A 111,700-nucleotide genomic window follows, 5' to 3' on the forward strand; every position below is an offset into this window, starting at 1 on the left:
GCCGCTGGCGACCGCCATGGCCATGCTCAAGCGCGTCGCCGCCGGCGACCTCACCCAGCGCAACGAGGTGAGCCGCCGCGACGAACTGGGCGAACTGCAACGCACCACCCAGGCCATGGCCGATGACCTGCGTCAGCTGGTCGGGGGCATCGCCAATGGCGTGGGGCAACTCAGCAGCGCGGCCGACGAACTCTCGGCCTTTGGCGTCCAGACCAGCCGCGGCGTCACCCAGCAGCGCGACGAGATGCAGCAGGTGGCCACTGCCATGAACGAGATGGCGGCCACGGTGCACAACGTGGCGCAAAACACCGCCAACGCCTCCAGCGCCGCGCAGAACGCCGACAGCATGGCCCGCGAAGGCAGCCGCACGGTCAAGCGCGCGGCCGAGGAAATCACCCTGGCCGCCGAAGAGGTGCAGGGCCTGGGCGATGCCATGGAGCGCCTGGACAGTGCCAGCGGTCGCATCGGCAGCGTCATCGACGTGATCAAGGCGATCGCCGAGCAGACCAACCTGCTGGCGCTCAACGCCGCCATCGAAGCCGCCCGCGCCGGTGAACAGGGCCGCGGCTTCGCCGTGGTGGCCGACGAGGTCCGCTCCCTGGCGCAACGGACCCAGGAGTCCACCCAGGAAATCGGCGAACTCATCGCCACCCTGCAGCAGGGCACCACCGAAGCCAGTGCGCGGATGCAGGCCAGTCGCGACCGCACCCTGGGCACCGTGACCCTGGCCCAGGACGCCGAGCGCGCCCTGGAGGTCATCTACCAGGCGGTGGCGGAGATCCAGAGTCTCAATCAGCAGATCGCCACCGCGGTGGAAGAGCAGAGCCTGGTGGCCGAGGAGATCAACGGCAACGTGGTCAAGGTCAGCGGCCTGGCCGAGGAATCGGCCACTGCCAACGCCCATGCCGCCGCCTCGGTCAACGAGCTGGCCCGCCTGGGCGGCGATCTGCAGCAGATGGTCGCGCGCTTCCGCGTCTGACCCCGCTCGCGACGACGCCAGGCGCTGGCGTCGTCGGATTCAGGCCTTGGGCGTCAGCAGCTGGCCCTGGATGCCGTCGCCGATCACCAGGAAATGGCCGCCGGCGACGTGGTGCAGGGTGCGCAGGCCGTCCTGGCCACGAAAATCCCAGCGCCCCTCGCGAAACACCCGGGTATCGGCCCGGGCGGCGACCACCTCGCCGAGAAACAGGTCGTAGTCCTGCTGATTGTGCGCCTCGGGCAGCAGCCGGCATTCCAGCCAGGCTACGCAACCGGCAATCAGCGGCGCGCTGACCGCTTCACCGGCCAGCGTCTCGATGCCGTAGGCGGCGAACTTGTCCAGCTCGCGGCCGCTGGTGTTGCCCACCGTCTGCACCAGATCCACCTGGGCGGCGCAGGGCACGCTGAGCACGAAGCTGCCTTCGGCCTCCAGCAGTTCGCGGGTCCAGGTCTGCTTGTCCAGCACCACCGCCACCTTGCCCGGTTCGAAATCCACCGCCATCGCCCAGGCCGCGGCCATGACGTTGCGCCGGCCTGCATGGGCGGCGCTGACCAGCACCGTGGGACCGTGGTTCAGCAGCCGATAGGCCTTGGCCAGGGGGACGGCGGCAAGGGTCGAATTCATGGATGGACTCCCGCGGGAAAAGCCCCAGGGTAACGCAGCCCTTGCCGTTCGGCGCCGCGCGGGTAAAAAATTGCCGCTTTGCGACGCGCTCGCCAAACGTCGGGAGACATCAGGGGTCTATCGCCCACTCCCGGCCCGGGACCAACAAGAAACCTGCGTTAAGGATGACCCCTATGCCCACCTGCCTGGCCCGCTCCCTCCTGCTGCTCTGCGCCTGCTGCCTGGGCCTGCCGCTGGCCCATGCCCAGGTCGCCAAGGCGACGCACAGCGCTCCGCTCACCCAGCCGCTGCTCTCCAGCTCCATCAACGATTTCAGCAACGAAGACTGGGATCGCGGCGTCCTGCGCCGGGTGGCCGGTCTGACCATTCCGGCTACCCCGGCGAACGTCGAAGGCTTCATCAGCGGTCGCCAGGTCCAGCTGGGCGATGGCGAATGGCGCGCCATCACCGAGGTCCAGCGGGTCGGCGACAACCTGGCGGTGTTCGTCGAGGGCAAGCCGCTGGACGCCGAGACCGTGGGCTATCCCAGACGCCTGGCGGTGGATGACGCCCCCGGCACCGGACGCCATCTGCAGCGCCTGCCGGGTCGCTTCAACACCCCGATCAACGATTTCACCAACCAGGACTGGCTCAAGGGCATCTACCGCAAGGCCGCCGGCATCTCCATCCCGGTCACCGAGCGCAATCGCGAGGAATTCAAGCCGGGCGCCATCGTCCGCCTGGCCGATGGCCAGGACTATGCCGTCACCCATGTCAGCGAATTCGGTCGCAGCATGGGCGTGTTTCTCGACAGCCCCGTGCTGCCCGGCGAGAAGTACGGCTATCCGCGCCAGCTGACCTTCGTCGCGCCACCGCCCAAGCCCTAAGGGCCTGTTCAAAGTCTCGCGAGCTAGAGCCAAACGATGCGAAAAGGCCTGAGGAAGCGGAGTTTACATAGTGTAAATGAGCATTCCGAAGGCCTTTTCAACGCAGGTTGGCCGACGCGCAGCAGACTTTGAATCAGGCTCTGACCGCGGGGACCGGCGCTGGTAGAATTCTTGCCCAGCGTCGTCACCCCGGTCCGCCATGTCCAAGCTCAACCCCCGCCAGGCCGAAGCCGTGGCCTACATCAGCGGTCCCCTGCTGGTGCTGGCCGGTGCCGGCTCCGGCAAGACCAGCGTCATCACCCGCAAGATCGCCTACCTTGTGCAGCAGTGCGGCATCCGTGCCCAGTACATCTGCGCCGTGACCTTTACCAACAAGGCGGCGCGCGAGATGAAGGCGCGGGTGGCCAGCCTGCTCAAGGCCGGCGAAGGCCGCGGCCTGACCGTGTCCACCTTCCACAACCTCGGGCTGAACATCATCCGCCGCGAGTACGCGCACCTGGGCTACAAGCCCGGCTTCTCGATCTTCGACGAGGGCGACATCAAGGCGCTGCTCACCGACATCATGCAGAAGGAATACCAGGGCGACGACGGCCTGGACGAGATCAAGAACTACATCGGCAACTGGAAGAACGACCTCATCCTGCCGGACGAGGCCCTGGAAAAGGCGCGCACGCCCAAGGAGCAGACCGCCGCGGTGGTCTATCTGCACTACCAGCGCACCCTCAAGGCCTACAACGCGGTGGATTTCGACGACCTCATCCTGATGCCGGTGAAGCTGTTCCAGGAGCACCCCGAGGTGCTGGAGCGCTGGCGCAATCGCATCCGCTACATGCTGGTGGACGAATACCAGGACACCAACACCAGCCAGTACCTGCTGGTGAAGATGCTGGTGCAGGAGCGCGCCCAGTTCACCGTGGTGGGCGATGACGACCAGTCGATCTACGCCTGGCGCGGCGCGCGACCGGAAAATCTGATGCAGCTCAAGGACGACTTCCCCTCGCTCAAGGTGGTGATGCTGGAGCAGAACTACCGCTCCACCAGTCGCATTCTCAAGTGCGCCAACGTGCTCATCGCCAACAACCCCCACGTGTTCGAGAAGCAGCTGTGGAGCGAGATGGGCCACGGCGATCCGATCCGGGTGCTGCGCTGCAAGAACGAGGACGGCGAGGCCGAGCGCATCGCCCTGGAAATCCTCACCCTGCACCTCAAGACCCAGCGGCCCTACGCGGACTTCGCCATCCTCTATCGCGGCAACCACCAGGCCAAGCTGATGGAGCTCAAGCTCCAGCACCACCAGATCCCCTATCGACTCTCTGGCGGCACCAGCTTCTTCGCCCGCCAGGAGGTCAAGGACGTGATGTCCTACCTGCGCCTGCTGGTGAATCCGGACGACGACAACGCCTTTCTCAGGGTCATCAACGTGCCGCGCCGGGAGATCGGCTCCACCACCCTGGAAAAGCTCGGCAACTATGCCGGCAGCCGGGATCGCTCGATGTACGCCGCTGCCGACGAGATCGGCCTGGGTGAGCACCTGGACGCCCGCTTCACCGAGCGCCTGGGGCGCTTCAAGCGCTGGATGGACGGGGTACGCAAGAATTGCGCGGGCGAGGACCCGATCGGCGCCCTGCGCAGCATGGTGATGGACATCGACTACGAGAACTGGATCCGCCAGAACGCCAGCTCCGACAAGGTCGCCGACTTCCGCATGGGCAACGTCTGGTTCCTCCTGGATGCCTTGAAGAACATCCTGGAAAAGGATGAAGACGGCCAGATGACCATCGAGGACGCCATCGCCAAGCTGGTCCTGCGCGACATGCTCGAACGCCAGCAGGAGGAAGAGGAAGGCGCCGACGGGGTGCAGATGATGACCCTGCACGCCTCCAAGGGCCTGGAATTCCCCTATGTGTTCATCATGGGCATGGAGGAGGAGATCCTGCCGCACCGCTCCAGCATCGAGGCCGACACCATCGAGGAGGAGCGCCGCCTGGCCTACGTGGGCATCACCCGCGCGCGCCAGACCCTGGCCTTCACCTATGCCACCCGGCGCAAGCAGTACGGCGAGCTGATCGACTGCACCCCCAGTCGCTTCCTCGATGAGTTGCCGCCCGAGGACCTGCAGTGGGAAGGTCTGGAAGAAGCGCCCCAGGAACAGAAGGCCGCCCGCGGCAACGATGCCCTGGCGGCGATGCGGGCGATGCTCAAGCGGGGTTGAGGGGGAAGGTCTCCAGTGGGTGGCTCCCTCACCCCAGCCCTCTCCCGGAGGGAGAGGGGGTATCCGAAGTCACCCCAGGTTTCGCCCCATGCTGATCAGTCCCCTCACCCCGGCCCTCCCCCGGAGAGAGGGGGCGTCCGAAGTCATCCCAGGCTTCGCCCCACGCCGATCAGTCCCCTCTCCCCCTGGGAGAGGGTTAGGGTGAGGGCCCGCCCCATGCCTGACTGACACCCTCACCCCAGCCCTCTCCCGGAGGGAGAGGGGGCGTCCGAAGTTACTCCGGTGACTCGCCCTACCGAGCTATCCCCTCTCCCCCTGGGAGAGGGTCAGGGTGAGGGCCCGCCCCACGCCAGACTGACACCCTCACCCCAGCCCTCTCCCGGAGGGAGAGGGGGCGTCCGAAGTTACTCCGGTGACTCGCCCTACCGAGCTATCCCCTCTCCCCCTGGGAGAGGGTCAGGGTGAGGGCCCGCCCCAGGCCGGACTGACACCCTCCCCCCATTTCTAACCCCCAAAAAGACACCGCCCCCGCTACCGGTCAGGTAGCGGGGGCGGTGGTCTGGCCGCGCCGGGGTCTTACTTGGCGAAGCTGGTCACCATGTCGAAGATCGGCTTGGGACGCTTGAGGTCATACATCATCCCGAAGTGGCGCTCGTGGATCACCGAGAGGCTCGGCTCGTCGAGCAGTTCGTAGACGTTGATCTCGGCCACCACGTCCTTGTAGCTGGTGTTGAGCACCGTGAGCATCTGCTTGACGCTGTCGTAGCAGGCCCGGTCGCCGTCACGGCCGCCGTCGGTGTTGCCCTGGTAGACGTTGCCGCAGTTCATCTCGTTGAAGAACACCTTGGTCTTGTACTTGGTGGCCATGGCGCGCATCTGCCCCAGGTACATGTCCATCCAGTAGCCCTTGTCATCGAAGTACGGGTAGTAGTGGAAGCTGATGTAGTCGAAGTTGAAGCCCGACGCCCTGGCCTGATCGAGGAACCACATGGCACCGTTGCGATCACCCGGGCAACGGGCGGTGGCGGTGCGGTCATCCGAGTTGCACGCCATCACGTTGATGGTGGTCTTGAGGTTGGCGCCCAGCTCGTCCGAGGCCTGCTTGATGCCACGGTAGATGCCGACCAGGGTGTTGATGCGATCCTGCGCTCCCGCCTTGGAATAGTCCTGCTCGTTGCCGACTTCCCAGATCTTGATGTCGTTGGCGTAGCGCTTGGCCAGGGCATAGGCCTGCGCCTGGGTCAGCTTGTGGGTGATGACCGGTCGCAGGGTGATGTTGTACTTGCGGGCCAGGGCCACCAGGCGGTCCAGCTCGGGCAGGTTCATCACCAGGTACTCGCCGGAGCGATAGGTGCGCAGGTTGCGCGCAGCCAGGACCTGCAAGCGGGCTTCCATTTCGGCCGGCGGATAGGCCGCGCTGTTGTCGTGGCCGACCACCCCCAGCGGGATGTTCTTGTAGCCGCTCAGCGGAGCCGAGGCAACAGTCCCACCGGTAACCGGCTGGACCACGTTCTGCACCGGTTGCACGCTGGCCGCGGGGGTCGGCGTGGTCGTGGTGGCAGTGCCCTGGGCAAGCGCCGCGCTCACCTTCTTGTCGAAAGCGGTCTTGTCGTCGCCCGCCGCAGCACGCATGACGTCCAGCGGCAGGGTGGCATGCGAGCTGACGCCATTGGTGAGGCGACTGCTCCAGTAGGCACTGCCGCTGCTGTCGGCGCTGCGGCCATAGAGATTCTGGTAGACCTTGTTGACCAGAGCGGCGCCGCTCAGCGCGCCATAGAGGGCGGTCGACTCGCCATTGGCGGCAAAGGTGGCTGCCAGTTGCTCGACGCTCATGTCGCTGGCCAGGCGCGAGGCCCAGTAGTTGAGGCCACCGGCATCGGCCGCTCTACCGTAGTAGGCCAGGTAGAGCTGCTCGACGGTGGTCAGCTTGGACGAGGTCGCGGCGTTGACGGCGGTACCGGTGGCCGCACCGGTGGTAGCGCCTGTCGTGGCACCGCCCGTGGTGGTGCCGGTGGTGCCGCTACCCGTGGCCGGCGCGGCGCCGGTGGTGGTGCCGGTGGTGGCTCCGGTCGTGCCCGAGGCCCCGGTCCCGCCGGTGGTGCCCGCGGTCGCGCCGCCCGTGGCGGTCTCGGTCTTGGGCGGCGTGGTAGCGGTCGGAGTCACCTGCGGGCCGATGCCGGCGCAGCTGTCCTTGTCCAGGTACTTGGCCAGCACCGCCCACTGCGGACGCTCCTTGCCATTGATCGGCTCGACCGCCTGGTTGTAGGTGCCCCAGCCCGGGCCGGCGGCCCAGTAGGTTGCCGGAATGCAGTTCTGCTTCAGATAGGCCAGCATGCCGTCGAGGATGGGCAACCAGCGCGCATCGGTGTCAGGTACGCCGAAGCCGCCGATGAAGCCGCGCTTGTTGTTGGTCTTGAGCCAGGAGACGAAGGGCTTGAGGCGCTCGACGCCATAGCTCGGCGAGAGGGTCGCCACGTTCAGGCTGGTGTCGAAGAAGGCCTGGGCCATGAAGATCAGGTTGTTGGCCGGATCCTTGAGCTTGAGCAGCGCATCGTTCCACTGCGGCCAGCGGGTGGTGTCGGCCCAGCCGTTGCCTTCGATGAAGATCGGGTGGGTCGAATCGACCACGCGCACGCCGTCGATGCCGTACTGGGCAGCGGTCGGCCAGTTGCTCACGGCGTCGTGGGGCTCGTTCATGATGTCGTAGCCATAGAGCGCCGCATGGGTGCCCCAGCGCTGGGCGACGCGGGTCATGAGATTCTGGAAGGCCTCGTAGGGGACTTCGCCCGCGCCGATGACCTTGCCCTGGTAGCGGGCGTAGTTGTGCAGATCGAGGATGACCTTGACGCCATACTTCTGGGCGTAGCCCAGGGTGCGATCGATCAGGCCGGCATAGGTGGGGTCGAGATTGACCCCCATGGACGGTTGCAGGCGCTCCCAGAGAATGGGAAAGCGCACCAGCTTCACGCCCTTGGCGCTCCACTGCTGGAAATGGCTCTCGGCCGGGAAGATGAAGTTGCGGTCGTTGACACCGGGCAGGATCTGGGCGGCGAAGGTGGCGCCGGAGAAGTTGAGACCGACCAGGTCAACGGCCTGGGCGGAGGTGGCAAGCGAAGCGGTGGCGAACAGGGCAGGCAAGAGCAGCGCCTGACGCGGCAGGCGGCGGGAGATGGAGCTAAGGATTGTCATGCAAAGGAACCAGATAGGCCGAGGTGCGCGATTCGATCCGTGCATCCCACCTCGGTACAGCAGGAAAACTGCCGGGGAAGATCGTTTCCCCAACACCTGCAAAGCCTAGTGCAAGCGCTAGACCAATAAGAACCCGTGCCATCACGAAGCAGGGGTAAACGCAGCGTTTTGCCAGACGTACGGTGCCGATGATGGCACTTTGTCTACCGTTCGTCGGTGACCGTCTGGTCACCCGAAAGACCTGTCCCAGCGATAAAGTCAGGTTTGTCCGCTTTCTGGCGGCTCAGGGCGTGCCGGCATAGCGACGGACCAGTTCCATGACCGGTTTGGGCCGGTCCAGGTCGTACATCAGCCCGAAGTGACGCTCATGGGCAACTGGATGGGTCGGCTCGTCGAGCAGCTCGTAGACGTTGATCTCGCGGACGATGTCGCGATAGCGCCCATTGAGCTCGGAGAGGATGTATTCGAGGCTGTCATAACAGCTGCGATCCCCCGGCCGGCCACCGTCGGTGGTGCCCTTGTAGATCTCCGCGCAATTGACCTCGTTGTAAAAGATCTGCGTCCGGTACTTTTCCGCCATGGCGCGCATCTGCCCCAGGTAGAGATCCATCCAGTGGCCGCGATCCTGGTAGTGCGGGTAGTAGTGAAAGCTGATGTAGTCGAAATCGAAGCCGGCCGCCTTGGCCTGATCGAGAAACCACATGGAGCCCAGGCGATCGCCCGGGCAACGCGCCTTGGGCCCGGTGTCGTAGGAATTGCAGGACATCACGTTGATGGTGGTCTTGAGGCCGGCGTCCAATTCGTCGGAGGCGCGGCGGATGCCACGGTAGATGTCCACCAGGCGACTGATGCGGATACCCGCGCCGACCCGCGAGTGATCCTGCTCGTTGCCGATCTCCCAGATCTTGATGTCCTTGGCATAGCGCTTGGCCAGGGCATAGGCCTGGGCCTGGGTCAGCTGCTGGGTGATCACCGGTCGCAGGGTGATGCGGTACTGGCGGGCCAGGGCCACCAGGCGATCCATGCGCGGCTGATCCAGCAACAGGAATTCGCCGGAGCGGTAGCTGCGCAGGTTGTAGCGGTCGAGTAGTTGCAGGCGCCTTTCCATCTGCGCATCGGGATAGGCGGCGTTGTTGTCGTGACCGACCACGCCCAGGGGGATGTAGGGCAGCTCGGGCAGGGCGACGGATTCGGCGGCGCGGACCGGGCCACCCAGGCACAGGGCGGCGACCAGGCCGAACCAGGGCAACATTCGAGGCATCAGGTGCATCCTTGCAGGTGGGCAGCAGAGCGGCGGAGAATGGCAAAGTGCCGACAGCCCCTCAATCATGGACGCCTCCAGGCTGCGATCCCCCGCACAACCAGGCGCGTTACAGTAGGTGTCCGCGCGCCTTGTCGAGGACCTGCCCATGACCGCTCCCCTGCTGCTGGCCCAGGCCTGCAACAATCGCTGGTCGAACCATCGCCTGCTGGCGGCCTGCGCCGGTTTGTCACCGGAAACCCTGCGGGCGCCCCAACCCGCCGCCTTCTTCGGCTCGCTCTGGGCCCTGCTCGGCCATCTGCTCGACGTGGATCGCTTCTATCTCGATGCCCTGCACGACCAGCCCCGGCCCTACCAGGACACGGACTGGCCCGACCTGGCGACGCTGCATGCAGCCCAGACCGCCAGCGACCAGCGCCTGATCGCGCTGTGCCGCGGCCTCGCTCCGCCGCAACTGAGCCAGCTCATCACCCTGCCCCGCGCCAGCGGCCCGGTCCGGGAAAGGCGACTGCGCACCCTGCAGCACCTCTTCGTACACCAGCTGCACCACCGCGGCCAGGCCCACGCCCTGCTCCTGGCCAGCGGCGTGGCGCCACCGCAACTGGACGAATTCTTTCTCGCCCAGGACGAACCACTACGCCGGGCGGAGTTGGCGGCGCTGGGGATCGATGAGGAGGCGTTGTGGGGGACTGCTTTGTAGAAGCAACTGTCTTTATCGCGGCCATGCCGGTGCGCCGTAGCGACCGCTCCTACAAAAGCATCACCCCTGTAGGAGCGGCCCATGGCCGCGATTCGCTGCTGAAATTCCTAGCGCGGCGGCCGATCGCAATCTGTCCAGGAGCGCTGGGGACAAACGCCCACTCGGACAGCCCCCTCTCCCTCCGGGAGAGGGTTGGGGTGAGGGCGCCCCCAGGCACCGGCTTCCACGTGGAAAAGGCTGCGCCGTTTTCCACCCTGCGACCGCCATAGCGCAAGCGCTTAGAAATTCGCCGGGGTGGTCGCGCTGATCAGCCGGGCGGGGGCTTCGAAGGGATTGCGGAAGCGGTGCGGGCGGCTGCTTTCGAAGTAGTAGCTGTCGCCGGGTTCGAGGATGTGCACCTCGCCGCCCACGGTCAGCTCCAGGCGGCCTTCCACCACCAGGCCGGCCTCCTCGCCATCATGGGCGTACATCTCTTCGCCGGTGTCGGCGCCGGGCGGATAGGTCTCGTCGAGAAAGGCCAGGGCGCGACTGGGATGGGCGCGGCCTACCAGGCGCATGCGCACGGTGTGGGCGCCGCTGGAGATGTCGATGAGCTCATTGGCGCGATAGACCACCTGGGTCGGCGTGTCCTGCTCCAGGTCCAGGGAAAAGAATTCCACCAGCGACATGGGAATGCCGGCCAGCACCTTTTTCAGCGAACTGATGGAGGGGCTGACGCTGTTCTTCTCGATCATCGAGATGGTGCTGTTGGTCACCCCGGCACGCTTGGCGAGTTCGCGCTGGGACAGGCCCTTGAGGGTACGGATGGTTTGCAGGCGGGCACCGACGTCCAAGGTGGAAAAGACTCCTCGAGCAGGCGGGTGAGACGTGGCCAGGCCACGCGCTGAGGGCGTGCCGTGGCACGGTGTTCAGCATCATGGCAACGCTGTTCGAGATTTACAACACTACGGCGGACGTGTGGCCCCCGGGCGGCACTCGCCTGGCGGCGGCAGCGGGCAAAGGCCCCGTCCAGGGCCTAGTCGCGATAGCTGCGCGCCACCCGCTTGAGGTTGCACAGCAACTGGTAGGGGATGGTGTCGCAGCGCTCGGCCAGGTCCGCCACCGACACCTGGCGGCCCCAGAATTCCACCTCGCTGCCCACCCCGGCCTGGGGATGATCGGTGAGGTCGACGGTGAGCATGTCCATGGATACCCGCCCGATCAGCTGGCCGGGACGCCCTTCGATGGCCACCGGGGTGCCATTGGGCGCATGGCGCGGATAGCCGTCGGCATAGCCCAGGGCGACCACCCCGACCCGGGTCGGCCCGGCGGTGACGTAGCGGGCGCCATAGCCCACCGGCTCGCCGGCCGGCAGTTCGCGCACGGCGATCACCCGCGAGGTCAGGGTCATCACCGGTTGCAGGCGTTCGGCGGCGGCCTGGGCCGTGGCGAAGGGCGAGACGCCATAGAGCATCAGCCCGGGGCGCACCCAGTCGCCGGCTGCCTGGGGCCAGCCTAGGGTCGCCGGCGAATTGCGCAGGCTGGTGGGACCGGGCAGGCCCTCGGTGGCCGCGCGGAAGATGGCGATCTGCGCCGCGGTGGCCGGGCTGTCCGGTTCGTCGGCGCGGGCGAAGTGGGTCAGCTTGACGATGCCGCTGACCTTGCCGCTGGCCAGCAGTCGCCGGTAGGCGGCGGCATAGTCCTGGGGAAAGAAGCCGACCCGGTGCATGCCCGAATCCAGCTTCAGCCAGACCTGCAGCGGTCGCGATAGGGCAGTCCGCTCCAGGGCCTCCAGTTGCCAGTCGGCGTGGATCACCGTCCAGAACTCGTGCTCGGCGATCAGCGGCAGCTCGTCGATGCCGAAGAAGCCTTCCAGCAAGAGGATGGGCGCGCGGATCCCGGCGGCGCGCAGTTCCAGGGCCTCCTCGATGCAGGCCACGGCGAAGCCGTCGGCCTCGCCCGCCAGGGCACTGGCCACCGCCACGGCGCCATGGCCATAGGCATCGGCCTTGATCACCGCCAGGGCGCGGGCGTCGGAGAGTTCAAGTGCCAGGCGATAGTTCTGGCGCAGGGCGGCGAGGTCGATGACGGCGCGGGCGGGACGCATGGGAGGTCTCGGCAGGGGAAGAGTGAGGGACAGGAGGGCTGGACAACGCCCTCACCCCGGCCCTCTCCCAGGGGGAGAGGGGGAATAGCGGTCTTACGCCTTGACGGCGGCGATGACGTTCATTTCCACCAGGATGTCCGGCTTGGCCAGCTTGGCCTCGACGGTGGTGCGACCCGGGGTGGCGCCCTGGGCGGCCCACTCGTCCCAGGCGCGATTCATGCCCTCGAAGTGCAGGGCGATGTCGCGCAGGAAGATGGTCACCACCAGGATGTGCTGCTTGTCGCTGCCGGCCTCGGCAAGAAATTTGTCGACGTTGGCCAGGGTCTCGCGGGTCTGCTGATAGATGTCGCCGGAAAAGTCGTCGGCCAGTTGGCCGGCCAGGTAGACGGTGCCGTTGTGGATATTGATTTCGCTGAGGCGGCGATCAGTGTGCAGACGCTGTACGGGCATTGCGCGGGGACTCCTGGGTGGCGGAATAACGGGAGATGTCGAGACCCTCGGCGCTGATCTGCGGCTGCTTGCGGGCGATCAGATCGGCCAGCAGGCGACCGGAGCCGCAGGCCATGGTCCAGCCCAGCGTCCCGTGCCCGGTATTGAGGAACAGGTTGCGATAGCGGGTGGCGCCGACGATGGGGGTCCCGTCCGGGGTGGCGGGTCGCAGACCGGTCCAGAAGCTGGCCCGGGCGAGGTCGCCACCGCGAGGATAGAGGTCACCGGTGATCATTTCCAGGGTCGCGCGGCGGCGCGGATCCAGGTTCAGGTCGAAGCCACATATCTCAGCCATGCCGCCGACGCGGATGCGATCGTCGAAGCGGGTGATGGCGACCTTGTAGGTCTCGTCAAGGATGGTCGAGGTCGGTGCCATGGCGGCATCGACGATGGGCACCGTCAGCGAATAGCCCTTGAGCGGATAGACCGGCGCGCGGATGCCCAGGGGTGCCAGCAATTGCGGCGAATAGCTGCCCAGGGCCAGGACGTAGTGGTCGGCGGTGAGCAGTTCGCCATCGACCCTGACGCCGTCGATGCGATCGCCATTGGCGCTGAGTTGCTGGATCTCGGCGCCGAAACGGAATTCCACGCCCAGGCGGCGGGCTTCCTCGGCCAGGCGATTGGTGAACAGGAAGCAGTCGCCGGTCTGGTCGTTGGGCAGGCGCAGGCCGCCGGCCAGCTTGTGCTTGACCGCCGCCAGCGCCGGTTCGACCCGGGCCACGCCGTCGCGGTCGAGCAATTCGAAGGGCACGCCGGAACGCTCCAGGACGGCGATGTCCTTGGCCGCGGCCTCCACCTGCTGCTGAGTGCGGAAGATCTGGGTGGTGCCCAGCTGGCGGCCTTCGTAGGCGATGCCGGTGTCTTGGCGCAACTCGTCGAGGCAGTCACGGCTGTATTCGGACAGCCGCACCATGCGCTCCTTGTTGACCGCATAGCGCGCCGCGGTGCAGTTGCGCAGCATCTGCGCCATCCACAGGTACTGGTTGCTGTCGCCGGTCAGGCGGATGGCCAGGGGCGCGTGCTTCTGGAACAGCCACTTCAGCGCCTTGAGCGGCACGCCGGGCGCGGCCCAGGGCGAGGCATAGCCAGGGGAGACCTGACCGGCGTTGGCATGGCTGGTCTCCAGGGCGGGACCGGCCTGGCGATCGACCACGACCACCTCGAAACCCTGACGGGCCAGATAGTAGGCGCTGGTCGTGCCGATGACGCCGCTCCCCAAAACCAGTACACGCATCGCTAGCTCCTGGCCGGTGAGAGGATTTCGCCGGCTTTCGTCGGAATGAAGGCAGATACGGCAAGTATAGAAAGCCGCTCGCAGTGCTAATCACTGAAGAATTGCCTATATTCGGAGTAATTTTCCGGTAAAGACCCCTTTGGCAGAGACCCCCGCGATGCGTACCCATCACCAGGCCAGACGCGAGCTGGACAAGATCGACCGCAACATCCTGCGCATCCTCCAGGACGATGGCCGCATCTCCTTCACCGAGCTGGGCGAACGGGTGGGGCTGTCCACCACGCCCTGCACCGAGCGCGTCCGCCGGCTGGAGCGCGAAGGCATCATCCAGGGCTACAACGCCCGCCTCAATCCGCAGCACCTCAAGGCCGGGCTGCTGGTGTTCGTCGAGCTGAGCCTGGACTACAAGTCCGGCGACACCTTCGAGGAATTCCGCCGCGCCGTGCTCAAGCTGCCCCAGGTGCTGGAATGCCACCTGGTCTCCGGCGAATTCGACTACCTGGTCAAGGCGCGCATCTCCGAGATGGCCTCCTACCGCAAGCTGCTGGGCGACATCCTGCTCAAGCTGCCCCATGTGCGCGAATCCAAGAGCTACATCGTGATGGAGGAGATCAAGGAGACCCTGAGCCTGCCGGTGCCGGACTGACGGCTGGCGAGCCCGGGGATCACCGTCTAGGCTGCGGGTTTTGCATCGACAGCCAAGGAGGCCGCCCATGGATCCCCACCAGCGTCAGTTCATCACCGCCGCCAATCGCCAAGCCTGGGAGGTGTCGGCGCCGCTGCATGCCCAGGGCGAGGACTGGCAGCGCCTGCTGGAACAGGCTCGCCAACCCGGCTTCTCGGTCCTCGATGCCTGCCTGACCGCCACCCTCACCGCACTGGACATCCGCGGCCTGAGTTGCGCCCAGGTCGGCTGCAACAACGCCCGCGAACTGCTTTCCCTGGCGGCCTTCGGCGCCCGGCCCGCCCTGGGCATCGACCAGTCGCCGGCCTTTCTCGCCCAGGGCGAGCAGCTGGCCAAAGCCGCGGGCCTGGCGCCGCGACTGGTGGCCGCCGACATCTATGCCCTGCCCGCCGGGCTCGGCCAGCACGACTTGGTGCTGATCACCATCGGCGTGCTGAACTGGATGCCGGACCTGCCGGCCTTCTTCGCCGCGGTGCAGAGCCTGCTGGCACCGGGCGGACGTCTGGTGATCTACGAGACCCATCCCTTCCTGGAAGTCTTCGAGCCCCATGCGGACCAGCCGCTGGTGCCGCGCTACAGCTACTTCCGCCGCGAGCCGCTGGTCAGCGCGGACCTCATCACCTACGACGGCCTGGATCACGGCCAGGGCGCGCCGAGCTACTGGCATATCCATACCCTGGGGGCCATCGTCACCGCCTGCCTGGACGCCGGCCTGAGCTTGCAACGGCTGGAAGAGCATCCGCACTCCAATCGCGAGGCCGACTATGACGGCTACATCGGCCAGACCGCCCAGTTGCCGATGAGCTTTACCCTGGTCGCCCAACGCCCGACGGCTTAGAACCTATTCAAAGTCAGCTGCGCGTCGGCCAAACCGCGTCGAACAGACTTTCGGAATGCTCATTTACTCTGTGTAAACTCCGCTTCCTCAAGTCTGTTCTCCTTGTCTGGCTCTAGCTCGCAAGACTTTGAACAGGCTCTCGTCCCTTTCGCCTGCTAAATCAGACGCCGCCTATGCAGCCCCACGCGCCTTCCTATTACGCCGCCACCGCCAATCTGGACCTGGACTTTCCGCCCCTGGAGGGCGAGGTCCAGGCGGATGTCTGCGTGGTCGGCGGGGGCTTTTCCGGGCTCAATACCGCCCTGGAGCTGGCCGAGCGGGGCGCCCGGGTGGTGCTGCTGGAAGCCCGCCGCATCGGCTGGGGCGCCAGCGGCCGCAACGGTGGTCAGCTGATCCGTGGCGTCGGCCATGACGTCGAGCAATTCGAGTCGGTCATAGGTGCCGAAGGGGTACGCGAACTCAAGCGGCTGGGCTTCGAGGCGGTGGATCGGGTACGCCAGCGCATCGCCCGCCACGGCATCGACTGCGCGCTCACCTGGGGCTTCGCCGACCTGGCCAACAAGCCGCGCCACTGGCGGCACCTGCAGGAAGAGCATGCCGCGCTGCAGGCGCTGGGTTACCCCCATCCGCTGCGACTGGTGCCCAAGGCCCGCCTGGCGGAGGTGGTGGGTTCCGAGCGCTACCAGGGTGCTCTGATCGACGAGGGCTCCGGCCACCTGCATCCGCTCAACCTGGCCCTTGGCGAAGCCGCCGCGGCGCGGGCGCTGGGCGTGCAGCTGCACGAAGACAGCCAGGTCACCCGCCTGGAATACGGCCCCCGGGTGCGCGTCCACACTGCCCGCGGCCGGGTCAGCGCCGACACCCTGGTGCTCTGCTGCAACGCCTATATCGACGACCTGCAACCCGACCTCGCCGCCCAGGTCCTGCCGGCCGGCAGCTATGTGATCGCCACCGAGCCGCTCTCCGCCGAGCGCGCCGCGCGGCTGCTGCCGGGCAATCGCGCGGTCTGCGACCAGAACGTGGCGGTGGACTACTTCCGCCTCTCCGCCGACCGCCGCCTGCTGTTCGGCGGCGCCTGCCACTATTCCGGGCGCGATCCCCGGGACATCGCCGGCTACATGAGGCCGAAGATGCTGGAGGTCTTCCCCGAACTGGTGGATGTGCGGGTGGACTACGCCTGGGGCGGCATGATCGGCATCGGCGCCAATCGCCTGCCGCAGATCGGTCGGCTGCGCGAGCACCCCAACGTCTTCCATGCCCAGGCCTATGCCGGTCATGGGGTCAACGCCACCCACCTGGCCGGTCACCTGCTGGCCGAGGCCATCCTGGCCCAGTCGGCCGGTTTCGACCTCTTCGCCCGGGTGCCCCATGCGCGCTTTCCCGGCGGTCGCCACCTGAGGTCGCCGCTGCTGGCCCTGGGCATGCTCTGGTATCGCCTCAAGGACAGCCTGTGATCCGCCTGCTCGTCCCCCTGCTGCTGGCGCTGCTGGCCGGCTGCGCCACGTCGATTCCGCGCCACGCCTCCCAGGTGCTGCCGGTCGCCGGCACCGCCCTGGACAGCCAGGTGCGCGCCGCCGGCGCCGCCCATCCGGGTCTGTCGGGACTGCGCCTGCTGGAAACCAGCACCGACGCCTTCACCGCCCGCGCCGAGCTGATCCGCAAGGCCCAGCGCAGCCTGGACATCCAGTACTACATCGTCCACGACGGCCTGACCACCCGACTGCTGGTCAACGAACTGCTCAAGGCGGCGGATCGCGGCGTACGCATCCGCTTCCTCATCGACGACACCAGCAGCGACGGCAACGACTACCAGATCGCCGTGCTGGCGGCCCATCCCAATGTGCAGATCCGCGTCTTCAATCCGCTGCACCTGGGTCGCAGCACCGGTCCGACCCGGGCCCTGGGCCGGCTGGTGGATCTCAACCACCAGCACCGCCGCATGCACAACAAGCTGTGGCTGGCCGACGACAGCGTGGCCATCGTCGGCGGACGCAACCTGGGCGACGAATACTTCGATGCCCGCCCGGAGATGAATTTCACCGATCTCGACCTGCTCGCCGCCGGTCCGGTGGCGCGCCAGCTGGGCACCAGCTTCGACCAGTACTGGAACAGTCCGCTGAGCCAGCCGGCCCGGCGACTGCGCTGGTTCGCCCCCTCACCCACCGCCCTGGTGCGGCTGCGCGCGCGGCTGCATCACTACCTCGACAGCGAACGCACCCGCGACCTGGCGCTGTACCACCGCCTGCGGCGCTACGCCACCGCGCCCCAGCTCGACGGCTGGCTGCAGGAGCTGACCTGGGCCCACGCCCAGGCGTTCTGGGATGCGCCGCGCAAGGTCTTGGCCGAGGACGAACCGGACTGGCAGCTGCTGCTCACCCATCAGCTGCAACCGACCCTGGACGGCGCCCAGCACGAACTGCTGCTGGTCTCTTCCTACTTCGTGCCGATGAATCAGGGGGTCGCCTACCTGGGCGGCCTGGCCGCCCGCGGCGTCGATGTGCGGGTGCTGACCAACGCCCTGGAAGCCACCGACGTGCCCGCCGTGCACGCCGGCTACGCGCCTTATCGCGCGGCGCTGCTGGCCCAGGGGGTCAGGCTCTATGAGTTGCGCGCCCGCCCGGACCAGAAGCGATCCGCGCTGCCCTACAGCTTTGGCGAATCCGAATCCAGTCTGCACAGCAAGGCCATGGCCATCGACGGACGCTGGTCCTTTATCGGCTCCTTCAACTTCGATCCGCGCTCGGTGCTGTGGAATACCGAGGTCGGCATCCTGGTGGACAGCCCGGTCCTCACCGGCCGCCTGCGCCAGCTGATGCTGCAGGGCATGGACCCGAGCGTCTCCTACGCCGTCAAGCGCGTCGAGGATCGCGGGCAGGTACGGCTGGAGTGGGTCAGCGAACGCGACGGCCAGCCGCGGGTGCTGCACCACGAACCCGGCAGCGCCTGGCGCCGCTTCAACGCCTGGGTGGTCAAGGCGGTGGGGTTGGAGCGGATGCTCTAGGCTTCGCCCTCACCCCAACCCTCTCCCGGGGGGAGAGGGGGTTAGCTCGCAGGTTGGGTTGAGACGGCTCCACCGTCGAAGCCCAGCAACCACCACCGTGCCAGTCCCGTTGGGCTTCGCTGGCGCTCCAGCCCAACCTGCGACTCCATCAATCTCCCTGCGAAAAATCCGGCAATTGCTCATTTTATGAGCAGTAGTCGACCAGGACTTCGGCTAAGGTCGACCGCATTCATCGGCCCCGCTCCGGCACCCGGCCGTCCTATGCATCGAGGATCTCACATGAGCGCTACCGCCCTGCGTCACGACTGGACTCTCGCCGAAGTCCGCGCCCTGTTCCAGCAGCCCTTCAACGACCTGCTGTTCCAGGCCCAGGGCGTGCATCGCCAGCACTTCGATCCCAATCGCGTGCAGGTCTCCACCCTGCTGTCGATCAAGACCGGCGCCTGCCCGGAAGACTGCAAGTACTGCCCCCAGTCCGGCCACTACAACACCGGCCTGGAAAAGGAAAAGCTGATGGAGGTGCAGAAGGTGCTGGAGGCGGCCGCCGAGGCCAAGGCCATCGGCTCCACCCGTTTCTGCATGGGCGCCGCCTGGAAGCATCCCTCCGCCAAGGACATGCCCTACGTGCTGCAGATGGTGCAGGGCGTGAAGGCCCTGGGCCTGGAGACCTGCATGACCCTCGGCCGCCTGGACCAGGAGCAGACCCGCGCCCTGGCCGACGCCGGCCTGGACTACTACAACCACAACCTGGACACCTCGCCGGAGTTCTACGGCAACATCATCACCACCCGCACCTACGGCGAGCGCCTGCAGACCCTGGCCTACGTTCGTGAAGCCGGGATGAAGATCTGCTCCGGCGGCATCCTCGGCATGGGCGAGTCGGTGGACGACCGTGCCGGCCTGCTGATCCAGCTGGCCAACCTGCCCGAGCACCCCGAGTCGGTGCCGATCAACATGCTGGTCAAGGTCCAGGGCACCCCGCTGGCCGAGGAAAAGGACGTCGATCCCTTCGACTTCATCCGCACCCTGGCGGTGGCGCGCATCCTCATGCCCAAGTCCCATGTGCGCCTGTCCGCCGGTCGCGAGCAGATGAACGAGCAGATGCAGTCCCTGGCCTTCCTGGCCGGCGCCAACTCCATCTTCTACGGCGAGAAGCTGCTGACCACCGGCAATCCCCAGGCCGACAAGGACATGCAGCTGTTCGCCCGCCTCGGCATCCAGCCCGAAGCCCGCGAAGAGCACGCCGACGAGGTGCACCAGGCCGCCATCGAGCAGGCCCTGGTGGAGCAGCGCAACGGCGAACTCTTCTACGACGCCGCCACCGCCTGACCCCTGCCGTTCCCCTCTCCCCCTGGGAGAGGGCCGGGGTGAGGGTAAACCACCGCCCAACCCGCGCTCCAGACCACCCCCTCTCCCCTCGCGAGAGGGCTGGGGTGAGGGGCCTTCCAACGCTACCGAGACTCCCCATGGCCTTCGACCTCGCCGCCCGCCTGGCCCAGCGTCACGCCGAGCACCTCTATCGGCGCCGCCCTTTGCTGGAAGCGCCCCAGGGGCCCGAGGTGGTGGTGGATGGCGAGTCCCTGCTGGCCTTCTGCAGCAACGACTACCTGGGCCTGGCCAATCATCCCCAGGTGATCGCCGCCCTGCGCGCGGGCGCCGAGCGCTGGGGCGTGGGCGGCGGCGCCTCGCACCTGGTGATCGGCCACAGCGGTCCGCATCACCAGGTCGAAGAAGCCCTGGCCGACCTCACCGGGCGGCCACGCGCCCTGCTGTTCTCCACCGGCTACATGGCCAACCTGGCAGCCATCACCGCCCTGGTCGGGCGTGGCGACACCGTGCTGGAAGACCGCCTCAACCATGCCTCCCTGCTCGACGCCGGTCTGCTCAGCGGCGCGCGCTTCGGCCGCTATCTGCACAACGATCCGGCCAGCCTGGCCACGCGCCTGGCCAAGGCCGAGGGCGACACCCTGGTGGTCACCGACGGCGTCTTCAGCATGGACGGCGATCTGGCCGCCCTGCCCGAGCTCTGCGAGGTCGCCCAGCGCCATGGCGCCTGGACCCTGGTGGACGATGCCCACGGCATCGGCACCCTGGGCGCCAGCGGCGGCGGCATCGTCGAGCACTTCGGCCTGGACCAGGGCCAGGTCCCGGTGCTGGTCGGCACCCTGGGCAAGGCCTGCGGCACCGCCGGGGCCTTTGTCGCCGGCAGCGAGGAACTGATCGAGACGCTGATCCAGTTCGCCCGCCCCTATATCTACACCACCAGCCAGCCGCCGGCGGTGGCCTGCGCCACCCTCGCCGCCCTGCAGCTCGTCCGTGAGGAGGGCTGGCGCCGTGAGCTTCTGCACACTTTGATCCAGAGATTCCGCAGGGGCGCGACGGCCCTCGGCCTGGACCTTATGCTCAGCGCCACGCCGATCCAGCCGATCCTGGTCGGCGACAGCGCGCGCGCCCTCGCACTCTCCGCCGCCCTGCGCCGACGCGGGATCCTGGTCACCGCCATCCGACCGCCCACCGTACCGGCCGGCAGTGCCCGCCTGCGGGTGACCCTGACGGCGGCCCATCGCGAAGCGCACGTGGACCTCTTGCTCGACGCTCTGGCCCAGGCCATGGCCGAATTACCGCCTGACGCGGATAAGTGACCGACCAATGCGCGATACCCTGATCTTGCTGCCCGGCTGGGGCCTGGGCAGTGCTCCGCTGGAGCCCCTGCGTGACGAACTCGTCGAGCAGGCACCCTTTCTCGACGTGCTGATCGAGCCGCTGCCGGCCCTGGCCGACACCCAGGACTGGTTCACCGACCTGGAAGCCCGCATCGCCGAAGGCGGCTGGCTGGCCGGCTGGTCGCTGGGCGGCATGCTCGCCAGCGAATTCACCCTGCGCCGCCCCCAGGGCGTGCACGGTCTCATCACCCTGGCCAGCAATCCCTGCTTCGTCGCCCGCGCCGGCTGGCAGACCGCCATGGCGCGCAGCGTCTTCACCGACTTCTTCGAGGCCTGCTCGCTGGACGCCGAGCAGACCCTCAGGCGCTTCACCCTGCTGGTGGCCCAGGGCGCCCGCGACAGCCGCACCCTCGCCCGCCAGTTGCAGGTGACCCTGCCGGAGATCGAGCCCGAGGTGGTCATCGCCGGCCTGGAGTTGCTGGCACGCCTGGACACCCGCGCCGCCCTGCAGGCCTTCAGCGGTCCCCAGCTGCACCTGTTCGGCGCCCACGACGCCCTGGTGCCGGCCGCGGCGGCCCAGGCCCTGCGCGACGAGCTGCCCAATGCCCAGGTCGAGGTCCTGGAGCACGCCAGCCATGGCCTGCCCCTGGAACGCCCGGACGAGGTGGCCACCCGTATCCGTGAATTCATCTATGCAGGACGCGATGGCTGACGTATTGCCCGACAAGCGCCAGGTGGCGCTGTCCTTTTCCCGCGCCGCCGCGCAGTACGACGGCGCCGCCCTGCTGCAACGCCGGGTCGCCGATGGCCTGCTCGCCCGGCTACACGCTCTAGACAAGCAAGTCTGGCTTGACCCGCAACGCTGGCTGGACCTGGGCAGTGGCACCGGCTATTGCAGCCGCGCCCTGGCCCGCCGTTATCCGCAGGCCGAAGGCCTGGCCCTGGACCTGGCACCCGGCATGCTCCGCCACGCCCGCGCCCAGGGCGCCGGTGCCCGGCACTACCTCACCGCCGATGCCGAACGCCTGCCGCTGCGCGCGGAGAGCTGCGATCTCATCGTCTCCAGCCTGGCCCTGCAGTGGTGCCCGGATCTGCCCAGGGTGCTCGCCGAGGCGCGGCGCATCCTGCGCCCGGGTGGCGTGCTGGCCTTCAGCAGCCTGGTCGCCGGCACCCTCGACGAACTGCGCCAGAGCTGGGCCCGGGTGGACGACCAGGTGCACGTCAATCGCTTCCGCCCCCAGACGGCCTATGTCGCCGCCGCCCAGGCCAGCGGCCTGCAGCGGCTGACGCTGGAGGTCGCGCCCGAGCGGCTGCACTTCCCCGATCTGCGCGCCCTGACCCAGCACCTCAAGGCCATCGGCGCCCACAACCTCAACCAGGGACGTCCCCAGGGCCTCACCGGTCGCCAGCGCCTGGCCGCCTTCACCCAGGCCTACGAGAGCCTGCGCGAGCCCACCGGCCTGCCCGCCACCTACCAGGTGATCCACGTCCTGCTGCGCAAGGAATGACCCCCATGTCCGCCTACTTCGTCACCGGCACCGACACCGAGATCGGCAAGACCACCATCGCCGCCGGCCTGCTGCACCGGGCCCGGCTGCAGGGTCTCGCCACCGCCGGGGTCAAGCCGGTGGCCTCCGGCTGCGAACGGACCGCCGCGGGCCTGCGCAACGGCGACGCCCTGGCCCTGCTCGGCGAGACCTCGCTGCCGCTCGACTACACCGACATCAATCCCATCGCCCTGGAACCCGCCATCGCCCCGCATCTGGCAGCCCGCGAAGCCGGCATCGACCTCAGCGTCGCCGCCCTGGCCGCCCCGGTGCGGCGGATCCTGGCGCTGCAGGCCGACTTCACCCTGGTGGAAGGCGCCGGCGGCTGGCGCGTGCCCCTGGCCGGCCGGGAGTCCTTGTCCGATCTGGCCCGCGAGCTGGGTCTGCCGGTCGTCCTGGTGGTGGGCGTGCGCCTGGGCTGCATCAACCACGCCCTGCTCAGCGCCGAGGCCATCCTCGCCGACGGCCTGACCCTGGCCGGCTGGGTGGCCAACCTGGTGGCACCGGCCACCCTGCGCCTGGACGACAACCTGGCCACCCTGCACGAACGCCTGCCGGCGCCCTGCCTGGGCACGGTGCCGTACCTGGCCGCGGCCACGCCGGCGGCGGTCGCCGCGCACCTGCGCCTGCCCGGCTGATATCAGTCTTTCGGGCGATGGCCGGTGGGCCAGGCCGGCGGCAGACTGCCCTGTCTGCCGCTGCCGGATCGCCCGAGTGCCTACCTTCAAGTTCCTGACCTGCCTGGGCCTGCTCGGCCTGACCAGCACCACCTGGGCGCTGGACAACCAGACCCGCGTGGAGCAGCGCGGCGAGCGCCTCGGCGCCTTCCTGAGCCAGGCGCCGGATACCCGCCAGGGCACCCTGGAGGTCAGCCAGAGCGGTCGTGCCAGCCAGGCCTATCTCACCCAGAGCGTCTCCCAGGGCGACCGTACCCGCGTCGAGCAGGGCGGCGTGGGCAACTTCACCAATGTCACCCAGGCCGCCGGTGGTGCGCGCGAGGTCAGCATCGACCAGCGCGAAGCCAGCCAGAGCCACGCCTATGTCTACCAGGGCCATGGCCAGCGCAATACGGTGGAGATCGTCCAGCGCGGCCTGCTCGACGAAGCCCTGGTGCGCCAGGGCGGTGACGACCAGCGGCTGCGCATCGAGCAGGAGGGCGCGCGCAACGGGCTGAATCTGTTCCAGGACGGTCGCGACAGCGCGGCGCGACTCAGGCAGGTGGGCGAGGATCACGTCCAAGACGTGCTGAGCCTGGGCGCGCGCAACGAGGTCGAGCTGCTGCAGGGTGGCGCCGCCAACCGGGCGGTGGTCGAGCAGCGCGGCGACGACAACCGGGCCGGCGCTCGCCAGGGCGCGCGGCAGCAGGACGTCCAGCTGATCCAGATCGGCAACCGCAACCAGGCGGCGGTGCAGCAGAACGGCCTCGACGCCAGCCCCCAGCGCGTCAGCGCGCGGCAACTCGGCGACGACAATGCCGTCCAGGTGAATCTGACCGGCAATGGCAACCGCCTCGAGCTGCAACAGCAGGGCTATCGCAACAGCGCCGGCGTCCTGATCGGCGGTGAGGATTCGCGCCTGACCCTGACTACCCAGGGCAACGACAACGAGATCAGTGCGGTCTGGGTGGGCGACAACCTCGAGCTGAGCGTCGAGCAACTGGGTGATGGCCATCTGCTGCAGGCAGGACTGGCCAGCGATGCGCGCGTCAGCGTTAGCCAGCAGGGCGCCAGCCAGTACGCCTCCATCAGTCAGGTCGGTGCGGGCAACAGCCTCGACCTGCGCCAGAGCGGCCAGGGCAATCGGGCGACGATCCAGCAATAGCCGGACACAGGCGGTGACAGGGACTGCTGGTTCTTTGGCGTCAAAGCTGCTTCAATAGCCCTTTGACATCACCGTCGAGGACCCTGTCCATGAACGTGACTTCAAGCAATTCGCTCTATGCCGGGGTGCAGGCCTACCAGAACGGTAGCCGCACGGTCGAAAAGGCCGGTGCCGCCCTCGCCTCCCAAACGGCCCGCAACGTACAGGAAGCCCTGGCCGCGACCACCAACAGCCAGGCCGATCTGGCCAGCGAGCTGGTCAATCTGGATGTCGGCAAGTACCAGGCGCTGGCCGGTACCAAGGTCATGCAGGCCTCGCAGGAAACCCTGGGCCGGCTGCTCGATACCCGGGCCTGATCAGAAAGCTTTGAGCAAAAGGGGCGCCCTGAAAGGCGCCCCTTTTGCGTGCTAGCCCAGGCGGAAGCGGGTGGTGTTGGCCGTCAGGGTGCGACTGCCCGCCTCCAGACCTACCGCCGTGCTCTGCACCGTGCGCGCATTGCCGAGCAGATCGGCCGCGGCCCCATCGATCTGCTGGATATTGCCACTGACCTGGTCAGCGGTGACCGCCTGCTGTTCGGCGGCGGTGGCGATCTGCACCAGGGTGTCGGAGACGCCCTGCACCGACTCGGCGATCTCTTCCAGCCGCCGCCCCAGCCCGGTGATCGACTGGGCATCGCTGGCGGCCTGGCCGCAGGCCTCCTGCATCAGAGACACGGCCTGGGCCACGGTGCCGCTCAGGCTGCCAACGGTCCCGGCGATCTGCGCCGTGGAGGCCTGGGTGCGCTGCGACAGCGAACGTACCTCGTCGGCGACCACCGCGAAGCCCCTTCCCTGGTCACCGGCCCGGGCCGCCTCGATGGCGGCGTTGAGCGCCAGCAGGTTGGTCTGTTCGGCGATGCCGCGGATGACGTCCACCACCTGCTGGATCTGCCCGGCCTGGGCATTGACCTGGGCCATGGCCGCAGCTGTCTCGTCCAGGCGCTGGTTGAGGCGCTGGATGCTGGCGGTGGTCTGGCGACTGTCACTCTGGCTGGCCTCGGCGATGCCGCGCATCTGCTCGGCGCGCCCGGCGGCTTCTTCGCAACTCTGGGCCACGCCCTGGGCGGTGGCGGCCAGTTCGGTGGCGGCGGTGGCGATCTGGGTGATCTGCTGGCGCTGGGCTTCGACGGCGCCGAGCGCCGCCTCGGCCTGCTGACCCAGCTCCCCGGACGCCGTGCCCACCTGGCGACTCTCCTGCTCGACCGCCTGCAGACTGCCGCGCAGCTGCACCACGGCCAGGTCCAGGGCGCGGCCGATCTCGGCCAGTTCGTCCTGGCCAGTCACCTGGGCCGAACGGGTCAGGTCGCCGTCGCGCAGGCCTTCGGCCAGGGTGGTGATGCGCCGGGCGCTGCCACGAATGGCGGCCTGCATGCACAGCAGCAGGTAGCAGGTCACCACCAGCAGGAGACCGAAGCCGGCGGCGATGGCGGCAAAGCTGCGCACGGCATCGGCGCCATAGTATTGCAGCCGTTGGTCCAGGTTCTTCAGGGTCTGCTGGCGGAAGGTCTGCAGACCCTGCAGGACCCCGTCCAGGGTGGTTTCGAACTGCTCCGGCTTGAGCGTGATCTCGCCGCCGAACACTCCCTGATCGAGGGTCTTGAGACTGGCGTCCAGCTGGCTGCTGAGCTTCTGGTAATCATCCTTCCAGCCGGCCATGTCGGCGGGCAGCTTGTTGCCGAGCAGCACGGCGACCTTGGCCAGGCTCTCGCTGGAATCGCCGACGCGGGCGCGCAGGTCGCGCAACTGCAGGCGGCTCTGCAGGCTGAACTGGCCGGAGACCATACTGGCCTGACCAACGCTGGCCAGGCGGCCGAGGCGCTCGTACAACTCGACCGACTGGGTGGTGCCGATCTGCATCAGCAGGTAGGTTTCCATCCAGGGATCGAGGATGAGGCCGCTTTCCAGGGCGATCTCCTCGCGCAGCGCCTGCACGGCCCCCAGGGCGGCGGTGAATCTGTCGTAGCCGTCCGGCCACCAGCCCAGGCTGCGCAGATCGCTGACCTCAAGCCCGGCGAGCGCCTGCTGCAGGGTCTTGAAGCGCGCCTGCACATCGGCGCTGGCCCCTTCGCTCTCCAGTTGCTGTCCGAGCTGGGCGAGCCGCTCGCGCCGACTGTCGTTGCGACTTTCCAGGGCGGCGATGGCGGCCTGCACGGCCGGCGTCTCCTGCCGACTGGTGTCGATCGCCTTCCAGCGCGCGGTCAGGTTGCGTCGGAGGGTGAGTTCTTCTTCCACGGCGTCGAGCCGTTGCAGCAGTCGCACGCCACTGCGCTCGCCACTGACAGTGGCCAGCTTGGCCTGGAAATCGGCGCCCAGCAGCCAGAGACTGACCGCCAGCGGCAGGATGAACAGCACCAGCAGCAGGGCGAACTTGCGGGCGAAGCCGAACTGGCTCAGCACGCGCATACCCGGCGACAACAAAACACTCATGTTCGACCACTCCTGTGCCAGCCACCGGCAAGCGTCGGCTATCCGTTGCGGATAGCTATAGGACGATTTGTCGGCAAACTAACGACTTTCTTGAAAGATAGGGCACAATCGCCGCCCTCCCGTATTCCCAGACCCGGTCCTGCACTCAGGCCCGGGCGTTGCCGTTAAAGGACCGTCCGCGTGGAACGCCTCAAAGCCAAGATTCGCAGCGAAGGCCAAGTACTCTCCGAGCAGGTGCTCAAGGTCGATGCCTTCCTCAACCACCAGATCGATCCGGCGCTGATGCGCGACATCGGTCAGGAGTTCGCCCGCCGCTTCGCCGACGCCGGCATCACCAAGATCGTGACCATCGAAGCCTCGGGGATCGCCCCGGCGGTGCTGACCGGACTGGAGCTGGGCGTGCCGGTGATCTTCGCCCGCAAGCACCAGTCGCTGACCCTGACCGACAACCTGCTGGTGGCCAGCGTCTATTCCTTTACCAAGCAGACGGAAAGTACGATCGCCGTTTCTACCATGCACCTTTCGTCCGACGATCGGGTGCTGATCATCGACGACTTCCTCGCCAACGGTAAGGCGGCCAAGGCGCTGATCTCCATCATCGGTCAGGCCGGGGCCCAGGTCGCAGGGCTAGGCATCGTCATCGAGAAGTCCTTCCAGGTCGGTCGCGCCGAACTCGACGCCCAGGGCTATCGCGTCGAATCCCTGGCCCGCGTCGCCTCCCTGGCCGACGGTCAGGTCACCTTCGCCGAGTAAGCCATGGCTCAGATACTGCGCATTCTCGGGGCCGATCTCGATCGCACCGAAACCTGGATCCGTTACGACAAGGCCATGTGCCTGGACTGCGTGTCCAGCTGCTGCACCCTGCCGGTGGAAGCCCGCCTGTCCGATCTGATCCGCATGGGCGTGGTGGACGAATTCGAGAAGGGCGAGCCGCTCAAGGACATCGCCAAGCGACTCAAGAAGGACGGCGTGGTCGAGCGCCTCAATGCCAAGACCGGGCTGTTCACCCTGGTGCGGCTGTCCAACAACGACTGCGTCTATCTGCATCCCAAGACGCGGCTGTGCACCATTTACGACCAGCGTCCGGAAACCTGCCGCAACCACCCAAGGGTCGGCCCGCGCCCGGGGTATTGCGCCTACAAGCCGCAGAAGCTGCGTTGAATCCCTGATCGCGGCCATGCCGGTGCGCCGTAGCGACCGCTCTGGCTTGGACTATCGCGGCCATGGGCCGCTCCTACAGAAGCCTCATCTCCTGTAGGAGCGGCCCATGGCCGCGATAAGACTTCCCGGCGGCCGAGCCTTTCAGGCGAGTCGCTCAGAAATCACCGCTCTCCATCGCCCTTTTCATATCCTCCCGCTCCTCCAGACATTCCGGGCCGGCCATGTCGAAGATCCGGCAGACCCAGGGCCGCACCTCGTAGATGCTGCAATTCATCTGCTCGCGATCCAGGGCGGCGCACCAGCCGTCGTCGAGGCGCTTCATGCGGGTACCGGTCCAGTCTTCCTCGATGTAGCGGGCGGGCACGCCGGCGTCGTCGAACAGCAGGACTTCCTGGCGGCAGCACCAGGCCTGACAGCTCTCGCAGGTCACGGTTGGGGTGGAAAGATCGTGCAGGGGGATGTCGCTCATGTGCGCAGTGTACCGCCCCCGACCGCCCAGCGGTTTCCGGCCGATGGCTGGAGCAGTTACCATGCGCGTCCCTGACGGTTGTAACCAGTTGTGACCATGCCCAAGCCCTCTTCTCGCGCAGGAGCCGCCATGACGGCCGCACCCCGCTATCGCTTCTATGTCGTGGTCGTCGTGCTGGTCCTGCTGACCTGCGTGGTCGCCGGCCGCATCACCTACCTCAAGCTGTTCGATGCCGCCTTCCTGGGTGACCAGGGCGATCGCCGCTCGGTGCGCCACATCGCCATTCCGGTGACCCGCGGCATGATCACCGACCGCAACGGCGCGCCCCTGGCGGTTTCCACCGAGGTGGTGACCATCTGGTGCAATCCGTCCGAGATGCAGGACAGCGCCGACCAGCTGGGGCGCCTGGCCCAGGCCATCCACAAACCGGAAGCCGAACTGCGCAACCTGATCCTCGGCCATCCGGAAAAGCACTTCCTCTACCTGGCGCGGGCCCTGTCGCCCATCGACGGCGAGAACATCATGGCCCTCGGCGTGCCCGGGGTGCGCCAGATCAAGGAGTACAAGCGCTACTACCCCAGCTCCGACCTGGTGGCCCAGGTGATCGGCATGGTCAACATCGACGGCCATGGCCAGGAGGGCCTGGAACTGGGCTTCGAAGACTGGCTGGCCGGTCGCGGCGGGGTGCGCGAGGTACTGATCAATCCGCGCGGCTCGGTGGTCAAGAACATCCGCGTGGTGCGCCAGCCGCAACCGAGCAAGGACGTGGCCCTGTCCATCGACCTGCGCCTGCAGTTCATCGCCTATCGCGCCCTGCAGACGGCGGTGGAGAAGTTCGGCGCCCAGTCCGGGTCGGCCGTGCTGGTCAATCCCAAGACCGGCCAGATCCTGGCGATGACCAACTTCCCCTCCTACAACCCCAACAACCGCGCCACCCTGCAGATCCCCAACATGCGCAACCGCACCCTGACCGACGCCTTCGAGCCCGGCTCGGTGATCAAGCCGTTCAGCATGTCGGTGGCCCTGGCCTCGGGCAAGTTCAACGAGAACAGCACCGTGGACGTAGCGCCGGGCTGGATGACCATCGACGGTCACACCATCCACGACGTGGCCAAGCGCGGCGTGCTGACCATGACCGGGGTGCTGCTCAACTCGTCCAACATCGGCATGAGCAAGGTGGCCCTGCAGATCGGCCCGCTGCCCATCTACGAACAGCTCAGCCGGGTCGGTTTCGGCAATCCCATGGCGCTGGGCTTTCCCGGCGAGAACGCCGGCTACCTGCCCGGCCACACCAAGTGGTCGCAGATCGCCACGGCCAGTATGTCCTTTGGCTACAGCCTGGCGGTCAACGTCGCCGAATTGGCCCAGGCCTATTCGGTGATCGCCAACGACGGCCTGCTGACCCCCCTGACCCTGCTTAAGGACCAGAAGCAGCAGAGCGTCCAGGCCATGGACCCAACCATCGCCCGGCGCCTGCGCGCCATGCTCAACCACGTGGTGGAAGACGAAGGCGGCGTGATCCGCGCCCGGGTGCCCGGCTATCACGTGGCTGGCAAGTCGGGGACCGCGCGCAAGGCCGGCTCCGGCAGCTACACCGAGCACGCCTATCGCTCGCTGTTCGTCGGCATGGCGCCGGCGGCCGATCCCAAGCTGGTGCTGGCGGTGATGCTGGATACCCCGACCAAGGAAGGCTACTTCGGTGGCCTGGTCTCGGCGCCGACCTTCAGCGAGATCATGTCCGGCGCCCTGCGCGCCCTGGCCGTGCCGCCGGACAACCTGCCCGACACCAATACCGCCCAGCAGGCCAAGACCGAACCGCATTCCCACGGTTGAGCGGCTGACGGAAACGAAAAAGGGCGACCCCAGGGTCGCCCTTTTTCTATGCCGCGTCCGCTCTCAGCGGTGCAGCACGTACTGACCGGTAAAGCGCACCCCGTCCTCGCCACTCTCGCTGACGATGCGCGACTGCAGGGTGATACGCGCACGACCGCGGCGGCGGAAGGTGGTCTCGAAGCGTTCCCAGGCGCGCGCCTCGGGCGGCTCGCCATAGGCAAGGGCATCGGTGGTGATGGGTCGCGGATAGCTGATCTGGCCTTCCTGGATGAGGATATGGCCTTCCTCGATGCCGGCTTCGCGCAGGCGCAGGTACAGCCAGCCCCAGCCGGCCAGCACGGCCACGCAATAGAGGCTGCCGCCGAACATGGTGCTGGCGTGGTTGATGTTGGCGTCCAGCGGGGCATGCAGCTGCAGGCGCTGCTCGCTCCAGTCGCGGACTTCCAGGCCCAGGGCCTTGGTGATGGGAATATCGTGGTGCAACAGGGATTCGAGATGACGGCAGTCGCGGCTCATGCCGGGGTCCTTACAGACAGAATTTCACTATCAGGAGCAGACGCAAGCCATGACCCATGGGTCACGTCCTGGCGCCATTGTGCACCAAGGAAGGCCGCTCCGGGGAAATGGCCGCTGGCAGGCGGAAGCGGAAGCGGGCGCCGCCCAGACTCGATTCGTCGATGGTCAGGCTGCTGCGATAGCCTTCGAGGATGTCCTGCACCACGGCCAGGCCGATGCCCTGCCCGGGGTGCCGGCTGTCCATGCGCATGCCGCGGCGCAGCACGCTCTCGCGGCGCTCGGCGGGAATCCCCGGGCCGTCGTCCTCGATGTCGAGGATCCAGTGCTCGGTGTGCCGGCGGGCACTGACCCGCACCTGGGTCAGGCAGAGCCGATAGGCGTTTTCCAGCAGGTTGCCGAACACCTCCAGCATGGCGGCTTCCTCGGCCTGCACCCGCAGATTCGGCGGCAGGTCCATGTCCGCCTGGACGCGTTTCTCGGCATAGACCTTGTCCAGGGTGCTGAACAGCGACTCCAGCAGCGGCGCCAGTTCCAGCGGCCGGCTGAGCACCGCGCCGCCCTGGCGCGTGGCCCGCTGCAGCTGGTACATCACCTGCTGGTTCATGCGCTCGATCTGGGTCTGCAGGGTGCCGACCTCCTGGTCCAGCTGCGGCCGGCGGCGCAATTCCTCGGTCACTCCCTGCAGCACCGCCAGCGGCGTCTTGAGGCTGTGGGCGAGATCGCCGAGGGTATCGCGATAGCGCTCGCGCTGCAGCCGTTCATGATCGAGCAGGCGGTTGAGCGAGCGGATCAGCCGGCTGATCTCGCTGGGCACGTTGTTTTCGTCGAGCAGCTCGCGCTGATCGGTCTCCACCGCATCGAGTTGCTGGCTGAGGCGGCGCAGCGGACGCAGGCTCCACTGCATGACCAGCGCCAGCAGCAGCAGCAGGGCGCCCAGCACCCCCACCAGCCAGAGGATCACCTGATGCAGGAAGGTGGCGCGCAGCCGCTCGTATTCCTCGGCCGGCTGCATGGTGACCACGCTGAAGCCCGCCACCGGCGGATTGCCCAGCAGCACCTCGCGATCGAAGACGAAGAAGCCCTGCCCCTGGTCGTCGGTGGCCTTGACCAGCTTGACCCCGCCGCCGTCGAAGGTCGGCTTGTAGTTGGGCCGCTCCTTGATCGCCGAGCGCGAGCGCCAGAGCAGGCGGCCGTTCTGGTCGTAGACATAGCCGAGGATCGGCGAGCCGGGTCGGTCGAAAACCTCTTCGGCGATCATCTCCGGCATCGCCAGCCGGCCGTCGATGGCGCGCGCCGCACCGATCAGGGTGTTGGCGTTGGCCTCCAGCCGCGCGGCGACGAAGTTTTCCACCGTGCGGTCGAAGGCGTTGCGGATCGCCGGCACGATCAGCGCCAGGCAGACGCTGACCAGCAGGGCCGCGCTGAGCAGCAGCCGCACGCGAAAGGAACGGATCACTGGCAGCGCTCGGTGAACAGGTAGCCGCGGCCCCGGACCGTTTCGATGGGTTGCATCTGGCAGCTGGCCTCCAGCTTGCGCCGCAGGCGGCCCACCAGCACCTCGATGACGTTGCTGTCGTGCTCGCCGTCATCGTCGTAGAGCTGCTCCATGAGCCGCTCCTTGGTGATCACCTGCTGGTGGTTGCGCATCAGGTATTCCAGCAGGCGGTATTCGTAGGCGGTCAGCTGCAGCGGCTGCTCTTCGTTGAAGGCCTGCTGGCGGCCCAGGTCGAGCTTGAGCGAACCGGCGCGGATGCTCGGCTGGACGAAACCCGCCGAACGGCGCAACAGCACGTTGAGACGCGCCTCCAGCTCTTCGAACTGGAAAGGCTTGACCACATAGTCGTCCGCCCCGGCGCCGAGCCCCTCGACCTTGTCCTGCCAGCTGCCGCGGGCGGTGAGGATGAGGATCGGCAGGGTAGCGCCCTGGTTGCGCAGCTGGCGGATCAGATCGAGACCGCTCATGCCGGGCAGGCCCAGGTCGATGATGGCGAGATCGTGATGGAATTCGCGGGCGCTGTAGAGCGCTTCTTCCGCATCGGCCACGGCATTGACGACATGACCGGCTTCACCCAGACGCACCTTGAGGTGGTGGCGCAGCAGGTTTTCGTCTTCGACGACGAGGATCTTCATGCAGACTCCTGAACAGCTAACGAGACGTTCTCTGGCCGCGACTGCGCCTGTCGCGTGCTTCGCGCAGCGGCGCCCTGGTGCCGATTATGGCGCCTGGAGCCGGCCGGCGGCGAGAGCGGGAAGGGAATGGCTGGGATCACTGACTTTGTTCCGGGCAAAAAAAACCTCTCCAGTTGGAGAGGTAAGGAGCACTTCATGGGGATCGGAAACTGCCGTTGGGGGACGGCTCCGTCGCGAGACGGCTACAGGGGACCAGAGCTGACTTGGTGACCCTGTAGTGGAGTTACAAGGATGAACATCGCCAGGTCGGGTCGAAGTGTCCGGACGATCTGCCGTAGCGGGAGCTGCGCTAGGGTGAACATATCCGGGCGACCTCGGCGTTGCTGATCTGACAGTTGCAGATTAGGCCAATGGCCCTGAACGCTGCCTGAACTCGTCCTGAACGCTAGCTGAACGGCCGCGAAGTGGCCCGAGAGCGACGGACGGTGGCCTCGGCCGATCCGCCGCCGGACGAGGCCTCAGGGCAGCTTGCCCAGGCACCCGCCCAGGGTGTCGGCCACGTTCTGCAGCAGCTGGGCATAGCTGCCGGCGTTGGCCGGGATGCGGGCGCCGAGGGGATCGAGTTCCACCAGGGTCACCGGCAGGCCGCTGCTCAGGGTAGTGGCGATCTTTGGCTGCAGCGGCGGCTCGGTGAAGACGCAGGTCGGCCCGGCGGCCTTGAGTTCGTCGCGCATGGCGGCCACGTGGCGGGCGCCGGGCTGGACGTCGGCGCCCAGGGCGAAGACGCCGCGATGGCTCAGGCCATAGGCTTCCTCGAAGTAGTCGAAGGCTTCGTGGAAGACGAAATAGGGCTTGCCGGCCAGCGGCGCCAGCTGGGTGCGCAGGGCCTGGTCCTTGGCGGCCAGTCCGCTTTCGAAGGCCTTGAGGTTGCTCGCATAGCGACTGGCGTTGGCCGGATCGGCCTGGCTCAGGTCGGCGGCCACGCGGGCGGCGATCACCCGGGCGTTGGCCGGGCTCAGCCAGAGGTGGGCATCCAGGCTGCCCGGACGATGATCGTGGTCGTGGGCGTATTCGGGCTCGCCGCCCTGCTCCTCGCCGTGCTCGTGCTCGTGCTCGTGCTCGTGCTCGTGCTCGTGCTCGTGCTCGTGCTCGTCGCCGTGATCGTCGTCATGGGCGTCCGCATGCTCGGCACCGAAGCGGCGCAGGTGCAAGCCAGGCAGCTCCTGGACGGCCAGGCTGGGGCCCTGGCGCTCCTTGAGCACCGCCGGCAGGAAGGCCTCCAGATCCGGGCCGATCCAGTAGACCAGCCGGGCCTCGCGCACCTGGCGCAGGTCCGAGGGCCGCAGGGCGTAGTGGTGCGGCGAGGCACCCGGCGGCAGCAGCACGGCGGGCTGGCCGGCGCCGTCCTGGATGGCGGCGGCGATCAGTTGCAGGGGTTTGATGCTGGTGAGCACCTTCACCTCGGCCTGGGCGGGCAGCAGGGTGCAGGCGAGCAGCAGGGAGGCGACGAGGGGTAGGAGGCGCGGCACGTGAAAATCCCGATTCTTAAGAGAGGTGCAATATAATAACGTCCTGGCTCCCAAGGTACTGTTTCATGACCGACGCCCCCCTGGCCTTTCGGCCCCACGATCATTCGCGCTGCGTCGCCCACGCGCTGGCCGAGGCCGACGCCCTCTGCAGCCGCGCCGGCGTGCGCCTCACCGAGCTGCGCAAGCGGGTGCTGGAGCTGGTCTGGCAAAGCCACAAGCCGCTCGGCGCCTACGACATCCTGGCCGTGCTCAGCGAGCAGGACGGCCGCCGCGCTGCCCCGCCCACCGTCTACCGGGCGCTGGATTTCCTGGTCGAGAACGGCCTGGTGCACCGCATCGCCTCCCTCAACGCCTTCGTCGGTTGCAACCATCCCGGCGAGGCCCACCAGGGCCAGTTCCTGATCTGCCGCAGCTGCCAGGTGAGCATCGAGCTGGAACAGCCGGCCGTGCACCAGGCGATCCTCGACGGCGCCAGCGCCGTGGGCTTCCAGGTCGAAGGCCAGACCGTGGAAGTGGTCGGTCAGTGCGCCGCCTGCCGGAAGCAGGCATGAGCGAGGCGCTGATCCGGCTGCAGGAGGTCGGCGTGACCTTTGCCGGCCAGCCGGTGCTCGAGCAGGTCAGCCTGACCCTGGATCCCGGCCGCATCGTCACCCTCATCGGCCCCAATGGCGCCGGCAAGACCACCCTGGTGCGCAGCGTGCTCGGGCTGCTGACGCCCGATCGCGGCAGCGTCTGGCGTCGCCCGCGGCTGCGCATCGGCTACATGCCGCAGAAGCTGCAGGTGGATGCCACCCTGCCGCTGTCGGTGCTGCGCTTCCTGCGCCTGGTGCCGGGCGTGAATCGCGCCAGTGCCCTGGCCGCCCTCGGCGAAGTGGGCGCCGAAGGCGTCATCGACAGCCCTCTGCAGAGTATTTCCGGCGGCGAGTTGCAGCGGGTGCTGCTGGCCCGCGCCCTGCTCCGTCAGCCCGAGCTGCTGGTGCTCGACGAACCCGTGCAAGGCGTCGACATCAATGGCCAGAGCGAGCTGTACCGGCTGATCGGCCAGTTGCGCGAGCGCCATGGCTGCGGCGTGCTGATGGTGTCCCACGACCTGCACCTGGTGATGGGCGCCACCGACCAGGTGATCTGCCTGAATCGGCACATCTGCTGCTCGGGCCATCCCGAGCAGGTCAGCGGCGATCCAGCCTATCAGGCGCTGTTCGGCCAGAGCGCGCGCAACCTGGCGGTCTATCACCACCACCACGATCACGCCCACGACCTGCATGGCGGCGTGGTCAAGACCCCGCATGTCCATGGAGCCCACTGCAAGCATGGCTGATTTTCTGCTGTATGCCCTGCTCGCCGGTCTCGCCCTCGCCCTCGTCGCCGGTCCCCTCGGCTCCTTCGTGGTCTGGCGGCGCATGGCCTATTTCGGCGATACCCTGTCCCATGCCGCCCTGCTCGGAGTCGCCGTGGGCTTCTTGCTGGATGTCAGCCCGACCCTGACCGTCACCGTCGGCTGCCTGGCCCTCGCCGTGGTGCTGGTGGTGCTGCAGCGTCGTCGGGGGCTGGCCGCCGACACCCTGCTCGGCATCCTCGCCCACAGCACCCTGTCACTGGGGCTGGTGGCGCTGTCGTTCATGCACGAGGTGCGCATCGACCTGATGAGCTACCTGTTCGGCGATCTGCTGGCGGTGGGTCCCGGCGATCTGCGCTGGATCCTTGGCGGCAGCGCCCTGGTGCTGGTCGCCCTGGCCTGCCTGTGGCGGCCGCTGCTGGCCATCACCGTGCACGAGGAACTGGCCCAGGTCGAAGGCCTGCCGGTGACCTGGATCCGCCTGGCGCTGATGCTGCTGGTGGCCATCGTCATCGCCGTGGCCATGAAGATCGTCGGGGTGCTGCTGATCACCTCGCTGCTGATCATTCCCGCCGCCACCGCCCAGCGTCACGCCCGCAGCCCCGAGCAGATGGCCTGTGGCGCCAGCCTGCTGGGCATGGCCGCGGTGTGCCTGGGGCTGACGCTGTCCTGGTACCAGGACACCCCGGCCGGCCCCTCGGTGGTGGTGGCCGCCGCCGGGATGTTCCTGCTGGGCTATCTGCTGCCCCGCCGCGCCTAGGCGCTCTAGCGCGGCGCCTGCCAGACCGCCTGGCTGACGTCCACCGCCCGGGGGATCAGCCCCTGGGCCTTGAAGATGTCGGCGGTCTGCTGCTGGGTGGCGATGATCGCCGGCGTCAGCGCCGTCGCACCATAACCGGTACGCGCCTGCCAGGTGGCGATCACCGCTTCCGGCAGTCCGATCTGCTCGGCCAGGATGCGTGTCACCTCCGGCTTGTGGGTATTGGCCCAGGCACCAGCCTTGGCCAGTTCCGCCAGCAGCAGGCGGATCGCCTCGGGATGGGCGTCGGCGAAGCGGCGGGAGCCCTCATAGAAGCTGTTGGCGTGCAGCAGTCCTTTGTAGTCGGCGAGCACGCGCACCGGCTGGCTCTGCTGGATGGCCGCAAGATAGGGGTCCCAGACCACCCAGGCGTCCACCGACCCATTGACGAAGGCGGCGCGGGCATCCGCGGGCGGCAGATACACCGGCTGGATGTCCTTGAAGCTCAGCCCGGCTTTTTCCAGGGCGGCGACCAGCAGGAAGTTGGCGCTCGATCCCTTCTGCACCGCCACCTTCCTGCCCCTGAGGCCGGCGACGTCGCGGATCGGCGAGGCGGTTGGCACCAGGATGGCCTCCACCGCCTCGCTGGCCGGTTCGGCGCCCAGGTAGACCAGGTCGATCCCGGCCGCCTGGGCGAAGATCGGCGGTGGCGAGCCGGTATAGCCGACGTCGATGCTGCCGGCATTGAGCGCCTCCAGCAGTTGCGGCCCGGCCTGGAATTCGCGCCAGCTCACCTGGTAGCCCTGGGCGCCCAGGGCCTGCTCCAGGGTACCCTGGGCCTTGAGCACGGCCAGCAGACCTCCGCCTTTCTGATAGCCGATGCGCAGCGCCTGGTCGGCGGCCTGGACCGGGGCGAGCATCCCGAGCGCCAGCAACAGAACGGCGCCCCGCGCCAGCCAGCGTCGAAGAGAGGAGCGAAACATGGCGACCTTCCTTATATTCCATTTGGAAAGGTCAGCCTGGCCTATCTAGACCCGAATGTTTAATACATTTCTCTGCTAAGGCTATGCCCGGCCAGGCAGCGAGGGCCAGCCAAGGTCCGATTGACGCTGGCCCCAGGATCGCGCCACCCTGCGCCAGCGGCGACCACCGGGGTCGCCGACCCTATCGGAGCCTGCCATGCCTTTTCTGATCGAGACCTTCGACAAGCCGGACAGCCTGGCCCTGCGCCAGCAGCATCGCCCGGCCCACCTGGACTTCCTGCGCGAGAACGCCGCCGCGCTGCTGGCCTGCGGCGCCAAGCTCAGCGACGACGGCGAGACCGCCACCGGCAGCGTCTACATCGTCGATGTGGAAACCCGAGCCGAAGCCGAAGCCTTCATCGCCCGCGATCCCTTCACCAGTGCCGGACTGCCGGGCGAGGTGCGCATCACCCGCTGGCGAAAGGCGATTCTGGACGGCAAGGCGTTCGTCTAGGTGCTCTCCAGGGCGGCCTGACCGGCCGCCTCCGCCCTACCGCGAATTGGCTTAAGAATCCCTTAAACCTGGCAAAATGCCACCTTAATCAACGCCGTTCGCAGCCGTTGCAAGTTCACACTTCTAGGAATCGCTTCACAGAAAAGTGATGCAGCGCAAGAAAAGCCCGAGTTTTCCCGGCGCTACCGCAAGGAAGCTAACGAACTAGCCTAAGCTCACCGGGCTCAGATGATCTGATGCGCCGACATCCTTTCCCACTCCTGTGGAAACGCTGTCTCGCTTAGCTAGTACAGAGGACTCAGCATGACCAAGACCACGCCTGAAAAGGATCTGCGCATCGAGACGATTCGCGGCCTGGCGCTGTTTCTGATGGTAGCGGGCCACGTCATCGGCAGTTCGTCGACCCTGGGCATGAAGGTGCCCGACGACTCCGTGCTGCGCTATCTCTACGATTCGCTCGTCTATGTCCGGATGCCGCTGTTCACCGCCATCTCCGGCTACGTCTATGCCTTGCGCCCGGTGAATACCGGCAGCGACCTGTCGCGCTTCTACCAAGGCAAGTTCAAACGCATCGGGATTCCCCTGCTGGTGGTGTCGACGCTGTTCTTCGCCTTGCAGATGGCCGTGCCCAACACCAACTACAAGCCGCAGCTGACCGACATCTTCAGCATCTACTTCTTCAGCTATGCGCACTTCTGGTTCCTGCAGTCGATCTTCTGCATCTTCGTGGTGATCGCCCTGCTGGAGAAGGCCGGCCTGCTGCTGACCTTGCGCAACTTCGGCCTGGTGTTCGCCGTGGCCCTGGCGGCGTCCTTCGCCTGGGAGAGCTTCCCGGACCTGTTCAGCCTCTACAAGGCGGTGCAGCTGTTCCCCTTCTTCCTCCTCGGCTTAGGTCTCTACCGCTTCGGCGCGCAACTCATCACCCAGCGCAACGTCACCACCATGGCCGTGGCCCTGGCGATCCTGGTGATCATCGACCAAGCCTATCTGTTCGAACTGGTGGATCTCGACGAGAACGACATGGCCGTGGTCGGCACCGCCCTGGGCCTGGCCGCCATCAGCCTGCTGATCGCCCGCCGCTTCTACTTCAAGCCGCTGGCCTGGCTGGGTTATTTCTCCTTCGAGATCTACCTGTTCCACGTCTTCGGCACCGCCGGTGCCCGCATCGTGCTGAACAAGCTGCAGGTGCATGACGTCTGGGTGGTCTTTACCGTCAGCATGGTCATGGGCCTGTTCCTGCCGGTGGCGCTCAAGCTGGTGCTGGAACGCATCAGTCCGCTGCACTTCCTCAGCGTGGCCTTCTTTGGCGCCAAGACCCGGGTCAATCGGGCTACGCCGCCGCTGCAGAAGAAAGCCACCGCCTAGGCGCCCGGCTCGGACGACCCGCCATAAAAAACCCACGCCTTGGCGTGGGTTTTTCATTATCTGGCGGATCAGTCGACGCTGAGCACGACCCGACCCCGGGTGGGGCACTGCTCCATGCAGCGGTGGGCCTCGACGAATTGCTCGAAGGGAAAGACCTGCTTGATCTGCGCCTTGAGCAGGCGATCGCGAGTCAACTGGTCGATGTGCTGCAGGGCCTCGCGCACCGCGGCGCAATCCGCCTCCAGACCCATCTCCGGCTGGCCGGTGAAGTCCTGGACGCAGTGGATGTACAGCTTGAATTTCTTCTTGAAGGCCGCGCAGGCCGGCAGCGGGGTCTGGTTGCCGCCATTGAGGCCGTAGAGCAGCAGCCGACCGCGGGGCGCCATGGCCTCGCCGAGCAGGGCCAGTTGCGGACCGCCCAGGGCATCCAGGGCCACGTGCACGCCGACACCGTCGGTGATGCTGGCGATACGGCTGACCAGATCCTCTTCCTCGGCGGCGATGACCCTTTCCGCGCCCAGTTCGCGCAGGTAGTCACGGTCGCCGGCGTCATGGGTGCTGGCGATGACCCGGGCCCCCAGGGCCTTGGCCAGCTGGATGGAGGCCGGACCGCAGCAGCGACTGGCATCGGTGATCAGCACCCATTCGCCCGGTTGCAGCCGAGCCTGGTGCATCAGCGCGGTATAGACGGTGAGCAGCGGGTTGTAGTGCACCGCGGCTTCCACCGGCGTGAGCACGTCCGGGTAGCGCACCAGGGAGGTGGCCGGATAGACCAGGTCATCGCCATAGGCCGGATAGCGATTGATATCGTGACCCAGGAAGCTGGCCACGCGATCGCCCACCGCCAGGTCGGCCACGCCTTCACCTAGGGCGGTGACCACCCCGGCCAGCTCGCAGCCGAGACCGGCCGGCGGCACGGCCTGCTCGGGGGCCAGATTCTGCCGCCAGAGCACGTCGTACCAGCTCACGCCAATGGCCTGGACCCGCACCAGCACCTCGCCTGGCCCCGCCATGGGCGTGGGCCGGTCGATGCAGGCGAGCACCTCCGGCGGGCCGAATTCGGTGAACTGGATCAGGCGGGACATGGCATTACCTCGCGTTGATGCCAACCCCGGGACGTGTGCCGAGGCGGACTGCTATGACTAGGACTCTAACCAGCCTTCCCTTAGGATTCTATGCATCCCCATCGATAATGGACATCGGGGGTATCGATCCACTCCCTGCCGGGGCCCGAATGAACCGTACCGATCTGCGTCGCGTCGACCTCAACCTGCTCATCGTGTTCGAGACCCTGATGCTCGAGCGCAGCGTCACCCGTGCCGCGGAAAAGCTGTTTCTCGGCCAGCCGGCGATCAGCGCGGCCCTGGCACGGCTGCGCACCCTGTTCGACGATCCGCTGTTCGTCCGCACCGGGCGCAGCATGGAACCCACGCCGCGGGCCCAGGAGATCGCCGCCCTGCTGTCGCCGGCGCTGGACCAGATCTCCAGCGCGGTGAGCCGGACCCAGAGTTTCGAGCCGGCCAGCGCCGACCGGGTCTTTCGCGTCGGCCTCTCCGACGACGTCGAATTCGCCCTCCTGCCGCCGCTGCTCAGGCGCATCCGCATCGAGGCGCCGGGCACCACCCTGGTGGTGCGCCGGATGAACTACCTGACTGCCGCCGGCATGCTGGCCTCCGGCGAGATCACCGTGGCGGTGGGTTATACCGAGGAATTGCCGGCCAATGCCAAGCGGCGGCCGGTGCGGCGTTTCGGCTTCAAGGTGCTGCGCGCCGACAGCAAGCCCGGGCGCCTGACACTGGACGAATACTGCGCGCGGCCCCATGCCCTGGTGTCCTATGCCGGCGACCTCACCGGCTATATCGACGAATTGCTCGACAAGCTCGGCCGCCAGCGCCGGGTGGTGCTGGCGGTGCCCCAGTTCAACGGCCTGGGTTCGCTGCTGGCGGAAACCGATCTGCTGGTGATGGTGCCGGACTACACCGCGCGCCTGCTGGCCAGCACCGGTGGCCTGAGGTACGAGGACCCGCCAGAAGAGCTGCGCGACGGCAGCCATGAATTGCCCATGGCCTGGAGCGGCGCCCAGGATCACGACCCCGGCGAGCGCTGGCTGAGGTCGCGCATCCAGATGTTCATTGGCGATCCGGACAGTCTTTAGCGCTTGTCGGCGTCGGGCCCCTGATCGCCGCGAGGCGTCCGACGCTCAGGGATGACGGCGCCCTCGGCACCGTCCGCACCCTTGGCGCCGGGAACGCCGCCAGGTCCGGCGGCACCACCCTGGCCCCCGCTGCCGCCCTTGCCCGGTAGCGCGCCGCTACCGCCTGCGCCACCCGCACCGCCGGCTCCTCCGTTGCCGGCCAGGAGCAGGTATTCGGAATGGGCGGGCACAGGCGTCGGCAAGAACGGCTGGGCGACCGTTGCCGCGCTGGCCAGCAGCGCGGTGATCAGTACCAAGGTGTGGCGGGATAGCGACATCGTCATCCTCCTGCGGCGGGGGTCTCGACCGGGGCCTGGCGACCACCGCGGCGCGCTTGGGCAAGGACAGGGTCTGCAGCCCCAACTCTAGCCCAGGGCTGACGCCGAGCTGAAGGGCTCTAGATCGCCGCTCTACGCTCAGCGCCATCACCGCCAGCGATACCTACAGCAAAACCATCATCATCATCGATAAATGAGTTCGAGCCCTTCGATTCGTCGGCGCCCTTCCCCGGCGGCAGACTCGCCTCCCTGACCTCTTTCCACCTCGGGCGGACTCGAACATGGATCTCTTCGCGAAAACCCTCGGCCCCCTGGCCCTGACCTCCACGCTGTTCCTTGCAGCCTGCGGCGATTCCCATCCCCAGGCCAGTGCGGCACCGCCCGCGCCCAAGGTGAGCGCCGCCGAGGTGCTGCGCCAGCCGGTGGTGGAATGGGACGAGGTGACCGGCCGCCTGGAAGCGCCCGAGTCCGTGGTGGTACGTCCCCGCGTCTCCGGCTATGTCGACCGCGTGCTCTTCCACGAGGGTGCCCGGGTCAAGCGCGGCGACCTGCTGCTGCAGATCGATCCGCGCCCCTTCCAGGCCGAGGTCAAGCGCCTCGAAGCCGAGCTGCAACAGGCCCGCGCCAACGCCAGTCGCACCGCCGACGAAGCCGCCCGTGGCGAACGCCTGCGCAGCAGCAACGCCATCTCCGCGGAAATCGTCGAGGCCCGCCGCAGCGCCGCCCAAGAAGCCAAGGCCAGCGTCGCTGCCGCCCAGGCGCAACTGGACGCCGCGCGCCTGAATCTGGGCTTCACCGAGGTCCGCGCCGCCATCGACGGGCGTGTCGGCCGTGCCGAGGTCACCGCCGGCAACCTGGTCAACGCCGGAGACACCCGCCTCACCACCCTGGTCTCCACTGACAAGGTCTATGCCTATTTCGACGCCGACGAGCGCGTCTTCCTCAAGCAGCAGGCCCTCGCCCGCCAGGGTCAGCGCGGCGCGGCCAGCCCGGTCTACCTGGCGCTGTCCAACGAAGACGACTTCTCCCACGAAGGCCACATGGACTTCATGGACAACCAGCTCGATCCGCGTACCGGCACCATCCACGGCCGCGCCGTGTTCGACAATGCCGACGGCCACTTCACCCCGGGACTCTATGCCCGGCTACGGCTGGTGGGCAGCGGCACCTACGAAGGCACCCTGATCCAGGACGCCGCCGTGGGCACCGACCTGGGCAAGAAATTCGTGCTGGTGGTGGACGGCCAGAGCAAGACGGCCTATCGCAACGTCGATCTGGGCCCACGCCTGGAAGGCCTGCGCATCGTGCGCAAGGGCCTGGAAGCCGGCGATCGCATCGTGGTCAACGGCCTGCAGCGGGTGCGTCCGGGCATGACCGTCGACGCCCAGTCGGTGCCCATGGCCGATGCCACCACCCTGGCCGCCCTCAAGCGCCAGCGCGACGCGGTCCTCGCCAGCCTGCCGGCGCCCACCCAGCCGCTCAAGGTGGGTAGTCGCTAGACCCCAGGCTCAACCTTCTTCCCATTTCAGACTTTCACCGTCCAGGCATCGCGTCTATCGCGGCCATGGACCGCTCCTACCGTAGGAGCGGCCCATGGCCGCGATGGACGCGACGGCCGCCTGTTGCCCAAGGAAAGCCCGATGAACTTCTCCCAGTTCTTCATCCGCCGGCCGATCTTCGCCGCCGTGCTCTCGCTGATCATCCTGATCGGCGGGGCCATCTCGCTGTTCCAGTTGCCGATCAGCGAATACCCCGAGGTCGTCCCGCCCACCGTGGTGGTGCGCGCCACCTTCCCCGGCGCCAACCCCAAGGTGATCGGCGAGACCGTCGCCGCGCCCCTGGAGCAGGCCATGAACGGCGTGGAGCACATGCTCTACCTGTCGTCCCAGTCCACCGCCGACGGCAAGCTGACCCTGACCATCACCTTCGCCCTGGGGACCAATCTGGATACCGCCCAGGTGCAGGTGCAGAATCGCGTCACCCGCACCCTGCCCAAGCTGCCGGAAGAGGTGCAGCGCCTCGGCGTGACCGCCGACAAGGCTTCGCCGGACCTGGCGATGGTGGTGCACCTGACCTCGCCGGATCAGCGCTACGACATGCTCTATCTGTCCAACTACGCCCTGATCAACGTCAAGGACGAGCTGGCGCGGCTGGACGGCGTGGGCGACGTCCAGCTGTTCGGCATGGGCGACTATTCCCTGCGCGTCTGGCTCGATCCAGACAAGGTGGCCTCGCGCGGCCTGACCGCCAGCGACGTGGTCACCGCCATCCGCGAGCAGAATCGCCAGGTCGCCGCCGGTGCCCTCGGCGCGCCGCCGGCCCCGGGCAGCACCAGCTTCCAGCTGGCCATCAACACCCAGGGCCGCCTGGTGGACGAGGAAGAATTCGCCAACATCATCGTGCGCGCCGGCAGCGACGGCCAGATCACCCGGCTGCGCGACATCGCCCGCATCGAACTGGGGTCCAACCAGTACGCCTTGAGGTCCCTGCTGAACAACCAGCCGGCGGTGGCCATCCCGATCTTCCAGCGCCCCGGCAGCAACGCCATCGACCTGTCCAACCAGGTGCGCGCCAAGATGGCCGAGCTCAAGCAGAGCTTCCCCCAGGGCATGGACTACGAGATCGTCTACGACCCGACCATCTTCGTACGCGGCTCCATCGAAGCCGTGGTGCACACCCTGTTCGAAGCCATCATCCTGGTGGTGCTGGTGGTGATCCTGTTCCTGCAGACCTGGCGCGCCTCCATCATTCCGCTGGCGGCGGTGCCGGTGTCGCTGATCGGCACCTTCGCGGTGATGCACGCCTTCGGCTTCTCGCTCAATGCGCTGTCCTTGTTCGGCCTGGTGCTGGCCATCGGCATCGTGGTGGACGACGCCATCGTGGTGGTGGAAAACGTCGAGCGGAACATCGGCCTCGGCCTCGATCCGGTGGCCGCCACCCGCCGTGCCATGGGCGAGGTGACCGGGCCCATCATCGCCACCGCCCTGGTGCTCTGCGCGGTGTTCGTGCCGACCGCCTTCATCTCCGGTCTCACCGGCCAGTTCTATCGCCAGTTCGCCCTGACCATCGCCATCTCCACGGTGATCTCGGCCTTCAACTCCCTGACCCTGTCGCCGGCCCTGGCCGCGGTGCTGCTCAAGGGCCACGACGCACCCAAGGACCGTTTCTCGCGACTGCTTGACCGGCTGTTCGGCGGCTGGCTGTTCGCCCCCTTCAACCGCTTCTTCGAGAAAGCCAGCCACGGCTACGTCGGCGCCGTGCGCCGGGTACTACGCGGCGGTTCCATCGTGCTGGTGCTCTATGTGGTGCTGCTCGGCCTGACCGGCCTGGGCCTGGTGAAGACGCCGACCGGCTTCGTGCCGCCCCAGGACAAGCAGTACCTGGTGGCCTTCGCCCAGTTGCCCGATGCCGCCACCCTGGATCGCAGCGAAGAGGTCATCCGCCGCATGTCGGCCATCGCCCTCAAGCATCCGGGCGTGGAAAGCACCGTGGCCTTCCCCGGCCTGTCCATCAACGGCTTCACCAACAGCCCCAACAGCGGCATCGTCTTCGTGACCCTGAAGCCCTTCGAGGAGCGCCGTGATCCCTCGTTGTCCGCCGGTGCCATCGCCGCCCAGCTGAACGGCGAATTCGCCGCCATCCAGGAATCCATCATCGCCATCTTCCCGCCGCCGCCGGTGCAGGGACTGGGCAGCATCGGCGGCTTCCGCCTGCAGGTGGAGGACCGCGGCAACCTGGGTTACGAAGAACTCTACGCCCAGACCCAGAGCGTGCTGGCCAAAGCCCGGCAGCTGCCGGAACTGGCGCCGGAGTCGCTGTTCACCAGCTACCAGGTCAACGTGCCGCAGATCGATGCCCACATTGACCGCGAGAAGGCCAAGACTCACGGGGTGCCCATCGACGCCATCTTCGACACCCTGCAGGCCTACCTGGGCTCGGTCTACGCCAACGACTTCAACCGCTTCGGCCGTACCTTCCAGGTCAACGTCCAGGCCGACCAGCGCTTCCGCCTGGAACCCGAGCAGATCGGCCAGCTCAAGGTGCGCAACGACCGCGGCGAGATGGTGCCCCTGTCCACCTTCGTCAAGGTCAGCGATACCGCCGGTCCCGACCGGGTGATGCACTACAACGGCTTCCTCACCGCCGAGATCAACGGCGCGCCGGCGCCGGGCTACAGCTCCGGCCAGGCCCAGGCGGCCATCGAGGGGCTGCTCAAGCAGGAATTGCCCAACGGCATGACCTTCGAATGGACCGAGCTGACCTACCAGCAGATCCTCTCCGGCAATACCGCCCTGCTGGTGTTCCCGCTCTGCGTGCTCCTGGCCTTCCTGGTGCTGGCCGCCCAGTACGAGAGCTGGAGCCTGCCGCTGGCGGTGATCCTGATCGTGCCCATGACCCTGCTCTCGGCCATCACCGGGGTGATCCTGGCCGGCAGCGACAACAACATCTTCACCCAGATCGGCCTGATCGTGCTGGTGGGCCTGGCGTGCAAGAACGCCATCCTCATCGTCGAGTTCGCCAAGGACCAGCAGGCCACCGGCAAGGACCGCGTCGCCGCGGTGCTGGAGGCCTGCCGCCTGCGGCTGCGACCCATCCTGATGACCAGCTTCGCCTTCATCATGGGCGTGGTACCCCTGGTGACCTCCACCGGCGCCGGCGCCGAGATGCGCCACGCCATGGGCGTCGCGGTGTTCTCCGGGATGCTCGGGGTGACCTTCTTCGGTCTGCTGCTCACGCCGCTCTTCTATGTGCTGGTACGCGCCTTCGTGGAGCGTCGCCAGGCTCGCTCCGCCGTTGCCCAGGAGGCCCAGGCATGAAGGCTTTCGCTCCCCTGCTGCTGGCGCTGGCGGTCTCCGCCTGCGCCGTCGGCCCGCACTACCAGACGCCTGAGCAGGCACCCGTCCAGCTCAAGGCCAGCCAGCAGCCCAGCGCCTACGACCAGGGCCGCTTCGAGGCGCTCTGGTGGCGCCAGTTCGAGGACCCGACCCTCAACGCCCTGGTGGCCAGCAGCCTGGACGGCAACCGCGAATTGCGCGCCGCCTTCGCCCGGCTGCGCGCCGCCCGCGCCCTGCGCGACGACGACGCCAACGACCTCTATCCGACGGTCACCAGCCGTGCCAGCAGCCAGCTCGGCAAGGCCCAGCAACCCGGTTTCACCGAGGAACGGGTCAACAGCGACCGCTACGACCTGGGCCTGGACATGGCCTGGGAGCTGGACCTGTTCGGTCGGGTCCGCCATGCCCTGGAAGCCAGCGATGCCCGCGCCGAGGCCGCGGCGTCGGATCTCGCCGCGCTGCAGGTCAGCCTGATCGCCGAGCTGGTGGATGCCTATGGCGATCTGCGCGGCGCCCAGCTGCGCGAACGCATCGCCCGCGACAACCTCGGCAACCAGCGCGAAGCGCGCCGCCTGACCGTGACCCTGAGGGACGAAGGCATGGGCAGCGACCTGGACGTGCAGCGCAGCGAAGCGCGGCTGGCGGCCACCGAAGCCAGCCTGCCGGAATTCCAGGCCCAGGCCACCCGCGCGCGCAATCGCATCGCCACCCTGCTCGGCCAGCGCCCGGATGCCCTCAGCGTGGATCTCTCACCCAAGGCCCTGCCGGCCATCGCCAAGCGCCTGCCCATCGGCGATCCCGGCGAATTGCTGCGCCGCCGTCCGGACGTGGCCGCCGCCGAACGCCGGCTGGCCGCCGCCACCGCCGACGTGGGCGTGGCCACCGCCGATCTCTTCCCGCGGGTCAGCCTCTCGGGCTTTCTCGGCTTCACCGCCGGGCGCGGTTCGCAGATCGGCAGCAGCGCCGCCCGGGCCTGGGGACTCGGCCCGAGCATCACCTGGCCGGCCTTCGACCTGGGCAGCGTCCGTGCCCGCCTGCGCGGCGCCCGCGCCGGCTCCGAAGAAGCCCTGGCCAACTACGAGCAGCAGGTGCTGACCGCCCTGGAAGAGAGCGCCAACGCCTTCAGCGACTACGGCCGTCGCCAGGAGCGCCTGCAGGCGCTGATCCGTCAGTCGGTGGCCAGCCGCGCCGCCGCCGACCAGGCCGAGATCCGCTACCGCGAAGGGGGCACCGACTTCCTGGTGCTGCTCGACGCCCAGCGCGAACGCCTGGCCGCCGAGGACCAGCAGGCCCAGGGCGAGATCGAGCTCTATCGCGGCATCGTCGCCCTCTACAAGGCCCTGGGTGGCGGCTGGGACGTGCAACCCGCGCGTCTCGCCCAGGGCAACGCTTCCCCCGCGCCGGCGCTCTGACGCCGGCGCTTACCCCCGGCACGCGTGTTCCCCTGCTCCTTTGGCGTGTCGGTTTTTTTCTTCCCCCCGCCCCGCTGCGACGCCTCTGGCACCGCAGCGGGGCACCCCCTGCCCGGCGACGCGAGCAAAAGCCCGCTGCAGAGGTCTCAAAGAGGTCCGGGCCCCGGCCAGCCGGTGCCTGCCCCCCAGGCTGGACGCCTTGCGGCTGTTTCCTAATATTTTGTAAGGGAGACAGGCCTAGGAATCTGTGGTCTCTCTTTTATTATCACCTTAGGTTATTAAACCGCCGGTTCTTGTACGAAACTCAGAGATCGCTTCGCGCGCCCCTTGCCGTCCCGGCAAGCGTCCCGGCGCGGGGATCGAATGCCGCTCGAGGCCTCTAGGGAGCCCCATCTACCAACCGCCGTGAGGCGGCTCAGCTAAAGGATGCAGGCATGGTATTGGCGCTGATCATCGCGTTGCCCTTCCTGGGAACACTGCTGTCGCTGGCGACCGATCACTTCGGCCGGCGCGCCTGCGCCCTGGGCACCGCCGTGGCCCCCGCCCTGGCCCTGGCCCTGCTGGCCACGCAACTGCCGGCGGTTCTCGATGGCAGCGTGCTGCTGCACCGGGTCGACTGGCTGCCGGCGCTGGGGCTGAATCTCAGCCTGCGTCTGGACGGCCTGGGGCTGATGTTCGCCCTGATGATCCTGGTCATCGGCCTGCTGGTGATCCTCTATGCCACCTATTACCTGAGCAAGGACGAACCAGTCGGGCGCTTCTTCGCCTACCTGCTGCTGTTCATGGGCGCCATGCTGGGCGTGGTGCTGGCGGAAAACCTGCTGCTGCTGATGGTGTTCTGGGAGCTGACCAGCCTGTCGTCCTTCCTGCTGATCGGCTTCTGGAGCCACAGCAGGGAAGCCCGCCAGGGCGCACGCATGGCGCTGACCGTCACCGGCGGCGGCGGCCTGGCCCTGCTCGCCGGCATCCTGTTGCTCGGCCATATCGTCGGCAGCTTCGAGCTGAGCGACGTCCTCGCCGCCGGCCCGCTGATCACCGGCCATGCGCTCTATCCACTGGCGCTGATCCTGGTGCTGCTGGGCGTCTTCACCAAGTCCGCGCAATTCCCCTTCCACTTCTGGCTGCCCCAGGCCATGGCCGCGCCGACGCCGGTCTCGGCCTATCTGCACTCGGCGACCATGGTCAAGGCCGGGGTTTTCCTCTTGGCGCGCCTCTATCCGGCCCTGGCCGATTCCGAGTGGTGGTTCTACATCGTCACCCTCACCGGCCTCACCACCCTGGTGGTGGGCGCCATCCTGGCGCTGTTCCAGCACGACCTCAAAGGCCTGCTGGCCTATTCCACCATCAGCCACCTGGGGCTGATCACCCTGCTGTTCGGCCTCGACACCCAGCTGTCCACCGTGGCGGCGGTGTTCCACATCCTCAACCACGCCACCTTCAAGGCCTCGCTGTTCATGGCCGCCGGCATCATCGACCACGAGACCGGCAGCCGCGACATGCGCCGCCTGGCCGGCCTCTGGCGCTACATGCCGCACACCGCGGTGCTGGCCATGGTCGCCGCCGCGGCCATGGGCGGGGTGCCCCTGCTCAACGGCTTCCTGAGCAAGGAGATGTTCTTCAACGAGACCCTCAACCACGGCCTGTTCGGCAGCTTCAGCTGGATCGTACCGGCGGTGGCGGTGCTCTACGGGGTCTTCTCGGTGGCCTATTCGCTGCGCTTCATCCATGACGTCTTCTTCAACGGCGAGCCACGCGACCTACCCCACTATCCGCCCCACGAACCGCCGCGCTACATGAAGATCCCGGTGGAGATCCTGGTGCTGCTCTGCCTGCTGGTGGGCGTGGTGCCCGGCTACACCGTGGCGCCGCTGCTGGCCGCCGGCGCCAGCGCCGCCCTCGGCGGCAGCCTACCCGACTACAGCCTGGCCATCTGGCACGGCTTCAACACCGCCCTGGTGATGAGCATCCTGGCCATGGTCGGAGGGGTGCTGGTCTATGCCTTCCGTCAGCCGCTGTTCCGCTGGCAGGAAGGCCTGCCCGACGTCGATGCGCGGCTGGTCTTCGAACAGGGCCTGAATCGGCTGATCGGCTTCGCCCAGCGCCTGACCGGGCGCCTGGAGAGCGGCTCGCTGCAGGGTTATATCGCCCTGATGCTGACGGCCACCCTGGTGCTGCTGGTGGCGGCGTTGTCCGGCCTGGACAGCCTCCACGGCCCGGTTGCCCTGTCGCCCTTCGATCCGCTCACCGCCCTGGGCCTGGGCATCCTCATGCTGACCGCGGTGCTGACGGTGTTCTTCCACCGCAACCGCCTCAAGGCGCTGATGACCCTGAGCACCGTGGGCCTGATCGTGTCCCTGCTGTTCGCCCGCTATTCGGCGCCGGACCTGGCGCTGACCCAGCTGTCGGTGGAGGTGGTGACCATCATCCTGCTGGTGCTGGCGCTGTTCTTCATGCCCGATCGCACCCCCATCGAATCCAGCAGCCTGCGCGGCCTGCGCGACGTGCTGCTGGCCGGCGGCCTGGGGCTGCTGGTGGCGCTGCTGGCCTATGCCGTGCTGACCCGCCCCTATGAGGGCATCGGCGACTTCTTCCTGGCCAACTCGGTGTCCGGTGGCGGTGGCTACAACGTGGTCAACGTCATCCTGGTGGACTTCCGCGGCTTCGACACCCTCGGCGAGATCACCGTGCTGGCCATCGCCGCGGCGGGCGTCTACGGCCTGCTCAAGCACCTGCACCTGCCGCATCCGCTGGTCGATCCCAAGGGCACGCCCTGGTCCCGCGACAGCCACCCGATGATCCTCAACAACGTGGCGCGAGTGCTCTTGCCGCTGGCGCTGCTGGTGTCGGCCTTCATCTTCGTGCGTGGCCACAACCTGCCCGGTGGCGGCTTCATCGCCGGTCTGATCACCGCCATCGCCCTGATCCTGCAGTACGTGGCCCACGGCGTGACCTGGACCCAGCGGCGCCTGCCGATCAGCTACCACGCGCTCTGCGGCCTCGGGGTACTGATCGCCGCCCTCACCGGGCTGGGCTCGCTGGCGTTCGGCCGGCCCTTCCTGACCACCGCCTTCGACTACTTCGCCATCCCCCTGATCGGCAAGACCGAACTGGCCACCGCGTTGATCTTCGATCTCGGGGTCTACCTCGCCGTCGTCGGCGCCACCCTGCTGATCCTCTCCAACCTGGGCCACGTCAGCCGGGACGAGAAGGACACGGACGGCTCCAGCCAGGAGGTGCTCTAGCATGGAAATTCTGTTCTGCACGGCCCTCGGGGTGCTCACCGCCAGCGGCGTCTACCTGCTGCTGCGGGCGCGTCTCTATCCAGTGGTGCTCGGCCTCACCCTGCTCTCCTATGCGGTCAATCTCTTCCTGTTCGCCATGGGTCGCCTGCGCACCGGCGTGCCGGCGGTGATCGGCCAGGCCGCCGAGCAGGCCGACCCGGTGCCCCAGGCGCTGGTGCTCACCGCCATCGTCATCGGCTTCGCCATGACCGCCTTCGTGGTCGCCCTGTCGCTGCGCGCCCTGGGCGAGTTGCGCACCGACCACGTGGATGGCGAGGAGCCGCGCCGATGAAGCACCTGATCATCCTGCCGATCCTCGTGCCGCTGTTCATGGGTGCCTTCCTGCTCATGCGGCCGCGGCTGTCCGCCCGTACCGCGCGCGGGCTGTCGCTGCTCGCCACCGCGACCCTGCTGCCGCTGGCGCTGCTGCTCCTGCAGCGGGCCAACGGCGGCCAGCTGGAGGTCTATGCCCTGGGCGACTGGCCGGCGCCCTTCGGCATCGTCCTGCTGCTGGATCGCCTGGCCGCGCTGATGCTGGCGACCGTGGCGGTACTGGCCGCCGGCGCGGCGCTCTACGCCTGCCGCGGCGACGACAACCGCGGTCCGGATTTCCACGCGCTGTTCCAATTCCAGCTGCTGGGCATCAACGGCGCCTTTCTCACCGGCGACCTGTTCAACCTCTTCGTCTTCTTCGAGATCCTGCTGATCGCCTCCTATGCCCTGCTGGTGCACGGCGCGGGACCGGCCCGAGTGCGCGCCGGCCTGCACTATGTGGTGCTCAACCTGGTGGGCTCGGCGCTGTTCCTGATCGGCATCGGCCTGCTCTATGGCCTGCTCGGCACCCTGAACATGGCCGATCTGGGCCTGAGGGTGGCCAACGCCGATCCCGCGCAGGCGCCGCTGCTGGCCGCCGCCGGCTTCCTGCTGCTGGTGGTGTTCGGCCTCAAGGGTGCGCTGCTGCCGCTGTACTTCTGGCTGCCCAGCGCCTATTCCGCCGCCAGTGCGCCGGTCGCCGCCCTGTTCGCCATCATGACCAAGGTCGGGCTCTACGCCATCGTCCGGGTCTTTCTGCTGGTGTTCGGCGCCGCCGCCGGTCCCCTCGCCCACTACGTGCTGCCCTGGCTCTGGCCGCTGGCGGCGGTCACCCTGGCCGCCGGGGTGTTCGGCGCCCTGGCGGCCCATCACCTCAAGACCCTGCTCGGCTATCTGGTGGTCATCTCGGTGGGGATGCTGCTGACCGGCGTGGCCCTGGGCAGCGTCGCCGGACTCGCCGCCAGTCTCTTCTATCTGGTGCACAGCACCTGGATCGCCGGCGCCCTGTTCCTGCTGGCGGATCTCATCGCCCAGCAGCGCGGTGCTCTGGGCGATACCCTCGGCAGCGGTCCGTCGCTGACGCACCCCCGGCTGCTCGGCGGGCTGTTCTTTCTGGGCGCGGTCTCCGTCGCCGGGCTGCCACCCTTCCCCGGCTTTCTCGGCAAGGTGATGCTGCTGCAGGCCACCGGTACCGCCTGGCCGGCGCTGATCATCTGGCCGGTGGTACTGCTCGGCGGGCTGGGCATGATCATCGCCCTGTCCCGCGCCGGGACCACTCTGTTCTGGCGCGGCCGAGGCGCGGCCCTGGACGTCCGCCTCGATCCCATCCAGCTCACCGCCACCCTCGGCCTGCTGCTGGGTAGCCCGCTGCTGATGGCGCTGGCGGCGCCGCTGCATGGCTACGCCCTGGAGACCGCCCGGCAACTGCTGGACGTCGCACCCTACTTCGATATCGTCCGGGGAGTTGGCCCATGAAGCGCTGGCTACCGCACCCACTGCTCACCGTCCTGCTGACCCTGACCTGGCTGCTGCTCAACAACAGCCTGAGCCTGGGCCAGTTGCTCCTGGGCCTTCTGCTCGGCTGGGGCATCCCGCTGCTCTGCCAGGATTTCCTGCTGCACGCCCCCCGCTTGCGCCGCCCCCTGCTCCTGCTGCGCTACATGCTGGTGGTGCTGTACGACATCATCGTCGCCAACCTGCACGTCGCACGGCTGGTGCTGGGGCGGACCGAGGCGCTTAAGCCCGCCTTCATCGAGGTCCCCATCGACATCGAGGACGAATTCCTGCTCACCCTGCTCGCCTGCGTGGTGTCCCTCACCCCCGGCACCGTGTCGTCAGGCCTCAGCGGCGATCGCAAGACCCTGCTGCTGCACGGTCTCGATGTCGCCGACAAGGACGAGGTGATCCGCCAGGTCAAGACGCGCTATGAGGCCCCACTCAAGGAGATCTTCGAATGCTCACCTACGTGACCCTGCTGTGCATGGGGATGATGGGCGTGGCCGCCGTGCTCAACGTCTATCGCCTGGTGAAGGGACCGGACATCCCGGATCGGGTGCTGGCCCTGGACACCCTCTATATCAACGTCCTGGCGATCATCATCCTGTTCGGCATCTGGCTGGCCACCGACGTCTTCTTCGAGGCCTCGCTGCTCATTGCCGTGACCGGCTTCGTCGGCACCGTGGCGCTGGGCAAGCACATGCTGCATGGCGAAATCATCGATTAACGGAGCGCTATCCCATGCCCTTCTGGCTCGAACTCCTGATCTGCGCCCTGCTGCTCATCGGCAGCAGTTTCGCCCTCATCGGCGCCATCGGCCTGTACCGGCTGCCGGACTTCTTCATGCGCCTGCACGGGCCGACCAAGGCCACCACCCTGGGCGTGGGCAGCACCATCATCGCCTCGATGCTGTTCTTCAGTGTCCAGGGCGAGGGCCTCAGCCTGCACGAGCTGCTGATCGCCCTGTTCATCTTCATCACCGCGCCGGTCAGCGCCCATATGCTGGCGCGCGCCGCCATCCAGCAGAAGGTCAAGCAGGTGGAGCGCACCGACGGCCAACCCTGGCGTTAGGGCTGGCCGCGCCGCACGCGCTGCTAGCGACCGCCGCTGACCTTGCTGAAGTCCTGGCGGCCGAAGGGATTGGGCTGGTAGCCCTCGACACCATTCTTGGCCAGCACCGTCACCGTCGGGTGCGCCAGCGGCAGCCACAGCGCCTGGTCGTGGATGATGCGCTGCGCCTGGTGGTACACCGTGGCCCGCGCCATCTGGTCGGACAGGGTCTTGCCCTTGCTGATGGCGCCATCCAGGGTCTTGTCGCAATAGCGGGCGAAGTTCAGGCCCGACTGCACCGAGGCGCAGGAGAATTGCGGCGTCAGGTAGTTGTCCGGATCGCCGTTGTCGCCGGCCCAGCCCATGAACAGCAGGTCGTGCTCGCCGGTCTTGGCGCGGCGGATCAGTTCACCCCACTCGATCACCTGGATCTGCGCATCGACGCCGATCTTCTTCAGGTCGGCCTGCAGCATCTGCGCGCCCAGCTGCGGATTGGGATTGAGCAGGCTGCCGCTGGGTCTCGTCCAGATGGTGGTCTTGAAGCCGTCCTTGAGGCCCGCCTGGGCCAGTAGCGCCTTGGCCTTGGCCGGGTCATAGGGATAGGCCGGCACGTCCTTGGCATAGCCCCAGGTGGTGGGCGGATAGACGTTGTCGGCGGCCACCGCGGTGTCCTGGAACACCGCCTTGAGATAGCTCTGCTTGTCGAACGCCAGGTTGATGGCCTGGCGCACCTTGATGTTGTCCAGCGGCGGATGGCTGGTGTTGATACCGACGAAGGCGGTCATGAAGGCCGGCGTCTGCAGCACCTGCAGACTCTTGTCCTCATGGGCGCTCTGCAGATCCTGGGGCTTGGGCGACAGGGCGATCTGGCACTCGCCGCGCTTGAGTCGCTGCAGGCGCACCGCCGAATCCGGGGTGATGGCGTAGATCAACCCGTCCAGCTTGGGCTTGCCGCCAAAGTAGTCCGGGTTGGCGGCGTAACGCACCACGGCGTCCTTCTGGTAGCGCTTGAAGACAAAGGGACCGGTGCCTATGGGCTCGTCGTTGAGCTGCTCGGTCTTGCCGGCCTTGAGCAGCTGCTCGGCGTACTCGGCCGAGTAGATGGAGGCGAAGCCCATGCTCAGGGTCGGCAGGAAGGTGGCGTCCGGGCTGTTGAGCACGATACGCACACCGAGGTCGCTGGTCTTTTCCACGCTCTTGATCAGCTTGGGCCACTGCATCGACTGGGCATGGGGATAGCCGCTCTTGGCCACCCCGTGCCAGGGATGGTCCTTGTCCAGCATGCGCTGGAAGCTGAACACCACGTCGTCGGCCGTCAGGGTACGGCTGGGGGTGAAGTAGTCGGTCTGGTGAAACTTCACGTCCGGACGCAGGGCGAAGTCGTAGGTCAGGCCGTCGTTGGAGATCGTCCAGCTCTGCGCCAGGCTCGGCACCAGCTTGGCTTCGCTGGCATCGTATTCCACCAGGCGATTCATCAGCACGTCGGCCGAGGCGTTGGTGGTGGTCAGAGAGTTGTACTGCACCACGTCGAATCCATCCGGACTGGCTTCGGTACAGACACTGAGCGTGGCGGCCTGCGCCAGCAGGGGCGCGAAGAGCAGTGGCAAGGCGGCGAAACGCATAGAACGATTCCTTGTAGAGCCGAAGTGGGCAGACGGCGCACGGATGACTGGCAACGGCGGACAGGGCGGTCGTCTGGCGGGCGTGGATTGAGTTTGGCAGTCGCTCTAAACTAGACCACCCGTCCGTCCGTCACAATGCTTCCGACCGACGAACGGTTGGCATTCCGGCCGGGCCCGCACAGCGCCCGGTGCGCGGGCATTTCATCCGTCGCCCTACCTTGTTATGTCCGAGTACTTCTGGTATAAAACAGCGCTCTTTTTTCGGGGTATGGCCGCTTCAGGTCCCCGGCGTTTGCCGGCTCTCCCCGTCAAAACAGGAATCAATACAGTTACAAGCGGCCAACCCATGCCGGGTTTGGCATGAGGTTTATGAGGGCTGAGCCATGTCGAGAGTTTGCCAAGTAACCGGTAAGGGTCCGATTACTGGGAACAACGTTTCCCACGCTAACAACAAAACCCGTCGTCGTTTCCTGCCGAATCTGCAGCACCACCGTTTCTGGGTAGAATCCGAGAAGCGCTTCGTGCGTCTGCGCGTTTCTGCCAAGGGCATGCGTATCATCGACAAGCGCGGTATCGAAACCGTACTGTCCGAGCTGCGTAGCCGCGGCGAAAAATTCTAAGGGGATTCGTCATGCGTGAATTGATCCGTTTGATTTCCAGTGCCGGCACCGGCCACTTCTACACCACTGACAAGAACAAGCGCACCAAGCCCGAAAAGATCGAAATCAAGAAATTCGATCCGGTCGTGCGCAAGCATGTCATGTACAAGGAAGGCAAGATCAAGTAATTGATCGCCCCCTTGAACAAGAAACCCGCCTCGGCGGGTTTTTTGTTGTCTGGCGTCCGGCCCGGCAGCTCCGGCGCCCGGGGCGCCGGAGGCCGCTCGGCCCGCTACTTGAATTGACCGGTCAGCTCGCGCAGGGCGGCTTCGGCGCCAAGGATCTTCTGCATGCACTCCCGCGCCTTGGCCGGATCGATGCTCAGCCGCGCATAGAGCTCGTCGGGAATCGGCTGGGCCGGGCCGTTGCCGATGCCCTCGGCGCGCAGCAGCTGCACGGCCAGGAAAATCAGGTTGGGATAGACCGCCTGCTCGCCCTGGTAGCCCGGATCGCCCTGGAAGCGCAGCGCCGTCACCACCTCTTCGGGCATTTCCCAGCAGCGCATCAGGGCCGCACCGATCTGCTCGCGGGTGATGCCCAGCAGGTGGTGCTCGATGACCTGGTGATCGAGCTGGCGGTTGGCTTCCAGGTGGCGGCAGATCAGCGAGAAGTGCGGCGGAAAGACGTGGGCCAGCACCAGATAGCCGAAGTTGTGCAGCAGGCCGCCGAGATAGGCCAGGCCCATCTCCGGCCGCTCCGCGCGCGGCATGGAGCGCGCCAGGCCCTCGATCAGGGCGGCGGTGTAGATGGCCTGCTTCCAGTAGGGGGTTTCCTGCTGGGCCTGGTCGCTGGGCAGGCTCAGGGTCTTGCCCAGGGCCAGGCCGAGGGCCAGGTTGATCACCAGGTCGAAGCCCAGCACCCGCACGATGGCGTCTTCCACCGAGCGGATCTTGCCGGGCGCGGCGTAGTAGGGCGAGGCGGCCCAGCTGATCACCTGGGCCGCCAGGGCCGGATCGGTCTCCACCACGTTGGCCAGATCGTCCACCGTGGCCTCGGGATCGACCCGCAGCTTGATGACCTTTTCCGCCGTCTTGGACAGCGGCGGGATCTCCAGCGTCTCCTCCAGGCGTTGGCGGATGCGCCGCGCGGTGAAGGCGGTGGCGGCATGCAGGATCTCCGCCTCGTCGCGTTCCGGTTGCCGCAGATTGGGCTGGATACCGGCCGCCGGGATGCCGAAGCTGCCCGCGGTGGCCTGATTCAGCAGGCGGCGATAGTCAGACGTTTCCACTTCCAGCAGCAGCGAGCGTTCACCGGATTCCAGCAGCAGGCGCGGCGCTTCCAGCAGTCGCTCGTCATACAGGCAGGGGGAATTGGTCAGCGACGGCAGCCCCGGCAGGACATCCAGTTCGTAGCGCTCCAGGGTGCGCATCAGCCGCTCCGGCGCCACCACCGCCAGCTGCCGCCCGGTGAATTCCACCAGCCGGCGCAGGTCCAGCAGCTGATCCTCGGGCAAGAGCACCAGCAGCATGCCGACGCTGTCGCTCAGAAGCACCGTGTGTACCCGATTCGCCTGCGGCAGGCGCGTCGTCGCCGGGATCGGCCGATAGGCCAGGTTCAACTGGGCGAGCAACTGCTGGATCGAAGGGGGAACCTCAGGGAGGGGCGAAGCGAGCGCTACATCGGTCATGGCATTTTCTTCCTCACGTACGCCCTGGAGTATAACCATTCGGCTCCGTAGGTAGCGTCGTCTGTATAAGCTTTGTCAAACCTGGCCGTATTGCTGGCCATGGCGCAACCAGCGCTCCAGCAGCGGACCGGCATGACTGGGCCAGCGGGCCAGCAACTCCTGGGCGGCATCGCGCACCGCCGGCAGCCAATGGGCGTCGCGCATCAGATCGGCCACCTTGAACTGCAGCAGGCCGGTCTGACGGGTCCCCAGCATCTCGCCCGGGCCGCGCAACTCCAGGTCCTTCTCGGCGATGATGAAGCCGTCGTTGGTCTCGCGCATGATAGCCAGCCGCTCACGACCGATCTGCGACAGCGGCGGATGGAACAGCAGCACGCAGTGGCTGACGGCGCTGCCCCGCCCGACCCGGCCGCGCAGCTGGTGCAACTGGGCGAGACCCAGGCGCTCGGGATTCTCGATGATCATCAGACTGGCATTGGGCACGTCCACCCCCACCTCGATCACCGTGGTGGCCACCAGCAATTGCAGGTTGCCGGCCTTGAACTCGGCCATCACCGCGGCCTTTTCCGCCGGCTTCATGCGTCCATGGATCAAGCCGACGTGCAATTCGGCCAGGGCCAGCTGCAATTCCTCGTAGGTGGTCTCGGCCGCCTGGCAGGTGAGTTCCTCGGACTCCTCGATCAGGGTGCAGACCCAGTAGGCCTGGCGCCCTTCGTGGCAGGCGGCGCGCACCCGCTCCACGACTTCCTCGCGACGGCTGTCGGTGACGCTCACGGTATTGACCGGCGTGCGTCCCGGCGGCAGTTCGTCGAGCACCGAGGTGTCCAGATCGGCATAGGCGCTCATGGCCAGGGTGCGCGGGATGGGGGTGGCGGTCATGATCAGCTGGTGTGGCGCCAGGCGGCCGTCGACGCCCTTCTGACGCAGCGCCAGGCGCTGCTGCACGCCGAAGCGGTGCTGTTCGTCGATCACCACCAGCGCCAGGCGGGCGAAACGCACCTCGTCCTGGAACAGCGCATGGGTGCCCACCACCATGGGCGCCCCGGCGGCGATGCGCTCCAGGGAACTGGCGCGGGCCTTGCCCTTGAGCTTGCCGGCCAGCCAGGCCACCTCGATGTCCAGGGCGGCGAACCAGCGCTGGAAGTTGAGGAAGTGCTGCTCGGCGAGGATCTCGGTGGGCGCCATCAGCGCCACCTGGTAGCCGGCCTCGATGGCCTGCAGGGCGGCCAGGGCCGCGACCACCGTCTTGCCGGCGCCGACGTCGCCCTGCACCAGCCGCAGCATGGGCTCGGGCTGGGCCAGGTCATGGGCGATCTCGCGCCCGACGCGCTGCTGGGCGCCGGTGGGGGTGAAGCCGAGGTTGTCCAGATACAAATGTGGCAGCCGGCGGGCGGCCGGCAGGGGCACCGCACGCTGGGCGCGCAGGGTCTCGCGCAGCCGCTGCAGGGACAACTGGTGGGTGAGCAATTCTTCGAAGACCAGTCGCTCCTGGGCCCAGTGCCGGCCCTCGGCCAGCTCTTCCAGGTCCGCGTCCGGCGGCGGTCGATGCAGGTAGCGCAGGGCATCGGCCAGGGGACCCAGGCGATAGTGCGCGGCCATCTCCGGCGGCAGCCAGTCGGGCAGGGATTCGGGCCCGAGTCGCTCCAGCGTCTGGGCGCTGAGCTGGCGCAGGCGCAGCTGGGTGAGGCCTTCGGTGGTCGGGTAGATGGGCGTCAGCGTCTGCTCGACCGGCGCCGGGGCGTTCTCGTCCTGGGCGCGGTATTCGGGATGGTAGATCTCCAGGCCCGAGGCGCCGGGGCGCACCTCGCCATAGCAGCGCAGCAGGGTGCCGCGCTTGAGGCCATCCTTTTGCGCCTGGCTGAAGTGGAAGAATCTCAGCGACAGGGTGCCGCTGCCGTCCTGCAGGCGCACCAGCAGGCTGCGCCGCCGGCCCATGAGCACCTCGGCGGAGGCGACCATGCCCTCCACCACGGCGTCCTGACCGGGCCGCAGGGCGCCGATGGGCACGATGCGGGTGCGATCCTGATAGCGCAGCGGCAGGTGGAAGAGCACGTCCTGCAGGGTTTCCAGGCCGACCCGCGCGAGCTTCTCCTGCAGGGCGGCGCCGACCCCCTTGAGGGCGGTGACCGGCGTCGCGGCCAGTTCACTCATGCCGGCTGCACGACGCCCTTGGCTTCAGGCCGCGCCACCGAGCACAGACGGACCGAGTCGGCCAGCACCTCGATGGCCTTGGGCCGCGGAAAGCTGGCGCGCCAGGCGATGGCCACGGTGCGATAGGGCACCGGCCGCTCGAAGGGGCGCACCTCGATGATTCCCGGCGCATAGTGGTGACTCTCCACCGCCGAGAACGGCAGCACCGAGACGCCCAGGCCGGAGGCCACCATGTGGCGGATGGTTTCCAGCGAAGAGGACTCCACCGTGGAATTCTTGTTTTCCTCGTGCTTGCGCACGGTCGGACAGGCTTCCAGGACCTGATCGCGGAAGCAGTGGCCCTCGCCCAGCAGCAGCAGACTCTTGTCGCTGAGCTGGTTCTGCGGAATGGCCTTGAGCTTGGTCCAGGGGTGCCGCGCCGGCATCATCACATAGAAGGGTTCGTCGTACAGCGGCAGGGTCAGGACGTCCGGCTCGTTGAACGGCAGGGCGAGGATGACGGCATCCAGCTCACCGGTGCGCAGCTTGTCGCGCAGCAGGTGGGTGAAGTTTTCCTCGATGTACAGCGGCATCTCCGGCGCCACCCGGTTGAGCTGCGGGATGAGGTGCGGAAAGAGATAGGGCCCTATGGTATAGATGGCACCGATCTTCAGCGGCGCGGTGAGCTGGTTCTTGCCGGCCTGGGCCAGTTCGCGGATGCCCTGGGCCTGCTCCAGCACCTTTTGCGCCTGGGCGACGATGCCCTCGCCGGTGGGGGTCAGGCGCACGGCACTCTTGCTGCGCTCGAAGATCAGAATGCCCAGCTCGTCCTCGAGCTTCTTGACGCCCACCGACAGCGTCGGCTGGCTGACGTGGCAACGCTCGGCAGCTCGGCCAAAGTGCTGTTCCTGGGCGAGCGTGACGATATAGCGCAGTTCAGTCAGGGTCATAGTCAAATTCCATGGGGTGCCGGCCAATCTTAGCGGCTGTCTCTATCAACGGCCAAGCGCGACGGGCAGCAGCCTGCGCTCCCAGGTTGGACCACGGCCAGGCGCAGGCTACCCTGGCCGTCTGTCCCGGCCTTTGCAGAAGGAAACACCGATGAGCACCATCCTGATCGCCGGTTGCGGCGATGTCGGCAGCCGTCTCGGCCTGCAACTGGTCGCCCAGGGCCACCGGGTCTTCGGCCTCAGGCGCACTGTCGCCGCCCTCCCCGCTGAGTTGCTGCCGGTCGCAGGCGATCTCGCCGAGGCCACGCCGCCGGCCGCCTGGCCGCGCGAACCCCTCGACCAGGTGGTCTATGCCACCGCCGCGACCCACCATGACGAAGCCGGCTATCGCGCCGCCTATGTCGAGGGCCTGCGCCACCTGCTCGGCTGGCTGGCCGCCTGCGACCAGCGTCCGCAGCGTCTGCTGTTCGTCTCCAGCAGCGGCGTCTATGCCCAGGGCGATGGCGCCTGGGTCGACGAAACCACCCCTGCCGAACCCGAGCGCTTTTCCGGACGCATCCTGCGCGAGGCGGAAGACCTGGCGCTGGGCAGCGGCCTGCCTGCCAGCGTGGTCCGCCTGACCGGCATCTATGGCCCGGGACGCGAGGCGCTGCTGCGCCAGGTGCGCGAGGGCTCCCGAGTGACCCGCGAACCGCCGCTGTATGGCAATCGCATCCATGTCGAGGACGCCGCCGGCCTGCTGGCGCTGCTGCTGCAGCGGGATCGCGAAGGGGTCGCCCTGGATGATCTCTATCTGGGCGTGGACGACGATCCGGCGCCGCTGGACGAGGTGGTCGACTGGCTGCGGGCACGGCTGGGCATCACCTTCTGGTCCGACGAGGCCCAGTTGCGTCGCGCCGGCAGCAAGAGATGCAGCAACGCCCGCGCCCGGGCCCTGGGCTGGACGCCCCGCTACCCCAGCTATCGCGAGGGCTACGCGGCCATTCTCGCCGGCTGAAACGACGGAGCCCGGCACAGGGCCGGGCTCCGTTCTCAGCTAGCCAGCCACTCAGTCGCGCAGGGCTTCACCGCGGGTGGCCTGAGGACGCTCCTCGACCTTGGCGGTGCTCTTCAGGTGCGGCAGGGCTGCCCAGTAGGCGGCGCCCTTCTCGGCGTCGTAGAGACCTTCCCACTTGGCGATGACAAGGGCGGCCAGGGCGTTGCCGATCACGTTCAGGGCGGTGCGCGCCATGTCCATGATGCGATCCACACCGGCGATGAAGGCCAGGCCTTCCAGCGGAATGCCGACGCTGCCCAGGGTGGCCAGGAGCACCACGAAGGACACGCCCGGCACGCCGGCGATGCCCTTGGAGGTGACCATCAGGGTCAGCACCAGCAGCAGCTGCTGGCTCAGCGACAGGTCGATGCCATAGAGCTGGGCGATGAACAGCGCCGCGATGCTCTGGTAGAGGGTGGAGCCGTCCAGGTTGAAGGAATAGCCGGTGGGCACCACGAAGCTGGTGATGGACTTGGGCGCGCCATAGGCCTCCATCTTCTCGATGATGCGCGGCAGCACGGTTTCCGAACTGGCGGTGGAATAGGCCAGGATCAGCTCGTCCTTGAGGATGCGGATGATGCGGAAGATCGAGAAGCCGAACAGCTTGGCCACCAGGCCCAGCACGCCGAGGGCGAAGAAGCCGATGGCGACGTAGACCAGCACCACCAGCTTGGCCAGCGGCAGCAGGGAGGCGAAGCCGAAGTTGGCCACGGTCACCGCGATCAGCGCGAAGACACCGATGGGGGCGTAGTTCATGATCATGTGGGTGACCTTGAACATGGCCTCGGAGATGCCCTGGAAGACCCGCACCACCGGCTCGCGGGTGGCTTCCGGCAAGGCGCCCAGGCCCAGGCCGAACATCACCGCGAAGAAGATGATCGGCAGCATCTCGCCACGGGCGACGGCGGCGAAGACGTTGGACGGGATCAGGTTGAGGATGGTCGCGATGAAGGCGTGGTCATGCTGCACTTCCGCGGTGGTCTTCTGGTACTGGGAGATATCGGTGGTGCCCAGGGTGCTCATGTCGATGCCGGCACCGGGCTGCACGCTGTCGGCGAAGAACAGGCCGACAACGATGGCCAGGGTGGTGACGATCTCGAAGTAGAGGATGGTCTTGAGACCGATGCGACCAAGCTTCTTGGAATCGCCGACGCCGGCGATGCCGACCACCAGGGTGGCGATGACGATGGGCACCACGATCATCTTGATCAGCCGGATGAAGATGTCGCCGGCCGGCTTGAGGACGTTCGAGATCCACCAGGCTTTCTCGGCGCTGAAGTGGTTGAGCAGTGCGCCGACGGCGATCCCCAGCACGAGGCCGATAAGGATCTGCCACGCGAGGCTGAGCTTGGGCTTGGTCATGTACCGACACCTTTGTTCTATTTGGATGGAGTTCGGGACGAACGTCACCGTGTCGGGTCGTGATGCGCGAAGCGCATGCAACGCCAACGAGAGGGTGCGTTCAGGCTGCGGAAACGGTGCTCGAAAAGGACTGGGAGCACCAAGGCGTCACACTTTTGCCAGAGGGTAACGGGGTATGTCTAATGCCGCTGTCGCCTGCCCTATGCCGATCCGGCATGAGGTGTCCCGAAAGGGCCGCGCAGCATACAGGCACTGGCGCCTTGCGCGCCAGGCATACAGAGGCGCCGCTCATCGCGGCGCCCCCTGAACGTCAGCCGTTGAAGGTCGCGGGGTCCGGACCCAGACGCTTGTCCTGGTTCAGCCCGGCGATCTGCCGCATGTCCTCGTCGTCCAGGGCGAAGTCGAAGATCTGCATGTTCTCTTCGATGCGCTTGGGCGTCTTGGATTTGGGGAAGATGATGTTGCCGAGCTGGATGTGCCAGCGCAGCACCACCTGGGCCGGCGTCTTGCCGTGCTTGGCCGCCAGTTGCTGCAGCACCGGGCTGCCCAGCAGTTCGCCACCCTGGGCCAGCGGGCTCCAGGCTTCGGTAGCGATGCCCTTGTAGGTGTTGAAGTCGCGCAGCTCCTGCTGCTGCAGCAGTGGATGACACTCGATCTGGTTGACCACCGGCACCACGCCGGTCTCGGTCAGCAGGGTCTCGATGTCGGCCTGGCGGAAGTTGGACACGCCGATGGACTTCACCCGACCCTGGTTGCGCAATTCGATCAGCGCCTTCCAGCTGTCGAGGAACAGGCCCTTTTCCGGCAGCGGCCAGTGGATCAGGTAGAGGTCGACATGCTCCAGACCCAGCTTGGCCAGGCTGGTGTCGAAGGCGCGCAGGGCGCTGTCGTAGCCCTGGTCGGCATTCCACAGCTTGGTGGTGACGAACAGCTCGTCACGCGGCAGACCGGCCTGGACGATGGCCTGGCCGACGCCCTCTTCGTTGCCGTAGATGGCGGCGGTGTCGATGTGTCGATAGCCGAGGTCCAGGGCGGTCTTGACCACCTGGGCGGTCTCTTCGGCCGGGGTCTGCCAGACCCCCAGGCCGAATTGCGGAATGTGGTGACCGTCGTTGAGCTGAAGACGGGTGATCGCGGACATGCGTCGCTCCTCTGAGATTGATGACTGTCAGAGGTGTGACTGGCGGCAGTGGCCTTTTGCTCCCGATCAGTCGAGCCGCACGGCTTCGGGGACGCTGTAGCTCTCGACCCAACCCAGCAGGGTACGACCCTCCTGCTGCACCTCGATGCGCTTCCAGCGCTGGAAGGAACGGGTCTCGATCACCCGCACCTGGGTGTCGCCGTCCAGCCGCGTCAGGGTGTTGCGCGCGCGCTCACGACTGCGGTCGTAGACGAAGGGCCACTTGAGCACATCGACCGGGCCGCGCAGCATCCAGCCCTGTCCTTCTTCGGCGAAGCGAAAGGACACTCCGCCCTCGGCGCGGGCTGGGTTGCTACCCAGCAGCAACAGGGCCGCCATGAGCAGGGAGGGAAGGATACGGCGAAGGGTCGAAAGGACATTCGGGGTCATGTTGGCCTCGTCTGTGGCACCAAAAAAAACAGCGCCCGAGGTGGACGCTGCGGAGGTAGACCCTCTGGTACGACAAACGACTGCACGGCTTGCCCGAGAAATGCCAAATGGCCAGCAGTCTCGGACAAAATCCTTAGTGCAATAGCTAGGCCGCGCTGAACAGCTTGTGCGGATCGATGACGAATTTCTTCGGGACGCCCGAATCGAATTCGCTGTAGCCGCGGGGGGCCTCGTCCAAGGTGATCACCTGCACACCGACGATGTCGGCGATCTTGATGCGATCCCACATGATCGCCTGCATCAGCTGGCGGTTGTACTTCATCACTGGGGTCTGGCCGGTGTGGAAGCTGTGGGACTTGGCCCAGCCCAGACCGAAGCGGATGCTCAGAGCACCCTGCTTGGCGGCGGCATCGACCGCACCCGGATCGTCGGTGACATAGAGACCGGGAATGCCGATCTTGCCGGCCACCCGCACGATGCCCATCAGTGAGTTCAGCACCGTGGCCGGGGCCTCGCTCTTGGCGCCTTCGTGACCATGGCCACGGGCCTCGAAGCCGACGGCATCGACCGCGCAATCGACTTCCGGCGTGCCCAGCAGCGCAGCGATCTGCTCGTGCAGCGGGGTATCCTGGGACAGGTCGGCGATCTCGAAGCCCTGGGCCTTGGCGTGGGCCAGGCGTACCGGGTTGACGTCGCCGACGATGACCACGGCGGCGCCCAGCAGGCGGGCCGAGGCGGCCGCGGCCAGACCGACCGGGCCGGCGCCGGCGACATAGACGCTGGTGCCCGGGCCGACGCCGGCGGTGACGGCACCGTGGTAGCCGGTGGGCAGGATGTCGGAGAGGCAGGTCAGGTCACGGATCTTTTCCATGGCCGCGTCGCGATTCGGCAGCTTGAGCAGGTTGAAGTCGGCATAGGGGACCAGCACGTATTCGGCCTGGCCACCGACCCAGCCGCCCATGTCGACGTAGCCGTAGGCACCGCCGGCGCGCGAGGGATTGACGGTCAGGCAGACGCCGGTGTCCTGCTCCTTGCAGGTGCGGCAGCGACCGCAGGCGACGTTGAAGGGCACCGAGACCAGATCGCCGACCTTGAGGGTCTCGACGTCACGACCCGCTTCGATGACCTCGCCGGTGATCTCGTGGCCGAGCACCAGGCCTTCGGGGGCAGTGGTCCGGCCGCGCACCATGTGCTGGTCTGAACCACAGATGTTGGTGGAGACCACGCGCAGGATGACGCCGTGGTCGATACGCTTGCCCTGCGGGGTTTCCATCTTCGGGTAGGGAATGGTCTGCACCTCGACCTTGCCCGCGCCCAGATAGACGACGCCACGATTACCGGACATGTTGCACCTCGCTGTTATTGTTGGACTGGCTCTAGCGGTTCGAGCCTAGTCCTCGCGAAGCGCGGCGTCTGTGGGGATGGCGTTTTTGGCGATGCCGAGGTCGCCCCTGCGGGTCGGCCTCGCGAACCCGGTCACGCCGCCACGGCGGGCGGCATGACCGGCCGGGATCAGGCGGGTGCCAGGGCGGCGGCGCGGCGCTCGCGGCTGAGCAGGTAGCAGCCGATGCCCACGCCCAGCAGGGCCAGGCCCATGACGTACCAGGCCGGGCCCAGCGGATGCTGCTTGAGCATCAGAGTGACGACCATGGGGGTCAGGCCGCCGAAGATGGCGTAGGCCACGTTGTAGGAGAACGACAGCCCCGAGAAGCGCACCTTGGGCGGGAAGGCCAGCACCATCACCCGCGGCACGCCGCCGATGACGCCGACCGCCGCGCCGGCCAGGGCATAGAGCGGGAACAGCCATTCCGGATGGACCTTGAGACCGGCATAGAGCGCCCAGCTGGCCACTGCCAGGATGAGACCGCCGCCGATGAACACCGGGCCGCTGCCGAAGCGATCGGACAGGGCGCCGGAGACGATGCAGCCCAGGGTCAGGAAGACGATGGCCAGGCTGTTGGCCTTGAGCGCCAGGGCGGCGGAGAAGCCGTACTGGGTCTGCAGCAGGGTCGGGGTCATGAGGATGACCACCACGATGCCGGCGGTGAGCATCCAGGTCAGCAGCATGGACAGGATCACGCTGCTGCGGTGGTCGCGCAGCACGGCCTTGAGCGGCACTTCCTCGGCCAGCGACTTGTGGATCGCCAGTTCGGCGAACACCGGCGTCTCGTGCAGCCAGCGGCGCAGGTAGACCGAGAACAGGCCGAAGACGCCGCCGATCAGGAAGGGAAAGCGCCAGGCGTAGTCGGCCACTTCCACCGGGGTGAAGACGGTGTTGATCAGGGTCGCCATCAGCGAGCCGAGCAGGATGCCGAAGGTGAGACCGGCGGTCAGGGTGCCGCAGGCATAGCCGACGTGCTTGCCGGGGACGTGTTCGGAGACGAACACCCAGGCGCCGGGCACCTCGCCGCCGATGGCCGCGCCCTGGATGATACGCAGCACCAGCAGCAGGATCGGCGCGGCCACGCCGATCTGGGCGTAGGTGGGCATCAGGCCCATGCCCAGGGTCGGCAGGGCCATCATGAAGATGCTCAGGGTGAACATCTTCTTGCGCCCGAGCAGGTCGCCGAAGTGGGCCATGATGATGCCGCCTAGCGGACGTGCCAGATAGCCCGCGGCGAAGATGCCGAAGGTCTGCATCTGTCGCAGCCAGTCGGGCATGTCGGCGGGAAAGAACAGCTTCCCCACCACCGCGGCGAAGAAGACGAAGATGACGAAGTCGTAGAACTCCAGCGCACCGCCCAGGGCGGACAGCGAGAGGGTCTTGTAGTCGTTGCGGCCCAGAGGGCGCGACGTGAGCGGCGCAGAGGCGGATTGCAGTTTCATCGAGGATCCCGGACAAGAGAGGAGCGCAAAGGAAATTCGGCCTCTGGCATCCCTCCGGGTGTAGCGGACAAGACGCGGCCCCGAGTGACCGTCCGCCTGGAGCGGCTGGCAGGGATCGGGCGGGTCGCCGGATGGGCGCCGGACCTGCACCGCGCCGCCTGCGCTCTTTTGGAGCACGGCAACAGCAGGTCTACCGATCATTACCTGATCATCGGACGTGCAGGGCCCTCTGGATTGCCTGGCCGTGCACGGTCTCCACGATAGCAAATCTGCAAGGAATTTCCGCTATTCATTCAGTGCCCATTCAGGGCTCATCTGCCGAGCTATGGCTGTTCCATCCTGGTGCAAAAGCGGTCGAGCCGCCCTGCCCCAGGCGTTATACTGTAGCCCCCTAACGATCTCCGCCGAGAGATTGGCAGCATTCTTGCGTGCAGATGCTGAACGTTACCTACCTATCCGGGCTCCCGAGGGCCCTGTCATGATCGAAGAGCTCGAACAAGAAGATCCCATCCCCCAGGGCGACCTGGCCATGCAGATCACTGCGCTGCCCCGCGAGACCAATGGCTTCGGCGACATCTACGGCGGCTGGCTGGTGGCCCAGATGGACCTGGCCGGCAGCGCCATGGCCAGTCGCCTGGCCGCCGGGCGTGTGGCTACCGTGGCCATCGACCGCATGGCCTTCATGACACCGGTGCCCGTGGGCGCACAGCTCTCCTTCTATACCAACACCCTGGAGGTGGGCCGCAGCTCCATCCAGATCCTCATCGAGGTCTGGAGCGACGATCCGCTGTCCAGCGAGTGGAGCAAGGTGACCGAGGCGGTGTTCGTCTTCGTGGCCATCGATGGCAGCGGCCGCACCCGCCCCCTGCCCGCGCGGCGCTAGCACCCGCCGGCCTTGCCGCTAGGGCTCCCGGGCCAGCGGCGCCTCGCGCACCTGGGTCGGCCTTCCGTGGCGGATGCCTTCGACCTGCTCCAGCGCCTGCCGGACCTCGGCGGCGGTGGCCAGCAGCCGATAGTCGAGGGTGAAGTCGCGCGTGCCGCCGGCTTCCATGCGCGGCACCAGCCCCAGGGCTCGCTGCTGGCTGCGGTTGTAGGAAAAGCTGGTGCCCGGCTCCAGGCCGGTGACATAGCCCTGGGCCTTGGCATCGGTGTTCTTCCACAGGGTGAAGACCGGCAATTCCCGCACATTGAAGGCCAGCGCCACGCCCTGGTGGGCACTGCGATCGTGCAGTACCGCGAGGCTGCGCCCCTGATCGTCGCCCCAGGGATAGAGGTTGTAGACCGTCTCGCCATAGCCCGGCGTGGGCGCGCGATAGGTCTGCCAATCCGCCAGCTCCTGGCGCGCCCGCGCATCGAAGGGTGACACCTCCCGCACCGGCGCGGCGAACCGCGCGCCTTCACCGAGCAGCGGCGGCCCGAAATTGCTGTGATAGAGCACCTGGTACTCGGCGGCGTGCGCTCCCTGGTTGGTCAGGCGATCGTGCAGGGTGAAGCCGGTGGCCCCGGCGTGAGTGACCAGTTCGGTGTCGATGCGAAAGTTGGCCTGCTTGAAGGCCTCCTCGTGCAGCACGCCCTTGAGGCTGATGCGGTGCGGCGGCTGTTCGTCGATGGTCAGCACCACCTGGCTGGCCGGCAGGTAGCTGGCCCGACCGTGCAGGGTCAGCAATTGCCCCCGGTCCATTCCGGGGTGGCCGACCCACTCGAAGCCGGCGCGCGCCACCAGTTCGTTGAAGCCTTCCAGCCAGCCCAGGCCATTGCGGCTCTCCAGGTTGACGAAGGCCGGATTGACCACCTCGCGCACCGGCGAATCCCAGCCCAGTCGCAGGGTGCCGGCCTGGGCGCGCAGGACGTTCATGCCGCGGGTCGCCACCACGGTGAGCTGCAGGGCGCCGGTGTCGATCTCGATCAGCACCGAGCCTTCCTGGCGTCCGCCACTCAGGCGGTGTACCCCGACGGCAAAGGCCAGGCCATCGCGCAGGCCCAGGCGATCACTGCTGATGCTCCAGTTCTGCACCGGCTTGTCGGGGGCGATGAGGGTGTATTCCCAGGCCGAGGCGCTGGCGCTGACAAGGAACAGGAGACAGCCGGACAGCAGACGAGCATGGATCATGGAGTCCCCTTGGCGGCGCGATCGCCTTGAGTCTAGACCAGCCTGGGCCCGGCTGCAGACCTCGTTCCAGACCCTGAAAAGGCGCGAGACCGACGATTTCCGTATAGGTTTGTTCAAGGAAATCAAAGGAATGGGTAAAGACAACCTTTACCATTCAAACGACCGTTCGGTACTTGCCAGGGCAGCGATTTTTGCCGAGGATCGGCTCGTCTCTACCACGGAGTGGACTCCATGAAACCTTCAGCCCTGTTCTTGTTGCTTGCCCTGGCGGGCGTTGCCCCGGCGTATGCGGGCAATACCGAAGCCGGACTCGGCGGCGCCGTGGGTGGCGTACTCGGTACTCTGGTCGGCCAGCAGGTCGGCGGCAGCACCGGTGCGGCCATCGGTGCCGGCGTCGGCGGTGCAGCAGGTGGTGTACTGGGCGCTGACCGGCGCAATAGAACCGAGGCCGCCATCGGCGGCGGTCTGGGCGCGGCGGGCGGCAACGTGATCGGCAATAGAGTCGGTGGCAGCACCGGTGGCCTGGTCGGCGCGGCCCTGGGTGGCGGTGCCGGCGGTGCCCTGGGCAACAACCTGGGCGACAGCGGACGCGACGATCGCGGCTATCGGGGCTATCGCGACCACCCCGGCAAGGGCTGGAAGCACGCCAAGCACCGACACAAGCACTGGGATCGGTAATGAAAAACGCCCGGCTATGCCGGGCGTTTTCCTGTGCGCTCGAGCCTACTGACCGAGGTCGCGCAGGCGCTTGCCCTGCATCAGGTTGCGTTCGATGCGCTCCAGGGTGACGCCCTTGGTCTCCGGTACCAGCAGGAACACCAGGAAGATGAACACCACGTTCAGACCGGCATAGATCCAGAAGGTGGTGCCCTGCCCCAAGGTGCCCAGCATGGTCAGGAAGGTGGCGCCGACGATCATGTTGGCGATCCAGTTGGTGAAGGTGGAGCAGCCGATGCCAAAGTCGCGGCCCTTGAGCGGCTGGACTTCCGAGCACAGGGTCCAGATCAGCGGACCGGCCGACATGGCGAAGCCGACGATGAAGATCAGCAGCATGACCACGGTAAAGGTCTGCTGGCCGTGGCTCAGGTTGCCCATGCCGAGCATGGTGCCGACCACGCCCAGGCCCACGGCCATGACCACGAAGCCGGTATAGAGGATGGGTTTGCGGCCCCACTTGTCGACCAGGAAGATGGCGATGAAGGTGGCCAGCACGTTGGTCAGACCGACCGCGGCGGTAAACCACATCTGGGCAGCGGTGTCGTAGCCCATGCCTTCGAAGATGCGCGGCGCGTAGTACATCACCACGTTCATGCCGGTGAATTGCTGCACCACCTGCAAGAGCACGCCCAGGCCCACCGAGCGGCGGAAGTTGGCGTTCTCCTTGAACAGCGACCAGCCCTTCTGCGGCACCTTGAGCTGCTCTTCGATCTCGGCGACTTCCTGCTGGATGACCTTTTCGTCACCGCGCAGCTTGTGCAGGACTTTGATGGCCTCCTGCTTGCGCCCGGCCATGATCAGCCAGCGCGGACTGTCCGGCAGGGCGAAGACGCCGATCAGGAACAGCACCCCGGGGATGGCGATGATGCCGAGCATCCAGCGCCAGGCCTCGTAGTAGCTGAAGGCGGTGTTGGACAGGAAGGCGATCAGGATGCCCGCGGTGATCATCAGCTGGTACAGCGAGATCATCGAGCCGCGGATGTTTTCCGGGGCGACCTCGGCCAGGTACAGCGGCGCGGTGAAGGAGGCGATGCCGATGGCCAGGCCGAGCAGGAAGCGGGCGAAGATCAGCATGGTCGGCGAGGTGGCCAGGCCACAGAGGATCGAGCCGATGACGAACAGGATGGCGCCCAGCATCAGGGACTTCTTGCGACCCAGCTTGGCCGACAGCGAACCGGCGCCCAGCGCGCCCAGGGCGGCGCCGGCCATCATGCTGGAGACGATCCACTCGATCACCTGATCGGAGATCTGGAATTCCTGCTGGATGAATTTGGTGGCGCCGGAAATGACGCCGATGTCGAGGCCGAACATGAGGCCGGCCAGGGCGGCCATCAGGCAGGCGAAGATCGCCTTGGGCTGCGCCTTTTCGGTGACGTGACCGTCGGCGTGGGTAGTGGTGTTGCTCATGACTGAGGCTCCTCGCTCGCCTTGTGGGCGATCTTGTTGTCGCGGGTCGTTCCGTATCCGTTTGTTACAGACCTGTCCAACGACCCTTGGTTCGGCTGATGAGAAGCCCCTACCAGAGCCGCGCGGGCTGGGCGTTCACATAGGTGGCATAGAGCGAACCACCGCCGGTGATGAACAGGCGATTGCCCTTGAGGCCGCCGAATTCGACGTTGGAGACGGTTTCCGGCAGGTGCAGGGTGGCCAGTGGCTGGCCGCCTGGCGTGAAGACCCGCACGCTGTTCTGCTCGGCCGAGCCGGCCCAGCTGCACCAGAGGTTGCCGTCGCTGTCGACGCGGAAGCCGTCGATCACGCCCTGCTCCTTGGCGTCGATCAGCACCTCGCCACCGCCGAGGGTGCCGTCGTCCTTCACGGTGAACGCCCTGAGGTGATTGGGCTTGCCGGGATTGCCGCCGCCAGCGGTGTCGCTGATGTAGAGGCGCTTGCCGTCGGGCGCGAAAGCCAGGCCATTGGGGCGGCCGAAGTCACCCACCGCCACCGTGGCCTTGCCCTGGGGATCGATGCGATAGACGTTGGTGGGCAGCTCGAATTCGGCCTTGTGGCCCTCGTAGGCGCCGAGGATGCCGTAGCCCGGATCGGTGAACCAGATGGCGCCGTCAGCGCCGACCACCACGTCGTTGGGGGCGTTCAGCGGCTTGCCGTCGAAGCGGTCGAGCAGCACCGTGACGCTGCCATTCAACTCGCGGCGGGTCACGCGGCGGCTGTCGTGCTCGCAGCTGATCAGCCGACCCTCGCGATCGCGGGTGTGGCCGTTGGCGTTGTGGGACTGGTCGTCATAGACGCTGACATGGCCGTCGTCGGCGCTCCAGCGCATCACCCGGGCATTGGGGATGTCGCTGAACAGCAGGCAGCGCCAGTCGGCCATCCACACCGGGCCTTCGGTCCAGAGACCGCCGGACCACAGCCGTTCCACGAAGGCATTGCCCAGGCGGCCCTTGAAGGCCGCATCGTGGATCTCCCAGGCGGGATCGGGCATGACGATGGGCGGCTTGCCCTCCCAGTTGCGGGTGAGACCGAACTTGTCGTCGGCCAGGGCGCGGCTGGCGACCAGACCGGCCGAGGCGGCCAGGGACACGCCAAGAAAGGTGCGACGGGCGAGTGGCATGGGGAGACTCCTTTGTTGTCGTTATGGGTCCGGCACGGCCGGTGGCAGAGCGCCTCCGCAACCAGAGCGGAAGGCGCTCCTTTAGTCGCCCTTATTCGGGCAGACGTTCCACCTTGCCCACCACCAGGCCGTAGCAGAGGGCGCCGATCAGTGCGGTCACGCCGATGAAGGCGATGGCCGGAGCGAAGCTGCCGTCCTTGACCAGGAAGCCGATGACGATGGGCACGCAGATGGCCGAGAGGTTGCCGATGAAGTTGAACATCCCGCCGGTGAGGCCGATCAGCCGCTCCGGCGCCATGGCCGAGACCATCGACCAGGTGATGGAGGCCAGGCCGTTGCCAAAGAAGGCCAGTGCCAGGCAGGCGATGATCAGCGCGGGCGAGTCGACGAAGTTGGCGCCGACGATGCTGGTGGAGATCAGGAGGCCGCCGATGATCGGCAGCTTGCGCGCCAGGCCCACGGAGGCGCCGCGACGGATCAGCCAGTCCGACAGCAGCCCCGAGCAGATCACGCCGAGAAAGGCGGCCAGGAACGGCAGCGAGGCGAGGAAGCCGGCCTTGATGAAGTCCATGCCGCGGTATTTCACCAGGTAGGTGGGGAACCAGGTCAGGAAGAACCAGAGGGTGGAATTGAGGCAGAACTGGCCGATGTAGATGCCCCAGAGCTTGCGCTTGTTGAGCACGCTCCAGAGGTCACGCCACTGGAAGGCGGCGCGGCTGCGGTTCTTCTGCTCCAGGTCGACCAGGCCACCGCCCTCCTGGATCAGCGCGACCTCGGCGGCATTGGCACCGCGGAAGTCCTTGGGTTCGCGATAGACCAGGTACCAGATGGCCGCCCAGAGGATGCCGACGCCACCAGTGACGACAAAGACCATATGCCAGCCGAAGGTCTGCTGCAGGTAGATCAGCACCGGGGTGAGAAAGGCCAGGCCGACGAACTGGCCGGAGGTGTAGAAGCCGATGGCGGTGGCCCGCTCGCGCTCGGGAAACCAGGTGGTGACCACCCGGTTGTTGATCGGATAGGCCGGCGCCTCAAGGGCCCCCACGGCGAGGCGCAGGATGATCAGGCCGATGAAGCTGCCGACGAAGCCCAGGCCGATGGTGGCCAGCGACCAGAGCGCGATGGCCACCGGATAGAGGATGCGCGGGGCGACCTTGTCCACCAGCCAGCCACCGGGGATCTGCATGGCGGCATAGGTCCAGCCGAAGGCCGAGAGGATCAGCCCCATGTGCACCGGCTCGATGCCCAGGTCCTGGGCCAGGTGGGGCGCGGCGATGGAGAGGTTGCTGCGGTCGAGGTAGTTGATCACCACGGTGACGAACAGCAGCATCATGATGAAGAAGCGGGCCCGACTGGGCTTGGCCAGGGTCGGCGCGGCCGCGGCCGCCGCCGGGGAGGCGTGGGTGGAAGTGGGCATGGCTCGGGTCCTGTAATTGACGTTGTGGCGAGCGTTGTCGATGTCTGGGGTCAGGCTGCTGGGGCGGCCCTCACCCTAGCTCTCTCCTTGGGAGAGGGTTGGGGTGAGGGGTCAGCGGCGGTGGTCCGGCTTTCCCTCACCCTGGCCCTCTCCCAGAGGGAGAGGGGACGGTCCGAACGAGAGCGAAACTCCGCGCTCCTGCTCTTGCCCCCTCTCCCCTCGGGAGAGGGTTGGGGTGAGGGCGTCTCTCACCACTCGGCGAAACTGCCGTCCTTGTGCCGCCAGATCGGATTGCGCCAGCGATGGCCAATGGCGGCTTGTTCCTTGACGAATTCCTCGTTGACCTCGACGCCCAGCCCCGGCCCCTGGGGAATCTTCACGTGGCCATCGGCGTAGTCGAACACCTCGGGATTCTTGATGTAGTCGAGCAGGTCGTTGCCCTGGTTGTAGTGGATGCCCAGGCTCTGCTCCTGGATGAAGGCGTTGTAGCAGTTGGCGTCCAGCTGCAGGTTGACCGCCAGGGCGATGGGACCGAGCGGGCAATGCAGGGCGATGGCGACGTCGTAGGCCTCGGCCATGTTGGCGATCTTGCGCGTCTCGGTGATGCCGCCGGCATGGGAGGGATCGGGCTGCAGGATGTCGACGTAGCCTTCCTGGAGGATGCGCTTGAAGTCCCAGCGCGAGTAAAGCCGCTCGCCCAGGGCGATGGGCGTGTTGCTCATCAGGGCGATCTCCTTGAGCGCCTCGTGGTGCTCGCTGAGCACCGGCTCCTCGATGAACATCAGGCGGAACTGCTCCAGCTCCTTCACCAGCACCTTGGCCATGGGCTTGTGCACCCGGCCATGGAAGTCCACGCCGATGCCGAAGTGCGGACCGCAGGCGTCGCGGATGGCGGCGACGTTGGCGATCACCTGGTCGACCTTGTCGTAGGTGTCGACGAACTGCATCTCTTCGCTGGCGTTCATCTTGATGGCGGTGAAGCCCTTGGCCTGGCGCTCCAGGGCCTGGGCCGCGGTCTCCGCCGGGCGATCGCCGCCGATCCAGGAATAGACGCGGATGCTGTCGCGCACCTGGCCGCCGAGCAGTTCGTGCACCGGCACGCCCAGGGCTTTGCCCTTGATGTCCCACAGCGCCTGGTCGATGCCGGCCAGGGCACTCATGTGGATGCCGCCGCCCCGATAGAAGCCGCCGCGGTAGAGCACCGTCCAGTGGTCTTCAATGTTGCGCGGGTCCTTGCCGATCAGGTAGTCGGCCAGTTCCTCGACCGCCGCCGCCACGCTGTGGGCGCGGCCTTCCAGCACGGGTTCGCCCCAGCCGTGGATGCCCTCGTCGGTCTCGATCTTGAGAAAGCACCAGCGCGGCGGGACGACATAGGTGGTGAGTTTGGTGATCTTCATGGTGTGGGAATCTCGACGGTAATTATTGGAATCGAGGGGATTGGGCAAATCGCGGTCATGGACCGCTCCTACGGATGCCCCTGTAGGAGCGGTCGCGACGGCGAACCGCCATGACCGCGATCAGATCAGGAAAGAGCGCGCCACCCCGCCGCGAAGGCCTGGGCATTGGCGCTCACCTGCGCCGCGCTCAGGCCCGGCTTGTACAGCGCCGAGCCGAGGCCGAAGCCGTTGGCACCGGCGGCCACGTAGGGGCCCATGTTGTCCGGGGTGATGCCGCCCACCGGCAGCAGCGCCAGCTCCTTGGGAAAGACCGCGCGCCAGGCCTTGACCACCGCCGGGCCGAGTTGCTCCGCGGGAAACAGCTTGAGGCTGTCGGCACCGGCGTCGAGGGCGGCGAAGCCCTCCGAGGGCGTGGCCACGCCCGGGGCGCTGACCAGGCCGGCGGCCTTGCTGGCGCGGATCACCGCCAGGTTGGCGTTGGGCGAGACGATCAGCCGGCCGCCGGCAGCGTCCACCTCGGCCACCTGGGCTTCGGTGAGCACCGTGCCGGCGCCGATCAGGCAGCTCTCGCCCAGCTCGGCGGTGAGCCGGCGGATGCTCTCGTAGGGCTGCGGCGAATTGAGCGGGATCTCGATGACGCGAAAGCCGGCGTCATGCAGGGCGCGGCCGACAGCGACGATTTCGTCCGGGGTGACGCCGCGCAGGATGGCGATCAGCGGCAGGTCCTTGAGATAGGTATCAAGCATGGGAGCCTCCAGAGGTGGGGAGCAGGCCGGCGGCCTGGGCCAGGCGCCAGAGCCCGGCCCGGGTGGCCTGCTCCAGCAGGCGGACCTGGTGGATGTCGAATAGCGCCAGGGCGTCGCGATAGCGCTGGCAGAGCGCCGCGTCGCCGATCAGCACCAGGGGTGGACAGGTGGCGCCCGCGAGGGCGGCGACCTGGCTGCGCAGCTCTTCGCCGATCAGCAGGCCGGAGAGGTAGTCGAGGCTGTGCGCCGCGCCCATTTCGCCGGCCAGGACCCGGCTGCGGGCGGTGAAGAGGCGGCCGAACAGGCCCTCGGCGCCGGCGTCGCGGGCGGTGGTGAGACCCAGGCGGAAAGCCTCGGCACTGGCCTCGGGACCGGCCTCGGCGGCTGGGCGACCCAGGATGGAACACTCGCGCAGCACGGCGAACAACTCGCCGGTCATGTAGGTGGCGAAGTCGGTGAGACGATCGTCGCGCACCCGCACCCACTTGCTGTGGGTGCCGGGCAGGACCAGCAGGGCTTCGGCGGCCAGGTCCGGCTCCAGTTCGAGGGCGCCGAACACCTGGGTTTCCTCGCCACGCAGGACGTTGGGCAAGGCGCCGCGCTGCATCACTCCGGGAACCAGATGGAGGTCGCCGCAGCCCGTGTCCAGGCGCAGCAGGCCGGCGGCCAGGCTGTGGACGTCGGCCGGGCAGTCGGCATAGGGCACCTCACGCCAGCCGCCGCGACTACCGACCATGCCGCAGGCGATGGCGGGCAGGTCCGGCTGGGCCTCGCGCCAGTCGCCCACCAGAGCGCGATAGGCCGCGGCGAAGTCGCCGTCGGGCACATGCATGATGCCCCAGGGCCGGCTGCGGGTTTCCAGCACGGCGCCCTGGGCGTCGAACAGCTGAGCCCGCAGGGACGAGGTGCCCCAGTCGAGGCCGATGAGGTGCGGGGTGGCGATCATGCAGGGCTCCAGCCGAGTTCGCGGGAAATGGCCCGGGCGCAGGCAGTGACCTCGGGCTGCAACTCGTGCAGCCGCGCCTCGGGCATGTAGGGGATGGCACTGGCCACGCTGAGGGCCGCGACGATGGCGCCGTCGGCGCCGCGGATGGGCGCGGCCACGCAGCGGATGCCCAGTTCGTTTTCTTCCAGATCCAGGGCATAGCCCTCGGCGGCGTGGCGCCGCAGCCGCGCACGGTAGTCCGCCCAGGGCAGGAAATCCTCGCGCAGCCCGGGCTGGCCGGTGCGCCGGGCCACGCCTTCGCCATAGTGGGCTTCCCACTCGCCCTCGGCGAGATCCAGCATCAGCGCCTTGCCGACCCCGGTCAGCGCCAACGGCATGCGCAGCCCGACCCGGGATCTCATCTCCAGGCCACGGCTGCCGGGCAGCTTGTCGAGATAGAGGACATCGCCGCCCTCGCGCACGCCGAGGTGCACGGTGTCGCCACAGTGCTGGGCCAGGCGTTGCAGATGGGGCCGGGCCACACCGGTCAGCGGCAGCTGCTCGCGGGCCTGGTAGCCGAGGGCGATGAGATGGCTGCCGAGGATCAGCCGCCCGCCATCGCTGCGCAGGTAGCCGGCCTGAGTCAGGGCGGCGACCAGGCGATGGGTGGTGCTGCGGGTGCAGCCGATGGCGGCGCCAACCTGCGCCAGGCTGTCGGCTCCGGCGGCCACGGCTTCGAGCACGGCCAGGCCGCGGAACAGGGCCTGGGCCCCGCTGGGCGCTTCGCCCTTGTTGGAATTGTTGTCATTCATGGCCTTCACTCTAGAAGCCTCTTCGACAAATCTCAATATGTGATACGTCATCCCATATGTTGGGATAGAAGTTAGATATGACAGCCTTGTCACATAGCTGCAATATTGGCGCTATCTAATGCACGGCACATTGCAAGGACTCGAGAGGCAGAGCGCTCCATGACGGGTAAATCCATCCTGATCGTCGACGATGAGGCGCCCATTCGCGAGATGATCGCCGTGGCCCTGGAAATGGCGGGCTATGAATGCCTGGAGGCGGACAACAGCAAGGACGCCCACGCCCTGATCGTCGATCGCAAGCCCGATCTCATCCTGCTCGACTGGATGCTGCCCGGCACCTCCGGCCTGGAACTGGCCCGCCGCCTCAAGCGCGACGAGCTGACCGATGCCATCCCCATCATCATGCTCACGGCCAAGGGTGACGAGGACAACAAGGTCCAAGGCCTGGAGACCGGTGCGGACGACTACATCACCAAGCCCTTCTCGCCCCGCGAGCTGGTGGCGCGCCTGAAGGCCGTGCTGCGCCGCACCGGGCACCTGGAGAACGACGGTCCGCTGGAGGTCAACGGCCTGATCCTCGATCCGATCAGCCACCGGGTGACCATCGACGGCGCGCCCGCCGAGATGGGCCCCACCGAATACCGTCTGCTGCAGTTCTTCATGACCCACCAGGAGCGTGCCTATACCCGCGGCCAGCTGCTGGATCAGGTCTGGGGTGGCAACGTCTATGTCGAGGAACGTACCGTGGACGTGCACATCCGCCGCCTGCGCAAGGCCCTCGGCGAGACCTACGAGAACCTGGTACAGACGGTGCGCGGCACCGGGTATCGCTTTTCCACCAAACTCTGACGCGGGATCACCGCCGCCGTGAACATCAACTGGCGCTCCCGCCTGGCCACCCAGCTGTCGACCGTGGTCGCCGGCTGCGCCCTGGCCGGCTGGCCCTTCGGCCATGTCGGCCTGGCGGTGGCCCTGGGACTGGCGGTCTATCTGGCGGTCACCCTGAGGCACCTGTTGCGCCTGCAGGCCTGGCTGCTGAGCGAGGCCCCGGGCGCGCCGCCGGAAGCCGAGGGCCTGTGGGGCGAGGTGTTCGACCGGCTCTATCGGCGCCAGCGCCACGAACAGCGCCAGCGCGAGGAATTGCTCGCCGTGATCGGTCGCGCCCAGGCCTCCACCGAGGCCCTGCGCGACGCCATCATCCTGGTGGATCGCCATGGCAACCTGGAATGGTGGAACCGCGCCGCGGAAACCCTGCTGGGCCTGCGCCAGCCCCAGGACCTCGGTCAGCCCATCACCAACCTGGTGCGCCATCCGCGCTTTTCCGACTATTTTCTCGGCGGCGACTATGGCGAGCCGCTGGAACTGGCCTCCCCACTCAACGACGACCAGTACCTGCACATCCTGGTCACCCGCTTCGGCGAAGGCGACCGGCTGCTGCTGGTGCGCGACGTGACCCGCGTCCATCAGCTGGAACAGATGCGCAAGGATTTCGTCGCCAACGTCTCCCACGAATTGCGTACCCCGCTGACGGTGATCACCGGCTACCTGGAGACCCTGCTGGACAACGCCGACCACGCCACTCCACGCTGGCGGCGGGCGCTGGGGCAGATGCAGCAGCAGGCCGGACGCATGCAGCACACCATCGACGACCTGCTGCTGCTGGCGCGCCTGGAAGCCACCGACTATCCCGCCGACAACCGCCCGGTGGCCCTGGAGCCGCTGCTCGCCTCCATCCTGCAGGACGGTCGCGCCCTGTCCGGCGCCGTCGGCCATCGCCTGAGCCTGGAATGCGAGCCGGGTCTGGCCCTGCTGGGCAGCGAGACCGAATTGCGCAGCTGCTTTTCCAACCTGGTGTTCAACGCGGTCAAGTACAGCCCCGAAGGCGGCGAGGTGCGGGTGCGTGCCTGGCAGGACGCCGCAGGCGCCCATGTCGCAGTGCAGGACAATGGTCCCGGTATCGACGCCCGCCACCTGCCGCGCCTGACCGAACGCTTCTATCGCCTCGACGCCAGCCGCGCCTCCAGCACCGGCGGCACCGGCCTGGGCCTGGCCATCGTCAAGCACGTGCTGATCCGTCATCGCGGCGGCCTGGACATCCACAGCGTGCCTGGCGAGGGCAGCTGCTTCACCTGCGATTTCCAGCCCGAACAGATCGCCCAGCGCACCGCCGCCTCGGCCTGAGCCGTCCCCTCCCCGCCGTGCTATCGTCCGGCCATCCCTGCCACGGTCTCCTGCCATGCCCCCAGCCCTGCGCCTGCTGCCGGTCCTGTTGCTCGCCCTGATCGGCTGTCTGTTGCTGGGCAGCCAGGCCTGGCACCGCGCCGAGCAGGCGAGCCTGGCCGAGGCCAGCCTGCTCGGCCAGGAGCAGTTGCGCCTCCACGCCAGCGGCCTGCAGACCCTGATCGACCGCTTTCGCGCCCTGCCGGCGGTGCTGGCCCAGGACCCCGAGCTGATCGCCGCCCTCACCACCCCGCCCGACGCCGCCGCCACCGAGCGCCTCAATCTCAAGCTGGAGCGCCTGAACACGGCCGCCCAGTCCTCGACCCTGGAACTGCTGGATCGCACGGGGCTGGCCATCGGCGCCAGCAACTGGCGGCTGCCAACCAGCTATGTCGGCCACAACTATGGCTTCCGACCCTATTTCCGCGAGACCCTCGCCGGCGGCAGCGGCCGCTTCTATGCCGTGGGGGTCACCACCGGCATCCCCGGCTATTTCCTCTCCCACGCCGTGCTGGACGCCCAGGGGCGCTTTCTCGGCGCGGTGGTGGTCAAGCTGGAATTCCCCGCCATCGAGGCGCGCTGGGGCGAGCACCCCGAGGTACTGCTGGTCAGCGATGCCCGCGGCGTGGTCTTTGCCGCCAATCGCCCGGCCTGGCGCTATCGCCTGCTGCGCGAGCTGACCCCGGCCGATCGCGCGGAACTGGCCACCACCCGCCAGTACGACCGGCGCACCCTGCAGCCCCTGCCCTATCGCCAGGAACGGGTGCTCGGCGAGCAGCGCCAGGTGGCCCACATCCAGGCCCCCGAAGGCAGCGCCGACTACCTCTGGGACAGCCTGCCGCTGCCCAGCGAAGGCTGGACCCTGCACCTGCTCCGGCCCACCCGCGACCTGCAGGGTGGCGGCCCGGGTGCGGCCCTGGCCGCCGTCTGCGTCTGGCTGCTGCTGGTCTGCGCCGGTCTCCTCTGGGCGCAACGGCGCCGGCTGCAACGCCTGCGCCAGCGCAGCCGCCTGGAGCTGGAGCAGCTGGTGGAGGCCCGCACCGCCGAATTGCGCACCGCCCAGGACGGCCTGGTGCAGGCCGCCAAGCTGGCCGCCCTAGGGCAGATGTCGGCGGCCCTGGTGCACGAACTCAACCAGCCGCTCACCGCCCAACGCATGCACCTGGCGAGTCTGCGCCTGCTGCTGGATCACGGTCGGCTGGACGAGGCCCGCGCCGCCCTGGAACGTCTCGATGGCCTGCTGACCCGCATGAGCGGTCTCACCGCCCACCTCAAGACCTATGCGCGCAAGACCCCCGCCGGCCTGCGCGAGCGGGTCGATCTGGCGCGGGTGGTGGATCAGGCGCTGGAGTTGCTGGAGGCCCGCCGTGCCGAGCTGGCCGTGGAGCTGATCCTGGAGTTGCCGCGCCCGGCCTGGTTGCTGGGCGATCCCATCCGCCTGGAGCAGGTACTGGTCAATCTGCTGCGCAACGCCCTCGACGCCGTGGCGGAGCGACCCCGGCCGCAGGTCCGGGTCAGCCTCGCGCGGGAGGGGGACAGCTGGTTGCTGGAGGTGGCCGACAACGGTGGCGGCATCGCCGCCGAGCACCTGGACCAGGTGTTCGATCCCTTCTTCACCACCAAGCCAGTGGGCGAAGGCCTGGGACTGGGCCTGGCGGTGTCCTCGGCCATCGTCCAGGCCCAGGGCGGCAGCCTGGCCGCGCGCAACGCCGCCGAGGGCGCAGTCTTTGCCCTGCGGCTGCCGGCCGCGCCGGAGTCAGCGGCCTAGCGCACGCAGAGCGTCACCAGCAGGGCGAAGCCCCAGCCGAGCAGCCCGGTCACCAGCAGGGTCGCCGCATCCCAGGGACCACGGGTGGCATCCAGGAGCGGCAGGCCAACGCCGCCGATCAGGGCGCTGGCGAGGACGCCGGCGAGGATCCTGACCAATGGCCAGTGGCTGTCGGCCGACTCCTCGGGAGCGGCAGCAAGGGGCTCTTCTTCGGACATGGCAGGGCTCCGCCGGGGGATACAGAGCGCGACCCTAGCCCGGCAACCTGAAGCTGCGATGAAGCGGCGCTTCAGATTGCCTTCAGCTTGACCGCCAAGACTGCACCTCGTATTCACCCGGAGAGGTCGCGATGCTCGACGTGACTTGGCAGTCCCTGCAAGGTTTTACCCTGGCCGATCGCAGCGGTTCGCTGCTGGCCCGCCTGGAGCCGCTCGAAGCACCCGGCCGGCAGGCAACCGAAGCCTTTATCGGCGCGCGTTTCGCCCTGGAGTACGGCGCCCGCATCAGCCACTTCCTGCCGCTGCTGCTCGCCCTGCGCGATGCCGAGGGTGTGCTGCAGGCGGCGGTGGGGATCCGCTCCGCACTGGACCAGCCGTTGTTTCTCGAACGCTATCTGCCTCAGCCGGTGGAGACCCAGGTGGCGGCGGCGCTCGGCCGGCCGATCGATCGCGCGGAGGTGGTGGAGGTCGGCAATCTGGCGGCGCTGGGCCCGGGCCAGGCGCGCCTGCTGATCGTCGTCACCACCTGGCTGCTGGCCCGCAGTGGCCGGCGCTGGGTGACCTTTACCGGCCCCACTCGCCTGATCAACAGCTTTCATCGCCTCGGTCTGGCGCCGCAGGTACTGGGCACGGCCGATCCGGCCTGCCTGGGCGCCGAACGCGAGAGCTGGGGCTCCTACTACGCCAACGATCCCCAGGTCTGCGCCGGCGACATCCAGCAGGGCTATCAACAGTTGCTGCAGGCCGGCATCTTCGCCCGCCTGGGCCTCACCACCCTTGGCGAGGAAGACTGCCATGTCGCTTGAAACCTGCCCTGTCGTCGACTTCTTCACCACCCTGGAGCGCCACGCCTGGCACGGCGACCGGCCGGCGCTGACCGGCAGTCACGAGACCTGGAGCTATGCCCGGCTGCTGCAGGAGGTCACCGCCCGCGCCGCCTGGCTGCGCGAGCATGAGATCCGGCGCCTGGCGCTGGACCTGCCCAACGGTCCCGAACTGCTGGCCTGGGACCTGGCCGCCCTGCGCGCCGGACTGCCCTGCGTGATCCTGCCGGACTTCTTCAGTCCCGCGCAGCGCGCCCATGTCCTGCAGGACTGTGGCGCCGATCTGTTGCTGGGCAATCCCGAGCGCGCCGCGGAATGGACCGCGGCAGGCTTCAGCGAGGGGCCCCACGGCTGGCAGCGTCCGGCCGCGGCAGCCACCGCGTTGCCGGCGGGCACTGCCAAGCTCACTTACACCTCCGGCACCACCGGCACCCCCAAGGGCGTCTGCCTCAAGGCCGGACAGCTGCTGCGGGTGGCCGCCAGCCTGGAAGCCGCCAGCGGCGCCCTGGCGCCCCGACGCCATCAGGTGCTCCTGTCGCTGGGCATTCTGCTGGAAAATCTCGGGGTCTATGCCGCACTGCTGGCCGGTGCCGAGGTGGTGGTGCTCAAGGCCGAGGACCAGGGTGTCCGCGGCTCTGCCGGCATCGACTGGGCCCAGCTGGCCGCCTGCCTGCAGGAGCGCCAGCCACACAGTCTGATCCTCATGCCCCAGCTGTTGCAGGGACTCGTGGAGCTGGGCGAACGCGGGCTGCTGCGCCTGGACGGGCTGCGCTTCGCCGCCGTGGGCGGGGCACCGCTGAGCGAGGCGCTGCTGACCCGCGCCAGCGCCCTGGGCCTGCCGGTGTTCCAGGGCTATGGCCTGTCGGAGTGCGCCTCGGTGGTGACCCTCAATCTCCCTGAGGCCAACCGCCCGGGCAGCGTCGGCCAGCCCCTGCCCCATGTGCGCCTGCGCCTGGCCGCCGATGGCGAGATCCTGGTCGGCGGCGTCGATTTCGCCGGCTATCTGGGCGAACCCGCGAGCACCACCGACGAGGTGGCCACCGGTGATCTCGGCGAATTCGATGCCGACGGTTATCTCCACCTGCGTGGCCGCAAGAAACACCAGTTCAGCCTGGCTTCGGGACGCAATGTCGATCCGGGCTGGATCGAGGCCGAACTCACCCAGCGCGGCGCCCTCGCCCAGGCCTATGTGCAGGGCGAAGGTGCCCGGCACCTGGTGGCGCTGCTCTGGCCGCGGCAGCCGGACCTGCCCGACAGCGTGCTCGCCGATCAGGTCGCCCGCCTCAACCAGCGCCTGCCCGACTATGCCCGCATCGGCGCCTGGCACCGCCTCGCCGAACCCTTCACCCCCGCCAACGGCCTGCTCACCGCGACCGGACGCCTTCGCCGCGACGCCATCCAGGCGCATCACGCGGTCCTGCTCTCGCACCTTCTGGAGATACCAGCATGAGTTTCTTCGCCACCCTGCAAGCCGAAACCGCCGTAGAACGCCAGGCGCTGTTCGAGGTGCCCATCATCCGCGCCGCCCTGAGCGGCAACGTCGCCCTGGAGAGCTATGTCGCCTTTCTCGGCCAGGCCTATCACCACGTCCGCCACACCGCACCGCTGATGATGGCCTGCGGCGCCCGCCTGCCGGCGAGACTGGAATGGCTGCGCGGCGCGGTCTGCGAATACATCGAGGAGGAATACGGCCACGACCAGTGGATCCTCAATGACATCGCCGCCTGCGGGGGCGATGCCGAAGCCGTGCGCGCCAGCCGCCCCGAACTGCCCATCGAGCTGATGGTGGCCTATCTCTACGACTTCATCGCCCGCGACAATCCGGTCGGCCTGTTCGGCATGGTCAATGTGCTCGAGGGCACCAGCATCGCCCTGGCCACCCAGGCCGCCGGCGCCATCCGCGGCCAGCTGGGCCTGCCGGCCACGGCCTTCAGCTACCTGGACTCCCACGGCAGCCTCGACCAGGAACACATGGCGACCTACCGCCAGCTGATGGATCGCCTGGACGATCCGGCCGACCAGGCCGCGGTGATCCGCGTGTCCAAGGTGGTCTACCGCCTCTATGCCGAAATGTTCCGCGCCCTGCCCGGCGCCGGCCAGCAACCGGAGCAGCGCCATGCAGCTGCCTGACTGCCGCATCCTGCTGACCGGCGCCAGCGGCGGCATCGGCCTGCCGCTGGTGGAACAGCTCTGTGCCGGTGGCGCCCAGGTACTGGCAGTCGCCCGTGATACCAGTGCCCTGCAGTCCCTGGCCGAGCGCCTGGGCGGCCGGCTGCGCCTGCTCGATGCCGACCTCACCCGCCGGGCCGATCGCCAGGCGGTGCTGGCCGAAGCCAGCCGCGGCCAGGGCGTCAACGTGCTGCTCAACGCCGCCGGCAGCAACAGCTTCGCCCTGCTCGAAGCCCTCGACGACGACGCCATCGACAACCTGCTGGCGATCAATATCGGCGCGGCCATCCAGCTGACCCGCCTGCTGCTGCCCCTGCTGCGCCGCCAGCCGCGCGCGGTGATCGCCCATGTCGGCTCCACCCTGGGCTCCATCGGCTATCCCGGCTATGCGCCCTATTGCGCCAGCAAGTTCGCCCTGCGCGGCTTCACCCAGGCCCTGCGCCGGGAGCTGGCCGATACCCGCATCCGAGTGCTCTACGTGGCGCCCCGCGCCACCCGCACGGCGATGAACAGCCCGGCGGCCATGGCCGTGAACCAGGCGCTCAAGAGCCAGGTGGACGACCCCGTCGTGGTCGCCGGCGCGGTAATCCGCGCCCTGGTCGAGGATCGCCAGGAGCTCCATCTCGGCTGGCCGGAAAAGCTCTTCGTCCGCCTCAACGGCCTGCTGCCCGGCCTGGTGGATCGCGCCCTGCGCCGCCAGCTGCCGGTGATCCGCCGCTTCATCGACCCCGCCTTCGCCCCGGAGAAACACCCATGACGACCCCGCGCAAGGCCCTCGGCCTGCTGCTCGCCGCGCTGCTCGCCAGCCCCTTTGCCCTGGCCGACGATGGCCAGCGTTTGGCCCAGATCCAGCAGCGCTGGGCCGAGATCCAGTACCGCCTGCCCAGCGCCGAAAAGCCCGCTGCCTTCGAACAGCTGGCCGGCGAGGCGCGCGCCTTCACCGAGGCCGCCCCCCAGTCGGCGCCGGCGCTGATCTGGCAGGGCATCGTGCTCAGCAGCTGGGCCGGCGCCCAGGGCGGGCTGGGGGCGCTGGGCAAGGTCAAGGAAGCCCGCACTGACCTGGAACAGGCGCTCAAGCTCGATCCCACGGCGCTGCAGGGCTCCGCCTACACCAGTCTCGCCGCCCTCTACGACCGGGTCCCCGGCTGGCCGATCGCCTTTGGTGACGCCAGCGAAGCCGATCGTCTGCTGCAGCAGGCCCTCGCCCTCAACCCCACCGGTATCGATACCCTATACTTCTGGGGCGACCACCTGTATCGCCAGAAGCGCTATGCCGAAGCCCGCGCCGCCCTGCTCAAGGCGCAGCAGGCCGCCCCGCGGCCCGGACGCGAACTGGCCGACCAGGGACGGCGGGGCGAGATCGCCGCGCTGCTCAAGGACGTCGACCAGAAGCTGAAGTGACGAGGCCTCCATGCGCGTGCTGCTGATCGAAGACGATCCCGACCTCGGCGAGGGCATCCGCACCAGTCTGCGGGAAGAGGGCTATACCCTGGACTGGCTCAAGGACGGCGAAAGCGCCGTCCACGCCCTGCGCGAAGAGGGCTTCGACCTGGTGGTGCTGGATCTCGGCCTGCCGCGCCTGGACGGCATCCAGGTGCTGCGCCAGAGTCGCGCCAACGGCCTGACCACGCCGGTGCTGATCCTTACCGCCCGCGACGACACCGAGGACCGAGTCGCCGGCCTCGACGCCGGCGCCGACGACTACCTGGTCAAGCCCTTCGATATCAAGGAACTCAAGGCCCGCCTGCGCGCCCTGCTGCGGCGGCGCAACGGTCCCTCGCAGATCCAGCTCGAAGGCGGCGGCATCGCCCTGGATCCGGCCACCCGCCGAGTCACCTTCGATGGCCAGCCGGTCAACCTCACCCCGCGCGAATACCAGCTGCTGCACGAACTGCTGGCCAATCCGGGCAAGATCTTCAGTCGCGACCGCCTCATGGGGCTGCTCTACGGCTGGGACGAGGGGGTGGAAAGCAACACCCTGGAAGTCCACATCTACAACCTGCGCAAGAAGCTGCGCGCCGACCTGATCCGCACGGTCAGGGGCATCGGTTACCGCCTCGAATGTCCATGACCTCCATCCGCCGCCGCACCGTCGGCCTGGTGCTCTCGCTGCTGCTGATCGGCACCCTGCTGATCGCCCTGACCAACGTCCACGACAGCCAGCGCGAGATCGGCGAGATCTACGATGCCCAGCTGGCGCAGAGCGCGCGCATCCTGCAGGGCATGCTGCGCGCCGCCCCCCGCGGCGAAGGCCGCCTGGCGCTGCATGCCAGCGTCACCCAGGCCCTGGCCGAAGCCACGGAGAGTCCCTATGGCCACAGATACGAGGCCAAGATGGCCTTCCAGGCCTGGAACGCCCGCGGCATCCCCCTGATGCGCTCGCCCAGCGCGCCCATCTTCAGCATGCCGACGACCCCGGGCTTCACCGAGCAGACCCTGGAGGGCGAGGCCTGGTATGGCTTCCTGCTGCCCGACCCGGAGCACGACCTGATGCTCTGGGTCGGCGAGCGCGAAGAGGTGCGCGCCGATCTGGTCCGCCGCATCCTGCGCCACACCCTCACGCCGCATCTGATCGGCCTGGTGCTGCTGTCGCTGCTGGCCTGGCTGGCCATTGGCTGGGGCCTGAAACCGCTGCGGCGCATGGCCGGGCTGATCCGCCACCGCGACCCGGAATCCCTGCAACCGCTGCAGCTCGATCCCCTGCCGCGCGAACTGGAACCCATGCAGGCGGCGCTCAATCGGCTGCTGCTGCAGATCGAGCAACTGCTGCAGCGCGAACGCCGCTTCATCGCCGATGCCGCCCACGAGTTGCGCACGCCGCTGGCGGTGCTGCGCCTGCATGCGCAGAACGCCCTGTCCGCGCAGACCGCGGCGGCCCGCGACGAGGCGCTGAAATTCGTCGTCAGCGGCACCGATCGGCTGACCCGGGTGGTCAACCAGCTGCTGATCCTCGCCCGTCTGGAACCCCGGCCGAGCTGGAGCGCCGAGCAGCGCTTCGATTTGCGCACCGCCCTCAGCGCCACCCTGGAAGAACTGGGCCCCTGGATTCTCGACAAGGGCCTGGACCTCAGCCTCGACGCCGAAGCCAGCCAGGTGCAGGTCCATGGCGACAGCGCCATGCTGGGCATCGCCCTGCAGAATCTGCTGACCAATGCGGTCAACGTGTCGCCTCCCGGCGGCGAGATCCGCATCCGCCTGGAGGTCACCGCCGACTGGGCGGAGATCCAGATTCTCGACCAGGGCCCCGGCATCGCGGAGGAGATCCAGCCGCGGCTGTTCGAGCGCTTCTACAGCAGCGGCGCGGCCAACGGCGCCGGCCTGGGACTGTCCATCGTCCAGACCGTCGCCCAGCACCTGGGTGGACGCATCGAACTGGGCAACCGCCCGGAGGGCGGCGCCTGTGCCCGTCTCGGCCTGCCGGTGCTGCCGGGACCCGGCTAGGGACTCGACCCGTCGCCGGCCTTCGGGCAAGGTAGCGGCGCACCGGCCGCGAGAGGACGCCTCCCATGCAAGCTCAGGTCTATCTGGTCGACGACGAAGCCAGCATCCGCGAAGCGGTGCGCCAGTGGCTGGAGCTGTCGGGGCATCAGGTGCGGCTGTTCGCCCGCGCCGAAGACTGCCTGGCGGCAGTGACCCCGGATTTCGCCGGGGTGGTGGTCAGCGACGTGCGCATGCCCGGCATGGACGGCCTGGCCCTGCTGGAACGGCTGCAGGCGCTGGATGCCGACCTGCCGGTGATCCTGCTCACCGCCCACGGCGAGGTCGCCCTGGCGGTCAGCGCCATGCGCCAGGGCGCCTACGACTTCCTGGAAAAACCCTTCAGCCCCGAGGCCTTGCTCGGCGATCTCGGCCGCGCCCTGGAAAAGCGCCGGCTGGTGCTGGAGAACCGCCAGCTGCATCGCCGGGTCGACGACCAGAGCGCGCTCGCCCGCCGCCTGCTCGGCGTCTCGCCCGGCATCGTCCGCCTGCGCCAGCAGATCCTCGACCTGGCGCCGACACCGGTCAACGTGCTCCTGCGCGGCGAGACCGGCAGCGGCAAGGAACTGGTCGCCTGCTGCCTGCACGACTTCGGTCCCCGCGCCGGCAAGGCCTTCGTCGCCCTCAACTGCGCGGCCATCCCCGAGCAGCTGTTCGAGAGCGAATTGTTCGGCCACGAGAGCGGTGCCTTCACTGGCGCCCAGGGCAAGCGCATCGGCAAGCTGGAATACGCCAACGGCGGCACCCTGTTTCTCGACGAGATCGAGAGCATGCCCCTGGCGCAGCAGGTCAAGCTCTTGCGGGTGCTGCAGGAGCAGCGTCTGGAGCGCCTCGGCTCCAACCAGAGCATCGCCCTGGACCTGCGCATCGTTGCCGCCACCAAGCCGGATCTCCTGGAAGAAGCCCGCGCCGGGCGCTTTCGCGAAGACCTGGCCTATCGCCTCAATGTCGCCGAGCTGCACCTGCCGCCGCTGCGCGCCCGGCGTGAAGACATCCCGCTGCTGTTCGATCACTTCCTCGCCGAGGCCGGTGCCCGCCTGGGCCGGCCGGTCACCCCGCCCGGCGCGGCGCGCCTGGCCCAGCTGCTGGGTCACGGCTGGCCGGGGAATGTCCGTGAGCTGGCCAATGCCGCCGAGCGCGAGGCCCTCGGCCTGGGTACACCCGCCACCGCGGCCGCGGGCCACTCCCTGGCCGATCAGCTGGAAGCCTTCGAGGCCCAGTGCCTGCGCGCCGCCCTGGCCCGCCACGGCGGCGAGATCAAGGCGGTGATGGACGAGTTGCAACTGCCACGGCGCACCCTCAACGAGAAGATGCAGCGGCATGGCCTGGTACGGGCCGACTTCCGCGACGAGGATTGAAAGGCAATAGGCGGAAATCCGCTCATTGCTCACCGCCTTTCGGCGATCTTTCGCCGATCCGCCACTGCAAAACCCACTCAGGACGCGGCTTCGCGACCTGGCACGCGCCCTGCTATAGCCCTTGTCGACGCCTCGAGCGCCCTAATAACAACGACAAGAGGAATACCCCTGTGGATAGCACCGCTACCCTCGCGGCTGGCCAGACCGCGCCCAAGACCACCTCGCAGCGCATCAAGTCCATCTTCAGCGGTTCTGTCGGCAACCTGGTCGAATGGTACGACTGGTACGTCTACGCCGCCTTCTCGCTGTATTTCGCCAAAGCCTTCTTTCCCAAGGGCGACCAGACCGCGCAGCTGCTCAACGTCGCGGCCATCTTTGCCGTGGGCTTTCTCATGCGCCCAATCGGCGGCTGGCTGATGGGCCTCTATGCCGACAAGGCCGGCCGCAAGTCCGCGCTGATGGTCTCGGTGATCATGATGTGCGCCGGCTCGCTGATCATCGCCCTCACCCCCAGCTACACCACCATCGGCGTCGCCGCCCCCATCATGCTGGTGCTGGCGCGGCTGCTGCAGGGCCTCTCGGTGGGCGGTGAATACGGCACCTCCGCTACCTACCTGAGCGAGATGGCGACCAAGGAAAGCCGCGGCTTCTACTCCAGCTTCCAGTACGTCACCCTGATCTCCGGCCAGCTGCTGGCCCTGGCCACCCTGATCGTGCTGCAGCAGACCCTGACTGTCGAACAACTGGAAAGCTGGGGCTGGCGCATTCCCTTCCTGATCGGCGCCGCCTGCGCCGTGACCGCGCTCTACCTGCGTCGCGGCATGGAAGAGACCAGCTCCTTCAAGAAGGCGGAAAAACCCAAGGAATCCTTGATGCGCACCCTGATGCGCCATCCCAAGGAATTCTTCACCGTGGTCGGCCTGACCATGGGCGGCACCCTGGCCTTCTACACCTACACCACCTACATGCAGAAGTACCTGGTCAACTCGGTGGGCATGAGCAAGACCGACGCCACCTCCATCTCGGCGGCGACGTTGTTCCTGTTCATGCTGCTGCAGCCCGTGGTCGGCGCACTCTCCGACCGCGTCGGCCGGCGGCCGGTGCTGATCGCCTTCGGTGTGCTGGGCACCCTGTTCACCTACCCGATCCTCACCGCCCTGGGCAGCGTCACCTCCTGGTGGGGCGCCTTCGGCCTGATCATGGTGGCGCTGGTGATCGTCAGCTTCTACACCTCGATCAACGCCGTGGTGAAGGCCGAGCTGTTCCCCACCGAGATCCGCGCCCTGGGCGTCGGCCTGCCCTATGCGCTGACCGTGTCCATCTTCGGCGGCACCGCCGAATACCTGGCGCTGTGGTTCAAGAGCATCGGCATGGAGAGCGGCTACTACTGGTACGTGACCGGCTGCATCGCTTGCTCGCTGCTGGTCTACGTCTTCATGAAGGACACCCGCGATCACTCGCGCATCGTCCACGAATAACCGCTCGTCCCTGGGTGCGGGCCTCTCGGTCATTAGATTTGGCCGTCCGGCCCGCCCCCCTTTGCCTGGGCTTTGTGGCACGCCATCGTAGTGCCACCGGCAGCGTCCACAACGGTCATTTCGCTGACCGCTGTGGCGAGTTCGCCCCCTCCTCCCAAGCCCCGGTTACACACTCATGGAAATCGACTACGGTCCCAGCTACGCCAAACTGGGTATCCAGTTTCAATACCAGTGGAGCACCCTGCTGCGCGATGCCCTCAAGAAACACGGCATCACCGACGCCCAGGCCAAGGCCATCTGCGGCGACTTCGCCTTCGATCTTTCCAAGCTCATCGACGAAGCCGAAATCAAGGCCGACGGCCTCTCCTATCGCCCGGTGATCGCCTTCACCGAGGACGAGGAAACCCTGCTGGTGCAGTCCGCCGAATTCGACTATCACGAAGCGGCCTACGCCACCGCCGCCGCGGCGTTCGAGAAGAAGTAAGCCTCGCCGGAGGGCCCTGCGCCCTCACCCCAACCCTCTCCCCCAGGGAGAGGGCGCGGTCTGGAGCGGTAGCGGGCTCTTCCTCCAGACGTGGGCCTCTATGTTGTTTCAGTGTTACCGCGACAGCCATTAGCGACACCCAGGCCAAGGACAGCTCCGGTAACTACACCTCCCGATCTCCACACTGCCCTCAGCCCGGCTTGACCCTCGGCTTGCGCACGCGCGGCGGTGCGCCACTCGTCTTCGCCGTCGCCTTGGCCTTGCTCCCACCGGTACGCCGCTTCTTCTTCCAGGGCGCGCCCTTGCCCGCCGGCGGCGGTCCGCTGATGGTCAGGGTCAGGCCGAGACAGCGCTCCACCTGCTTGCCCATCCAGGCCGATTGCTTGGTAACGAATTCGGCCAGGCTCAGCTCGCCCTCCTGCACCCGATCCAGCGCCTGCTCCCAGAGCGCCGTGGTGCCCGGATCGGCGATGGCCCGGGGCACGGCGTCGATCAGGCCGAAGGCCGCCGGCGTCGCCGCCAGGGCCTTGCCCTGCTTGACCAGGTAGCCGCGGTCCAGCAGGCCCTGGATGATGCTGGCGCGGGTCGCTTCGGTGCCGATGCCGGTGGTATCCTTGAGCTTCTGCTTGAGGGCCGGATCCTCCACCAGCTTGGCGACGTTCTTCATCGCCTTGATCAGATCGCCCTCGGTGAAGGGCTTGGGCGGCTGGGTCAGCTGATCCTTGCAGCGCACCTCCACCACCGGATAGGACTCACCCTCGCGCAACTCGGGCAGCGCCTGGGGCGGCGGTGCCTCGCGGCCCTTGGGCGGCGTGAGCGATTCGGGCAGGGCGCGCCGCCAGCCCGGTTCCACCAGCCGCTTGCCGGTGGCCCGCAGGCGTTCGCCGCCCGCCGCGAAATCGGCCTGGGTGCGATCGAATTCGTGCGGCGGCAGGAATTGCGCCAGGTAACGGGCGCGGATCAGGCCATAGACGTTGCGCTCCTGGGGACTCAGGCGGCCCAGGTCGCGGGTCACCTGCGTCGGGATGATGCCGTGGTGGGCGCTGACCTTCGCATCGTTCCAGGCCCGCGAGCGGCGACTGGCGTCCAGATGGTCGCGCAAGGGGGCGAGACTGCTGTCGGCGCCCAGCAAGGCGGCCAGCAGCGCCGGCGCCTCGGCGTGCTGGGACAGCGGCAGGTAGCCGCAATCGCTGCGCGGATAGGTGATCAGCTTGTACTTCTCGTAGAGCGCCTGGGCGACGTCCAGGGTCTGCTGGGCGCCCAGGTTGAGGCGCTTGGAGCAGACCTCCTGCAAGGTGCCCAGATCGAAGGGCAAGGGCGCCGCCTCGCGGACGCGCTCGGTCTTGAGCTTGACCAGCCGCGCCTGCCCAGCCGCCTCGATGGCCCGCGCCGCCGCCTGGGCCACCTCGGGCTTGAGACAGCGGCCCTGGTCGTCGCAGACGTCCTCTGGCGGTTGCCATTGGGCCTGGAAGCGACTGCCGGAGGCGTCCAGGGTCGCCTCCACGGTCCAGAAGGGCACCGGCACGAAGGCGGCGATGGCACGATCGCGGTCCACCACCAGGCGCAGGGTCGGCGTCTGCACCCGTCCGACCGAAAGCACGCCCTGATAGCCGGAGCGACGCCCCAGCAGGGTGAACAGCCGGCTCATGTTCATGCCGATCAGCCAGTCGGCGCGCGAGCGTCCCAGGGCGGACTGATAGAGCCCATAGGTCTCGGCACCGGGCTTGAGCGCGGCCAGGGCGCGGCGGATGGAGACGTCATCCAGCGCCGACAGCCACAGTCGGCGAATCGGCCCGCGATAGCGGCAATGCTCCACCAGCTCGCGGGCGATCATCTCGCCTTCGCGATCGGCGTCGGTGGCGATCACCAGTTCGCTGGCCTCGCCCAGCAGGCGCTTGACCGCCTTGAACTGGCTGCCGGTGGTCTTCTTGACCTGCAGCTTCCACTGCTCGGGAACGATGGGCAGGTCGTCCAGCGACCAGCGCTTGTAGCGGACGTCATAGGCGTCCGGTGGCGCCGTTTCCAGCAGGTGGCCGATGCACCAGGTCACGGTCACGCCCTGGCCCTGCAGGCAGCCCTCGCCGCGGCGGGTGGCGCCGAGGATGCGGGCGATGTCCTTGGCCTGGGAGGGTTTTTCGCAGAGATACAGCTGCATGGCGGGCGTCGCACGAGGGGAATCGCCACAGGATGCAAAGCCTGCGCGAGCGGAGCAAGGCCTAATCTGTATATCCGTACAGAAAGCGGTCTTTGCGCAAATTCGCCCAGTGGGCCACAGCGTGCTCAGGACGTGGATCACAGCTTGAACGGCGGCCGCCGCGGACGCGGAATCTTGCCGTGACTGGGCAGTCCTTGGGCTACGGCACTTTCGCCGTCTTTAGCCGAGCTCTGGGAGGCGTCAATGAACACTGTAGCTATGGATCGCGCCACGGCCGAGAGCACCGGCGCCGGAAATATCGTCGACACCGCCAGCAGCCAGGCCCTGCGGGCCAGCATTTCGGCCATGCGCCGGACCACCAGCCAGGTGCAGCGCATCAACGATCAACTCTGGGAAGTCTGGCCGGACGGCCGTCGCAAACTGCTGCTGCGCTAAGACCTCCCGCCCGACGCCCTAGGCGGGCGTCGGCGTCTCCAGCGCGGCTAGGTAGGTCGCGACCTCGGCCTGGATCCAGGCACTGAAGCGCTCCTGCTTTTCCGCCGATTCGGCGCGTTCCGGCCAGACCAGCCAGTAGGCATAGGGATAGGGCGCTGTTACCGGACTGAGCTGGACCAGACGCCCCTCGTCCAGCGCCGCCTGCACCAGGCTGCGCCGCTCCAGCGCTAGCGCCTGACCAAGGCGTAGCGCCTCCAGTACCACGTTGGAATCATTCACGCTGATGCCGCGATTGGGTGCTGCTTCGCCTAGACCAGCCGTTTCGCCCCAGTGCAGCCAGGTTTCCTCCGTGTGCAATAGCGGCTGCGCGAGAGCCTCGTCCAGGCTGCACGGCACTTGCCCACCGTTGTAACCAGGTGCCGCCACCAGCAGCACATCGTCCTGAAACAGCCGAAGCGCCGTCAGGCCATCCCACTGGCCCTCGCCCATGCGCACTCCGATATCCACCATGCCCTGGCGCAGATCCTGGAAATCCAGGCTGGTCTGGATACGGATGCGATAGTCCGGGTACAGGGCGCGAAAACGCGGCAGCCGCGGCAGCAGCCAGTGGGTGGCGAAGGAGGGAAAGGTGGCGAATACCAGCTCGTTGCGCCGCGGGCGGGCCTGCAGTCGCCGGGTCGCCTCGCCCAGATCCTCGAGCAGCTGGCGGACCTGCTCGGCATAGACGCGACCGTCGCCGGTGACCTCGATCCCGCGCCCCTGGCGCTCGAACAGCACCATGCCCAGCTGATGCTCCAGGCCCTTCACCTGCTGACTGACCGCGGCATGGGTGAGGTGCAATTCATTGGCGGCGCGGGTCACGCTGCCCAGGCGGGCAACCGCTTCGAAGCAGCGCAGGGCATTCAACGGCGGCACACGGGACATGTAAGCTTTCCTTAACGGTCCGGTCAGAATTTCTCGCTGGAAGCAGCTTCGCTGAATCCTTAATGTCTTGTCCAGAGCGGAACCTGGCGTGAAACACGCGGCCAGGATGACGTTCCACGTGAAACAGGATTCACTCTTTCTGACAGGACGCCCCCATGCAACTCATCGGCATGCTCGACTCCCCCTATGTGCGGCGGGTCGCGATCTCCCTTCGCCTGCTGGTTCTGCCCTTCGAGCTGCGCCAGATCTCGCTGTTTCGTGAGGTCGAGCGCTTTCGCAGCTTCAATCCGGTGCTCAAGGCACCCACATTGATCTGCCTGGACGGTCAGCGGCTGATGGATTCGTCGCTGATTCTGGACTATGCCCAGCATCTCGCCTGTGGCAGTCGGCAGTTGCGGCCGAGCGGCCACGCGGCCCGGGCCACCGCCCTCAGTCGCAGCGGCCTGGCGCTGGCCCTGTCCGAGAAGGCGGTGCAGCTGGTGTACGAGCGTGATCTGCGACCGGAAGAGAAGCGTCATGCGCCCTGGCAGCAGCGCGTGGAAGGTCAGTTGCGTGCGGCCTGTGGCGCCCTCGACAAGGCCTGGCTGGGCCCGCGTCCGCCGCTGGGTGAAGACAGTATCGGCCAGGACGCCATCGACACGGCGGTGGCCTGGACCTTCCTGCATTTCGCCCTCCCGGGGCTGATCGAGCGGCGTAACTACCCGACGCTGGAGGCCCTGACCGCCGAGGCGGAGGCGCTGTCGGTGTTTCGCGATTACCCGCTGGCGTGACGGAAAAGCATCGCGGCCATGGGCCGCTCCTACGAGACCCTGTTGGAGCGGCCCATGGCCGCGATAAAACGGTCAATCCTCGTCACCGGAGCGGCCGCAGCGGCGGACCGCCATAGCTAGGATCAGCCGGCCCGATCTTTATCCGCGATAATACCGCTGCGGCACGAAGGGGGTTTTGGCGACCTTGACCGGCACCTGCTTGCCGCGCACCACGGCGAACAGCTGGGTATCCAGGGCGGCGAAGGCGCTGTCGACATAGCCCATGGCCACCGGCGCTCCCAGGGTCGGGCCGAAGCCGCCACTGGTGACACGGCCGATGCTGGCGCCATTGGCGTCCACCAGCTCGGCACCCTCGCGCACCGGCACCCGCTCCTGCACCAGCAGGCCGACGCGCTTGCGGCTCACGCCTTCACGCTGCTCGGTGAAGATGCGCTCGGCACCGGGGAAACCGCCGGCGCGACCGTTGCCTTCACGACGCACCTTGGACAGCGCCCATCCCAGGTTGGCCATCACCGGCGAGGTGCCGGCATCCATGTCATGGCCATAGAGGCAGAGGCCGGCTTCCAGGCGCAGGGAGTCGCGCGCGCCCAGGCCGATCGCCTCGACCTCCGGCTCGGCCAACAGGCGGCGGGCCAGGGCCTCGGCGGCGGCGCTGGGTACCGAGATCTCGTAGCCGTCTTCGCCGGTGTAGCCACTGCGACTGACGATGCAGGGCTGGTCCAGCAGCTTGACGCGACGGACCTGCATGAAGGTCATCTCGGCCACTTCCGGCGCCAGGCGCGCCAGCACCGCGGCGGCGGCCGGTCCTTGCAGGGCCAGCAGGGCGCGATCGAATTGCGGCAGCACCTGACAGCGATCGCCGAGGTGCTTTTCCAGGTGGGCGAGGTCGGCTTCCTTGCAGGCGGCGTTGACCACCAGATAGAGGCAGTCACCCAGGTTGGCGACCATCAGGTCGTCGAGGATGCCGCCGTTGTCGTCGGTCAGCAGGGCATAGCGCTGCATGCCGCTGGGCAGGTCGATGATGTCGACCGGCACCAGGGACTCCAGGGCTTCGGCGGCTTCTTCGCCTTCGAGCAGGACCTGACCCATGTGGGACACATCGAACAACCCGGCCTGGGCGCGGGTGTGCTGGTGCTCCTTGAGCACGCCGAGCGGGTATTGCACCGGCATCTCGTAGCCGGCGAAGGGCACCATGCGGGCGCCGAGTTCCAGGTGCAGGGCGTGCAACGAAGTCTTGAGCAGGGACATGGTGGGGCTCCGTGTCGGGTGGCGGCTGTCGCCCCAGGCAAGGGGAACGGGACAGCGCTGGGCTATGGGGTCGCGACGTGGGTGATGGGGTCAGCCCTCACCCCGGCCCTTTCCCTGAGGGAGAGGGGGAAGAGCGGGCGGCTCGCGCGGGACTGCAGCGGGGCCACCGTTCTCCTCCCCTCTCCCCCTGGGAGAGGGGCCGGGGATGAGGGTCAGGCCTCGCCGTAGGCTTCGATCGGCGGGCAGGAGCAGACCAGGTTGCGATCGCCGTAGACGTTGTCGATGCGCGCCACCGGCGGCCAGTACTTGCCGTCCACCAGACTCGGCAGCGGGAAGACCGCCTGCTCGCGGCTGTAGGGGTGGGTCCACTCGCCCGCCAATTCGCGCGCGGTGTGGGGCGCGTTCTTCAGCGGGTTGTCCTGGGGATCCAGGGTGCCGGCTTCCAGGGCGCGGATCTCTTCGCGGATGGCGATCATGGCGTCGCAGAATCTGTCCAGTTCCTGCTTGGACTCGCTCTCGGTGGGCTCGATCATCAGGGTGCCGGCCACCGGGAAGGACATGGTCGGCGCATGGAAGCCGAAGTCGATCAGGCGCTTGGCCACGTCGTCCACGGTCACGCCGCTGCTGTCCTTGAGCGGGCGCAGGTCGAGGATGCACTCGTGGGCCACCAGGCCGCCGGTGCCGCTGTAGAGCACCGGGTAGTGCTCTTCCAGCCGGCGGGCAATGTAGTTGGCGCTGAGGATGGCAACCTGGGAGGCGCGGGTCAGACCGGCGCTGCCCATCATCTTCAGGTACATCCAGGAGATCGGCAGGATGCTGGCGCTGCCATAGGGCGCCGCGCAGACCGCGCCCTCCTTGCGCTCCAGCCGGGCATGGCCGGGCAGGAAGGGCGCCAGGTGCGCCTTGACGCCGATGGGGCCGACGCCCGGACCGCCGCCGCCGTGGGGGATGCAGAAGGTCTTGTGCAGGTTGAGGTGGGAGACGTCACCGCCGAACTGGCCCGGGGCGCAGAGACCGACCATGGCGTTCATGTTGGCGCCGTCGATATAGACCTGGCCGCCGTGGTCGTGGACCACCTGGCAGATCTCGCGGATGGCCTCTTCGAACACCCCGTGGGTGGACGGGTAGGTGATCATCAGCGCGGCCAGGCGCTCGCTGTGCTGCTCGGCCTTGGCGCGCAGGTCGTCGAGATCGACGTTGCCGCGCTTGTCGCAGGCCACCACCACCACGCGCATGTCGACCATGCTGGCGGTGGCGGGGTTGGTGCCGTGGGCCGAGGCCGGAATCAGGCAGACGTCGCGCTCGCCCTGGCCGCGGCTCGCGTGATAGGCGCGAATGGCCAGCAGGCCGGCGTACTCGCCCTGGGAACCGGCGTTGGGCTGCAGGGAGACGGCGTCATAGCCGGTGGCGGCGCAAAGCATGGCTTCCAGCTCGGTGGTGAGCTGGGCATAGCCCTCGGCCTGGTCGGCCGGGGCGAAGGGGTGGATACCGCCGAATTCGGCCCAGGTGACCGGGATCATCTCGCTGGCGGCGTTGAGCTTCATGGTGCAGGAGCCCAGCGGGATCATGGTGCGATCCAGCGCCAGGTCCTTGTCCGCCAGCTTGCGCAGGTAGCGCATCAGCTCGGTCTCGGACCTGTGGCTGGCGAACACCGGATGGGTCAGGAAGGCCGATTGGCGCTGCAGCGCTGCGGGCACTTCCACGCCCTGGGCATCGCCCAGCTCGGCGACCTGGGGCGCGGGCTTGCCGTCGGCCAGGATCTCCAGCAGCGCCTGGACGTCGGCCAGGGTGCTGGTCTCGTCCAAGGACACGCCCAGGGCCTCGGCGCTGACTTCGCGCAGGTTGTAGCCACGGGCACGGGCGGCCTCGTGCAGGGCGGCGGTGCGCGCCCCGAACACCAGGGTCAGGGTGTCGAAGGCGGTGTGCTGGGTCTCGTGGCCCAGGCGCTGCAGTCCGGCGGCCAGCAGGCTGGTCAGACGCTGCACCCGGGTGGCGATGCGGGTCAGGCCTTCGGGACCGTGGTAGACCGCGTACATGCTGGCGATGTTGGCCAGGAGCACCTGGGCGGTGCAGATGTTGCTGGTGGCCTTCTCGCGGCGGATGTGCTGCTCGCGGGTCTGCAGCGCCAGGCGATAGGCCGGGTTGCCGTGGCGGTCGATGGACACGCCGACGACGCGCCCGGGCATGTCGCGCTTGTACTTGTCCTGGGTCGCGAAGTAGGCCGCGTGCGGGCCGCCGAAACCGAGCGGTACGCCAAAACGCTGGGCGGTGCCGATGGCCACGTCCGCGCCCAGTTCGCCGGGCGGGGTGAGCAGGGTCAGGGCCAGCAGGTCGGCGGCCATGGCCACCAGGGCACCGGCGGCCTGGAAGGCCTGGATGCTCTCCCGGTAGTCACGGATCTCGCCGGTGGTCATGGGGTACTGGAACAGCGCACCAAAGAAGCGGCCGTGGTCCTCGATCTCGGTTTCCACGCCCACGACCACCTCGATGCCCAGGGGCTCGGCACGGGTGCGCAGGACGTCCAGGGTCTGCGGATGGCAGTGCACGGAGGCAAAGAAGGCGCTGGCCTTGTTTTTTGCCAGGCGCTTGCAGAAGGTCATGGCCTCGGCGGCGGCGGTGCCCTCGTCCAGCAGCGAGGCGTTGGCCACCGGCATGCCGGTGAGGTCGCCGATCAGCGTCTGGAAGTTGAGCAGGGCTTCCAGGCGACCCTGGGAGATCTCCGGCTGGTAGGGCGTATAGGCGGTGTACCAGGCCGGATTTTCCAGCAGGTTGCGCAGGATCGGCGCCGGGGTATGGGTGTTGTAGTAGCCCTGGCCGATCAGGCTCTTGAGCAGGCGATTCTTGCCGGCGATGGCGCGCAGCTCGGCCAGGGCGTCGGCTTCGGACAGCCCGGCGGGCAGGTCCAGCACGCTGGTGCCCTTGATGCTCTCGGGGATCACCTGGGCGGTCATGGCGTCCAGGGATTCATAGCCGAGCAGATTCAGCATGGCGATCTCGTCGAGCTCGCGCGGACCGATGTGGCGCGGGACGAATTCGTCGGCGGTGCTGAGGGTGTCGTGCAGCGACATGGCGGTCTTACCCCTTGATCAGTTGCTGATAGGCGGCTTCGTCGAGCAGCGCGGCGAAGGCTTCGGCATTGGCGGGCTGGAAACGAAAGAACCAGCCGGCGTTCAGCGGATCGCTGTTGATGGTCTCGGGCGCATCGTTCAGCGCCTCGTTGACCGCCAGGACCTCGCCGTCCAGCGGCATGGTGATGTTGCTGGCGGCCTTGACCGACTCCAGCACCGCCACCTCATCGCCCTGGGCGTAGCTGCGCAGCTCCGGCAATTGCACGAAGACCAGGTCGCCCAGGGAGTCCTGAGCATAGTCGGTGATGCCGACGGTAATGCTGCCATCGGCTTCCTGACGCAGCCATTCGTGTTCTTCGGTATAGCGCAGACCCATTGCCAGACTCCTGCGGACCTTTGTCCTGATGGATAGATGGGTCTGGGAGTGCAAGGGTGATGCCAGGAACAAAGGCCAGTGTTTTCAGGGGTTTAGCTAAAGAACCCCTATTGCGCCGTAGCGAAATCGTTACGATTGACGCCCCAGCCCGCCACACTCGTATCGATTTACAAACGTCGTATTGAAATCGTTACGATATTAGCCAGGCTCCTGGGTCCGACAGCTGGGCTGTACGCCAGGGCCCTGCTGTTCCTTATCACCGTGCTGCAGACAGAGGCGGATAGAGCGCCTTGCGCGCTAATTTCCTGCCGCGGTGACCCAGTCTTCAACGCGCAGGCCTGGCACCCGATCGAACTCGCGACGGTTGTTGGTGACCACGATCAGGCCCAGAGAGCGCGCATGCCCCGCGATCATCTGATCGTAAGGACCGATCTGCTGACCCGCTCGGGCTAGTTCGGCGCGCAACTGCCCGGTATGGGCTGCGGCTTCGGGACCGTACGTCAACACCTCCAGCCGCGCGGCGAAGCCCTCGATCACCGCCAGGTTGCGCTCCGGGCTGGAAGACTTTTCCGCACCGTAGATCAGCTCCATCAGGGTGATCGTACTGATGCACAACTGCCCCTGGTGCCGGGTGAAGGCCTCGCGAACCGACGTCGGTCGGTTCTTGATGGTGAAGATGCAGGTGTTGGTGTCGAGCATGAACTTGAGCATCAGAAGCCCTCGCGCTCCTGCTCGGCGGGCTGGTCCCGTTCCGCCATGAAATCAGCCGTGACACCCTCCCCCTCGAACCAGGAATCCCAGGATTCCCCGGCCGGGGTAATGATCCTCGTGCGACCGACCGCGACCACATCGACGCGCTTCACGTCTGCGGGCAGGGCAACCGCCTTTGGCAGTCTCACCGCCTGACTGCGATTGCTTTGGAATACGGCGCCTTGATCCATGATCGACCTCCGGGATATATCGGATGTATATCCCATATTAGGGACAAGGCTGGATCTGTCAATCGGCACCCTCGCGGCATCAGGCATCACGGCTGGCATAGCGCTCTTCGCGCGGATGACACCTGGTGAAGCCTTGGGAAAGACGCCGGAGGCGGAAATGTCATCGGCTCGTGGCAAGATTCGGACAAGCGCACCCGCCGCGAACTTCCGCCCCGCTTCGTCGGACCAACAAGGCACAACAAGACCTCTGCCAAGCGGCTTTGCCCTCTTCCATCCTTGTCTGGAGTCTTTGTCATGGCTGTGAAAACCGTTGCCGATCTGCTCGTCGCCACCCTCGAAGCGGCTGGTGTCGACACCATCTGGGGCCTGCCGGGCGATTCGCTCAACGGCCTCACCGAAAGCCTGCGCAAGCGTGAGCGCATCCGCTGGCGTGGCGTGCGGCACGAAGAAGCTGCGGCCTTCGCCGCCAGTGCCGCGGCCGACACCAGCGGGCGTCTGGCGGTCTGCGCCGGCTCCTGTGGCCCGGGCAACCTGCACCTGATCAATGGCCTGTTCGACGCCCAGCGCAGCGGTGCGCCGGTGCTGGCCATCGCCGCCCAGATTCCCTCCAGCGAGATCGGCCTGGGCTATTTCCAGGAGACCCATCCGGAACGCCTGTTCCGCGACTGCAGCGACTTCTGCGAGGTGGTCTCCCATCCCGAGCAACTGCCGCGCATCCTCGAGACCGCCATGCGTTCGGCCATCCTCAATCGTTCGGTGTCGGTGGTGGTGATTCCCGGCGACGTGGCCCTGGCCGAGGCGCCGATCAAGGAAGCTCAGTGGAGCGAGCCGGTGCGTCCGGTGGTGGTGCCGCCGGAGGCCGAGCTGGATGCCCTGGCCGAATTGCTGGCCGGGGAAAAGCGCATCACCCTGCTCTGCGGCGCCGGTTGCGCCGGTGCCCATGCCCAGGTGGTGGCCCTGGCCGAGCGCCTGCAGGCCCCGGTGGTCCATGCGCTGCGCGGCAAGGCCCACATCGAGTATTCCAATCCCTATGGCGTGGGCATGACCGGCCTGATCGGCTTTTCGTCCGGCTATCACGCACTCAAGGAGTGCGACCTACTGCTGATGCTGGGCAGCAACTTCCCCTATCGCAACTTCTTCCCGGATCACGGCCGCGTGGTGCAGATCGACGTGCGCGGCGCCCACCTGGGCGTACGCACCCCGCTACTCAAGGGCCTGGTGGGCGATGTCCGCGCCACCCTCGACGCCCTGCTGCCGCGACTCCAGCCCAACAGCCACAGCCGCTTCCTGGAAAAGGCCCAGCAGCACTACCGCAAGACCCGCGCCGAGCTGGACGAACTGGCCACCGCCACCGCCGATGGCGAGCCGCTGCATCCGCAGTACCTCACCACCCGCGTCAGCGAACTGGCCGCAGCGGATGCCCTCTTCACCTGCGACGTCGGCACGCCCACGGTGTGGGCGGCGCGCTACCTGGCGATGAATTTCGAGCGCAAGCTGGCCGGCTCCTTTACCCATGGCTCCATGGCCAATGCCCTGCCCCAGGCCATGGGTCTGCAGGCGGCCTATCCCGACCGCCAGGTGGTGGCGCTGGCCGGCGACGGCGGACTGTCCATGCTGCTCGGCGAACTGGCGACCCTGGCCAGCGAGAAGCTGCCGGTCAAGGTCATCGTCTACGACAACGCCACCCTGGGCTTCGTCGCCATGGAGATGAAGGCCGCCGGCATGATCGACGAGACCACGGATCTCGCCGCCGTCGACTTCGCCCAGGTGGCCGAGGCCTGCGGCGTGCGCGGCTGGAAGGTGGAATCGGCCAGCCTGCTCGACGCCACCCTGGAAGAGGCGTTCGCCCACCCCGGCCCGGCGCTGGTGGACGTGCGCATCGCCAAGCAGGAGCTGTCGCTGCCGCCGAAGATCGAAGCGGCCCAGGCCAAGGGCTTCAGCCTCTACATGCTGCGCGCGGTGATGAGCGGGCGCGGCAGCGAGGTGCTGGACCTGGCCAAGACCAACGTGCTGCGTTGATGGCCGGGGGTCGCTCGGCTATTCCAGCAGCCGAGCGACCTCGCCACTGGCCTTGAGCTGCGCGAACGACGTGCGCAGCCGGGCTACCAGCGGCGCCGGCGTGGTCGGGCTGAACGCCATGTACAGCGGGGTATCGAGATCCTCCAGGGCGGCGAGGCGGCGCAATCCCGGACAGGCGCTAGCCGCGTCCTGGCAGAAGCGAATGGCATCCTGCTCCGGCAGCAGCACGGCATCCACCTGACCATTGAGCAAGCGGCTGAAGTTGTCCTTTTGCTGGCCTGACACCACCAGCTGCTGGAAGCCGAGCGACTGCAAATACTGGTGGCGCACATCGTCGCGCATCACGCCCAGCCGATAGGCGCGGGCGTCGTCGAGACGCTCGATACGCACGTCGTCGCGATTCGCCAGCCGATAGAAGTAGTACCGCAGGCGCATGACCTCCCCAACCCACTGGAATTGGGTCTCGCGAGCCGGCGTGCGGGCGATCAGATAGATCAGCACCCCTGGCTCGTGCAGGGCCAGATCATAGGCGCGAGCCCAGGGATAGAGTTCCAGGCGGTAGTCGGTGATACCCGCCTGGGCCAGGGTACGCTCCACCACCGAGGTCGCCGGCCCACCCACCCGACCGTCCACGCTCCAGCTCAAGGACGTCTCTTCCGTCACGGCGCGCACCGTGGCGGCCTCCACGCCCGGCCCCAGCAAGGCCAGCAGGGCCAACAACAGATGACGCTTCATGGCAGCGGCTCCTCAGGCAGATGACAGCTGCGATGGCGCCCCAGGCTTTTCGCGCGGTAGAGCGCCCGGTCGGCCTGGCGCAGCAGGCTGGCGAAATCGTGCATATCGGTACTCAGGGTGGCATAGCCGATGCTCAGGGTGACGTGGCCAGCAGCCTCCGAGCCGGCATGGGTGATTTCCAGCGCGGCGACGGCCCGGCGCAAGCGCTCGGCCATCGCCCCCGCGCCCGCCAGATCGGTCGCGGGCAGCAGAACCGCGAACTCTTCGCCGCCGATCCGCGCCACCAGGTCGCCTGGGCGCGTGACGACCTGCTGCATGGCGGTCGCTACCTGCTGCAGACAGACATCGCCCTGGGCATGCCCATAGGTATCGTTGTAGCGCTTGAAAAAGTCGACATCGCAGAGCAGCAGCGCGAGGGGCTCCCCGGAGCGTCGCGCGCGGCGAAACTCCACCTCCTCGGCCTCGTCGAAACAGCGCCTATTGGGCAGCCCGGTGAGCGGATCGCTGCGCGACAGTTGCTCCAGCCGCGCGTTGGCGCTGCGCAACGCCTCCTGGGACGTCAGCAGGTCGCGCAATTGCAACTGGTGATGGGAGGCATGCAAGAGCAGTTGGGTGGTCATGTTGATGAGGGCGCGTTCATCGGTGCGCCACTCGCCACCCAGATTGCAGCCGAAGAGCAGCAAACCGTCTTCGTCCTCGGCGATCCGCAGATGGACCAGCGCCAGGGCTTTGTTACCTAGTGCCAACAGCGGCTCCGCCGCGTCACCGAAGGCGGCCACGAGCGCCTCGCGCGTCGCGAAGGTACGGGGGACCTCGGGTTCCAGCAGGGCTTCCAGCACCTGGGCGCAGGGCGGCGGCAGTGTCAGACCGGCGGCCAACGGCTCGGCGTCGCGGAACCAGCCCTGGTAAAGGCGATAGGGCGCATCCCGGGTGTCACGCTTGAACCAGAAGGCCTGACGCGCGCGCAAGCGTTGTGCGACCTCCTGTAGACAGAGTTGGCAATGCCGGTCGAAGTCCGCGTAAGGCGCATGGATCAGTTGGTTGGACAGCCTCAGGATGGTTTGCTGCGCCGTCGCCAAGGCCTCGAGCTCTGCCGTGCGCTCGCGAACTCGCTCCGCCAGGAGATCGCGATGCGCGGCGAGCTCTTCTTCGTGGCGATGCTGTTGGGCCAGGTAGCCCGCCAGGTTGCCCTGCAGGGTATTGATGCCACTCACCAGCAGATCCAGCTCGTCCTGGCGGGTGGGCCGCCGCAGTCGAAGGGGCTCGGCGAGGGTGGCGGCCGTCAGCCGGGACAGGTGGCGGGCGATCCGACGGACATGCAGGGTCACCAGCCGATTGAAGGCCAGGCTGACCAGGCCGGCGAGCAGCAGGGCGAGTGCCAGTTGGGTCAGCAGGGTACTCGCCACGCTGTCGCGCAATTCACGCCAGAGCAGGGCTTCATTGCCTTGGATGAGGAGTTCGCCGAGCACCTCGTGACCGCCCGGATAGGGACTGTAGACCAGCGTGGAGCTTCGACTCGGCGCCAGGCTCGAGGGCGCCCAGTCGGCCTGCTGACGGGATTGGACGTCGGACTCCTGGCCGTGGCCGGTCAGCCGCAGCTCGATACGGCCGACCGAGGCGATGCGCGACGCCCCGTCCAGTTGCGCCTGCACCGCGGGCTTGTCCAGTTCCCAGATGGCCTTGGTCAGGGTCGACTGGTACACCTGCTCCAGCAATTGCAGCTCGGTATCCATACCCAGGCGATTCTGTTCCCAGATATTCCAGGTGCGCAGCCCTGCCGTGGCCGCGGAAAACAGCAGACAGAACGCCACCGTCAGCAAGGCCAGGCGGTTACCGAGCGAGCGGCGTTTCAGCACGCCCCTCATAGCCAGCGCCGCTGGAGTTCGGCCAGCGTACCGTCCTGTTGCAACGTCACGAAGGCCGCCCGCAGCCGTGCCATCACCTCGGGAGCGGTGCCCAGGCTGGCCGCCAGATACAGCGGATAGGGGGCGGCGCAGTAGGCCTGCCGCAGATCGCCCTGAGGATCGTAGCCGGCCTGGCGAGCAAGGTGATCGGCCACGGCGCGGTTGGCGATCCACAGGTCGACCCGACCGGCTTTGAGTTTCTCCAGGTTGAGGCTGTAATGCGTGCCGGATTGCAGCTCCCGTCCGACGGTGAAGCCCTGCTCCAGCAGGATGCGCTCTCCCGCATCGCCGTTGACCGTAGCGATTTGCAGGCCGCGGGCCGCCTGCAGGCTGGCCAAGGGACGCACGCGGTCCCGCCAGCTGAACAGGCAGAGGGTGGTCTTGGTCAGGGGCACCACCCACTCGAACAGCGCCTCGCGCTCGGGCAGACGCGCCATGGAAAAGACGAGGACATCGGGCCGGCCCTGGGCCTGGGCGAAGGCCCGCGCCCACGGCATGACCTGCGGCTCGGCCGCAAGCTCGGCCCGGGCCAACAGCAGCCGCACCAACTCGACGGAAAAGCCGGTCACCCGGCCATCCGGCTGGACCACGCTGAACGGCGGATAGTCCTCGGTCACCAGTTGCAGTGCGCCGGCACGGACGCCCGTGCACACCAGCACCAGACCGAGAACCAGCCAATGCAAGAAGCTGCTCGTCACGAAGCCCTCCCCCCGTCCGAGCGTGATGTCGTCTGACGTTATCGGGCTGCCGTGACGAAACTTGAAGCGGCGGGGCTAGTCTCGCCGGGGGATACCATAACGGCGCAGGCGCATGGCAATGGCCGAGTGGGACGTCTGCAACCGCGCGGCCAGCTGGCGGCTGGACGGGTACTGTGGGTAGAGCCGCTCCAGTAGCGCCGCCTCGTAACCCTGGACGGCGGCCTCCAGGGTGCTGACCTCGGTCTCGACCTGCCCCGCCACCGCCGTCCCGGCCAGGTCGAGGTCGTCGACGTCGATCTGGCCACTCTCGCTGATGGCGGCGGCGCGAAAGAGGATGTTCTGCAATTGCCGCACGTTGCCCGGCCAGGCGTTGCCCAGCAGCACGCCATAGGTGGCCGGCGCCAGGCGGCACGGCGGTCGGCCGATCTGAGCGCAGGCCTGCTGCAGGAAGTGCCGTGCCAGCAGCAGGATGTCCTGGCCCCGCTCGCGCAGTGCCGGCACCTGCAGGCTGAGCACATTGAGGCGATAGAAGAGGTCTTCGCGAAAGGTGCCAGCGGCGACCATGGCCTGCAGATCGCGATGGGTGGCGGCGAGGATGCGCACATTGACCTGGGTTTCCTGGGCTCCGCCAACGCGGCGGAAGGTGCCATCGGAGAGAAATCTCAGCAGCTTGGCCTGCAGATAGGGCGACATCTCGCCGACTTCGTCGAGAAACACCGTGCCCTGGTCGGCCAGTTCCAGCAGGCCCGGCTTGCCGCCGCGCTGGGCGCCGGTAAAGGCGCCCGGGGCATAGCCGAACAATTCGCTCTCGGCGAGGCTTTCCGGCAGAGCCGCGCAGTTCAGCGCCAGAAAGGGCGCCTCGCGCCGCGCACTGGCCGCATGGCAGGCGCGCGCCACCAGTTCCTTGCCGGTGCCGGTCTCGCCGAGGATCAGCAGCGGCGCCTCCAGGGCGGCCAGGCGCTGGGCGCGGGCCTTGAGGGTGCGGATGGCGGCGCAGTCGCCGAGCAGCGAATCGAAGCCCTCGGGGGTGTCGTGGCGCAGCGCCGAGAGGCGGCCACCGATACGGCTGGGGGCGTAGAGGGTCAGCAGGCCACCGGCCAGGCCGCCCACCGGTTCGCCGATGGGGGTGGCGTCCAGCAGCAGTGCCTGGCCGCGCAGCACCACCTCGCGCAGGGGCAGGCGAAAGCCCTGGTCCAGCAGTTCGGCGGACAATTCGCCGTCATTGAAGAGTTCGGCCAGGGTGTTGCCGGCGCCTTCCCCGGCCAGGGCGGCAAAGGCCGGATTGGCCAGCAGGATGCGGCCCTCGCCGTCCACCGCCAGCACCGGATCGGCCATGGCGGCGAGCAGGGCGTCGAGCTGCAGGGAGCGGCGCTGGCCGGGCAGGATGTCCACCACCCGCACCGCCTCCACCCCCACCACGGTCAGCAGGGCGGCGCGCAATTCCTCCAGCACCGTCGCGCTCAGGGTCGGCGCATCGATGTAGACGTTGGGCGGCACCATCTCCACGGCGTCCAGGTTGAGATTGCGGGCACCGAGCAGCGCCAGGACTTCCTGGGTGATGCCGACACGATCGATGAACGACACATGGATACGCATGGAAACCCTGGGGTCTGAGAGCGAAAGGACTAATGCTACCCAAATGCTCGGGGTAGAATCATTTCTCATTTACCCAGGCGGGAACGCGATGAACAACAAAGACCCCCTCCTTCTCGATCAGCAGCTGTGCTTCGCGCTGTACTCCACCTCGCTGGCCATGACCAAGGTGTACAAGCCGCTGCTCGAAGAGGTGGGCCTGACCTATCCGCAGTACCTGATGATGCTGGTGCTGTGGGAAAACGATCGGCTGCCGCTCAAGGAGCTGGCGCGCCGGCTGCACCAGGACTCCGGCGCCCTGACCCCGGTGCTCAAGCGCCTGGAAGCCGAGGGCTACGTGACCCGACAGCGCAATGCCGAGGACGAGCGCAACCTGTCCATCGAACTCACCGAGTCTGGCCGTGCCCTGCGCGAGCGGGCCCGGGAGATCAACGGCACCATCAGCAGCTATTGCGCGCTGGGCGATGCCCAGATGAATGCCCTGCGCGAAAACCTGATGACCCTGAGAGCCAAGCTGGAGCGTTAGCCTCCTTCGCTGCCGCTGGTCGGCTGCTCCTGAAAATATATTTGCGCGATAACGAATATCGCGATAACTTAAATCCGTACCCGGACGATTCCTTCGGTTAACGTCCGAACGATCAGTTATCGCGATACCTAAACAGGAGCACGCCATGAACATCCTCTATACCGCTTCCGCAACCAGCACCGGTGGCCGTGACGGCCGTTCCATCAGCAGCGACAAGGTCCTGGACGTGCAGCTGTCCACGCCCAAGGAGCTGGGCGGCGCCGGCGGTGCCGGCACCAATCCCGAGCAACTCTTCGCCGCCGGCTATTCGGCCTGCTTCATCGGCGCGCTCAAGTTCGTCGGCGCCAAGGAAAAGATCGCCGTGCCGGCGGACGTCAGCGTGACCGCCCAGGTCGGCATCGGCCCGATCCCCACCGGCTTCGCCCTGGACGTCGAGCTGGTCATCAGCCTGCCGGGCCTGGAGCGTGCCGTGGCCGAAGACCTGGTCGAGAAGGCCCACCAGGTCTGCCCCTACTCCAACGCGACCCGCGGCAACGTGGACGTGCGCCTGACCCTGGCCTAAAGGTCGCGGTATTACCCTGGCGCCTCCGCCGAGGCGCCCGGTCCTTCCCGTTCGAGGAGTCATCTGTCATGCGTACCGTCTCTCGCCTGCTTGGCCTTTCCGCGCTCAGCCTGGCTCTGGGCAGCGCCTTCGCCGCGCCCCAGCCCGATCCGCATCTGGAGCGCACCACCCAGGGCTTCGTCGATGCCCTGAACGGCAGCGGTGGCAAACCCCTGGAAACCCTGAGCCCCAAGGACGCCCGCGCGGTGCTGGCCGGCGCCCAGTCCGGCGCCAAGGTCGATCTCTCGGGGGTCAAGACCCGTGAAAAGACCATCCAGGTCGACGGCAAGCCGCTGCAGCTGACCATCGTCCGCCCGGCGAACGCCAAGGGGCAGACACCGGCCTTCATGTTCTTCCACGGCGGCGGCTGGGTGCTGGGCGACTTCCCCACCCACCAGCGCCTGGTGCGTGACCTGGTGGTGGCCTCCGGCGCCACGGCGGTGTTCGTCAACTACACCCCGAGTCCGGAAGCCCACTTCCCGGTGGCCATCAACCAGGCCTATGCCGCGACCCAGTGGGTGGCCGAGCACGGCAAGGACATCGATGTCGACGGCAGTCGCCTGGCGGTGGCCGGCAACAGCGTCGGCGGCAACATGGCCGCGGTGGTCAGCCTGATGGCCAAGGACAAGGGCACGCCCAAGCTGCGCTACCAGGTGCTGTTCTGGCCGGTGACCGATGCCAGCTTCGACAACGGCTCCTACCAGGCCTATGCCGAGGGCCGCTTCCTGACCCGCAACATGATGAAGTGGTTCTGGGACAACTACACCACCCGCGAAGCCGAGCGCGCCAACGTCTACGCCTCGCCGTTGCGGGCCAGCGAGGCCCAGCTCAAGGGTCTGCCGCCGGCGCTGGTACAGACCGCCGAGAACGACGTGCTGCGAGACGAGGGCGAGGCCTATGCCCGCAAGCTCAACGCCGCCGGCGTCGATGTCGTCCAGGTGCGCTACAACGGCATGATCCACGACTACGGCCTGCTCAACGCCCTGGCCAAGGTACCCGAGGTCCAGGCTGCGCTGACCCAGGCCGGCCAGTTGCTCAAGCAGCACCTGCAGTAAGGCAGGCGCGGTACCCAAGGGGGTGGCTCCGTTCGCGGCGCCATCCCCTTTACGTTTCAGGGCTGCTCGCCCAGGGCCGCGAAGCGTTCCGCCAGCCAGCCGTGCAGC

Annotated in this window: 103 protein-coding genes and 1 pseudogene (2 of these 104 running past the window's edge); 58 read left to right on the plus strand and 46 right to left on the minus strand. The window is 67.5% G+C overall.

Annotated elements, in window-relative coordinates; all coding sequences use genetic code 11:
• Positions 1–232, plus strand: a pseudogene (locus ACZ5R1_RS21575) (methyl-accepting chemotaxis protein); its annotated part reaches 866 nt to the left of the window's first position; the annotation flags it as partial.
• A 42-nt stretch (positions 233–274) separates the two neighbouring features.
• On the plus strand, positions 275–979 hold the full coding sequence (locus ACZ5R1_RS21580) for a methyl-accepting chemotaxis protein (protein WP_420030762.1): 705 nt from the start codon (positions 275–277) through the stop codon (positions 977–979).
• Between the two features lie 39 nt (positions 980–1,018).
• Here the strand turns inward: ACZ5R1_RS21580 and ACZ5R1_RS21585 are convergent, their stop codons facing one another.
• The gene (locus ACZ5R1_RS21585) at positions 1,019–1,603 is read right to left on the minus strand and encodes a flavin reductase family protein (RefSeq protein WP_042134596.1); all 585 of its coding nucleotides are present in this window, start codon (positions 1,601–1,603) and stop codon (positions 1,019–1,021) included.
• A 173-nt stretch (positions 1,604–1,776) separates the two neighbouring features.
• Between ACZ5R1_RS21585 and ACZ5R1_RS21590 the strand changes: the two genes are divergently transcribed.
• Positions 1,777–2,469 (plus strand): hypothetical protein, encoded by a 693-nt coding sequence (locus tag ACZ5R1_RS21590; RefSeq protein ID WP_027597434.1) that lies wholly within the window; start codon positions 1,777–1,779, stop codon positions 2,467–2,469.
• A 199-nt stretch (positions 2,470–2,668) separates the two neighbouring features.
• Positions 2,669–4,681, plus strand: a complete 2,013-nt coding sequence (gene rep, locus ACZ5R1_RS21595) for a DNA helicase Rep (RefSeq protein WP_027597433.1) — start codon at positions 2,669–2,671, stop codon at positions 4,679–4,681.
• A gap of 576 nt (positions 4,682–5,257) precedes the next feature.
• Here rep and ACZ5R1_RS21600 read toward each other — a convergent pair.
• Complete coding sequence (locus ACZ5R1_RS21600) at positions 5,258–7,870, minus strand: cellulase family glycosylhydrolase (RefSeq protein WP_464712680.1); 2,613 nt, start codon at positions 7,868–7,870, stop codon at positions 5,258–5,260.
• A gap of 283 nt (positions 7,871–8,153) precedes the next feature.
• Entirely contained in the window at positions 8,154–9,131 is a 978-nt protein-coding gene (locus ACZ5R1_RS21605; protein ID WP_235389961.1) for a glycosyl hydrolase 53 family protein, read from the minus strand.
• Between the two features lie 148 nt (positions 9,132–9,279).
• Here ACZ5R1_RS21605 and ACZ5R1_RS21610 point away from each other — a divergent pair, with 148 nt between their 5' ends.
• Complete coding sequence (locus tag ACZ5R1_RS21610; protein WP_042134611.1) at positions 9,280–9,831, plus strand: DinB family protein; 552 nt, start codon at positions 9,280–9,282, stop codon at positions 9,829–9,831.
• A gap of 278 nt (positions 9,832–10,109) precedes the next feature.
• On the opposite strand, the gene ACZ5R1_RS21615 is transcribed toward ACZ5R1_RS21610, so the two are convergent.
• From ACZ5R1_RS21615 to dadA, 4 genes are all read right to left on the minus strand, one after another.
• Positions 10,110–10,664, minus strand: a complete 555-nt coding sequence (locus ACZ5R1_RS21615) for a cupin domain-containing protein (RefSeq protein ID WP_027597429.1) — start codon at positions 10,662–10,664, stop codon at positions 10,110–10,112.
• Between the two features lie 182 nt (positions 10,665–10,846).
• Positions 10,847–11,917, minus strand: a complete 1,071-nt coding sequence (gene alr / locus ACZ5R1_RS21620; protein WP_042134613.1) for an alanine racemase — start codon at positions 11,915–11,917, stop codon at positions 10,847–10,849.
• Between the two features lie 93 nt (positions 11,918–12,010).
• Positions 12,011–12,367: a RidA family protein gene (locus ACZ5R1_RS21625; protein ID WP_027597427.1), complete on the minus strand. Its 357-nt coding sequence runs from the start codon at positions 12,365–12,367 to the stop codon at positions 12,011–12,013.
• Positions 12,342–13,640, minus strand: a complete 1,299-nt coding sequence (gene dadA / locus ACZ5R1_RS21630) for a D-amino acid dehydrogenase (RefSeq protein ID WP_027600659.1) — start codon at positions 13,638–13,640, stop codon at positions 12,342–12,344. The genes ACZ5R1_RS21625 and dadA overlap by 26 nt, the downstream gene beginning before the upstream one ends.
• Before the next feature lie 157 nt (positions 13,641–13,797).
• Here dadA and ACZ5R1_RS21635 point away from each other — a divergent pair, with 157 nt between their 5' ends.
• The 11 genes from ACZ5R1_RS21635 to ACZ5R1_RS21685 all read left to right on the plus strand — a co-directional run bounded on the left by ACZ5R1_RS21635 (position 13,798) and on the right by ACZ5R1_RS21685 (position 24,551).
• A complete protein-coding gene (locus tag ACZ5R1_RS21635; RefSeq protein ID WP_007159864.1) occupies positions 13,798–14,286 on the plus strand; it encodes a winged helix-turn-helix transcriptional regulator in 489 nt (162 codons plus the stop codon).
• Between the two features lie 67 nt (positions 14,287–14,353).
• The gene (locus tag ACZ5R1_RS21640; protein WP_042134617.1) at positions 14,354–15,163 is read left to right on the plus strand and encodes a class I SAM-dependent methyltransferase; all 810 of its coding nucleotides are present in this window, start codon (positions 14,354–14,356) and stop codon (positions 15,161–15,163) included.
• Positions 15,164–15,336: 173 nt separating this feature from the next.
• On the plus strand, positions 15,337–16,617 hold the full coding sequence (locus ACZ5R1_RS21645; protein ID WP_042134619.1) for an NAD(P)/FAD-dependent oxidoreductase: 1,281 nt from the start codon (positions 15,337–15,339) through the stop codon (positions 16,615–16,617).
• On the plus strand, positions 16,614–18,164 hold the full coding sequence (locus tag ACZ5R1_RS21650) for a phospholipase D-like domain-containing protein (RefSeq protein ID WP_464712681.1): 1,551 nt from the start codon (positions 16,614–16,616) through the stop codon (positions 18,162–18,164). The genes ACZ5R1_RS21645 and ACZ5R1_RS21650 overlap by 4 nt, the downstream gene beginning before the upstream one ends.
• A gap of 279 nt (positions 18,165–18,443) precedes the next feature.
• The gene (gene bioB / locus ACZ5R1_RS21655; RefSeq protein ID WP_027600655.1) at positions 18,444–19,493 is read left to right on the plus strand and encodes a biotin synthase BioB; all 1,050 of its coding nucleotides are present in this window, start codon (positions 18,444–18,446) and stop codon (positions 19,491–19,493) included.
• 137 nt (positions 19,494–19,630) lie between these two features.
• On the plus strand, positions 19,631–20,806 hold the full coding sequence (gene bioF / locus ACZ5R1_RS21660; protein ID WP_042134624.1) for an 8-amino-7-oxononanoate synthase: 1,176 nt from the start codon (positions 19,631–19,633) through the stop codon (positions 20,804–20,806).
• A 7-nt stretch (positions 20,807–20,813) separates the two neighbouring features.
• Complete coding sequence (locus tag ACZ5R1_RS21665; RefSeq protein ID WP_042134626.1) at positions 20,814–21,539, plus strand: alpha/beta fold hydrolase; 726 nt, start codon at positions 20,814–20,816, stop codon at positions 21,537–21,539.
• Positions 21,520–22,335, plus strand: coding sequence for a malonyl-ACP O-methyltransferase BioC (bioC, locus tag ACZ5R1_RS21670; RefSeq protein ID WP_042134628.1), 816 nt, complete (start codon positions 21,520–21,522; stop codon positions 22,333–22,335). Before ACZ5R1_RS21665 ends, bioC begins: the two co-directional genes overlap by 20 nt.
• A 5-nt stretch (positions 22,336–22,340) precedes the next feature.
• Entirely contained in the window at positions 22,341–23,012 is a 672-nt protein-coding gene (gene bioD / locus ACZ5R1_RS21675) for a dethiobiotin synthase (RefSeq protein WP_042134629.1), read from the plus strand.
• Between the two features lie 76 nt (positions 23,013–23,088).
• Positions 23,089–24,195 (plus strand): curlin, encoded by a 1,107-nt coding sequence (locus ACZ5R1_RS21680; RefSeq protein ID WP_042134631.1) that lies wholly within the window; start codon positions 23,089–23,091, stop codon positions 24,193–24,195.
• Between the two features lie 89 nt (positions 24,196–24,284).
• A complete protein-coding gene (locus ACZ5R1_RS21685; protein ID WP_042134633.1) occupies positions 24,285–24,551 on the plus strand; it encodes a hypothetical protein in 267 nt (88 codons plus the stop codon).
• Positions 24,552–24,602: 51 nt separating this feature from the next.
• Here the strand turns inward: ACZ5R1_RS21685 and ACZ5R1_RS21690 are convergent, their stop codons facing one another.
• Positions 24,603–26,660 carry a methyl-accepting chemotaxis protein gene (locus tag ACZ5R1_RS21690; RefSeq protein ID WP_042134635.1) on the minus strand — a complete coding sequence of 686 codons (2,058 nt, stop codon included), beginning with the start codon at positions 26,658–26,660 and terminating at the stop codon, positions 24,603–24,605.
• Positions 26,661–26,840: 180 nt separating this feature from the next.
• Between ACZ5R1_RS21690 and ACZ5R1_RS21695 the strand changes: the two genes are divergently transcribed.
• Complete coding sequence (locus ACZ5R1_RS21695; protein WP_027597415.1) at positions 26,841–27,413, plus strand: xanthine phosphoribosyltransferase; 573 nt, start codon at positions 26,841–26,843, stop codon at positions 27,411–27,413.
• Positions 27,414–27,416: 3 nt separating this feature from the next.
• Complete coding sequence (locus ACZ5R1_RS21700) at positions 27,417–27,821, plus strand: YkgJ family cysteine cluster protein (protein ID WP_027600650.1); 405 nt, start codon at positions 27,417–27,419, stop codon at positions 27,819–27,821.
• Positions 27,822–27,975: 154 nt separating this feature from the next.
• Here ACZ5R1_RS21700 and ACZ5R1_RS21705 read toward each other — a convergent pair whose 3' ends face one another.
• Positions 27,976–28,290: a YkgJ family cysteine cluster protein gene (locus ACZ5R1_RS21705; RefSeq protein WP_027597413.1), complete on the minus strand. Its 315-nt coding sequence runs from the start codon at positions 28,288–28,290 to the stop codon at positions 27,976–27,978.
• Between the two features lie 129 nt (positions 28,291–28,419).
• Between ACZ5R1_RS21705 and ACZ5R1_RS21710 the strand changes: the two genes are divergently transcribed.
• Positions 28,420–30,123, plus strand: coding sequence for a peptidoglycan D,D-transpeptidase FtsI family protein (locus ACZ5R1_RS21710; RefSeq protein ID WP_027597412.1), 1,704 nt, complete (start codon positions 28,420–28,422; stop codon positions 30,121–30,123).
• Between the two features lie 63 nt (positions 30,124–30,186).
• Here the strand turns inward: ACZ5R1_RS21710 and ACZ5R1_RS21715 are convergent, their stop codons facing one another.
• From ACZ5R1_RS21715 to znuA, 4 genes are all read right to left on the minus strand, one after another.
• On the minus strand, positions 30,187–30,639 hold the full coding sequence (locus ACZ5R1_RS21715) for a thioesterase domain-containing protein (RefSeq protein ID WP_007159880.1): 453 nt from the start codon (positions 30,637–30,639) through the stop codon (positions 30,187–30,189).
• 61 nt (positions 30,640–30,700) lie between these two features.
• Positions 30,701–32,095, minus strand: coding sequence for an ATP-binding protein (locus ACZ5R1_RS21720; protein WP_042134637.1), 1,395 nt, complete (start codon positions 32,093–32,095; stop codon positions 30,701–30,703).
• Positions 32,092–32,769 carry a response regulator transcription factor gene (locus ACZ5R1_RS21725; RefSeq protein WP_007159882.1) on the minus strand — a complete coding sequence of 226 codons (678 nt, stop codon included), beginning with the start codon at positions 32,767–32,769 and terminating at the stop codon, positions 32,092–32,094. The genes ACZ5R1_RS21720 and ACZ5R1_RS21725 overlap by 4 nt, the downstream gene beginning before the upstream one ends.
• A gap of 518 nt (positions 32,770–33,287) precedes the next feature.
• Positions 33,288–34,298, minus strand: a complete 1,011-nt coding sequence (gene znuA / locus ACZ5R1_RS21730; RefSeq protein ID WP_464712682.1) for a zinc ABC transporter substrate-binding protein ZnuA — start codon at positions 34,296–34,298, stop codon at positions 33,288–33,290.
• A gap of 65 nt (positions 34,299–34,363) precedes the next feature.
• On the opposite strand from znuA, the gene ACZ5R1_RS21735 reads away from it, so the two are divergent.
• The 3 genes from ACZ5R1_RS21735 to znuB are packed head-to-tail and all read left to right on the plus strand — an operon-like array spanning position 34,364 to position 36,394.
• Positions 34,364–34,849, plus strand: coding sequence for a Fur family transcriptional regulator (locus tag ACZ5R1_RS21735; RefSeq protein WP_027597410.1), 486 nt, complete (start codon positions 34,364–34,366; stop codon positions 34,847–34,849).
• Positions 34,846–35,616 (plus strand): zinc ABC transporter ATP-binding protein ZnuC, encoded by a 771-nt coding sequence (znuC, locus tag ACZ5R1_RS21740; RefSeq protein WP_027597409.1) that lies wholly within the window; start codon positions 34,846–34,848, stop codon positions 35,614–35,616. The genes ACZ5R1_RS21735 and znuC overlap by 4 nt, the downstream gene beginning before the upstream one ends.
• The gene (znuB, locus tag ACZ5R1_RS21745; protein ID WP_017642327.1) at positions 35,609–36,394 is read left to right on the plus strand and encodes a zinc ABC transporter permease subunit ZnuB; all 786 of its coding nucleotides are present in this window, start codon (positions 35,609–35,611) and stop codon (positions 36,392–36,394) included. Before znuC ends, znuB begins: the two co-directional genes overlap by 8 nt.
• Before the next feature lie 5 nt (positions 36,395–36,399).
• On the opposite strand, the gene ACZ5R1_RS21750 is transcribed toward znuB, so the two are convergent.
• Entirely contained in the window at positions 36,400–37,356 is a 957-nt protein-coding gene (locus tag ACZ5R1_RS21750; RefSeq protein WP_077171116.1) for a sulfonate ABC transporter substrate-binding protein, read from the minus strand.
• A 196-nt stretch (positions 37,357–37,552) separates the two neighbouring features.
• Here ACZ5R1_RS21750 and ACZ5R1_RS21755 point away from each other — a divergent pair, with 196 nt between their 5' ends.
• Both ACZ5R1_RS21755 and ACZ5R1_RS21760 read left to right on the plus strand, forming a co-directional pair.
• Entirely contained in the window at positions 37,553–37,849 is a 297-nt protein-coding gene (locus tag ACZ5R1_RS21755; RefSeq protein WP_027600646.1) for a YciI family protein, read from the plus strand.
• 303 nt (positions 37,850–38,152) lie between these two features.
• Complete coding sequence (locus ACZ5R1_RS21760; RefSeq protein ID WP_027600645.1) at positions 38,153–39,214, plus strand: acyltransferase family protein; 1,062 nt, start codon at positions 38,153–38,155, stop codon at positions 39,212–39,214.
• A 68-nt stretch (positions 39,215–39,282) separates the two neighbouring features.
• Here ACZ5R1_RS21760 and ACZ5R1_RS21765 read toward each other — a convergent pair whose 3' ends face one another.
• Positions 39,283–40,299, minus strand: a complete 1,017-nt coding sequence (locus ACZ5R1_RS21765; protein WP_027600644.1) for a zinc-dependent alcohol dehydrogenase family protein — start codon at positions 40,297–40,299, stop codon at positions 39,283–39,285.
• A gap of 149 nt (positions 40,300–40,448) precedes the next feature.
• Here ACZ5R1_RS21765 and ACZ5R1_RS21770 point away from each other — a divergent pair, with 149 nt between their 5' ends.
• Positions 40,449–41,369: a LysR family transcriptional regulator gene (locus ACZ5R1_RS21770; protein WP_027597405.1), complete on the plus strand. Its 921-nt coding sequence runs from the start codon at positions 40,449–40,451 to the stop codon at positions 41,367–41,369.
• On the opposite strand, the gene ACZ5R1_RS21775 is transcribed toward ACZ5R1_RS21770, so the two are convergent.
• Entirely contained in the window at positions 41,366–41,686 is a 321-nt protein-coding gene (locus tag ACZ5R1_RS21775) for a hypothetical protein (protein WP_464712683.1), read from the minus strand. The genes ACZ5R1_RS21770 and ACZ5R1_RS21775 overlap by 4 nt on opposite strands.
• Before the next feature lie 281 nt (positions 41,687–41,967).
• On the opposite strand from ACZ5R1_RS21775, the gene ACZ5R1_RS21780 reads away from it, so the two are divergent.
• The 9 genes from ACZ5R1_RS21780 to ACZ5R1_RS21820 all read left to right on the plus strand — a co-directional run bounded on the left by ACZ5R1_RS21780 (position 41,968) and on the right by ACZ5R1_RS21820 (position 54,094).
• A complete protein-coding gene (locus ACZ5R1_RS21780) occupies positions 41,968–43,185 on the plus strand; it encodes an efflux RND transporter periplasmic adaptor subunit (RefSeq protein ID WP_288405648.1) in 1,218 nt (405 codons plus the stop codon).
• 141 nt (positions 43,186–43,326) lie between these two features.
• Positions 43,327–46,503 (plus strand): efflux RND transporter permease subunit, encoded by a 3,177-nt coding sequence (locus ACZ5R1_RS21785; protein ID WP_027597403.1) that lies wholly within the window; start codon positions 43,327–43,329, stop codon positions 46,501–46,503.
• Positions 46,500–47,933, plus strand: coding sequence for an efflux transporter outer membrane subunit (locus ACZ5R1_RS21790; protein ID WP_288435733.1), 1,434 nt, complete (start codon positions 46,500–46,502; stop codon positions 47,931–47,933). Before ACZ5R1_RS21785 ends, ACZ5R1_RS21790 begins: the two co-directional genes overlap by 4 nt.
• Positions 47,934–48,367: 434 nt before the next feature.
• Positions 48,368–51,175, plus strand: coding sequence for a monovalent cation/H+ antiporter subunit A (locus tag ACZ5R1_RS21795; RefSeq protein WP_074584199.1), 2,808 nt, complete (start codon positions 48,368–48,370; stop codon positions 51,173–51,175).
• A 1-nt stretch (position 51,176) separates the two neighbouring features.
• Positions 51,177–51,506, plus strand: coding sequence for a Na+/H+ antiporter subunit C (locus ACZ5R1_RS21800; protein WP_027597400.1), 330 nt, complete (start codon positions 51,177–51,179; stop codon positions 51,504–51,506).
• Positions 51,503–53,002 (plus strand): monovalent cation/H+ antiporter subunit D, encoded by a 1,500-nt coding sequence (locus ACZ5R1_RS21805; RefSeq protein ID WP_288405642.1) that lies wholly within the window; start codon positions 51,503–51,505, stop codon positions 53,000–53,002. Before ACZ5R1_RS21800 ends, ACZ5R1_RS21805 begins: the two co-directional genes overlap by 4 nt.
• Positions 52,999–53,496, plus strand: coding sequence for a Na+/H+ antiporter subunit E (locus ACZ5R1_RS21810; RefSeq protein WP_027597398.1), 498 nt, complete (start codon positions 52,999–53,001; stop codon positions 53,494–53,496). Before ACZ5R1_RS21805 ends, ACZ5R1_RS21810 begins: the two co-directional genes overlap by 4 nt.
• The gene (locus ACZ5R1_RS21815; protein ID WP_007159900.1) at positions 53,481–53,750 is read left to right on the plus strand and encodes a K+/H+ antiporter subunit F; all 270 of its coding nucleotides are present in this window, start codon (positions 53,481–53,483) and stop codon (positions 53,748–53,750) included. The genes ACZ5R1_RS21810 and ACZ5R1_RS21815 overlap by 16 nt, the downstream gene beginning before the upstream one ends.
• A 14-nt stretch (positions 53,751–53,764) precedes the next feature.
• A complete protein-coding gene (locus ACZ5R1_RS21820; RefSeq protein WP_017642340.1) occupies positions 53,765–54,094 on the plus strand; it encodes a Na+/H+ antiporter subunit G in 330 nt (109 codons plus the stop codon).
• Positions 54,095–54,117: 23 nt separating this feature from the next.
• Here the strand turns inward: ACZ5R1_RS21820 and ACZ5R1_RS21825 are convergent, their stop codons facing one another.
• Positions 54,118–55,695, minus strand: a complete 1,578-nt coding sequence (locus ACZ5R1_RS21825) for an ABC transporter substrate-binding protein (protein WP_027597397.1) — start codon at positions 55,693–55,695, stop codon at positions 54,118–54,120.
• A gap of 383 nt (positions 55,696–56,078) precedes the next feature.
• Here ACZ5R1_RS21825 and rpmB point away from each other — a divergent pair, with 383 nt between their 5' ends.
• Together rpmB and rpmG are read left to right on the plus strand one after the other, a co-directional pair.
• A complete protein-coding gene (gene rpmB, locus ACZ5R1_RS21830; protein WP_007159903.1) occupies positions 56,079–56,315 on the plus strand; it encodes a 50S ribosomal protein L28 in 237 nt (78 codons plus the stop codon).
• A gap of 11 nt (positions 56,316–56,326) precedes the next feature.
• Positions 56,327–56,482, plus strand: a complete 156-nt coding sequence (rpmG, locus tag ACZ5R1_RS21835; protein WP_007159904.1) for a 50S ribosomal protein L33 — start codon at positions 56,327–56,329, stop codon at positions 56,480–56,482.
• A 104-nt stretch (positions 56,483–56,586) separates the two neighbouring features.
• Here rpmG and ACZ5R1_RS21840 read toward each other — a convergent pair whose 3' ends face one another.
• From ACZ5R1_RS21840 to ACZ5R1_RS21850, 3 genes are all read right to left on the minus strand, one after another.
• Positions 56,587–57,981, minus strand: coding sequence for an aminoacyl-tRNA deacylase and HDOD domain-containing protein (locus ACZ5R1_RS21840; protein WP_074584201.1), 1,395 nt, complete (start codon positions 57,979–57,981; stop codon positions 56,587–56,589).
• 75 nt (positions 57,982–58,056) lie between these two features.
• Positions 58,057–60,132 (minus strand): ATP-dependent DNA helicase RecG, encoded by a 2,076-nt coding sequence (gene recG / locus ACZ5R1_RS21845; protein ID WP_042134659.1) that lies wholly within the window; start codon positions 60,130–60,132, stop codon positions 58,057–58,059.
• Complete coding sequence (locus ACZ5R1_RS21850; protein WP_007159908.1) at positions 60,129–61,061, minus strand: hydrogen peroxide-inducible genes activator; 933 nt, start codon at positions 61,059–61,061, stop codon at positions 60,129–60,131. Before ACZ5R1_RS21850 ends, recG begins: the two co-directional genes overlap by 4 nt.
• Before the next feature lie 151 nt (positions 61,062–61,212).
• On the opposite strand from ACZ5R1_RS21850, the gene ACZ5R1_RS21855 reads away from it, so the two are divergent.
• The gene (locus ACZ5R1_RS21855) at positions 61,213–62,058 is read left to right on the plus strand and encodes an NAD-dependent epimerase/dehydratase family protein (protein ID WP_115946329.1); all 846 of its coding nucleotides are present in this window, start codon (positions 61,213–61,215) and stop codon (positions 62,056–62,058) included.
• 51 nt (positions 62,059–62,109) lie between these two features.
• Here ACZ5R1_RS21855 and gltP read toward each other — a convergent pair whose 3' ends face one another.
• The 5 genes from gltP to ACZ5R1_RS21880 all read right to left on the minus strand — a co-directional run bounded on the left by gltP (position 62,110) and on the right by ACZ5R1_RS21880 (position 67,849).
• Positions 62,110–63,459: a glutamate/aspartate:proton symporter GltP gene (gltP, locus tag ACZ5R1_RS21860; RefSeq protein WP_007159910.1), complete on the minus strand. Its 1,350-nt coding sequence runs from the start codon at positions 63,457–63,459 to the stop codon at positions 62,110–62,112.
• A gap of 310 nt (positions 63,460–63,769) precedes the next feature.
• Positions 63,770–64,600, minus strand: coding sequence for an aldo/keto reductase (locus tag ACZ5R1_RS21865; protein ID WP_027600635.1), 831 nt, complete (start codon positions 64,598–64,600; stop codon positions 63,770–63,772).
• 66 nt (positions 64,601–64,666) lie between these two features.
• A complete protein-coding gene (locus ACZ5R1_RS21870; protein WP_255211804.1) occupies positions 64,667–65,029 on the minus strand; it encodes a hypothetical protein in 363 nt (120 codons plus the stop codon).
• Between the two features lie 145 nt (positions 65,030–65,174).
• Positions 65,175–66,374 carry a formaldehyde dehydrogenase, glutathione-independent gene (gene fdhA, locus ACZ5R1_RS21875; protein ID WP_027597391.1) on the minus strand — a complete coding sequence of 400 codons (1,200 nt, stop codon included), beginning with the start codon at positions 66,372–66,374 and terminating at the stop codon, positions 65,175–65,177.
• A 167-nt stretch (positions 66,375–66,541) separates the two neighbouring features.
• Entirely contained in the window at positions 66,542–67,849 is a 1,308-nt protein-coding gene (locus tag ACZ5R1_RS21880; protein ID WP_169742418.1) for an MFS transporter, read from the minus strand.
• 487 nt (positions 67,850–68,336) lie between these two features.
• On the opposite strand from ACZ5R1_RS21880, the gene ACZ5R1_RS21885 reads away from it, so the two are divergent.
• On the plus strand, positions 68,337–68,738 hold the full coding sequence (locus ACZ5R1_RS21885; protein ID WP_026083995.1) for an acyl-CoA thioesterase: 402 nt from the start codon (positions 68,337–68,339) through the stop codon (positions 68,736–68,738).
• A gap of 18 nt (positions 68,739–68,756) precedes the next feature.
• On the opposite strand, the gene ACZ5R1_RS21890 is transcribed toward ACZ5R1_RS21885, so the two are convergent.
• On the minus strand, positions 68,757–69,965 hold the full coding sequence (locus tag ACZ5R1_RS21890; protein ID WP_220376267.1) for an aldose 1-epimerase family protein: 1,209 nt from the start codon (positions 69,963–69,965) through the stop codon (positions 68,757–68,759).
• Between the two features lie 231 nt (positions 69,966–70,196).
• Here ACZ5R1_RS21890 and ACZ5R1_RS21895 point away from each other — a divergent pair, with 231 nt between their 5' ends.
• Positions 70,197–70,643 carry a hypothetical protein gene (locus ACZ5R1_RS21895; RefSeq protein WP_007159917.1) on the plus strand — a complete coding sequence of 149 codons (447 nt, stop codon included), beginning with the start codon at positions 70,197–70,199 and terminating at the stop codon, positions 70,641–70,643.
• Positions 70,644–70,688: 45 nt separating this feature from the next.
• Here ACZ5R1_RS21895 and ACZ5R1_RS21900 read toward each other — a convergent pair whose 3' ends face one another.
• The 7 genes from ACZ5R1_RS21900 to ACZ5R1_RS21930 all read right to left on the minus strand — a co-directional run bounded on the left by ACZ5R1_RS21900 (position 70,689) and on the right by ACZ5R1_RS21930 (position 78,548).
• Entirely contained in the window at positions 70,689–72,089 is a 1,401-nt protein-coding gene (locus ACZ5R1_RS21900; protein ID WP_027597387.1) for a sugar porter family MFS transporter, read from the minus strand.
• Positions 72,090–72,198: 109 nt separating this feature from the next.
• A complete protein-coding gene (locus ACZ5R1_RS21905; protein WP_042134668.1) occupies positions 72,199–73,251 on the minus strand; it encodes an SMP-30/gluconolactonase/LRE family protein in 1,053 nt (350 codons plus the stop codon).
• A 91-nt stretch (positions 73,252–73,342) separates the two neighbouring features.
• Entirely contained in the window at positions 73,343–74,668 is a 1,326-nt protein-coding gene (locus tag ACZ5R1_RS21910) for an MFS transporter (protein ID WP_288404577.1), read from the minus strand.
• Between the two features lie 248 nt (positions 74,669–74,916).
• Positions 74,917–76,065: a galactonate dehydratase gene (gene dgoD / locus ACZ5R1_RS21915; RefSeq protein ID WP_017642356.1), complete on the minus strand. Its 1,149-nt coding sequence runs from the start codon at positions 76,063–76,065 to the stop codon at positions 74,917–74,919.
• 125 nt (positions 76,066–76,190) lie between these two features.
• Complete coding sequence (locus ACZ5R1_RS21920) at positions 76,191–76,811, minus strand: 2-dehydro-3-deoxy-6-phosphogalactonate aldolase (RefSeq protein WP_027597384.1); 621 nt, start codon at positions 76,809–76,811, stop codon at positions 76,191–76,193.
• A complete protein-coding gene (locus ACZ5R1_RS21925) occupies positions 76,804–77,757 on the minus strand; it encodes a 2-dehydro-3-deoxygalactonokinase (RefSeq protein WP_115946327.1) in 954 nt (317 codons plus the stop codon). Before ACZ5R1_RS21925 ends, ACZ5R1_RS21920 begins: the two co-directional genes overlap by 8 nt.
• Positions 77,754–78,548: an IclR family transcriptional regulator gene (locus ACZ5R1_RS21930; RefSeq protein ID WP_464712684.1), complete on the minus strand. Its 795-nt coding sequence runs from the start codon at positions 78,546–78,548 to the stop codon at positions 77,754–77,756. The genes ACZ5R1_RS21925 and ACZ5R1_RS21930 overlap by 4 nt, the downstream gene beginning before the upstream one ends.
• A 159-nt stretch (positions 78,549–78,707) precedes the next feature.
• Between ACZ5R1_RS21930 and phoB the strand changes: the two genes are divergently transcribed.
• Genes phoB through ACZ5R1_RS21945 form a run of 3 tightly spaced genes read left to right on the plus strand, consistent with a single transcriptional unit; the run spans position 78,708 to position 82,536 of the window.
• Positions 78,708–79,397, plus strand: a complete 690-nt coding sequence (phoB, locus tag ACZ5R1_RS21935; protein WP_007159925.1) for a phosphate regulon transcriptional regulator PhoB — start codon at positions 78,708–78,710, stop codon at positions 79,395–79,397.
• Positions 79,398–79,415: 18 nt separating this feature from the next.
• On the plus strand, positions 79,416–80,729 hold the full coding sequence (phoR, locus tag ACZ5R1_RS21940; RefSeq protein ID WP_027597381.1) for a phosphate regulon sensor histidine kinase PhoR: 1,314 nt from the start codon (positions 79,416–79,418) through the stop codon (positions 80,727–80,729).
• A 55-nt stretch (positions 80,730–80,784) separates the two neighbouring features.
• Positions 80,785–82,536 carry a sensor histidine kinase gene (locus ACZ5R1_RS21945; RefSeq protein WP_115946326.1) on the plus strand — a complete coding sequence of 584 codons (1,752 nt, stop codon included), beginning with the start codon at positions 80,785–80,787 and terminating at the stop codon, positions 82,534–82,536.
• On the opposite strand, the gene ACZ5R1_RS21950 is transcribed toward ACZ5R1_RS21945, so the two are convergent.
• Entirely contained in the window at positions 82,533–82,754 is a 222-nt protein-coding gene (locus tag ACZ5R1_RS21950) for a hypothetical protein (RefSeq protein WP_115946325.1), read from the minus strand. The genes ACZ5R1_RS21945 and ACZ5R1_RS21950 overlap by 4 nt on opposite strands.
• A 131-nt stretch (positions 82,755–82,885) precedes the next feature.
• Here ACZ5R1_RS21950 and ACZ5R1_RS21955 point away from each other — a divergent pair, with 131 nt between their 5' ends.
• The 10 genes from ACZ5R1_RS21955 (at position 82,886) to ACZ5R1_RS22000 (ending at position 92,544) form a co-directional block, all read left to right on the plus strand.
• The gene (locus ACZ5R1_RS21955; protein WP_115946324.1) at positions 82,886–83,560 is read left to right on the plus strand and encodes a thermostable hemolysin; all 675 of its coding nucleotides are present in this window, start codon (positions 82,886–82,888) and stop codon (positions 83,558–83,560) included.
• Positions 83,550–85,028, plus strand: coding sequence for an AMP-binding protein (locus tag ACZ5R1_RS21960; RefSeq protein ID WP_288404595.1), 1,479 nt, complete (start codon positions 83,550–83,552; stop codon positions 85,026–85,028). Before ACZ5R1_RS21955 ends, ACZ5R1_RS21960 begins: the two co-directional genes overlap by 11 nt.
• Entirely contained in the window at positions 85,025–85,708 is a 684-nt protein-coding gene (locus ACZ5R1_RS21965; protein ID WP_115946322.1) for a TenA family transcriptional regulator, read from the plus strand. The genes ACZ5R1_RS21960 and ACZ5R1_RS21965 overlap by 4 nt, the downstream gene beginning before the upstream one ends.
• Complete coding sequence (locus tag ACZ5R1_RS21970) at positions 85,695–86,504, plus strand: SDR family oxidoreductase (RefSeq protein ID WP_115946321.1); 810 nt, start codon at positions 85,695–85,697, stop codon at positions 86,502–86,504. The genes ACZ5R1_RS21965 and ACZ5R1_RS21970 overlap by 14 nt, the downstream gene beginning before the upstream one ends.
• Positions 86,501–87,148: a tetratricopeptide repeat protein gene (locus ACZ5R1_RS21975; RefSeq protein WP_115946320.1), complete on the plus strand. Its 648-nt coding sequence runs from the start codon at positions 86,501–86,503 to the stop codon at positions 87,146–87,148. Before ACZ5R1_RS21970 ends, ACZ5R1_RS21975 begins: the two co-directional genes overlap by 4 nt.
• Positions 87,149–87,158: 10 nt before the next feature.
• On the plus strand, positions 87,159–87,818 hold the full coding sequence (locus tag ACZ5R1_RS21980) for a response regulator transcription factor (RefSeq protein ID WP_027597373.1): 660 nt from the start codon (positions 87,159–87,161) through the stop codon (positions 87,816–87,818).
• Positions 87,815–89,188 (plus strand): sensor histidine kinase, encoded by a 1,374-nt coding sequence (locus tag ACZ5R1_RS21985; protein WP_115946319.1) that lies wholly within the window; start codon positions 87,815–87,817, stop codon positions 89,186–89,188. Before ACZ5R1_RS21980 ends, ACZ5R1_RS21985 begins: the two co-directional genes overlap by 4 nt.
• A 65-nt stretch (positions 89,189–89,253) precedes the next feature.
• On the plus strand, positions 89,254–90,582 hold the full coding sequence (locus tag ACZ5R1_RS21990) for a sigma-54-dependent transcriptional regulator (RefSeq protein WP_464712685.1): 1,329 nt from the start codon (positions 89,254–89,256) through the stop codon (positions 90,580–90,582).
• Positions 90,583–90,752: 170 nt separating this feature from the next.
• The gene (locus ACZ5R1_RS21995) at positions 90,753–92,060 is read left to right on the plus strand and encodes an MFS transporter (protein WP_241807963.1); all 1,308 of its coding nucleotides are present in this window, start codon (positions 90,753–90,755) and stop codon (positions 92,058–92,060) included.
• A gap of 175 nt (positions 92,061–92,235) precedes the next feature.
• Positions 92,236–92,544: a hypothetical protein gene (locus tag ACZ5R1_RS22000; RefSeq protein ID WP_017642364.1), complete on the plus strand. Its 309-nt coding sequence runs from the start codon at positions 92,236–92,238 to the stop codon at positions 92,542–92,544.
• Positions 92,545–92,734: 190 nt separating this feature from the next.
• Here ACZ5R1_RS22000 and ACZ5R1_RS22005 read toward each other — a convergent pair whose 3' ends face one another.
• Positions 92,735–94,699 carry a DNA topoisomerase III gene (locus ACZ5R1_RS22005; RefSeq protein WP_273805618.1) on the minus strand — a complete coding sequence of 655 codons (1,965 nt, stop codon included), beginning with the start codon at positions 94,697–94,699 and terminating at the stop codon, positions 92,735–92,737.
• Between the two features lie 243 nt (positions 94,700–94,942).
• Here ACZ5R1_RS22005 and ACZ5R1_RS22010 point away from each other — a divergent pair, with 243 nt between their 5' ends.
• Entirely contained in the window at positions 94,943–95,134 is a 192-nt protein-coding gene (locus ACZ5R1_RS22010; RefSeq protein ID WP_464712686.1) for a hypothetical protein, read from the plus strand.
• An 18-nt stretch (positions 95,135–95,152) separates the two neighbouring features.
• Here ACZ5R1_RS22010 and ACZ5R1_RS22015 read toward each other — a convergent pair whose 3' ends face one another.
• On the minus strand, positions 95,153–96,058 hold the full coding sequence (locus ACZ5R1_RS22015; RefSeq protein ID WP_115946315.1) for a LysR substrate-binding domain-containing protein: 906 nt from the start codon (positions 96,056–96,058) through the stop codon (positions 95,153–95,155).
• 155 nt (positions 96,059–96,213) lie between these two features.
• Between ACZ5R1_RS22015 and ACZ5R1_RS22020 the strand changes: the two genes are divergently transcribed.
• Positions 96,214–96,828, plus strand: a complete 615-nt coding sequence (locus ACZ5R1_RS22020; protein WP_044342513.1) for a glutathione S-transferase — start codon at positions 96,214–96,216, stop codon at positions 96,826–96,828.
• 138 nt (positions 96,829–96,966) lie between these two features.
• Here the strand turns inward: ACZ5R1_RS22020 and gcvT are convergent, their stop codons facing one another.
• From gcvT to vapB, 5 genes are all read right to left on the minus strand, one after another.
• Positions 96,967–98,076 (minus strand): glycine cleavage system aminomethyltransferase GcvT, encoded by a 1,110-nt coding sequence (gene gcvT, locus ACZ5R1_RS22025; protein ID WP_115946314.1) that lies wholly within the window; start codon positions 98,074–98,076, stop codon positions 96,967–96,969.
• A 212-nt stretch (positions 98,077–98,288) separates the two neighbouring features.
• On the minus strand, positions 98,289–101,144 hold the full coding sequence (gcvP, locus tag ACZ5R1_RS22030; RefSeq protein ID WP_027597362.1) for an aminomethyl-transferring glycine dehydrogenase: 2,856 nt from the start codon (positions 101,142–101,144) through the stop codon (positions 98,289–98,291).
• A gap of 7 nt (positions 101,145–101,151) precedes the next feature.
• A complete protein-coding gene (gene gcvH, locus ACZ5R1_RS22035) occupies positions 101,152–101,520 on the minus strand; it encodes a glycine cleavage system protein GcvH (RefSeq protein WP_007159937.1) in 369 nt (122 codons plus the stop codon).
• 297 nt (positions 101,521–101,817) lie between these two features.
• The gene (gene vapC / locus ACZ5R1_RS22040; RefSeq protein ID WP_074584223.1) at positions 101,818–102,231 is read right to left on the minus strand and encodes a type II toxin-antitoxin system tRNA(fMet)-specific endonuclease VapC; all 414 of its coding nucleotides are present in this window, start codon (positions 102,229–102,231) and stop codon (positions 101,818–101,820) included.
• Positions 102,231–102,461: a type II toxin-antitoxin system VapB family antitoxin gene (vapB, locus tag ACZ5R1_RS22045; protein WP_027597360.1), complete on the minus strand. Its 231-nt coding sequence runs from the start codon at positions 102,459–102,461 to the stop codon at positions 102,231–102,233. The genes vapC and vapB overlap by 1 nt, the downstream gene beginning before the upstream one ends.
• A gap of 294 nt (positions 102,462–102,755) precedes the next feature.
• Here vapB and poxB point away from each other — a divergent pair, with 294 nt between their 5' ends.
• The gene (poxB, locus tag ACZ5R1_RS22050; protein ID WP_042134704.1) at positions 102,756–104,480 is read left to right on the plus strand and encodes a ubiquinone-dependent pyruvate dehydrogenase; all 1,725 of its coding nucleotides are present in this window, start codon (positions 102,756–102,758) and stop codon (positions 104,478–104,480) included.
• Positions 104,481–104,498: 18 nt separating this feature from the next.
• Here poxB and ACZ5R1_RS22055 read toward each other — a convergent pair whose 3' ends face one another.
• The 4 genes from ACZ5R1_RS22055 to ACZ5R1_RS22070 all read right to left on the minus strand — a co-directional run bounded on the left by ACZ5R1_RS22055 (position 104,499) and on the right by ACZ5R1_RS22070 (position 109,413).
• Entirely contained in the window at positions 104,499–105,215 is a 717-nt protein-coding gene (locus ACZ5R1_RS22055; RefSeq protein ID WP_115946313.1) for a substrate-binding periplasmic protein, read from the minus strand.
• The gene (locus ACZ5R1_RS22060) at positions 105,212–107,071 is read right to left on the minus strand and encodes a GGDEF domain-containing protein (protein WP_181902047.1); all 1,860 of its coding nucleotides are present in this window, start codon (positions 107,069–107,071) and stop codon (positions 105,212–105,214) included. Before ACZ5R1_RS22060 ends, ACZ5R1_RS22055 begins: the two co-directional genes overlap by 4 nt.
• Before the next feature lie 5 nt (positions 107,072–107,076).
• On the minus strand, positions 107,077–107,802 hold the full coding sequence (locus ACZ5R1_RS22065; protein ID WP_377708895.1) for a substrate-binding periplasmic protein: 726 nt from the start codon (positions 107,800–107,802) through the stop codon (positions 107,077–107,079).
• A gap of 90 nt (positions 107,803–107,892) precedes the next feature.
• Positions 107,893–109,413, minus strand: a complete 1,521-nt coding sequence (locus ACZ5R1_RS22070; protein WP_027597357.1) for a sigma-54-dependent transcriptional regulator — start codon at positions 109,411–109,413, stop codon at positions 107,893–107,895.
• Between the two features lie 88 nt (positions 109,414–109,501).
• Here ACZ5R1_RS22070 and ACZ5R1_RS22075 point away from each other — a divergent pair, with 88 nt between their 5' ends.
• The 3 genes from ACZ5R1_RS22075 to ACZ5R1_RS22085 all read left to right on the plus strand — a co-directional run bounded on the left by ACZ5R1_RS22075 (position 109,502) and on the right by ACZ5R1_RS22085 (position 111,592).
• A complete protein-coding gene (locus tag ACZ5R1_RS22075) occupies positions 109,502–109,936 on the plus strand; it encodes a MarR family winged helix-turn-helix transcriptional regulator (protein ID WP_027597356.1) in 435 nt (144 codons plus the stop codon).
• Positions 109,937–110,081: 145 nt separating this feature from the next.
• Positions 110,082–110,498, plus strand: coding sequence for an organic hydroperoxide resistance protein (locus ACZ5R1_RS22080; protein ID WP_027597355.1), 417 nt, complete (start codon positions 110,082–110,084; stop codon positions 110,496–110,498).
• 68 nt (positions 110,499–110,566) lie between these two features.
• Positions 110,567–111,592: an alpha/beta hydrolase gene (locus ACZ5R1_RS22085; RefSeq protein ID WP_115946309.1), complete on the plus strand. Its 1,026-nt coding sequence runs from the start codon at positions 110,567–110,569 to the stop codon at positions 111,590–111,592.
• A 56-nt stretch (positions 111,593–111,648) separates the two neighbouring features.
• Here the strand turns inward: ACZ5R1_RS22085 and ACZ5R1_RS22090 are convergent, their stop codons facing one another.
• Positions 111,649–111,700, minus strand: partial view of a LysR family transcriptional regulator gene (locus ACZ5R1_RS22090; protein ID WP_115946308.1) — the final stretch only. It continues 857 nt past the right edge of the window; only the last 52 of its 909 coding nucleotides appear in the window; its start codon lies off the right edge, out of view — the gene reads right to left on this strand; the stop codon is at positions 111,649–111,651.

This window comes from Pseudomonas sp. Pso3, assembly GCF_055393275.1.

Coding starts and splice junctions, on each gene's coding strand:
- gcvH (WP_007159937.1), bottom strand. CDS start 101,520: ATGGGTCTGCGCTATACCGAAGAACACGAATGGCTGCGTCAGGAAGCC.
- ACZ5R1_RS21850 (WP_007159908.1), bottom strand. CDS start 61,061: ATGACCCTGACTGAACTGCGCTATATCGTCACGCTCGCCCAGGAACAG.
- znuC (WP_027597409.1), top strand. CDS start 34,846: ATGAGCGAGGCGCTGATCCGGCTGCAGGAGGTCGGCGTGACCTTTGCC.
- ACZ5R1_RS21810 (WP_027597398.1), top strand. CDS start 52,999: ATGAAGCGCTGGCTACCGCACCCACTGCTCACCGTCCTGCTGACCCTG.
- ACZ5R1_RS21870 (WP_255211804.1), bottom strand. CDS start 65,029: ATGACCCCGAATGTCCTTTCGACCCTTCGCCGTATCCTTCCCTCCCTG.
- ACZ5R1_RS21665 (WP_042134626.1), top strand. CDS start 20,814: ATGCGCGATACCCTGATCTTGCTGCCCGGCTGGGGCCTGGGCAGTGCT.
- dadA (WP_027600659.1), bottom strand. CDS start 13,640: ATGCGTGTACTGGTTTTGGGGAGCGGCGTCATCGGCACGACCAGCGCC.
- ACZ5R1_RS21840 (WP_074584201.1), bottom strand. CDS start 57,981: ATGACCGATGTAGCGCTCGCTTCGCCCCTCCCTGAGGTTCCCCCTTCG.
- ACZ5R1_RS21750 (WP_077171116.1), bottom strand. CDS start 37,356: ATGTTTCGCTCCTCTCTTCGACGCTGGCTGGCGCGGGGCGCCGTTCTG.
- dgoD (WP_017642356.1), bottom strand. CDS start 76,065: ATGAAGATCACCAAACTCACCACCTATGTCGTCCCGCCGCGCTGGTGC.
- ACZ5R1_RS21970 (WP_115946321.1), top strand. CDS start 85,695: ATGCAGCTGCCTGACTGCCGCATCCTGCTGACCGGCGCCAGCGGCGGC.
- znuB (WP_017642327.1), top strand. CDS start 35,609: ATGGCTGATTTTCTGCTGTATGCCCTGCTCGCCGGTCTCGCCCTCGCC.
- ACZ5R1_RS21590 (WP_027597434.1), top strand. CDS start 1,777: ATGCCCACCTGCCTGGCCCGCTCCCTCCTGCTGCTCTGCGCCTGCTGC.
- ACZ5R1_RS21895 (WP_007159917.1), top strand. CDS start 70,197: ATGAAACCTTCAGCCCTGTTCTTGTTGCTTGCCCTGGCGGGCGTTGCC.
- ACZ5R1_RS21990 (WP_464712685.1), top strand. CDS start 89,254: ATGCAAGCTCAGGTCTATCTGGTCGACGACGAAGCCAGCATCCGCGAA.
- ACZ5R1_RS21925 (WP_115946327.1), bottom strand. CDS start 77,757: ATGATCGCCACCCCGCACCTCATCGGCCTCGACTGGGGCACCTCGTCC.
- ACZ5R1_RS21760 (WP_027600645.1), top strand. CDS start 38,153: ATGACCAAGACCACGCCTGAAAAGGATCTGCGCATCGAGACGATTCGC.
- fdhA (WP_027597391.1), bottom strand. CDS start 66,374: ATGTCCGGTAATCGTGGCGTCGTCTATCTGGGCGCGGGCAAGGTCGAG.
- rep (WP_027597433.1), top strand. CDS start 2,669: ATGTCCAAGCTCAACCCCCGCCAGGCCGAAGCCGTGGCCTACATCAGC.
- ACZ5R1_RS21780 (WP_288405648.1), top strand. CDS start 41,968: ATGGATCTCTTCGCGAAAACCCTCGGCCCCCTGGCCCTGACCTCCACG.
- recG (WP_042134659.1), bottom strand. CDS start 60,132: ATGAGTGAACTGGCCGCGACGCCGGTCACCGCCCTCAAGGGGGTCGGC.
- bioC (WP_042134628.1), top strand. CDS start 21,520: ATGCAGGACGCGATGGCTGACGTATTGCCCGACAAGCGCCAGGTGGCG.
- ACZ5R1_RS21965 (WP_115946322.1), top strand. CDS start 85,025: ATGAGTTTCTTCGCCACCCTGCAAGCCGAAACCGCCGTAGAACGCCAG.
- ACZ5R1_RS21700 (WP_027600650.1), top strand. CDS start 27,417: ATGGCTCAGATACTGCGCATTCTCGGGGCCGATCTCGATCGCACCGAA.
- ACZ5R1_RS21815 (WP_007159900.1), top strand. CDS start 53,481: ATGCTCACCTACGTGACCCTGCTGTGCATGGGGATGATGGGCGTGGCC.
- ACZ5R1_RS21765 (WP_027600644.1), bottom strand. CDS start 40,299: ATGTCCCGCCTGATCCAGTTCACCGAATTCGGCCCGCCGGAGGTGCTC.
- ACZ5R1_RS21985 (WP_115946319.1), top strand. CDS start 87,815: ATGACCTCCATCCGCCGCCGCACCGTCGGCCTGGTGCTCTCGCTGCTG.
- ACZ5R1_RS22070 (WP_027597357.1), bottom strand. CDS start 109,413: ATGCGTATCCATGTGTCGTTCATCGATCGTGTCGGCATCACCCAGGAA.
- alr (WP_042134613.1), bottom strand. CDS start 11,917: ATGCGTCCCGCCCGCGCCGTCATCGACCTCGCCGCCCTGCGCCAGAAC.
- ACZ5R1_RS21955 (WP_115946324.1), top strand. CDS start 82,886: ATGCTCGACGTGACTTGGCAGTCCCTGCAAGGTTTTACCCTGGCCGAT.
- ACZ5R1_RS21785 (WP_027597403.1), top strand. CDS start 43,327: ATGAACTTCTCCCAGTTCTTCATCCGCCGGCCGATCTTCGCCGCCGTG.
- ACZ5R1_RS21610 (WP_042134611.1), top strand. CDS start 9,280: ATGACCGCTCCCCTGCTGCTGGCCCAGGCCTGCAACAATCGCTGGTCG.
- ACZ5R1_RS21705 (WP_027597413.1), bottom strand. CDS start 28,290: ATGAGCGACATCCCCCTGCACGATCTTTCCACCCCAACCGTGACCTGC.
- gcvT (WP_115946314.1), bottom strand. CDS start 98,076: ATGTCCCTGCTCAAGACTTCGTTGCACGCCCTGCACCTGGAACTCGGC.
- bioB (WP_027600655.1), top strand. CDS start 18,444: ATGAGCGCTACCGCCCTGCGTCACGACTGGACTCTCGCCGAAGTCCGC.
- ACZ5R1_RS21790 (WP_288435733.1), top strand. CDS start 46,500: ATGAAGGCTTTCGCTCCCCTGCTGCTGGCGCTGGCGGTCTCCGCCTGC.
- gcvP (WP_027597362.1), bottom strand. CDS start 101,144: ATGTCGCTGCACGACACCCTCAGCACCGCCGACGAATTCGTCCCGCGC.
- ACZ5R1_RS21605 (WP_235389961.1), bottom strand. CDS start 9,131: ATGCCTCGAATGTTGCCCTGGTTCGGCCTGGTCGCCGCCCTGTGCCTG.
- ACZ5R1_RS21960 (WP_288404595.1), top strand. CDS start 83,550: ATGTCGCTTGAAACCTGCCCTGTCGTCGACTTCTTCACCACCCTGGAG.
- ACZ5R1_RS21635 (WP_007159864.1), top strand. CDS start 13,798: ATGCGTACCCATCACCAGGCCAGACGCGAGCTGGACAAGATCGACCGC.
- ACZ5R1_RS21625 (WP_027597427.1), bottom strand. CDS start 12,367: ATGCCCGTACAGCGTCTGCACACTGATCGCCGCCTCAGCGAAATCAAT.
- ACZ5R1_RS22020 (WP_044342513.1), top strand. CDS start 96,214: ATGCAACTCATCGGCATGCTCGACTCCCCCTATGTGCGGCGGGTCGCG.
- rpmG (WP_007159904.1), top strand. CDS start 56,327: ATGCGTGAATTGATCCGTTTGATTTCCAGTGCCGGCACCGGCCACTTC.
- ACZ5R1_RS22015 (WP_115946315.1), bottom strand. CDS start 96,058: ATGTCCCGTGTGCCGCCGTTGAATGCCCTGCGCTGCTTCGAAGCGGTT.
- ACZ5R1_RS21930 (WP_464712684.1), bottom strand. CDS start 78,548: ATGAATGACAACAATTCCAACAAGGGCGAAGCGCCCAGCGGGGCCCAG.
- ACZ5R1_RS21770 (WP_027597405.1), top strand. CDS start 40,449: ATGAACCGTACCGATCTGCGTCGCGTCGACCTCAACCTGCTCATCGTG.
- ACZ5R1_RS21690 (WP_042134635.1), bottom strand. CDS start 26,660: ATGAGTGTTTTGTTGTCGCCGGGTATGCGCGTGCTGAGCCAGTTCGGC.
- bioF (WP_042134624.1), top strand. CDS start 19,631: ATGGCCTTCGACCTCGCCGCCCGCCTGGCCCAGCGTCACGCCGAGCAC.
- ACZ5R1_RS21735 (WP_027597410.1), top strand. CDS start 34,364: ATGACCGACGCCCCCCTGGCCTTTCGGCCCCACGATCATTCGCGCTGC.
- ACZ5R1_RS21600 (WP_464712680.1), bottom strand. CDS start 7,870: ATGACAATCCTTAGCTCCATCTCCCGCCGCCTGCCGCGTCAGGCGCTG.
- ACZ5R1_RS22075 (WP_027597356.1), top strand. CDS start 109,502: ATGAACAACAAAGACCCCCTCCTTCTCGATCAGCAGCTGTGCTTCGCG.
- ACZ5R1_RS22085 (WP_115946309.1), top strand. CDS start 110,567: ATGCGTACCGTCTCTCGCCTGCTTGGCCTTTCCGCGCTCAGCCTGGCT.
- vapB (WP_027597360.1), bottom strand. CDS start 102,461: ATGGATCAAGGCGCCGTATTCCAAAGCAATCGCAGTCAGGCGGTGAGA.
- ACZ5R1_RS21640 (WP_042134617.1), top strand. CDS start 14,354: ATGGATCCCCACCAGCGTCAGTTCATCACCGCCGCCAATCGCCAAGCC.
- rpmB (WP_007159903.1), top strand. CDS start 56,079: ATGTCGAGAGTTTGCCAAGTAACCGGTAAGGGTCCGATTACTGGGAAC.
- ACZ5R1_RS21900 (WP_027597387.1), bottom strand. CDS start 72,089: ATGAGCAACACCACTACCCACGCCGACGGTCACGTCACCGAAAAGGCG.
- ACZ5R1_RS21805 (WP_288405642.1), top strand. CDS start 51,503: ATGAAGCACCTGATCATCCTGCCGATCCTCGTGCCGCTGTTCATGGGT.
- ACZ5R1_RS21645 (WP_042134619.1), top strand. CDS start 15,337: ATGCAGCCCCACGCGCCTTCCTATTACGCCGCCACCGCCAATCTGGAC.
- ACZ5R1_RS21710 (WP_027597412.1), top strand. CDS start 28,420: ATGACGGCCGCACCCCGCTATCGCTTCTATGTCGTGGTCGTCGTGCTG.
- ACZ5R1_RS22080 (WP_027597355.1), top strand. CDS start 110,082: ATGAACATCCTCTATACCGCTTCCGCAACCAGCACCGGTGGCCGTGAC.
- ACZ5R1_RS21725 (WP_007159882.1), bottom strand. CDS start 32,769: ATGAAGATCCTCGTCGTCGAAGACGAAAACCTGCTGCGCCACCACCTC.
- ACZ5R1_RS21920 (WP_027597384.1), bottom strand. CDS start 76,811: ATGCTTGATACCTATCTCAAGGACCTGCCGCTGATCGCCATCCTGCGC.
- ACZ5R1_RS21945 (WP_115946326.1), top strand. CDS start 80,785: ATGCCCCCAGCCCTGCGCCTGCTGCCGGTCCTGTTGCTCGCCCTGATC.
- ACZ5R1_RS21950 (WP_115946325.1), bottom strand. CDS start 82,754: ATGTCCGAAGAAGAGCCCCTTGCTGCCGCTCCCGAGGAGTCGGCCGAC.
- gltP (WP_007159910.1), bottom strand. CDS start 63,459: ATGACCAAGCCCAAGCTCAGCCTCGCGTGGCAGATCCTTATCGGCCTC.
- ACZ5R1_RS21585 (WP_042134596.1), bottom strand. CDS start 1,603: ATGAATTCGACCCTTGCCGCCGTCCCCCTGGCCAAGGCCTATCGGCTG.
- ACZ5R1_RS21795 (WP_074584199.1), top strand. CDS start 48,368: ATGGTATTGGCGCTGATCATCGCGTTGCCCTTCCTGGGAACACTGCTG.
- ACZ5R1_RS22005 (WP_273805618.1), bottom strand. CDS start 94,699: ATGCAGCTGTATCTCTGCGAAAAACCCTCCCAGGCCAAGGACATCGCC.
- ACZ5R1_RS21800 (WP_027597400.1), top strand. CDS start 51,177: ATGGAAATTCTGTTCTGCACGGCCCTCGGGGTGCTCACCGCCAGCGGC.
- poxB (WP_042134704.1), top strand. CDS start 102,756: ATGGCTGTGAAAACCGTTGCCGATCTGCTCGTCGCCACCCTCGAAGCG.
- ACZ5R1_RS22000 (WP_017642364.1), top strand. CDS start 92,236: ATGGAAATCGACTACGGTCCCAGCTACGCCAAACTGGGTATCCAGTTT.
- ACZ5R1_RS21855 (WP_115946329.1), top strand. CDS start 61,213: ATGAGCACCATCCTGATCGCCGGTTGCGGCGATGTCGGCAGCCGTCTC.
- bioD (WP_042134629.1), top strand. CDS start 22,341: ATGTCCGCCTACTTCGTCACCGGCACCGACACCGAGATCGGCAAGACC.
- ACZ5R1_RS21715 (WP_007159880.1), bottom strand. CDS start 30,639: ATGAGCCGCGACTGCCGTCATCTCGAATCCCTGTTGCACCACGATATT.
- ACZ5R1_RS21825 (WP_027597397.1), bottom strand. CDS start 55,695: ATGCGTTTCGCCGCCTTGCCACTGCTCTTCGCGCCCCTGCTGGCGCAG.
- vapC (WP_074584223.1), bottom strand. CDS start 102,231: ATGCTCAAGTTCATGCTCGACACCAACACCTGCATCTTCACCATCAAG.
- ACZ5R1_RS21905 (WP_042134668.1), bottom strand. CDS start 73,251: ATGCCACTCGCCCGTCGCACCTTTCTTGGCGTGTCCCTGGCCGCCTCG.
- ACZ5R1_RS21580 (WP_420030762.1), top strand. CDS start 275: ATGGCGGCCACGGTGCACAACGTGGCGCAAAACACCGCCAACGCCTCC.
- ACZ5R1_RS21910 (WP_288404577.1), bottom strand. CDS start 74,668: ATGCCCACTTCCACCCACGCCTCCCCGGCGGCGGCCGCGGCCGCGCCG.
- phoB (WP_007159925.1), top strand. CDS start 78,708: ATGACGGGTAAATCCATCCTGATCGTCGACGATGAGGCGCCCATTCGC.
- ACZ5R1_RS21865 (WP_027600635.1), bottom strand. CDS start 64,600: ATGTCCGCGATCACCCGTCTTCAGCTCAACGACGGTCACCACATTCCG.
- ACZ5R1_RS21685 (WP_042134633.1), top strand. CDS start 24,285: ATGAACGTGACTTCAAGCAATTCGCTCTATGCCGGGGTGCAGGCCTAC.
- ACZ5R1_RS21755 (WP_027600646.1), top strand. CDS start 37,553: ATGCCTTTTCTGATCGAGACCTTCGACAAGCCGGACAGCCTGGCCCTG.
- ACZ5R1_RS21775 (WP_464712683.1), bottom strand. CDS start 41,686: ATGTCGCTATCCCGCCACACCTTGGTACTGATCACCGCGCTGCTGGCC.
- ACZ5R1_RS21980 (WP_027597373.1), top strand. CDS start 87,159: ATGCGCGTGCTGCTGATCGAAGACGATCCCGACCTCGGCGAGGGCATC.
- ACZ5R1_RS22010 (WP_464712686.1), top strand. CDS start 94,943: ATGAACACTGTAGCTATGGATCGCGCCACGGCCGAGAGCACCGGCGCC.
- ACZ5R1_RS21890 (WP_220376267.1), bottom strand. CDS start 69,965: ATGATCCATGCTCGTCTGCTGTCCGGCTGTCTCCTGTTCCTTGTCAGC.
- ACZ5R1_RS22055 (WP_115946313.1), bottom strand. CDS start 105,215: ATGAAGCGTCATCTGTTGTTGGCCCTGCTGGCCTTGCTGGGGCCGGGC.
- ACZ5R1_RS21975 (WP_115946320.1), top strand. CDS start 86,501: ATGACGACCCCGCGCAAGGCCCTCGGCCTGCTGCTCGCCGCGCTGCTC.
- ACZ5R1_RS21820 (WP_017642340.1), top strand. CDS start 53,765: ATGCCCTTCTGGCTCGAACTCCTGATCTGCGCCCTGCTGCTCATCGGC.